Genomic DNA, 113004 nt, shown 5'->3' with positions numbered 1-113004 from the left:
GACACGGACCGCCACGGCACTGCGCACCGAGTAGGGCGGCCGTCACAGGATGATCACGAGTACTGCGCCGAACTTCCATGCCTGACAAGATCGTTGGCATGAAAATCGCGCCGCGCGCACGCGGTCTGCTCCTCACGAACGCAGCCCTTCTCCTGTTCGCCACCACCGCGTGCGGTTCGGACGACGGTGGTGGCGAACAGTCGGGCCGCGCCACCGGCACCGAGGAGGAGCTGCGCCGGGCCGTCGAGGCCAACATCGCCGCCATCAACGACGGTGACGCCGAGGCCGCCCGGGACGGCCAGTCGGCCGACTGCCGTGCGCAGGCCACCGCGGAGGACCTGTCCGAGGGGATCGCCCTCATCGCGGAGTTGCACGGGGAGGTGACGCTCGAGGAAGTCGAGATCGTCGAGTTCGACGGCACGAGCGCCCAGGTGCGGGGCGTCATCGGGGACGGCGCCTCCGGCACCACCGACGGCGGCGACATCGACTGGCTCTACCTGGAGCAGGCGGACTTCCTGCAGGGGTCTCTCGCTCCCGGTCAGACCATGCACCACCGTGAGCCGTACAGCGTCGACACGGCGGAGCACGGCCGCGACGTCACGGCCCGGGTCCTACGGTTCGGCGTCGACGCGGGCGACACCGTCCCGACCTGGGACGGGACCATCGAGTGACCCACCGCTGACCGCACCCCGGTCCCGGCCACGGCCTCAGACGGTGCTTGCCGCGGGCCGTGGCCCGGCGACGGTGTCGGGCTTCCCGGTGGCGCGGCGGCGCTCGGCCGACGCGCCGAGCCGGATCAGGAACAGCCCCAGCAGTACCCAGACGCCGAGGACGACCAGCGGCGCACCGGCACCGTTGCCGTCGAAGTAGGAGACCGATCGGAGCACCTGGCCGCCGGCGCCGGGCGGCAGCAACTGGCCGAGAGTCGCGGCCGGTTCGGGCAGCAGCTCGGGTGCGCTGGAGACGCCGGAGAACGGGTTGCCGAGCAGCATCATCAGCAGCGCGCCCAGGCCGATCCCGCCGAAGCCGAGCAGCGCCGCCAGGCCGGCGACCGTCGCACCGCCCGCCAGCGCGACGAGGGCGAAGGCCCCGGCCTCCGCCCACCAGTTGCCCGCCAGCACGCCGAGCCAGGTGTGCGCGATGCCGGCGGAGACGAGGCCGATCACGACGGCGGCGCCGGAGACGGCGGCCGCGGCGCGGGTCCCGCGCAGGCCGAGCACGGTGACGGCGGCGCCCATGGCGATGCCGGCCAACGCCATCGGCAGCACACTGGCGTTGAGCGCGGTGCCGCGCGGGTCCCCTTCGGGCAGCGGGACGACGTCCTCCGTCGGCACGGCGCGACCGCCCTGCTCGCCGACGGCGTCGGTGAGCAACTGTGCCACGGCCGGGCCGGCGGCGGACGCGGTCAGCAGACGCGTGCCCTGCTGGGTGGTCACGACGGCACCGTAGATCTCACGCTCCTCGATGGCGGCGCGGGCGGCGCCCTCGTCGGCGTAGGTGTGAACGTCGAAGGCGCCGTCGAGCTGCTCCAGCCGCGCCCTGACCGGCTCCGCCGCCTGTTCCGAGCGGCGTGCTCACCCACGTGCTGGAGGAGCAGGCCCGGCGCGAGGGCTCCGAGGACAGCGGCACCCTGGCCGAGCTGATCGTGCAGGTGTGGGGCGAATGCCTGCGCGACGAGTCGCTCGCCACCACCCTCCGGCACGGGTACGAGGACATGTACGCGGTGTGGAGCGACCTCGTCGCCACCTACCGGGCCGCGGGCCACCTGCCCGCCGACGTCCCCACCGAGCACCTCGTACGCACCCTGATGGCCCTGGTGCAGGGATTCATCGTCCAGCAGGCGCTGTTCGGCACCGTGAGCGGTGAGATGCTGCGCAACGGGCTGCGCACGCTGATGACGGCGGACGCCGCCGCTCAGTGACCGGAGCCGGACCCCGTCGTCGGGCCGCCGGCCCACTCCGCCTCCGAGGCCATGTCCTTGATGTACACGATCCCGTCGGTCGTGCTCAGGGAGGCCGGGGCGAGGGGGGAGTAGCCGAACCAGGGGGAGACGCGGGCGGCCGGGGGCGTGGTGGCGAGGGCGGAGGCCAGCTTCGGTGCGTCGATGAGGCAGTGGTCGCGCGGTAGTCCGTACAGCAGACCCTCCACCGTGTCCGGCGGCGGGGCGTCCACGTCCCGGTGCCGGATCGTGCCGAGCGCCGTCGCCAGGAAGCCGTACGCGCCGCCCAGGTGCCGGCTGACGAGCGCGCCGGCGCCCCACCACTCCACCGGCCCGCCCATCTGCATGCTGCTCGCGATCCGCTGGAAGTGGCCGTTGTGGCCGCCTGCCAGCGTCGGCCCCCGCTCGGCGAGGGCGAGGAGGTTGTCCGCCATCATCGCGTCGCGCAGCGCGCACAGGCGCGTCATGCGGGCGGGCGAGGGGTCGGCCATCCAGTAGTGGTACCGCAGCAGGCCGGTGGCCGTGCGCGCGCACAGGCGTGCCCGGTCCCATTCCTCCCGCGTGGACGCCTCGACGAGGTGCGGCCCCTGTGTGACCAGGAGAGTCGCCAAGTCGTCGGCGTGCAGCCGGAGTTCCCTGGCGTCGGCGGACCGGCCCACGGACTTGGCCGGGTTCCACATCGCCTCCGGTTCGGTCCACCGGGCGTCGTTGCCGAGCAGGCGGTCGAGCGTGTCCGTGGTGCAGGGGAGCAGGTCCGCGTCCATCCGGGCCGAGAGGTAGGAGTGCAGCATGGTGAGGGCCTGCCGGGGGCTCGCGGCGGCGGTGATCTCCAGCGGGCCGTCGAAGCCGGCGAAGCGGACCCGCTCGGACGCGGGACGGCCCTCGTTGTGGGCGCGCATCCACCGCACGAGGTCGCGGTTGCCCGTGAAGGCGCCCCACTCGTGGCTGAATCCGCGCTCCATGGCCTCCTCCAGGGTGCCCGTGCCCGAGGTGACGTAGGCGTCCACGGTCAGTCCCATCAGGCAGTCGGTCTCCAGCGCGATCGTGCGGTAGCCCTCCTGCTCCACGAGTTGCCGGAACAGGCGGTTGCGCAGTCCGAGCAGCGTGTCCTCGCCGTGGGTGGGCTCGCCCAGGGCCAACAGCCGGGGCCGGTCCGGGAACAGCGCCGCGACGGCGGAGGCGTCGACGGCATGGACGGCGGTGGTGACGTCGATGGTCATGGCTTACAAGCTATCGTTGAAGTCCCGATGGAGACTTTTCCGCGCTACCGTGGGAGTCATGGGGCAGAACCTTCAAAACGGCGGTCGGCTCAGGCCCGTCGACCTGGCGCGGCGGCACGGCCTGTCCACCCAGGCGGTGCGGAACTACGAGGAGGCCGGCATCCTCCCGGCCGCCGACCGCACGCCCCACGGCTACCGCGTCTACACGCCGCTGCACGCACTGGCGCTGCGCGCGTTCCTCGCCCTGCTGCCGGGGCACGGCCACCGGGCGGCCACGGCGATCATGCGGGCCGTGAACGAGGGCGCGGCCGACGAGGCGTTCCGCGTCATCGACGAGAGCCACGCCCAGCTCCTCGACGACCGCGGGACGCTCCGGGCCGTCGAGAACGCCCTCCGCGACCTCGACCCCGCCACGGCGTCCGGCCGGGGAACGGCGTCCGGGCACGGCGGCACGTTCATCGGGCCGCTGGCACGCAGGCTCGGCATCCGGCCCGCCACGCTGCGCGCGTGGGAACGTGCCGGGCTGGTCAGCCCGCGCCGCGACCCGGTGACCGGGTACCGCGTCTACAGCGAGGCCGACGTGCGGGACGCGCGGCTGACGCACCAACTCAGGCGCGGCGGCCACCTGCTGGAGCAGATCGCACCCCTGATCACGCAGGTACGGTCGGCCGGCGGCCTCGAACCGCTGGACGCCGTCCTGCGCGACTGGCACATCCGACTCGCCGCACGGGGCAGGGCATTGGTGGCCGGCGCCGCCGAACTGCACACGTACCTCGACGCGCGGGCCGGTCACCCGTCGGAGGACGGAAGGGCCGCGTCGCAGATGGCGCAGTAGAAGTGGTCGTCGCGGACGATGTTCCGGTGTCCGCAGTGCGCGCACCGCCTGAAGACGAAGACGTGGGTGAAGTGGCCGGGGTGCGGGATGCCCGCCGTGTCGAGTGCCGACTCCACGGCCGTCCACGACCCGGGTCCTGGGCAGTAGCCGGTCGACTGGTTCGTGATCCCGGCGACCTCCCAGCCGCCGCCGGGCCGCGCGGCGAACCCGATCTCCCCGGCACCCAGCACGGGGACGCCACCGGCGCAGACGACGTGCTCACTGCGCCGGGGCGCGAGCCGCAGCACCCCGTCGGTGGCGACGGTGAAGGTGAAGGGCTCGGCGATGTCCCCTGGGGACTGCCGGGAGAGCCACGCACCGAGCGCCCGCACGGAACCGATGGCAGCCCCGGCGCCCGGCGGAACCGCTCGCGCCAGATGCTCAGGCGGCCCGACGTACGGATAGGTCCTCATGCTTCCTCAGTGGTGTGCGGGACGGGTCCCCGTCCGAGCGGCACAGCGCGAGGCCGCCTTGACGCCCCGACTGTAGCCGGAACGGCTGTCGGCGGACCGGGGCCGGTCCTGTGGCCGACGACGCGGGCCTCGGCACCTGCCAGGGCGATACGGGCTTCCCCTGCCGACCGTATGTCCGAGCCGTGTGAGCCGGGACCGCCCGGGGTGCGGAGAGGCCCGTCGGTGTCGCCGCTGTGGCATCGGCCATGCGTACGCCATAGGCTGTATTGTGCAGAATACCTGCATGAAAACGTCTGTGACACGGCCTGTGGCTGCGTCTGGTCGGGAGGTCGATCGTGCTGCTCCGTTTCCGGGTGGCCAATCACCGGTCGATCCGTGATGAGCACGAGCTGTCACTGATCGGCACGGAATTCAACGAGGGCACCGCACGTGAGACGCCGCTGACCTTCAAAGGGCGACGGGTGACAGCGCTCCCCGCGCTCGGTGTCTTCGGCGCCAACGCGTCGGGCAAGTCGAACCTCCTCAGCGCCATCCGTTTCATGCGGGACGCGGTGCGCGACTCCTTCGCCGACTGGGCGAAGACCCCCGGAGTCGTCCCGCGTGAGCCTTTCAGGCTGGACCCGGCATGCCGGGAGGAGACGACGCTCTACGAGGTCGACCTGCTGCTCGGCCGTGACCCGGTCCGCTACACATACGGGTTCGAGCTGTCGGACGGACGCGTCGAAGCGGAGTGGCTGCACGCCTACCCGCATGGCAAGCGCAACGTCTGGTTCGACCGGGAAGCGGGCCGCGCCGACGACGGCGAGGATGAGTTCGTCTTCAAGGGCACGGGCTTCAAGGGACGGCGGGACGACCTCGTCGGGCTGACCCGCCCCAACGCGCTCTTCCTCTCCGTGGCAGCGGCGCTCAATGATCCCCAGTTGTCGCTCATGCACCGCTGGTTCATGGACAACCTCTGGCTGGTGACTCCGGGGACAGACATCGCGGCCCGCTCCGAATGGACGCAACGCCTGCTCGTCGACGCGCAGGGCTCCGCCGATCACCGCGATCGCATCGTGCGACTGCTCGCTGTCGCGGATCTCGGTCTGACCGGGATCGACGTCGACCGCGACACAGGTCGGGTCGGGTTCCGTCACCGGGCGACGGGCGGTGGGGAGGTCTCCATGGACTTCCTGACCGAGGAGTCGCTGGGCACGCACGCCTGGTTCGCCTTCCTGGGTCCCCTGCTGTCCGTTCTCGATTCCGGGGCGGTGCTCCTGGTGGACGAACTCGACTCGAGTCTCCATCCCACACTCGCCTCCGAGGTCGTGCGGCTGTTCCAGGACCGCGAGTCCAATCCGCGGGGAGCCCAGGTGATCTTCACGACACACGACGCCACCCTGCTGGGCAACGCGGTCCTCGACCGTCCCCTCGACCGCGATCAGGTGTGGATCACCACGAAGAAGCAGTCGGGCGAGACCGAGCTGTACGCCCTGACGGATGCCAAGCCCCGCAAGGAGGAGAACCTGGAGCGCGGCTATCTGCGGGGACGATACGGGGGAATCCCGCGCATCACCGCCGGGGAAATCAGCCGCGAGCTGTCGTGGCCGGGGACGAAGGCAACAGCGTGAGCACGCGGGACGGACAGCAGCGCAAGGGTCCTGCGAAACGTCGGAGACGCGGAACAGCAGATGACGAACGTCCCTTGATCCGCAGGCCGGGCACGAAGCTCCGTGCGGTTCGGGTCCTGTACGTGTCCTGCGAAGGGGAAAAGACCGAACCCGACTACTTGGACTACCTCACCGATGAGTTCGGTGACGGTGACGAGGGCCGGCCGCCCTTCCGCATCCAGCCGATCAGTCGGAGGAACGGCATGCTTCCGACGGAGACCGTGGAAGCGGTGCGCCGCTACGCCGATACGGACGAGGCATGGGTCCTCTTCGACCGCGATGGCGACGACCGTGACGCGAATATCCGGCGGGCGCTGAAGGAAGCCGCCGCAGCCAAGATCGAGGTGGGCTTCTCCCACCCATCCTTCGACCTGTGGTTGCTCCTGCACTTTCAGCCCTTCTCCGGAGCGCAGAGCGGCAGCAGCAGGATCGTTGTCGAGAAGCTGCGGAGCGCCAAGGGCGCAGAGGCGTTCGAGGACTACGACAAGCGCAACGACAAGAGCGTCAAGGGCGTGCGGCGCGACGCCCTGCGCGGCAAGCAGGAGACGGCCGTGGCGAACGCGCGGGCACTCGTCGGCTCCTGCGGACACGGCGCCTGCAAGGCGGGTCGTGCGAAAGCGGAGCCGGTGGGACGGGATGCCGCCGCCGAGCCGCTGCCTCAGTGGTCCGCACGCTCCGGACATGCCCCGGACTGCCCGGCCCTGAAGCGCGACCCGTCCACCGATGTCTGGCGACTGCTGGCGGCGCTCGGAATCGTTCCGCACATTCGCTGAACCGACCCGGCGGGGAAGACACCGGGTACTCGCTATTCGTCCAGGTGCCCCGCCCACGAGTTCGTGTGGATCGTGGGCGGGGGAGGGGATCGTCAGTCAGTTGAGTCGAACTGGCCGGCCTTCAGTGCCGTGGTGAAGGATGACCAGTCGTGTGTGGTGAAGGTGATGACCGGACTGGTGTGGTCCTTGGAGTCCCGGAGGTCCATGCCGTCGCCGGCGCGGTGCCGTGCTTCGACGCAGGCGCCGTTCTCGCCGCTGTAGCTGCTCTTGAACCATCCGGACCGGGATGCCCGCATCTCTGTACTTGTCCCTCTGCTAAGAAAGTTGATTGCTGATCTCTTCGATGAGCGCCTTGCTGGCCAGCTCACCCAGTGCTGCGGCGCGAAGATGGTTGAAGATGTCGGCGTGGAAGCCGATGTCCCCAGGATCTTCGAGGTAAGTGTGGCTCATGTGGCTTTCGAGCAGCACCACCTCCATGTCGGAGGGCTCGGGGAACCGGTAGATCTTGAAGGGATATGGGCCGCCACGGTAAGCGCTGACCGAGAATGGCAGCACTTGCAAGGTTACGTTCGCCAGGCTGGTCAAGTCGAGAAGGTGGCGGAGCTGCCCACGCAGCACCTTCGGGCCTCCGTACTGCTGGCGGAGTGCCGCTTCACCGAGGATGATCCACGCGGTGATGGGGTGCTCGGAGCGTGAGAGGGCCTTCTGGCGCTCCATCCGGATGTCGAGCTTCGTCTGCTTCTCCGGGGCGAGCGGTCCGGGTGCCCCGCCGCTGATGACAGCCTCGGCGTACTCCTTGGTCTGGAGCAGGCCATCGACCAGCCCCGGTTCGAATCCCCGGCAGTACGACGTGTCCTCCTCCAGGCCGATCAGGTCGATGAAGTCCTGCGGCAGGCGGTCTTCGAGGACCCGCCACCACCGCTGCTGACGGCTCTCGCGGGCGATCGACAGCCAGCCTTCGCGGACGCCTGGGTCCTTCACCTCGTAGAGGTCGAGAAGCGCCTTGAGGTCGAGGGGCCTTATCGGACTGCGACCCGATTCGATGCGCGAGATCTTCGAGATGTTGCAGCTCAGGTGCTCGGCCGCGTGCTCCAGGTGCAGGTGGTGACTCTCGCGCAGCCGTCGGAGATTCGTGCCCAGCACGCGGCGGCGCACGGTCGGTTTCGGGTCTTCCGGCATGATCCCTCCCTCAGTTGATCGTCAGAGTACCGCCCGGCCTGCGACGATCGAACGTGCAAGCCAACTTAGGTGCCCTAGTTGCACGGTGGCGCGTTCCTGGGTCATGCTGTCTGTGTGACCTCGCCCACACGGTGCGTGGCGGGGCCGCGCGGCGAACGCGTAACCCGCTCGATCGGGTCGCGCGGGCGTGCGCGTGCTGAGGGAGGTGTCGTGTCAGTTCCGGGTCAGCTCGTGCAACGGCAGGTGTTCGCATGGGAGTTGGTCGCGCAGGTGGTCGGCGTCGAGACGTGGCGGCGGACGGTCTCGCTCGTGCTGCGCGATTGGGACACGTCAGCGGACGCGGTTGAGGTCGTCCGACTGGGTGTGTCCGAGTTGCTGACGAATGTCGCGCGGCATGTGCCGGATCGGTGGTGCCGGTTGCGGGTGGCGGGCAGTGGTGGGCGGGTGGGGGTGTCGGTCAGTGATCGGTCACCTGTTCTGCCGGTCGTTTCCGAACCGGATTGGGACGCCGAGTCGGGGCGTGGGCTGTGGCTGTTGCGGTCGATGGCCGTCGAGTTCGGGTGCCGGCCGGGTGTGCGGGGTGGGAAGACCGTCTGGTTCGTGACCGGGGGAGAGTCGTGAGTCTGCCGGTGTTCGTGTGCGGTCGGCGGGTGCGGTTGCCGCCGTCGTTCCTCGTCCTCGCGCTGGATGTGGCCGCCCCGGTCGTGCGGTGCGAGCTGGCCGAACACCCGGCGGACCACGAGCACATGGCGTTCGCCGCCGAATGGCCCGGATCGCCCGACGAAGCCGTATGGGCCTCCTGGACCGATGCCGACCCCGAAGTCTGGTTCCGCGTCCTCCCGGACTGCGACACCGGCAGCGGGAACACCGGCCCCGAAGAAGAGTTCTGCACCCTCTACACCGGCCACATCCCCCACTGCTCCTGGGCGATCGAGGACCCGGAGACGGCCGTCGAGGTGCTTCTCGCCACCCTCCCGCCCACCACCTGAAGGAGACTCTGCGATGGTCAGTGCCCGGACCCGGCTCAGCCAGGCCCTGCGTGCCGCCGCCGAGGAAGGCAGGGACGAGATCGTCGCCGCCTACCTCGGTGGCGAAAGCCTCAACTCCCTCTGCCGCCGCTGGGGCGTATCGAGCACCTGGCTCACCACACGCCTGGACACCTGGGGCGTCCAACGCCGCACCCAGGCCGAAGCCTTCGCCGCACGGCGGCGGTGGGTGGGGTCAGCGGGAGAATGAGGCCAGGGTCAGCAGCAAGTGTGCTGATTCCTCGTGCAGGAAGTCCGAGTGTGCTCCGGACGGCAGCAGGCGGGTTGTTCTGCTGCCCGTGAAGCGCCAGTCCGCGTTCACCGTCACCAGGCGGTGGTCCAGAGTGTGGTGCGCGTACGGTTCGCAGACGGGCAGCAGGCGTGTCGAGAACTGCGGTACAGGAGCCGTGCCCACGCCGCTGTGACCGATGCCGGGCGCCGACTCCGCGCGCAGGTGCCAGAAGCCCGTGGCGCGGTCCCAGCGCGAACGGGTCAGGACGAGTGGCCCCCGCAGCGGTGCCGCCGGTGCGCCGTCCGTCCTGAACAGCGCGGGGAACAGCGTGTCGAAGCTGTCGCGCGGCGCCGCCATCTGGAAGACCAGGGCACTGTCCACCGTGAACGGGCGGCGCGGGTCGCCCGGGTTGCTCCAGCCGAGGACGCGCGGCACGTCCGGCCTCTCCGCCGCCCACTGCACCGCCTCGCACAGGAACCGCCCGCCGAACGAGTGCCCCAGCAGGTGGAGATACTGACCGTTCCGGTTGGCCAGGACGGCCGGCGCCGCCGGGTCGGCGCGGTGCGTGTCCAGGTAGCCGAGGAGGTGCCCGATGACGTGCGCCGCGTGCCCCGTGCCCGGGGCGCTCATGGCGTGCGCGCGGTCACGGATGCGGCGGTAACCCCCGAGCGACGGCAGGCTGGACGACGGCCAGCACACGACGACGCACCACGGCCGGAACCCGCCCGACAGCCCCCCGTACGGGCTCGGCCGGGCCGCCGCGAGCCGCCGCGCGAGACCCATCAGACGCGACGCGGCCCGCACCGCGCTGTCCGGGGACGTCTGCCAGCCGTGGACGTACAGGTAGAGGTCCGTCGCGCGCTCCGGGACGCGCAGCGTACGGGCCAGGTGGTCGGCGACACGCGACGGCGGCACGGGCACCGACGTGCCGGGGACGCACAGCCGCCCCCTCTCGTCCAGCCGGACGACGGCCGGCACCGGCGCGCGCGGCACGGCACGCCTCACGGCGCCGTCTCCAGCCTGCTGTCGATGCCGCAGTACAGGGAGTACGCGAGCGCCAGCGGGTTGTGGAAGCGCGCGGTGAACTCCCGCACCAGCGACAGCGCGATCTCGCCCGCCGTGTTCTCGCCGTGCAGGTAGCGGTCGAGGAAGGCGTACGCGTACTCGGACGCGAAGACCTGCGGCATGTCGATCTGCGGCCCGAGCACGCCGTCGGCGCCCAGGTCGACCAGGGCGCCGCCGAGGTACTTCAGCCCCGGCTCGGGCGATGCCTGGCCCGTCGAGCAGGCGTTGAGCAGCACGAACGGGCGGAACAGCGCGCCGTTCGACCCGTGGTGGCGGCGGCGCACGCGCAGCACCAGGTCGGCGTCGATGGCCAGGTCGTCGGAGAGGCTGACCGCCAGGCGCGGGGCCGACCGCTGCTCCCCGACGAACGTGCCGTGGCACCAGAAGTACATGACGTCGTCGTCGAGGACGGCGGCGGAGAACGCCTCGATGAGCCGCTCCGACTCCGTGCGCACGGTGAGGCGGGACCGCTCCTCCAGCAGCTTGCGGACGTCGGGCGCGCGGCCGATCAGGTCGAGGGTCGAGTCGGTGTTCAGGCTGGTGACGGGCATCGGGTGGCGGGCGGCCTCCGTCTCGACGGCCGGGTACGCCGAAGCGCCGGTCTGCTCGATCTGGTGCCGGTGGCCGAGGAACCCGTGGACGGGGTCGGCGCCCGGCACCTCGACCGCCAGCATCGGCCAGGGCAGGTGCAGGTCCGAGTCGAACGTGATCCGCAGCCCCTCGGCGCCGGCCAGCGTGTCGAGGAGGAATCGCCGGAACCCGCTGATGTCCCGCTCCCCGCCCTCCAGCAGGGTCTCCAGGAACCAGACGCCCTCGTCGGCCAGGTCGTCCACGATCCGGCGGACCCGCGCGGCGTGCCCGGAGGCGTCCACCGCGTCGTCGAACGGGCGGCCGAGCGGCATGCCCTCCTCGTCCCGCAGCTCGAAGCCGACCAGCTTCTCGTACCAGAGGGCGCGCAGGCGGGCGGCCCGGTCGAGGACCGCCGCGATCGGGACGGTCAGGTACGCGTGGTGCGTCCCGTTCTTCGGGGTGCGGGCACCGGGCTGGAACGCGGAGATGTGGAGCGTGTCCGGCGGGTGGGTGCGCAGCGTCACCACCAGGTCGAGGGGCTCCTTCACGCGGACCCGGCCGTCCGGGGCGCGGTCGCGCGGCGGCAGCGAGGTGAAGTCGAGCGACGGGTTGTGGCGGACGTCCACCGCGAGGTCCCTGGCCATGCCGCTACTCCCTTCCGGTGCCGGTCACGTCGAGGGTGGTTTCGAGATCCTGGAGCACGACGCCGACCTCGCGGTCGTACACCGTGAAACGCAGCCGGTGCGCGCCCGGTTCCGAGGCGGTGAACACGAAGACGGCCGGGTCGCCGCCGGTGGTGTGCTCGGCCACCGGGGGCGCGACGGTCGCGGCCGAGCGGGACGCGGCGATGAGGAGGAGCAGCGGCAGCGCGGGCGCGTCCGCCCCGCCGCCGGGTCCGGTGCGCTCCAGGCGGACTTCGAGGGTCGCTGACTCCCCGACGCGCACCTCGTCGGCCAGCAGCGTGATCCGGACGGCCCAGGCGGGCCGCAGTCCGGCGAGCCGCTCCCGCAGGGTGCGGACCTGCGGGTGGCCGGGGCCGAGGACGCGCGCCCAGTCGGCGGCGAACCGGGCGCCGGCCGCCGCCGCTCCCCGCGGGTCGCCGGCCGCCGCGCGGGCGAGGACGGCCCCCGTCTGGCTCGCGAGGGTGCCGGGGTGGTGGTCCCCGAGCACCTCGGCGCGCCCCGCGGCCACCGCCTCGGCCAGGTCCTCGGCCCGCGCCGGGTCGCCGGCCTCGGTGTACGCGCGGACCAGCGCGTCGACGCCGGTCGGGGTCCAGTGGTCGAGCACGTGGCGGTTGCAGGCGATGACGGTCGTGCGGGCCTGCCCGCCCAGCCGGTGCGCGGCGGCCAGGCCCTCCGGGGTGCCGGGCAGCCCCAGCGACGTCGTACGGGCGCGGTCGGCGATGACTGCTTCGAGCAGCGCGACGGCGCGCGGGGCGTCCCCCGCCTCCAGGCGGACGACGGCGAGGCGTTCCCGTGCGGCGAGGGTGTCCTCGTGGTCCGCGCCGAAGGCCGCGGTGGCGTCGGCGACCAGGGCCTCGCTCAGGGCGACGGCGCGCTCGGGGGAGCGGGCCGCGAGGGAGAGGGCGTGCGCGCCGCGGGCGCGCAGGGTGGCGCGGTGGCCGGGGCCGAGGACGCGCGCCAGGTCGCCGGCCACGGCGCAGTGGAGCTGGGCGGCCTGCGTGTGGTCCCCCGAGGCGCGGTACGCCCTGGCGAGGTCCGTGTACGCGTCGAGGGTGTCGGGACGGTCGGGGCCGAAGATCCGGGTGCGGTCGGCGGCCAGCGCCTCGAATTCGGCGATGGCCGCGGCGTACCGCCCGGCCTGTTCATGGGTGAACGCGATGGCGAACCGGCAGAACAGCGTGGCCGCGTGGTCCGGGCCGCGGTGCCGTTCGTGGTCCGCGAGGACGGCCGTCAGCACCTCGGCGGCCCGCTCGAACCCGCCCGCCTCCCGGTGGGTGACGCCGATCCACTCGCGCTGGTCGAGCGTGTCGGGGTGGTCGTCGCCGAGGAGCCGCGCCCGGTCCGCGGCCAGTTCGGTGTGGAGGGCCGTCGCGCGGTCGAAGAAGCCGGCCTCGGAGCACGCGATGGCGAGGTTGGAGCGGCGGGCGAGGGTGTCGGGGTGGTCGGGGCCGAGGACGCGGGCGGAGTCGGTGACGACCTGCTCGTAGAGGGTGATGGCGCGGTCGTGGTCGCCGGCGTCGCGGCAGGCGTAGGCGAGGTTGGCCCGGGCGGTGACGGTGTCGGGGTGGTCGGGTCCCTGGACACGGGCGCGGGTGGCGGCGATGGCCTCCATGTCGCGGACGGCCGCGGTGTGGTCACCGGCGAGCTGGCGGGCGTAAGCCAGGCCGTTGCGCTGTTCCAGGGTCTCGGGGTGGTCGGGACCGTGGATCCGCGCCGTGTCGGGCAGCAGGTCCTCGTAGAGGGCGATCGCCCGCCGGTGGTCGCCCCGGCCCCGTACGGCGGTGGCCAGTTCCCTGCGGGCGGCGAGGGTGGCGCCGTGGTCGGGGCCGTCGTTCCGCAGGCGGTCGGCGACGAGGTCCTCGTAGAGGGCGATCGCGCGGTCGTGGTCCTCCATGAGGTGGCACGTCCAGGCGACGTTCGAGCGGCTGACCAGGGTGTCGGGGTGGTCGGGGCCCTGGACGCGGGTGCGGTCGGCGACCAGCGCCTCGAACTCCGGCAGGGCCGTGGCGAAGTCCTGGAGGTCGAGCCGTACCCCGGCGAGCACGTCCCGCAGGCGGAGGGTGGCGTCGTGCGCGGGGCCTTGGACACGCTCCCGGTCCGCCAGCAGGTCGGCGTAGAGCCGGAGTGCCCGGGCGTGGTGCCGGGCCATGCGGTGGGCCTGGGCGAGGTTGTCCCGGCACAGCAGGGTGTCGGGGTGGTCGGGGCCGAGGACGCGGGCCGAGTCGGTGACGACCTGCTCGTAGAGGGTGATGGCGCGGTCGTGGTCGCCGGCGTCGCGGCAGGCCAGCGCGAGGTTGGCGCGGGCGGTGACGGTGTCGGGGTGGTCGGGTCCCTGGACGCGGGCGCGGTCGGCGGCGATGGCCTCCATGTCGCGGACGGCGGCGCCGCGGTCCCCGGCGAGCTGGCGCGTGTAGCCGAGGTCGTTGCGGCGGGTGAACGTCTCGGTGTCGTCCGGGCCGCGGAGCCGCTCCGTGTCCGCGACGAGTGCCTCGAACAGGGTCAGCGCCTCGGGGTACTGCCCGGCGGTGCGGCAGGCGGTGGCGTGGCTCACGCGGGTGGCGAGCGTGCCGGGGTGGTCGGGGCCGAGGACGCGGGCCGAGTCGCTGACGGCCTGCTCGTACAGGGTGATGGCGCGGTCGTGGTCGCCCGCGTCGAGGCAGGCCAGCGCGAGGTTGGCGCGGGCCATGAGGGTGTCGGGGTGGTCGGGTCCCTGGACGCGGGCGCGGTCGGCGGCGATGGCCTCCATGTCGCGGACGGCGGCGCCGCGGTCCCCGGCGAGCTGGCGCGTGTAACCGAGGTCGTTGCGCCGGGCCAGCGTCTGGAGGTGGTCGGGGCCGAGCAACCGCGTGCTGTCCGCGAGCAGCTCTTCGAACAGGGTCAGTGCCTCGGAGTACCGGGCGGCGGTGTGGCAGGCGGTGGCGTGGCTGACGCGGGTGGCGAGCGTGCTGCGGTGGTCGGGGCCGAGGACGCGGGCGAAATCGGCGACGGCCCGCTCGTAGAGGTCGATGGCGCGGTCGTGGTCGCCGGCGTCGAGGCAGGCCAGCGCGAGGTTGGCGCGGGCCATGAGGGTGTCGGGGTGGTCGGGTCCCTGGACGCGGGCGCGGTCGGCGGCGATCGACTCCATGTCGCGGACGGCCGCGGTGCGGTCCCCGGCGAGCTGGCGGGCGTAGCCGAGCTCGTTGCGGCGGGTGAACGTGTCGGCGTGGTCCGGGCCGCAGAGCCGCTCCGTGTCCGCGAGCAGCTCCTCCAACAGGACCACCGCACGCCGGAACCGGCCGGCCGAGCGGAAGGAGATGGCGAGATCGGCGCGGCGGATGAGGGTGTCGGGGTGGTCCGGTCCGAGGACGCGGGCGGAGTCGGCGACGGCCCGCTCGTAGAGGTCGACGGCGCGGTCGAACTCGCCGGCGTCGCCGCACGCGAAGGCGAGGTTGGCGCGGGCCATGAGCGTGTCGGGGTGGTCGGGTCCCTGGATGCGGGCGCGGTCGGCGGCGATGGCCTCCATGTCGCGGACGGCGGCCGCGTGGTCACCGGCGAGCTGGCGGGCGAACCCCAGGGCGTTGCGGGCGACCAGGGTCTCGGCGTGGTCGGGGCCGTGGACCCGCTCCGTGTCGGACAGCACCGCCTCGTACAGGGGGACGGCCCGCCGGTGGTCGCCCGAGTTCTGCACGATCTGGGCGAGGTACCTGCGCGTGGCGAGGGTGCCCGTGTGGGTGGCCCCCTCGACGCGCACGCGGTCGGCGACCAGGTCCTCGTAGAGGGCGATCGCACGGCCGTGGTCCTGCAGGAGGTGGCAGGTCCAGGCGACGTTGGAGCGGGTGATCATCGTGTCGGGATGGTCCGGCCCCTGCACGCGGACGCGGTCGTCGGCCAGCGCCTCGAACTCCCGCAGGGCCGTGGCGTGGTCCCTGGCGTCGAGCAGGGCGACGGCGAGCGTCTCCCGGCAGTCGAGGGTCAGGGGGTGGTCGCGGCCGAGGAGCCGTTCCCGGTCCGCCAGCAGCTCGCGGTAGAGCCGGACGGCCGTGTCGGTGTGCCGGGCGGCGCGGTGGGTGTAGGCGAGGTTGGCGCGGCGGGCGAGCGTGTCGGGGTGGTCGGGGCCGAGGACGCGGGCGGAGTCGGCGACGGCCTGCTCGTAGAGGCCGATGGCACGGTCGTGGTCGCCGGCGTCGCGGCAGGCGTAGGCGAGGTTCGACGTGGCGGCGAGGGTGTCGGGGTGGTCCGGCCCCTGGACGCGGGCGCGGTCGGCGGCGACGGCCTCCATGTCGGCCACGGCGGCGGCGTGCCGTCCGGCGAGCTGGCGGGCGTATCCGAGGGCGTTGCGCTGGTCCAGGGTCTCGGGGTGGTCGGGACCCCAGATCCGTCCCGCCTCCGCCACGCACTCCCCGTACAGCGCGATCGCCCGGGGGTGGTCCCCCGCGTCGCGGTGGGCGGACGCCAGCCACGAGCGGGCGTTCAGCACGTCGGGGTGGTCCGGGCCGTGCAGCCGCAGCCGGTCCGCGAGGATCTCCCCGAAGAGCCGCAGCGCGCCCGCGTGGTCGTCGGACCGCGCGAGGGCCTGGGCGAGGCCGACGCGGGCGGCGAGCGCCGCCGGGTGATCGGGGCCGTCGGCCTCGGCGCGGTCGGCGGCCAGCGCGGTGAAGTCCTCGACGGCCGCGGCGTACCGGCCCGCCAGCCGCCTGGCGGTCGCCAGCCCGTAGCGGCTGTCCATGGTGCTGGGGTGACGCGGCCCCAGCGTGCGGACGAACGCGGCGACCACCGGCTCGTACCAGGCGACGGCCCGGAGGTGGTCCCCCGCCTCCCGCAGGGCGTACGCCACGTTGTCCCACGCGACGAGGGTGGTCCGGTGCTCCGGCCCCCGCGTCCTGCGGTGGTGGGACAGGCACGCCTGGAACAGCCGGATCGCTCGCGCGTGCTGCCCGGCCGTCGTGCAGGCGAAGGCGAGGGAGTCCCGCGCGGTCAGGACCGCCGGGTGGCCGGCGCCCTGGACCCGGACCCGGTCGGCGACCGCCGCCTCGAACAGCGCGACGGCGCGCGCGTGGTCGCCCGCCGCGGACCAGGCCCAGGCCAGCTTCTCGCGCTCGTCCAGGACCGCGGGGTGGTCGGCGCCCTGCACGCGGACGCGGTCGGCGACCACCGCGGCCAGCTCCCGTACGGCGCTCGCGGGATCCCCGGCGCACTGCCGCGCGTAGGCGAGGTCCCCCCGGCTGGTGAGGGTGTCGGGGTGGTCGGCGCCCTGGGTCCGCTCGCGGTCCGCCACGATCGCGGTGAACCCGGCGAGCGCCGCGCGGTGGTCCTTCGCGACCCGCTGCGCGTGCGCGAGCCAGCCGCGGCTGGTCAGGGTGTCGGGGTGGTCGGCGCCCAGGACCCGGGTGCGGTCGGCGATCGCCGCCTCGTACAGGGCGATGGCGCGGGCGTGGTCGCCGGCGGCGCGGCAGGCGAACGCGAGGCCGTTCCTGCTGGTGAGGGTCGTCGCGTCGTCCTCGCCGCACAGGCGCGCGCGGTCGGCGACGAGCGCCTCGTACTCGGCGACGGCCGCGCGGTGGTCGCCCGCGGTCTGCAGCGCGTACGCCAGGGCGTCGCGGCTGGTGAGGGTGTCGGGGTGGCCGGGGCCGAGGACCCGCGTCCGGTCGGCGACGAGCGCCGCGCACTCGTCGACGGCCTCCTGGTGGTCGCCGGCCCGCCGCAGGGCGTGCGCGAGGGTGTGGCGGCTGGTGAGCGTACGGACGTCGTCGGGGCCGAGGATCCGCGCGCGGTCGGCGATCACGGCGCGGCACAGCTCCACGGCGTGCCGCGGGTCGCCGTCCAGGGCCATGGCCTCGGCCAGGGCGTCGCGGCTGTCGAGGGTGTCCGCGTGGTCCCGGCCGCGCAGCCGCGCCAGGCCGTCGGCGACGTCGCGCAGCAGCGGGATGGCGACGATCCGCTGGTCCCGTTCGGCGAGTTCGTCGGCGGCGCGCCGGTACAGCCGCAGCGTGTCCTCGTGGGGCGGCTCGTCCGCGGGGCGAGTGGCGGCGAGGGCCTGGATGTGGGGGAGCAGCTCCTGCCAGCGCGCCTGCACCGCGCGCTCGGTACGGGGGCCGTCGGGCAGGGCGCGGGCCAGCGTCTCCGCGGCCCAGGCGCGGCCCTCGTACGGCGAGGGGACGGCGTCGGCCGGGTCGCGCAGGACGGTCTGCACGAGCCGGTGCACCGTGACGGCCCGCTCGGTGAGCGTGATCATGTTGTAGTCGGCGAGCAGCCGCAGGGCGCTGTCGATGTCCGGGGTGCCGGGCGCGCCGGCGGGCGGGGTGAGCGCGTCGCGGGGGATGGCCTCGGGCGCGAACCAGGCCAGGGCGTGCAGCAGCGCGGACGCGAACGGGTCCGTCCCGTGGATGGCCCGCAGCGTCGTGCGCCAGATGCGGGCGATGGTGCGGGCCGCCCCGCCGCCCGGCCCGGCGGTGTCGAGGGTGGTGGCGGGGGCGTCGGCGAGGAGCGTCCGGTAGGCGGCGAACGAGGTGCCGGTCTGCCGCAGGTAGGAGCCCGCCTGGGCCAGGGCGAGGGGGAGGTGGCCCAGGTCGGCGGCGAGCAGGGCCGCGTCCCGCCGCTCGGCCGGCGTCTCGTCGCGGCCGGTGATGGCGAGGCCGCACAGGAGGTCCACCGACGACTCGGCGGCCAGCACGTCGAGCCGCAGCGGGGTGGCGCCGGTGCGCCAGCCGTCGGCGCGGCGGCTCGTGACGAGCTGGTGGCCGTGGCCGTGGAGGCGGCCGAGATAGAGGTTGAGGACCCCGGGGTCCTCGGCGTTGTCGAAGACGAGGAGCCAGCCCTCGTGGGCACGCAGCCACAGCAGCGCCCACTCCGTCTGCTGTTTCGGCAGCGCGGTCAGCGCCCAGCCGGGGTGGAGGAAGACGGCGAGGTCGGCGAGGGCGGCGTCCACCTGCTCGCGGCTCTCGGCCGTGATCCACCACACGACGGTGTAGTCGCGGCGGTGGGTGCGGGCGTAGCGCAGGGCCAGGGTGGTCTTGCCGACGCCGCCGAGGCCGTGCAGGGCGCGCGGCTGCGCGATGACGCCCTCGCCGCAGGTCAGGGCGTGGCGGATGCTCTCCAGGTCGCCGCCGCGGCCGACGAAGACGTCGGCCGCGCTCTGCGGCAGGTTGTCGAGGCCGGGAGGCGGGGGATGCGTGCGGCGGCGGCGACGGCTTCCGGGGGGAGGCCGGTGCGCTGCTCGCTGTGGGGGTTGCCGCCGGAGTCGGCGGCGGCGTGGACGCTGCGCGGCGTGGCGGCCTCGTCGTCGGGCCGGCGGCCGGACTCCCGCCGGTGCGGTCCGCCGGGTCCCTGACGGTGCAGTCGCTCCGCGGTGATCACGTTGCCGAGCCCCCCTGCCCGAACTTGCCTGCCGCGCAGGATAGTCAGCCGGTCGGCCGGGGACAAGCGGTGATCGGGCCGCGTCCGTGCGCGACGGCCGGTGCGCGGCGGGCCGCCGGCCTGCATTCACTCGTTCGGGTGAGCGTGGGCCGCCCGGCGGGTGCCGTCCGGCCCCGCGGGCGCCGGGCCGGACGGACCGCGTACCGGACCGGTGACGATTGTCAGTGGTGGCCGTTACGGTCGGTGCATGACCTTCGATCCCGCCGACGCGGCGTTCCTCGACGACCCCTACCCGGTGTTCGCGGGCCTGCGGGCGCGCGGTCCGGTGCACCGGCACGACGGCCTCGGGCTGCCGGTCGCCGTCTCGCACGCCGCCTGCGCCGAGGTGCTGCGCGACCGCGCGGTGGGCCGTGTCTGGCGGGACAGGGAGCCGGCCGCCGCCTTCCCCGCGTTCAACCTCCTCCACCGCAACTCGCTCCTGGAGATGGAGCCGCCGCGGCACACCCGGCTGCGCCGGCTGGTCTCCGCCGCCTTCAACCGGGGGCACACCGCGCGGCTCACCCCGTGGGTGCGGTCGGTGGCCGACGGCCTGGTGGATCGGCTCGCGGCCGCCATCGCGGCGGACGGGTCGGCCGACCTCATGGCGCACGTGGCGGCCGTGCTGCCCGTCGAGGTGATCGCCGAGCTGCTCGGCGTCCCCGCCGCCGACCGGCCGCACCTCACCACCTGGTCGCACGCGATCGTCAAGATGTACGAGTACGGCCTCCCGCCGGAGCGCGCCGCGGCGGCGGAGCGGGCGGCCGGCGAGTTCGCGGACTTCCTCACCGCGCTCGCGGCCGACCGTGCCCGCCGCCCCGGGGACGACCTGATCAGCGACCTCGTCGCGGTCCGCGACGCCGGCGACCGCCTGTCGTCCGACGAACTCGTGGGGACCGCCGTGCTCCTTCTGATGGCCGGCCACGAGGCCACGGTCAACGTCGTCGGCAACGGCGTGCTCGCCCTCCTGTGCCACCGGGACCAGTGGGACCGGCTCGTCGCCGATCCCGGGCTCCTGCCGACGGCGGTGGAGGAGCTGATCCGCTACGACGCGCCGCTCCAGTTGTTCGAGCGGACGGCGACGGCGCCGGTCACCGTCGCCGGGCACCGGCTGGAGCCGGGCGAAAGAATCGCCGCCCTGCTCGGCGCGGCCGGGCGCGACCCCGCCGTCTTCGCCGCGCCCGACACCCTCGACATAGGCCGCGCGCCGAACCCGCATCTCGGGTTCGGCGCGGGCATCCACTACTGCGTCGGTGCCCCGCTGGCCCGCGCCGAAATCGCGGCGGCCCTCGGCGCGCTGGCCACCCGCCTGCCCGGCCTGCGCCTGGCGGGCGAGCCGGTCCGGCGCCCCGAGTTCGTCATCCGCGGCCTGCGGAGCCTGCCGGTGACGGCAGGCTGACGCGTCGTCACAGCGTCTTGACGGTCCCGCCGTCGATGACGTGGTCGGCGCCGGTGATGTTCCGGGCCACGTCGGACAGCAGGAAGGTGATCAGCGCGGCGACCTCCTCGGGCTCGGTGACGCGGCCCGTCGTGATGCCGAACGCCTCCGGTATCCGCGCGAGGAACGCCGCGTGCTCCATGCCCGCGCCGGCCGCGACCTCGCCGCCGAAGCCTGCCGGGTCCTCCCAGACCGCGGTCCGCACAACGCCGGGGGACACGGTGTTGACGCGAACCCCCCTCGGGCCGAACTCCTCGGCCAGGGACTTCCCCAGCGCGGCCAAGGCGGCCTTCGCCGCGCTGTAGGCGACGGGACCGGCCGCCGGCAGGCGGGAGTTGATCGAGGAGACGTTGACGATCGAGCCACGCCGCTCGATCAGGCTCGGCAGGGCGGCACGGCAGGCGCGGACGGCGCTCAGCAGGTTCAGCTCGAAGACCGCGTGCCACGCGTCGTCGGAGGTGTCGAGGAAGCCGGCCGGCCGTACGGCGTCGCCGGCTCCGACGTTGTTCACCAGCAGGTCGATCCCGTCGAACTCGGTGAGCGCGGCGTCCATGAGGGTGCGGACGCCCTCGGCGGTGCTCAGGTCGGCGGAGACGGCGAGGGTCGCCGCCTCCTTCAGCTCCGGGGTGACGGTCCGGGCGGCGCCGGCGACGCGGACGCCCTCGGCGGCCAGCGCCCGGACGGTGGCGAGGCCGATGCCCCGGCCGGCGCCGGTGACGACGGCGGTCCTGGTGGCGAGGTCGAGTTGCATGGGGACTCCATTCTTGAACTTGAGGTACAGAAAATGGGCGGAGAAACACCCTCCGGCGCACGGGCCGGAGGGCCGTCGGGGCGGGTGGGTCAGAGGGCGTCGACGGTGGCGTCGATGGCCCGGGTCAGGCGCTCGGGACCCTCCTCGACGCGGGCCAGGAGCTGCAGGCCGACGAGCGTCGCCAGCAGGGAGCTGCCGAGGGCGCGGGCGTCGCGGTCGGCGGCGATCTCGCCCCGGCGCTGCCCCTCTTCGACGAGCGCGCCGAGCGCGTCCTCCGTCCGCTCGAACATGCGGCGCACCAGGGCGGTCGCCGCCGCGTCCGTGCCGGCCCGCTCGGCCGCCGTGTTCACGGCCATGCAGCCGCGCCGGCCGGCGGCGGCGAGATCCGTCTCGGCGAGGAGGCGGAGCGCCGCGCGCAGCCGCTCCTTCACGGGACCGTCCCCGTCGAACAGGCGCGCCAGGGCCGCCGCCTGGCTGTCCCGGTAGCGGCGCAGGGCCTGCTCGAAGAGGGCGTGTTTGCTGCCGAACGCGTTGTAGAGGCTGCCCTTGCCGACGCCGAGGGCGTCCACGAGGTCCTGGGGGGAGGTGGCGGCGTACCCCTTGCTCCAGAACACCTCCATCGCCCGCTCCACCGCGGTGTCCGGATCGAACTGCTTCGGCCTGCCCATGCGGAGGAGCCCAGCACCGTTCTTGACCTCTAGGTCAAGAACGGGTGCCGGGCTCCTCCGGTCGGGCCGTGCCGGGGTCAGACCCGCGCGGGAGCGGTGCTCTCGGCGGTGTCGGCGGCGGGCTCGGCCGGCTCGTCGGACGAGGCCGCCGAGCGGTGCCGGATCGCCACCGCGGCGAGCAGCGCGCCGATGAGGCACAGGACGCCGGTGACCAGCGCGGCGGTGTGCAGGCCGTTCATGAACGCCTGGCCGCTGCCCTCCACGACCGCGGAGCGGAGCTGCTCCGGCATGCCGTCCGACACGGGCGGGATGCCCATGGCGACCGCGTCCTTCGCCTCCGCCATGCCGTCGGCCACGGCGCCGGGGACGCCCGCGCCGGTCAGTTCGCCCACGAGGGTGGAGCCGACCCGGCCGCTGATGAGCGAGACGAGGACGGAGGTGCCGAGGGCGCCGCCGATCTGCAGCGCGGTGGTCTGCAGGCCGCCGGCCACGCCGCCGTCCTGCACCGGCGCGTTCCCGACGATGGCGTCGGACGAGGCGGCCATCACCATGCCGACGCCGAGGCCGAGCGCGATGAACGGCGGCCACATCGTCGCGTACGAGGAGTCGGTGTCCCATGTCAGCAGCCCGAAGGTGGCCGCGGCCTGGAGCAGCATGCCGATCGGCATGGCCACCCGCGCGCCGAACCGTCCGGTGACGGCCGCGCCCAGCGGCGAGGCGACGACCGAGGCGAGGCTCAGCGGCAGCGTCCACACGCCGGCCTCGACGGGCGACAGGTCGCGGACGTTCTGCAGGTAGAGCATGACGAAGAAGATCGTGCCGAGCATCACGAAGAAGTTCAGTGCCGTGATGACCGTGCCGACGGTGAGCGCCGGGTTGCGGAACAGCCGCATCGGCAGCAGCGGATGCCGCACCCGGGTCTCGAACCAGCCGAAGACCAGCAGCAGCACGACGCCCGCGGCGATCGACCCGAGGGTGCCGGACGACGTCCAGCCCCACGTCTCGCCCTTGACGACACCGAAGACCACGGCCAGCAGGCCGGCCGCCAGCAGGACGACGCCGGTGATGTCGAACCGGTGGTGGCCGGTGGACGTCTTCGACTGCGGCATGACGATCGCGCTGAAGACGAGCGCGATGACGCCGATCGGCGCGTTGATGTAGAAGACGGACTCCCAGTTCACGTGCTCGACGAGCAGGCCGCCGACGATCGGGCCGAGCGCGGTGGACACCGACGACACCATGGCCCAGATGCCCACCGCCATGCCGAACTTCTTCGGCGGGAAGACGGCGCGCAGCGTGCCGAGCGTGTTGGGCATCAGCAGGGCGCCGAAGAAGCCCTGGACGGCGCGGAACGCGATGACGCCCGCGATCGACCCGGACAGCCCGATGGCCACCGAGGCGAGGGTGAAGCCCGCCACGCCGATGAGGTAGTACGTGCGCCGCCCGAAGCGGTCGCCGAGCTTGCCGCCGAGGATGAGGGCGGCGGCCAGCGCGAGCAGGTAGGAGTTGGTGACCCACTGGAGGTCGCCGGTCGAGGCGTTCAGGTCGCGGCCGATCTCCGGGTTCGCGATGGCGACGACGGAGCCGTCGAGGCCGACCATGAACAGGCCGAACGCGACCGCGAGCAGCGTCAGCCAGGGGTTGGACCGCAGCCGGCCGGACGGGGCAGCAGCCTGCGGCGGGGAGGAGGACGGCATGGTGGGGTGCCTTGTCTTGTCTCGGGGGTGGTGTCACTGAACGGGCGCACGGCCGTGCCCGCCCCCGGCGGTGTGCGCGGGGAGCGGGCACGGCTGTGTGCGGATCCGTCCGCCGCGCTGCGGGGCGGACGGGCGGGGGACGGGCGGCGGAGTGGTCAGCCGGCCGTCGGGTGGAGGTCGCGCGCGAGTGCCTCCAGCGCGCCGAGGACCGAGCCGAGGGCGTCGAGCTCCCCGTCGGTGCGCAGGCGCAGGGCGCGCGCGAGGTGGGCGACCTCCAGGTCCCGTACCTCGCCCAGCCGCCGCCGGGCCGTCGCCGTGGGGTGCAGGTGGACGATCCGCTTGTCGGCCGCGTCGTGGCGCCGCTCCAGCAGGTGCTGCTCGGTGAGCTGGGAGACGAGGGCGCTGACGTTGTTCGGTTTCATCAGGAGCGCGTCCGCGGCCTCACGGACCGTGACGCCCTCCTGCTGGGAGACGAGCCGCAGCAGCGCGAGCTGTCCCTCGGGCGGCTTGGGGTGCGGGTAGTCCCGCGTGATCCGCCGCTCCAGTGCCCGGTGCAGCGCGGGCAGGACCGCCGCGAGGCCGGCGGCCACGCGGTCGGGATCCTGGACGGAAGCACGGGAATCGGACACGCCGCCGAGAATAGGTATCTCATCATAGGTATGTCAAACGAGGCGCTTCGGGGCAGTGGTCAGAACGTGCCGCGGCGCCGCTCGGAGATCAGCAGCCAGACCAGGTACGTCCCGCCGAGCAGGCCCGTCGCCACGCCCACCGGCATGGGCAGCGGGACGAGCCGCTGCGTGAGCCAGTCGGCGAGGACCAGGAGCGTCGCGCCGGTCAGGGCGGCGGCCAGCAGGTTCGGCCCCGGGGTGCGGGTGATGCGCCGCGCGACCTGGGGCGCGGCCAGCGCGATGAACGGAACGGGTCCCGCCGCCGCGACGGCGAGCCCGCACAGGCCGGTCGCCGACGCCAGCAGGACGAGCCGCGTCCGCTCGGGGCTGCCGCCGAGCGCCCCGGCCGTCGCGTCCCCCATCTCCAGCAGGGACAGGCGGCGCGAGCAGGACAGGATCACCGGCATGAGGACGAGCGCGCCGAGCCCGACGACCGTCACGTCCCGCCACTGCCGGCCGCCGAGGCTGCCGGTGAGCCAGGCGGCCGCCTGCGCGGCGTCCCCGAGCCCGGCGCGGCTCAGCAGATAGTCGTTGACCGCCCCGAGGAGGCCGGCGGCGCCGATGCCGACCAGGACCAGGCGCCCCCCGGACACGCCGCGGCGCCAGGCCAGCAGGTAGACGGCGAGGGCGGCCGCGAGGCCCCCGATCAGGGCGCCCGCCGCGATGGCCGCGGCCGACTCGTGGAGGACCAGGATCACGACGACGGCCCCGGTGGCCGCGCCGTGGCTGAACCCGATCAGGTCCGGGCTGCCCAGCGGATTGCGCGTGACGGACTGGAAGGCGGCGCCGCTCATCCCGAACGCCGCGCCGGCCAGCAGCCCGTCGAGCGCCCTCGGCAGCCGCAGCTCGTTCACGATGTAGTCGGCGCCCGGCGGTCCGTCGCCCAGCAGGGTCCGCACGACCTCGACCGGGGTCAGGGAGAACGTGCCGGTGCCCACCGCGAGGACGCCGACGGTGAGGCCCGCCGCCAGCAGGAGCACGCAGACCGCCGCGTACCGGGGGGCGACGCGGAACGACAGGCCGCGGAAGCGCACGACGCGCGGCGTCCGCCGCGGGGAGGCCGCCGGCGGCGCGGCGGGGGTCTCCGCAGGAGCGGTGGTCGGGGAGGCGTTCACAGGGCGGCCGTCCTTCGTCCGCGGACCAGCAGGATCAGGATGACGCTGCCGATGGCGGCGGTGACGAGCCCGACCTCGATCTCGGACGGGTACGCCACGAGCCGGCCGACCACGTCGGACAGCAGGAGCAGCGAGGCGGCCAGCAGCATGCTGTAGGGCACCGCCCAGCGCAGGTCGGGGCCGGTGAAGGCGCGCACCGCGTGCGGGATCATCAGGCCGACGAAGCCGATCGGCCCGCACAGCGCCGTCGTCGCCCCGCACAGCAGGGTGATGGCGACGACGCTGAGCCAGCGCGTGCGCTCCACGTGCGTGCCGAGGGCGCGGGCGGTGTCGTCGCCGAGGGCCAGGGCGTTGAGCGAGCCGGTGAGGAACAGGCCGAGGAGCACGCCGGCCACCAGGAACGGCAGGATCTGCACGAGCTGGCCGGTGTCCCGGCGGGCGAGGGTCCCGAGCGTCCAGAACCGCATGCTGTCCAGCGTCTCCAGGTCGAAGAGCTGGAGCCCCTTCACGTAGGCGAGGAGCGCCGCATTGAGCGCGGTGCCGGCCAGGACGAGTCGTACGGGGGTCGCCGACCGCCCGCCCGCGAGCGACTGGACGAGGACGGCGGCCGCGCCCGCGCCCACCAGTGCGAACCACGTGTACGCCGCGGGGGAGTCGAGGCCCAGGATGCCGATCGCGGTGACGACGGCGGCGGACGCGCCGGCGTTCACGCCGAGGAGGCCCGGGTCGGCGAGCGGGTTGCGGGTGAGGGCCTGCATGACCGTTCCCGCGAGGCCGAGGGCGGCGCCCGCGGCGAGGCCGATGAGCGTGCGGGGGACGCGGAGTTCGCGCACGACCTCGTCGTTCCGGGTGCCGGTGGGCGTGACCAGGGCGTGCCACACGTCGGCCGGCGGGATGGCGCGGGTGCCGACGCCGACGCTGAGCAGCGTCGCGACGGCCAGCAGGACCAGCGCGGCGATCAGGCCGTAGCCGAGCAGCGCGGCACGCCGGGACCGGACCGGCCGGGGGGCCGGAGCGGTACCGGATCCCGGGCCGGGTGAACGCATCAGCATGGGCTTAGCTTAGCCTTGCCTAAGTTACGATCCCGGCGAGGGCCGGTGCCGGTGGTTCCCGACCTCCACGGTTCCACCCACCGCCCCCGCCACGGCCGTTCACCCGGCCCGCCCGCAAGGAGTCCTCGTGCCAGTGCACCCACCGGCCGCCGCAGGGACGCGCCGCCCGCGTCTCACCCGGCCGCCCCGCACGCCCGGCCCGTGGCGACCCGTCGACACGGTGCCGAGCCCCCGGCTCGCCCCGCTCGTCCGGCGGCTCGACGCCGGCGCCGACCCGCGTACGACGCTCGACGACTTCTGGCGCGCCACCGGCGCCGAGGGCACCCCGCTGATCGACCCGGACGTACGCGGCGACGCGGCCTTCCGGACCGTCACCTTCCTGTGGCGCGGCGCCCCCGACACCACCGGCGTGCTCCTCGCGGTCAACAAGCTCCACGACCCGGCCGACCCGTGCGGCGCCCGGATGGAACTCGTGCCCGGCACCGACGTGTGGCACCTGGCGTACCGGCTGCGCGCCGACCACATCGCGTCCTACCGCATCGCCCCGCTCCACGCCGGCCGGCCGCTCCCGGCCGCCGGCGGACCGGAGCTGCGCGCGTGGCTCGGCAGCCACGGCACGCACGACCCGCTCAACCCCCGTACGCTGCCGACCCGCTGGAACGGCGCGCCGGGCTCCGTCCTCGCGCTGCCGGACGGCCCCTACGCCGCCGGCGCCCCCGCCCCGCGCCCCGGCACGGCCCGGGGGACCGTCACCCGGCACCGCCTCGCCCTCGCCGGCACGGAGCGCGACGTCTGGGTCTACCTGCCGCCGGGACACGACCCGCAGGCACCGGACGGCCCGCGCACGGCCGCCGGGCTCGTCGTCCTGTTCGACGGCGACATGTGGTTCCCGCACCTGCGCGCCGGGGACATGCTGGACGCGCTCGTCGCGGACGGCCGTACGCCCCCGCTCGCCGTGGTCGCGCCCGACGCGATCGACACGCCCACCCGCTTCCGCGAACTCGGCGAGCCGCAGGACTTCCTGCGCCCGCTCGCCGACACCCTCCTGCCATGGGCGCGGCGCTTCGGCGTCCCGGCAGGCCCGGACCGCACCCTCGTCGCCGGGCAGAGCCTCGGCGGCCTCGCCGCCCTGTACGCCGGCCTGACGATGCCCGACCGCTTCGGGTGCGTCCTGGCGCAGTCGCCGTCCCTGTGGTGGACGCCCCCCGGCGCGCCCGAACGGTCCGGCGGCGAGGCCACGTGGATGAGCGAGCAGTGGGCGTCGGCGCCCCGCACCGGGATCCGCGCCCGCCTCCAGGCCGGCCGCTACGAGGGCTCCATGGCCGCCCAGAGCACCGTCCTCCACGGCGTGCTGCGGGAACGCGGCCACGACGCCGGCCTCACCGTGGTCTCCGGGGGTCACGACTACGCCTGGTGGATCCCCGGCCTCGCCGACGGCCTCGCCGATCTGACCGGGCACTGGACCGGCGCCGCCCCCGCACTGACCGGCCGCCGCCCTTCCGACTTTCCCCCACCCCCACATTCATCCGATCCGCTCCACCGTTCCTGATGGGAAGAACCACCATGTCCAGCACCGTCCGCCGTCTCGCCGCCCTCCCGGCCGCGTTCCTCGCCGCCTCGCTCCTGCTCACCGCGTGCGGGGGCGACGACGAGGAGGACAACGCGGGCGGCTCGTCCGACGACGCCGGCTCGTCGTCATCCGAGACCCGCACCCTCACCGGCGCGGACGGCACCGAGGTCGAGATCCCGTCCGACCCGCAGCGCGTCGTGACGCTCAGCGAGCCGACCCTCGACGCCGCCCTCGCGCTCGGTGTCACCCCGGTCGGCACCAGCGCGGGCCGTGGCCAGGAGGGCGCCTCCGCGTACCTCGCCGAGGCGGGCGGCGCCGACATACCGGTCGTCGCCACCACGGCGGAGCCCGACCTGGAGGCGATCGCCGAGCTGGCCCCCGACCTGATCCTGGTGGACGAGACGGTGGGCGCCAAGACGATGGCCGAACAGCTGGGCGGCATCGCGCCGACGTTCTTCGCCAGCACGCAGCAGGACGGCTGGCGCGACGCCTTCACGACGGCCGCCGACGCCCTGAACCGCACCGACGAGGCGGACCAGGTCCTCGCGGACCTCGACGCCGGCATCGAGGAGGTCGCCGGGCAGCTCGGCGACAACGCGGGCGCCGTCACCAGCGTCATCCGCTGGCAGGAGGGCGCCCCGAGCGTCGTCGGCCAGGGCGAGGGTCACGTGGGGAGCGTCCTCGCGGCGCTCGGCCTGACACGCCCCGAGTCGCAGCAGAGCGCGGTGCAGGAGCACAGCGAGCCGGTCAGCCTGGAGGAGATCGAACTGATCGACGGCGACTGGCTGTTCTTCGGCACGCTCGGCACCGTGGAGGACGGCGGGACGGCGCTGGCCGAGGCGATGGACACCTCCGGCTTCGCCGACCTGGACGCGGTGACGTCCGACCACGTGGTCGTCGTCGACGGCTCGGCCTGGAACAGCTCCGGCGGCCCGCTGGCGGCACAGATCGTCCTCGACGACGTGGCCGAGGCGATGGCGGGCACCCCCGCCGAGTGACCCCGGCACCCGAGTCGGCATGAGGGCTTCCCGCGCGCGGGAAGCCCTCCTCACCGCTCGGACGCGGCGGACAGGAGCACGTCCACGAGCCTGTCCGCCGCGTCCGGGCGTCCGTGCGTCCTGGCCGCGTCCGCCATCGCCGCGCGCCGCGCCGGATCGGTGAGGAGCGGCCCGAGGGCGTCCCGCAGCCGGTCCGCCGTGACGTCACCCTCGAGGGCGACGGCCGCGCCCGCCGCCTCCAGGTGCCGCGCGTTGTGCGCCTGCTCGTTCCCCGCCGAGGAGGCGAGCGGCACGAACACGGCCGGCCTGCCGAGGGCGGTGAGTTCCGCGAGGGTGCCCGCGCCGCTCCGGGAGACGACGACGTCCGCGAGCGCCAGGACATCGGGGAGTTCCGGGCCGACGAAGCCGGTGAGGTGGTACCGGCCGGCGAGCCCCGGCGGGAGCGCCGCCGCGCCCGCGCGCAGCGCCTCGACGTTGGCCGGTCCGCACTGGTGCACCACGTTGCAGCGCTCCAGCAGCCAGGGGAGGGCGTCGGCGACGACACGGTTGATCTGCTGTGCGCCCTGGGCGCCGCCGGTGACGTAGAGCGTGGGGAGTCGCCGGTCGAAGCCGGCGAGGCCGAGCGCGGTGACGGCCCGGTCGGCGTGGCCGGTAAGGATCTCCGGCCGCACCGGGTTGCCCGTGACGACCGCGGCGGACCGTACGGCCTCGGGGAGCAGGGGCAGCGTCGACTCCGAGGAGACCGCGATCCGGGCCGCGGACCCGGCCAGTTTCCGGTTCGCCAGCCCGAGCCGCACCGTCTGTTCGTGCAGCACCAGCGGGCGCTTGCACAACCGCGCGGCGAGGCCCGCCGGGACGGCGACGTACCCGCCGGTCGCCAGTACGACGTCCGGCCGGAAAGCGCTGATCGCCTTCCGTGCCTGGGCGACGCCGAGGGGCACCCGGGCCATGTCCCTGACGTTGGCAGGGCCGAGCATCTTCACCGGGTTCGCGTGACGGCGGATCTTGCCCGTGGCGACCGTCGTGAACGCGATGCCCTCGGCGGGCGCGACCCGGGCCTCAAGACCGTCGGCGGTGCCGATCCACAGGACGTCGAGCGCACGTCCGCCGGCCGTCAGCCGGGCACGCAACGCGCGGACCGTGGTGAGTGCGGGATAGGTGTGCCCGCCGGTACCTCCTCCCGTGACGATGAGGCGGAAGGTGCTCGACGGAGGCGAAACGGGGTGGGTCACCCCGCGCACCCTAGTGGTTCCGCGACAGCTCGGGCGGGTCAGGCTTCGGTGTCCTGGGCGTTCCGCAGCCGTTTGTTCCGCATGCCCACGACCATCGTCGTCACGGCGGCCGTCGCCGCCAGTGCCGCCGGGACCATCCAGTTGCGGTTCAGCGTGTGGCCGAGCGCGTGGTCGAAGGACAGGGCGCCGGGACCCGCGACGGCGAGGCCGGCGGACGCCATGCCGAGGAACGCGGGGTACTCGTAGCCGCCGCTCTGCGCGAAGAAGCCGTCCGGCACGTGCACGGCCGCCGCGCCCGTCATCGCCCCGGCGGCGGCGGAACCGGCGGCCGGGGTCGCGAGGCCGAGGGCGAGGAGCACACCGCCGCCGGCCTCGGCCAGGCCCGTGGCCAGCGCGCTCGCCCGGCCGGGCTTGAAGCCGAGCGAGTCCATGAACTGCCCGGTGCCCTCGATGCCGCCCCCGCCGAACCATCCGAAGAGCTTCTGCGTGCCGTGCGCGGCCAGCACACCCCCCGTCCCCATGCGCAGGAGCAGCAGGCCCAGGTCACGGCGATCGGCACAGTTCATGACGGCTCCTTCGGCAGCGACGGTACGGACGGTCGGCGCCGAGTTCCCCGCCGCACACGTCTCACACCTGCCCGGGGCCGGTGCGCGGGTCAGGCTGCGCGTGCCGCGTTGCAGTGGGGGAGCAGGTGGTCGAGGCGTGCGATCGCGCGGGCCGTCATCGCGCGGCCCGTCCTCGCCTCGGTGAGCTGGCGTTCGAGGCGCTCGTCGATGGCGGCCAGCTCGTCCGCCGGCAGTCCGGCGGCGGCGGCGCCCGGCAGGACGGCGGGGGCGGCGGCCCAGCAGTTGTCGACGGACTCGCGGGCGTGCGCGACGAGGGTCCGCAGCTCGTCGTCGCCGATCAGGCCCGTGTACGAGGCGAGGAGCTGTCCGGTGCGCCGCTGCTCGGGCGCGAGGAACCAGTCGACGGGCAGGCCGCCGTTGGCCAGCAGTTCGTCGAACATGCCCTCCAGCTCGTGCAGCAGGCGGCTCACCTCCGCGGGCGGCACGCGGGCGACGGCCTGGCGGCGTCTGAGCAGGATCACGAGAGCCGCGCAGCCGGCGACACCGCCGAGCGCGCTGATGACGGACGCGATCGCGGCGATCCACAGGGGAACGGACGCTTCCGCCGCGTGTATCTCGTACATGGGCGGCAGGATGGCAGTGAAAGGTGGGCAACGGGGATTTCTTGAGCGGCATTTGAGGTTCCCGGACGTGTGCGCCGGGGGAGGTGCCGCGCCGCGGGCGGGGAATGGTTGATTCGCGAACGGAATCGGTTGCCGGGTGCCGTGGACCGACCGCGGACGGTCAGGCCGCGTCCGCCGCGCGCCGGGCGTCGTACGAGGCCCGCGCGCGGTTCAGGCGGGCCAGTTCGGCGTTGAACTGGGCGCCCGTCAGCAGGCTCAGGTTGCACACCCACAGCCACACGAGGAACACCACGATCCCCGCCAGCGAGCCGTACAGCCGGTTGTACGTGCCGACGTGCGACGCGTACAGGGCGAACCCGGCCGACGCGACCAGCCACAGGCCCACGGCCAGCGCGCCGCCCAGCATGCCGTGCGCCGGGACGCCGGGGTCCTTCGGCCCGTTGCGGAACAGCACGAGCACCAGGCCCGTTACCAGCAGCACCAGCAGGGGCCACTTCATCACCGACCAGGCAGCCGTCCCCGCCTCGTCGAAACCGAGCCAGCGGCCGACCGTCCGCACGACGCCGCCCGTCATGATCAGCACGGTGGCGCTGCCCACCAGGAGCCCGAGCAGGCCGAGCGCCGACAGCGTCGTGCGGGGGATCGCGCGCCACGGCGAGCGGGGGTCGCGCACGCCGTGCATGGCGTGCTGCACGCGCCGGAAGATGCTCAGGTAGTTGTAGCCGGACAGCAGGGCGCTGAAGCCGCCGACCGCCACCAGCAGCCAGGCGGCCGACCGCTGCTGCGCGAGGTCGTGCAGGGCGGACCAGACCTCGCCGCGCGAGTCGGCCGGGACGAGGGCGCTGACCTGCCCGATCAGCTCCTCGGCCGAGCCGGGGTCGGCGAGGCCGAGGATCGACAGGGCGACGAAGAGGGCCGGGAAGACGGCGAGGACGGAGTAGTACGTGAGCGCGGCGGCCCAGTGGTCGATGTCGTCGCGCCACAGGGAGACGGGGGTGCGGCGCAGCGCCGTGGCCCACCGCCCGCCCGACGCGGTCGCCCGGGGGGCCGGTGGCTCCGCCGGCGCGGTCGCCGGGGGGCCGGCCGGTGGCGGCGGCGGGATGGGGGAGGGTGTGACGCTCACGGTCCGTCCTGCGGGGTCGTACGGGGAGGGGGACGCGGGGAGGGCACGCCGGAGGGGCGCACCCCCGGACGCGGCGGCGCCGGCGTGCCGGGTGGGGCCGGCGCGCGGTGCCATGGGACAACCTTGCCAGTCCACGGCCGGGCGCCCGTTCCCGGACCTCCCGAATTCCACCAACGGCCGCCGTCATGCCGGGGAACCTGGCCCCGAGGGGGCGGGCCGATGCACCGGGGGGCGCGTACGGCCGAACGCGCGCTCCCGCAGGGCGCGTCCACGGTCCCGCGGACTGTGGTGAGGGACACGTCAGGAGGCCATCGAAAGGGCGTTAATCAGATGGTCTGGAAGTCAGGTCATGGGATGATTGGGTGGTTCCTGACGAGTACCGGAGAGGTGCATGAACCAGTCCGGCCACCAACCCGCGGCCGCCGTCCCCGACATCCCGCTCGACACACCCCTCGACGCACCGCCCGACCCGACGGTCGGCACCCCGCTCGCCACCGCGAGCCCCCGGCCCGCACCGGCCGGCACCGGAGCACCGCAGCTCTCCCGCCGGCAGCGGGCCGGACTGCTGCTCACCCTCATCCTCGGCAGCCTCTCCGCGCTGCCGCCCCTGTCCCTGGACACCTACCTCCCCGCCCTCCCCGAGGTCGGCGACGCCCTCGGCACCAGCGCGTCCACCGTCCAGCTCACCCTGACGGCCTGCCTCCTCGGCCTCGGCCTCGGCCAGTTGGTCGCCGGCCCGATGAGCGACCAGCTCGGCCGCCGCTGGCCGCTGCTGTGCGGCATGAGCGGTTACGTCGTCGCGTCCGCCGCCTGCGCCTTCGCGCCCAACGTGGAGACCCTGACCGTCTTCCGCTTCATCCAGGGTCTCGCCGGCTCGGCGGGCATCGTCATCGCCCGCGCCGTGGTGCGCGACCTGTTCAGCGGTGTCGCGATGGCCCGCTTCTTCTCCTCGCTGATGCTCGTCTCCGGTCTCGCGCCCATCCTGGCGCCCGTGTTCGGCGGCCAGCTCATGCGTTTCACCGACTGGCGCGGCATCTTCGTGATCCTGGCCGCCATCGGCGTCGTCCTCGTCGTGGCGGTCGCGCGCTGGCTCCCGGAGACCCTGCCGCGGGAGCGCCGCGACTCCGGCGGTGTGCGGCCCGCGCTGCGCTCGATGGGCGGCCTGTTCCGCGACCGGGTGTTCACCGGCCACCTCCTCGTGGGCGGCCTGACATTCGCGACACTCTTCGCATATGTGTCCGCATCGCCGTTCGTCGTCCAGGAAATTTACGGCGCGTCGCCGCAGACGTTCAGCATGCTGTTCATGGCCAACTCGATCTCCATGGTCGTGATGAGCCAGGTCAACGGAAAGATCCTCGTCGGCCGGGTGCCGACGCACCGCGTGATGACCGTCGGCCTCGTCCTCATCGTCGCCGACAGCGTGGCCCTGCTGCTCATGACCACCGGCGTCTTCGGCGACGTCGGCCTCTTCCCGATCTCGGCCGGACTGTTCGTCCTGATGGGCTCCATGCCCCTCGTCCTGCCGAACGCCAACTCCGAGGGCCTCGAACGCGCGCCCCACGCGGCCGGCGCCGCGTCCGCGCTGCTGGGCGCGTCGTCCTTCTTCGTCGGCGCCGTCGCCTCGCCGCTCGTCGGTATCGCGGGCGAGCACACCGCCGTGCCGATGGCCGTGGTCCAGCTCAGCGCCGTGTCCCTGGCGGCCCTGTGCTTCGCCGTCCTGGTCCGCCCCTGGCGGGCCGCCGCACGGTGACCGCACGGCCGCGCCGCGCGCCCTCGCCGGCGTGACGGGAGGGGCGCGCGGGGCACGCGGCAGCGCGCCCGGCGCGCCCCTCCCGATTACGCATCCGGAGACCCCGCAGGGCAGGATTGTCCGCCACAGCGGAATAAAACATCCGGCGGCGGCGCTCAACCGCTCACGGACCCGTAGACCAGTGAAAACGGCAGGGGGAGCATGGAACGCGAGAGCCACGAGAGCAGAATCCCCCGCTGGCTGCGCCGGGGTGCCAGGGGCGCGGCGGCCGGCGCCGCTGCCGCCGCGGCACGGGAGGACCTGCTGCTCGCGGCGGCGGCCGCCGGATTCCCGGTGGCGCCCGCGGCCCACCCCCAGGGGTACGGCTGTTCCTGCGAACGGATCGGCTGTCCCACGCCCGCGCGGCACCCCGTCTCCCTCGCCTGGCAGACACAGGCGACCACCGACCGCGACACCGTCCTCCACTGGCTGCGCGCCGACCCCCTGGCGAACTTCATCACCGCCACCGGCGCCGCCCACGACGTCCTGGACGTCCCCGCGCCCGCCGGGTACGCGGCGCTCGCCCGCCTCACCGACGCCGGGGTCCCGGTCGGCCCGGTCGCCGTCGCCGACCCGGACCGCGTCCTGTTCTTCACCGCCACCCGCGGCACCCCGGACGACGAGGACGAGTGGTGGCCCTGCGAGCTGGACTGCCACCCCGAGACCATGGACGAGCACCCGGGGCTGCGGTGGCACTGCCGCGGCAGCTACGTCCTCCTGCCGCCGTCCCGTGTGCCCCCGGGCGGCACCGGCAGCGTCCGCTGGCTCCACGGCCCCGAGCACCCGCTCCCCGAGCCGCTGACCCTGCTGGAGGCCCTCACCGACGCCTGCGCCGCCCACCTCGCGAGCGAGCCCGAGCAGGCCCCCGCCTGGCCCTGAGCGCACGGCACCGCACGAGCACCGCAGCACGGGAGAGGGGGCGCCGGCCGGCGCCCCCTCTCCCTCGTTCGTCCCCCCGCGCGGACTCCCGGCGGCGGCCCGCCGTCAGTGCCCCTCGGCGGCGACGGCGTCCTTGATCTGGCCGATCACCTGGACCTCGCCCTCGCCCTGCGGCACCACGGCGGCCTGTATCCCGACGAGGTGGAGCGTCATCCACTCCAGCCCGTCCTCCGGGTCCTCCTCCATGAGGGCCGCGGTCAGCTCGCCGATGCTCTCGGCCGGGATGACCTCGCCCGAGGCCATGGTGAGCCGCTGGTCGTGCTGGGTCGTGAACATGACGAAGGCGGAGCCGTCCGCCAGCCGCATGGCCAGCGGCGCGTAGTCCGGGTTCTCGTCGAGGTCGGGCGGCGAATCGCGGAACTCGGTCAGCGACTGGGCGCCGCTGTTCACCTGGTCGCGGTTCGCCCGGGTCTCGCTGGTGTAGGGGCCGGCCGCGAACGGGCCGGTCTCGCTCTGCAGGTAGACCGTGTACGCGGTGCTGATCTCGGACGGCTCGATCGCGAGCCCCGACTCCTCACCGACCGGTATGTCCTCCAGATAACCGTCCTCGTCCTCGGCGAACTCGGGGATCTGCGCGGCCGGCAGTGACGACAGGTACGTCACGCGCCAGTCCTCGTCGACCGAGTCGCGCGTGAAGAACATCAGCCAGCGGTTGTGGCCCTGGTTGGTGGCCGTGTCGGCGACGAAGAACTTCGGCCACGCCGCCTGCTGCGGGATGTGGAACTCCGTGTCGGACACCGCGAGCGGCTCGAAGTCGGGATCGTCCTCGCCGTACACGTCGTGCCGGGCGGTGAGGCCCGCGAAGTCGATGGCGCCGAGGCCGCCGTCCTCGATGTCCTTGTTGCGCTCGGCGTCGTTGACGCCCTTCGCCTCGTTGCTGATGTCGACGTAGCGGTCGAGCGCCGCCGCGGCCTCCTCGGGGGTGGCCGCCGGCACCACGGCCTCTTCGCCGTGCACCGTCATGCACCCCGACAGACCGCCCGCCAGCGCCAGCGTGGCCGTCACCGCCGCCGTCGCCCTGGCGAGCCGTGCTCGCAGCCGCATCGTGGCCCCTCCCCGTCGTCTCCAGTCCGGCCCACGCATCGTATCGACTCCGGCCGACAACGGCCGCACCCCCCGGGCGCGCATGCGATGATGCGGGCCGGGACGCGGGGGCGGGAGGCGGCGACGGTGGGGGACACGCGCACGGAGCCGGCCATGACGTTCCGCGCGGCCCTCGCGCGGCTGCGCGACGCGCAGAAGACGGCGCGCGGCGTCTCCCTCTACTCCCGGTACGTCAACCGGCCCGCCGGCCGCGTCTGCGCCGCCGCCGCCCACCGCGCCGGCCTCACCCCGAACGGGGTCACGGCCGCGAGCGCCCTGCTCAGCCTCGCCGGCGTCGCAGCCGTCGCGCTCCTGCCGCCGTCCTGGCCGCTGGCCGCCGGCGTCTGGGCGGCGCTGGCCGGCGGCTTCGCCCTCGACGCGGCCGACGGGCAGCTCGCCCGCCTGTGCGGCACCGGCAGCCCGGCGGGGGAGTGGCTCGACCACGCCGTGGACTGCGCGAAGATCACCGCGCTGCACACCGCCGTGCTCATCGCGTTCCACCGCCACTTCGCGCTGCCCGACGACGGCTGGCTGCTGGTGCCCCCGGTGTTCCAGCTCGCGCACATCATGATCTTCTTCGGCGGCCTGCTCGCGGACAAGCTGACGCCGCGCCCCGCCGCGCCCCCACCGCACGCCCCCCCGCCGTCCCGGCTGCGCGCGCTGGCGCTGCTGCCCGCCGACTACGGCACACTGTGCGCGCTGTTCCTGCTGCTGGGGGACGAGGGCCTGTTCCGCGCCGCGTACGCCGTCCTCGCGGGCGTCTACGTCGTGTTCTGCGCGGCGTTCTCCGTGCGGTGGTTCCGCGCGCTGTCGGCGGCCGGGGCGGCGGGCTCGGCGAGCGCCGCGAGCGCCGCCCGCAGGTGAGTGCTGGACGTGTGCACCGTGTAGGGGAAGTAGACGACCTCGACGCCCACGGCGGCGAAGTCCCGCTCCAGCCGCTCGCCCTTCGGGGTGCCGCGCCAGTCGTCGCCCTTGAACAGGACGTCGAACCGCACCTGTTCCCAGGTGACGAGCTTGTCCGGCACCGTCTCGACGAACGCGGCGTCCACGTACCGCACGCTGCGGACGATCTCCAGCCGCTCCACCAGCGGGATCACCGGCGCCCTGCCCTTCGCCAGCGCGGCCATCGCGTCCGAGACGACGCCGGCCACCAGGTAGTCGCAGCGGCTCCTGGCGTGGCGCAGCACGTTGAGATGGCCGATGTGGAACAGATCCCAGACCCCCGGCGCGTACCCCACCGTGTGCCCCGCCTGTGGCATGTGCACGACCCCCCACTGGCCGTCGCGGACGCTGCGCTCCACCATAGCCCCGCGCCGTCGCCCCGCGCGGTCGATCCCTGACAACGTGTGTAACTCCGGTGGAGAACGCGGATACTTCACGTAGTCGGGGAGGTCTTCAGGGGGAGGGCAGACATCGTGCGTCACACCAGTGTCCGCGGGGACGGCCGGGACGGCGGGAGACCGGGCCGCCGGTTCCTCCTGGTCTCCACCAACTACGCGCCCGAGCACGCCGGGATCGGCCCGTACGCCGCCCAGCTCGCCGAGCACCTCGCCGCCGACCGCGGCGCCGAGGTCCACGTCCTCGCCGGCCTGCCGCACTACCCGGCCTGGCGCACCGACCCGGAGTGGCGCGGCCGGTGGCGGGCCGTCGAGGAGCGCGCTGGCGTCCTCGTGCACCGCAGGCGGCACACCGTCCCGGCCCGGCAGACGGCGGCCCGCCGCGCCCTGTACGAGGGGTCGATCCTGCTGCACGGCCTGCTCGCCCCGCCGCGCATGGGCAGGCCCGACGCCGTCCTGGCGCAGATCCCGAGCCTGGCGGGCGGGGCGCTGGCGGCGCGCGCCGCCGGGCGGTGGGGCGTCCCGTTCGTACCGGTGGTGCAGGACCTGATGGGGGCCGCGGCGGCGCAGAGCGGCATCAGGGGCGGCGGCAGGGCCGCCGCCGCGGTGGCCGCCGCCGAGCGCCGGGTCCTCGCCGCCGCCACGCTCGTCGGCGTCATCCACGACAGCTTCAGGGAGCGCGTGCGGGCGCTCGGCGTCCCCGCCGACCGCGTGCGCCTCGTGCCGAACTGGTCGCACGTCCCCGCGCCGCCCGCCGACCCGGCCGGTCGCGCCCGGGTCCGCGCGCGCCTCGGCTGGGCGCCCGGCCGCACGGTGCTCCTGCACGCCGGCACGATGGGCCTGAAGCAGGGGCTCGACGTCCTCGTCGCGGCGGCCCGCCGCGCGCCGGAGCTGCACGTCGTCCTCATGGGGGACGGCAGCCAGCGCGTCCGGCTCGCCGCGCTGGCCGCCGCCGTGCCCAACGTGACGCTCCTCCCGCCGGTCGCGGACGCCGACTTCCCGGCCGTCCTCGCCGCAGCCGACGCGCTCGTGGTGACGCAGCGGGCCGCCGTGCTGGACATGAGCGTCCCCTCGAAACTGACGTCCTACTTCGCCGCGGGACGGCCCGTCATCGCCTCGGTCGCCGCCGCGGGCGGCACGGCCGACGAGGTCCGCAGGTCGGGCGGCGGTGTCCTCGTCCCGCCGGAGGACCCGGCGGCGCTCGCCGACGCCGCGCGCCGCCTCGCGGCCGACCCCGAGACCGCCGGCGAACTCGGCGCGCGCGGCGCGGCGTACGCCCGTGAGAACCTGTCGCGCACCGCCGGTCTGCGCCGGATCACGGCGATGCTGGACGAGGCTCTGGCCCTCGGCGCGCCGGTGCGTCAGGCTCTGGGGCGTGGCGGCACGAGAAGGGGAGCTCCCGCATGAGCGCAGCGCGCGAGGACGGCCGGGCACACGCCGCGCCGTACGACGAACCCGACCTGCTGCGCGACCAGTTCCGGCAGCTCCTGCGCTACCGGCTGCTGATCGTGTGCGGCATCCTCGTGGGGCTCGCGGGCGGCGGCTGGCTCGGGCTGAGCGCGAACGAGACGTACATCGCGACGGCCGAGGTGCGGTTACGGATGCCGACGGCCGACCCGTTCGCGGCGACCGCGTCCGTGGACCGGATCGCGATGGGCTCCGAGCGGCGCACCGCGACCGGTGACGTGGTCGCCCGGCGCGCCGCCGGGCTGCTCGGCGAGCCGGAGAGCGCAGCGGCCGCCCTCGGGAAGGGCCTGCAGGTCACGAACCCGCCCAACACGGAGGTCCTGCGGTTCGCCTACTCGGCGGGCGACCCGGCGCTCGCCGCCGAGCGGGCGAACGCCTTCGTCCGCGCCTACCTGGACAACCGGCAGGAGGACGCCGACCGGACGGTGGAGCAGGGCGTCGCGTCCCTGGAGGAGCGCCGCGAGCCGCTGCTCACCCGGCGCGACGAGCTGCAGGCCGAGCTGGAGGACCTGTACGAGAACACGACCGCCTACGACGGCGCCGTCGCGGACCTGTCGTCCCTGACGGGGCAGATCTCCGAGATCAACGCGTCGATCGCCGGTCTCCAGGCCCTCGACACGACGGGGGGCCGCGTCATCACGGAGGCCACGCCGCCCGGCAGCCCCGCCGGTCCCGGGCTGCCGCTGCTCCTCGGCCTCGGCTACGCCGTCGGCATCGGGCTCGGCCTGCTCGCGGCGTGGGTGCGGCTCGTGTTCGACCCCACGGTGCGCTCCCCGGGCGACGTCACGCGGGCGCTGCGTGCGCCGGTGCTCGGGGTCCTGCCGCGCACCGGGCGGGGGCACCCGGACCAGCTCCTCGCGGAGGGGAAGCTCGCGGAGGAGTACCGGTCCGTGGCGTTCCGGCTGGCGTACGACGAGGCGTTCGCGCGGCGCCGCCGGCTGCTGGTGGTCGCGCCGCGGGGCAGCATCGAGACGCCGCTGGCCGCCTCGGTCAACCTCACCGCCGCGTTCGCCGAGATGGGCATGGACGCGCTGCTCGTCGAGGCGGACCTGCGGACCCCGAGCCTGGGCGCGCAGTTGCGCGAGGCGGACGGCGTACGGCCCGGGTGGGCGGCCGGCGGCGCCGAGTACGGGGGGCCGCCGGGGTGGCCGGCCGGGCAGGTCCCGATCGACGCGGGGGAGTCGGGCATCTTCGACCTGGTGCCGGGCCGCCGTGTGCGGAACGTGCCGCGTGCCCTGACCTCGCCGGCCGCGACCCGGTTGATCGGCCACGCCGACACGAAGGGCCGTGTCGTGGTCGTCCTGGCGCCGGCGGTGCTCAGTTACGCCGACGCGATCGCGCTGACCGACCGGGTGGACGGCGTGCTGGTCGTGTGCGATCCGACGCAGGTGCGGCGCGACGACCTGGCGCGCGTGCGGGAGCTGGTCGTGGGCGCCGGGGGCGTGCTGCTCGGCGCGGTGCTGCACTCGTGGGGGAGCGGCGGCATCGACTTCGGAGAGGACGAGGAGGACGGCGCGGGGCGTGCCGGTGACGACCGCGACGTCCGGGGCGGGCACGACGGAGGGGGCACCCGTGACGGCGGCCCGGCGCACGCCCCGTACGCTGCCACCCAGCGTGTGCGCCCCCGCGCGCCGCACCGGGCGCCCGCGCCCGATCCGCGCGACACCGGGCAGGACACGCTCGGTCTGCGCGTCCTCGACCCAGCGGACCTGGAAGACGGCACCCCCCGGCAGTGACCAGACACGAATCCCTCCCGCCCGCGCCCGCCCCCGGCCCGGCGTCCGCGCCGAGCCCGGGGCAGGCCGCCGCCCGCGGCGCCGCGGCCTCGGTGGCCGACCAGGGCGTGGCGGCCCTCACCAACATCGCGGTCGTCATATGCGCCGCGCGCCAGTCGACGGCCGACGGGTTCGCGGCGTTCGCCGTCGTCCACACGGTCTTCGTGCTGCTCCTCGGCGCGGCCACGGCCTACGTCGGCCAGGCCCTGGTGCTGCGGCGCGGCACGGAACGGCAGCTCCAGCGGCACGCCCGCGCGTCCGTCCTGTTCACCCTCGGCGCCTCGGCGGCCCTCGGCGCGCTCCTGGCGGCGGTCGCGTCCGCCGCCGGCCGCGACGGCATCCCCGCGGGGCTCGCGGCCCTCGGCGCGGTCCTGCCGATCGTGCTCACGCAGGACAGCCTCCGGTACGCGTTCTCCCTGCTCGGGAAGCCCCAACTGGCCCTTGTGGCCGACGTGCTGCGTCTCGCCGTCGTGGTGCCCGTGCTGGCCGTCCAGCCCTACGGGACGGGTGCCGGCCGCATGGTCCTGGCGTGGGGGCTGTCGGCGCTGCCCGCGCTGCTGGTGGCCGGCGTGCTGCTGATCCACCGCACGCGCGGCGTCACGGGCGTACGGCCGATGACGCTGCTGGACCGCCGTCACCTGGGGCGGCGGTTCGTCACGGAGTTCGCCGTCGGCAGCGCCGCGTCGCAGACCGCCGTCGTGGGCATCGGCGTCGGCGCCGACGCGCCGGCGGTCGGCGCGCTGCGCGGCGCTGCCACGCTCTTCGGGCCGATGAACGTCCTGTTCACCTCCGCCACCGGCTTCGGCCCGCCCCTCCTGCGCCGCTGGGACGGCCCGCACGCCCAGGCGCGGGCGGCGGCGGGCGCGGGCGGCGCGCTGGCCGCGCTCGCCGCCGTGTGGGCCGGCGCGCTGTTCCTCCTGCCCGACGCCGCCGGACGCGCGCTGCTCGGCGACACCTGGGACGCGGCCCGCAGCCTGCTGCCCGCCACCGGCACCCAGTACGCGTTCATGGCCCTCGGCACGTGCGGCCTGCTCCTGCTGCGCGTCCTCAGCCCGCGCGCCACCCTGCCCCTGCAGATCATCTTCTCGGCGCTGTCGGTCGTCTGCCTCCTCACCGGCTACGCCGTCGGCGGCATGACCGGCGCCGCGTGGGGCCTGTGCGTGGGTTCGGCGGCCAAGGCGTGCGCCGCGTGGCTCCGCTGCGGCCTCGAACTGCGCCTCGCCCACCGCGCCCCGTGACGCCCGGCCCGCCGCCGCGTCACCGCAGCCGCGCCCTGCCCCCGTCCCGCAGTGTCGTCACGAGGGCCAGGCAGAAGAGCGCGATCCCGATGCGCCCGGACGCCTGGAGCAGGGAGCCGCGCAGGAGGATGAAGCTGTAGCCCGCGAGCACGGGCACGACGACCGCGAGGACGTTGCCGGGGGACGGGTCGTCCAGCGTGCGGCGTACGTAACGGCGGTCCGTACGCGCCGCCGCGTACCCCACACCGAGGAAGCCCGCCGTCATGCCGATGGGGCCGAAATCCAGCCACAATTCGGCCCACAGCGGGGACGACAGGTTCGCGCTGTCCGTGCCCATCCACCCGCCGACGAGGAAGCCGGTGTCCTCCGGCTTCCCCTCCCACACGGCGCGCGGCACGAAGAACAGCGCGGCCCCCGCGACCTGCCGGCCGTACGTGTGCCCGTTGCCGTCCGCCGCGTAGGTGAGGGTGTTCGCGAACATGCCGACCTGGTCGTAGTCCTTCACCACCAGCGGCTCCAGCAGCGTGTCCGCCTCGACCGGCTGCCGCCCGTCGTCCTCCCCGTAGCGGAACCTGTCCGTGAACGGGAAGACCAGCAGCGCGACCACCACGCCCAGCGCGAGCGAGGCCCGGTACATCACGGGGCTGCGCGGGAACACCGTGAACAGCAGCGCGAACAGCACCGTCAGGAACCAGTACCGCGGGTTCGACACCGGGTTGTTCACGATCACGTTGATGACGACGAGCCCCAGCCAGGGCAGGACCACGGACGGCCGCCGCCTCGCCCACGGGGACGTGACGAGCCACCGCGTCAGGAACAGCAGCGCCAGCATCGCCGGGACCGTCCCGAAGCCGCGCAGCAGCGCGTTCCCCGCCTCCCCGGCCGACGGGTCGCCGGCCGCCGTCACCTCGTCGAGGCCGGTGCTGATCTCCTCGCGGCTCGTGAAGAAGATGGCGGGGCCGCCGAGCCGGACGATCAGCAGCGCGCTGCCCGCGTACGCGAGCGCCACCAGCAGGTACAGCCGGGTCCTGTGCACCGTCGCGGCGGGCCGGCTCCCGCGGCGCGACGACGGCCGGTGCCGCGCGAGCAGCGCCCCCACGTCGAACGCGGCCATCCCGCACAGCACCAGCGCCGTCGCCAGGACCACGTCGCCGCGCGGGCCGAGCACCGGCGTCGGCTCGCGGCCCAGCACGCTCTGCGCGAGCGGCGCGATGCCCATCGCGAGGTAGCAGAACAGCCAGAACGCGCCCTGCACCAGCCGCCGGCGCCCCGAGAGGATCATCGCGCTCAGCCGCACCCCGGCGTAGCAGGCGACCGTGAGCTGGAGCCAGTACGCCGTGTCCCGCACGCCCTCGCCCGGCTGGGCGGCGACCGCGAGCGGCAGGGCGCCCACGAGGCCCGCGATCAGCGGGACGGACAGCGCCCGCGACAGGACCGCGCGCGGCGGCGCGCCCCTCGTCCGCCCCACCGGCTCGACCGCCATGGCACCCCCGCCGCCCGCCCGTCACCCGGCGGGCAGTCTAGGGCCTGTCCGGCGGATCTTGCCTGTCTCGCGACGCCGGCTACGGCACCTCGCTGCGTTGCCGTATCGCGCGAATACGACGGGTATGAGCTGCGATCCGGCGCCTTGCGATGCACCGCATCCGACGCCGCGAGCCGCGCCAAGACCCGCCGGACAGACCCTAGGGCCTGTCCGGCGCGCACCGGGTGCGCCGTGATCGGCGGAATATCGCCCCTCCGGCCGAGAAGAAGCGTTGCTACGCTCCCCGCCAGTCCCCCCAGTACCTGTGGTTCACCCGGACACCATCCGTCACTCCGGAGCGGTTCACCGGTCCGGCACCGGTTCAGCGCGTGCACGTCCGACACGGACATTCTGTGGAAAGGGGGATCGCCGATGCGATGGTTGCGGCGATTCGGTCTCATGGCTGCGGCGGTCGCGGCCCTCACGTTCGGTACCGGCGGGCAGGCGAGCGCCGCGGTGCCGCCCCACAACGTGGGCTGGCTGTACACGGCGAGCGGCAGCGGCGCGGCGTTCTTCGACGCCGACCTGGACGGCTGGCCGTCGTTCGAGAAGGTCACGGTGTGCGACAACACGTCGGACGGCCGGGGCGTCGTCGTCACGCTCGTGGGCACGGCGCCCAACGGTGACAACATGTTCGTCATCACCCGGGACCCGTCGAACAACGGAAGCTGCACGGCGGACTCGGGGAACCTGTTCGCCGACGGGTACTACGTGTACGTCACGGTCTGCGAGTACTGGGGCGACAACGAGGCGAACTGCCGGTACGGGACGGGTGTCGCGTAGAGCCCGACGACGGAACAGCGCCGGGGGCGTCCGGCGGGCCCCGCACCGCCCGCCGGACGCCCACCCCGTGCGGCGTCAGGCGTTCTTGTTCCAGTACACCTCGGTCACGCCCGACGCCCACACGACGGTGAGGCTGCCGTCGGCGTTGAGCGTGACGTCGGCCGACGGGGCGGGCCACAGCTCGTCGCCCCAGGTGTGGCACGTGGTCAGCTCGATGTGGCCGTGCTCGTCGATCGTGCCGGCGTCGCAGTAGTCGCGGTCCGTCCCGGCGTTCTCGTAGAACCGGGCGTCGGTCCCGTTGAGCCACAGGTTGTGCGACTCCATCGTGTCGTCCGGGTTCACGTACCAGTCGCCGGTCACGGCGGCCACGGACGGGATGGAGCCCCCGCCCGCACCGCCCTCCTGCGCCTCGTCCTCCCCGCCGGTCCCGCCCGCGCCGCTGCCGGTGCCGAACGCGCCGCCGTCACCGTCGTCGCCGCCGCAGCCGGGCAGTAGGAGCGCGGTCGCGGCGGCGACCGCCGGGACCACGAGGCGTCGGGATGTGCGCATGGTGTCCTCCCCCTCCGGTGTGTCGTCCGTCCGAGAGGCTAACCGCGCGGGCGCGCCACGCCGGTACCCGCCTCATGAGCTGTTTCGAATCCGTGAGACGTGGAACCGGGTGTTATGGCCTTTTCGGACAAGCTTCCTGACGTAGCCGCCACGTTCCGCTCCCTGATGCCGGAGCCCGACCGGCCCGGCCGCATCCTCGCGGCCGTCGACCGCATCGAGGCCACCCGGACGGCCGACCCGCTCCTCGGCCCCCTGCGCCGCGCCGTCCACGCGATCCCGCCCGACGTGCGGGACATCCTGCACGGCAAACCGCTCGGCCACCCGGCACACCCGGTCGCGGTCCAGATCCCCATCGGGACGTGGACCTCGGCCGCCGTCCTCGACCTCCTGCCGGGGAAGGGCAAGCGGCGCGGCGCCGGCCTGCTCGTGGCCATCGGCATCGTCTCCGCCGTCCCGGCCGCGCTCACCGGCCTGACGGACTGGGCCGACCTGCGCAAGCCGCAGATGCGCGTGGGGCTCGTCCACGCCGCGGCGAACACCGGCGGCCTGCTCCTGTACACCACCTCCCTGTGGCACCGGCTGCGCGGCCGGCGCATGGCGGGGCGGGCGTACGGGTTCGCCGGGCTGACGCTCGTCTCGCTCGGCGGGGCGCTCGGCGGGCACCTCGCCTACCGGCAGGCGTCCGGCGCGAACCACGCCGAGCAGGTCCCGGCCCGCGCGGACGGCGAGTGGCACGAGGTCGGCGTCCTCGACGACCTGCCGCTCGGGCGTGCCGTGCGGGCGGACGCGGGGGACATCCCGGTACTGGTCGTCCGCGAGGAGGACGGCGCGGTCCGCGTGCTGGCGGACCAGTGCTCGCACATGGGAGGACCGCTGTCGGACGGCGAGATCGAGAACGGCTGCGTGCGCTGCCCGTGGCACGGGAGCGTGTTCCGGCTCACGGACGGCTGGAACGTGCAGGGCCCCGCGACGGCGCCGCAGCCGGTGTTCGAGACGCGGGTGGTCGGCGGCCGGGTCCAGGCCCGTTTCCCGGAGAGTGCGAAGAAGAACGGTTAGCGGGTACCCGCGTCCGTGACACGGCAGAACGCACGAGAGCGCGCGGCGACGACGCCCGGCCGCAGGGCCGGGGACACCGCGCGGAAGCAGGGAGGAGACCGTCGTGCCGGACGACGAACTGATGGGTGACGAGGTCTACCAGCCCACGGAGTCCGTGGACCGGGAGGACGTCACCTACACCGGCGACCTGGAGAATGCGCTCGGTGAGCCGGACCTCGACGAGACCCTCGACGAGGGCTACTCGCCGCCCGAGAAGCCGCTCGCGGTGACCGGGCACGGTCTCACCGCCCGGGAGCAGGAGGAGGGCGAGACCCTCGACCAGCGCCTGTCGGAGGAGGTGCCGGACGTCCGGCCGCCGGACGGGGACGGCATCGGCGACCAGCAGGACGCGTGGGGCGAGCCGGTCGCCGACGGCGAGGCCGGCGGTGACCGGGCCGGCCGCCTGGTCTCCGCGGACGACGACCTGACGCCGCGCCGCCCCGACAGCGACGTCACGGCCTACGAGGTGGGCGTCGACGGCGGCGCGGCCGGCGCCGAGGAGGCGGCGATGCACATCGCCGACCTGGACGAGGCGGCGGGCACGGACGACGGCACGGTCTGACCGGCCGCCGCCCGCCGACCGGGACCGGCGGCGGCCGGGGAGCCGGCCACCACCCTCCCCGCCGCCGCCACCACACCGCCCGCCGGACCCCGGCGGGCGGTCACACGTCCGCCCGCGGGCGGGCCGCCAGCAGGCCGAGCCGTTCGTCCTGATCCTCGGCCGAACGCCTCCCCCCGCCCCCTTCCGTCCCGTAGGGTGATCACACTGACGGCTCGGAGCAGGGGGCGGGGGCGGTCCATGCGGGTACTGCACGTCGTCACGCTGCACACGCCCACCCACGCGTTCGGCGGCCCCACGCGGGTCGCGTTCCACCTCTGCCGCGGCCTGCGCGAGCGGGACGTCCGGGCCACGCTCGTCGCCCTCGCCGACGACTTCCCGACCGGGCCGCTGCCCCGCTCCGTGGACGGCGTGCCCGTACGGCTCTTCCGCGCCCGCCACGTCCTGCCCCGCTTCGAGGTCAGCGGCATCACGTCCCCCGCGCTCCTGGCCCGCGCCATGGCGTACGTCCGCTCCGCCGACGTCGTGCACGTCCACCTCATGCGGGACCTGATCACCCTCCCCATGGCCCTGCTCGCCCTGCGCGCCGGCACCCCGCTCGTCCTCCAGACCCACGGCATGATCGACCCGACGCCGCACCGCGTCGCCCGCCTCGTGGACCACCTCGGCGTCCGCCGCGTCCTGCGCCGCGCCGACGCCGTCCTGCACCTCACGGAGCAGGAGCGCGACGCGACCGCCGCCGTCCTCGCCCCGCACCCGATCGCGCCGCAGCACCGCCTCGTCAACGGCGTGCCGCCCCAGCCGCACCGCCGCCCCCTCCCGCCCGGCCCCCCCACCGTCCTCTACCTCGCGCGGATCCAGGCGGGGAAGCGCCCCGACGACTTCGTCCGCGCGATGCCGGCCGTCCTCGCGCGGCGGCCCGACACCCGCTTCGTCCTCGCCGGACCCGACACCGGCGCCCTCCCGGACACCCTCGCCCTCGCCGACGCGCTCGGAGTCCGCGCCTCCCTGGACCACCCCGGCGCCCTCGACGGCCCCGCCGTCCTCGACCGCCTCAAGGCCGCGACGGCGCTCGTCCTGCCCTCGACGCAGGACGCGTTCCCCCTGTCCGTCCTCGAAGCGCTGTCGGTCGGCACCCCCGTCGTGGTCCGCGCCGGCACGGGCCTCGCGCCGGACATCGCGCGCGCCGCCGCCGGCCGCGTCGCCGCCTCGGCCGACGCCATCCCGGACGCGATCCTCGGCCTGCTCGACCCCGCGGCGAACGACGCGGCCTCCCGCGCGGGCCGGCGCCTGGTCGAGGACCACTTCACCCTGCCCCGCGTCATCGACCGCCTCCTCACCCTCTACACCGGCGTCACCGGGGCCGCTCACCGAGAGGGGCGCCGTCCATGGCCTTCCCGCTGAACCTCGCCCGGCCGGACGGCGACACGTTCCCGTTCCCCACGTCACCGGTCATCGTGGCGGACCGGCTGCGCGGCCTCCGGCTGCGGCTGCCGCTCATCGGCGTCCTGTGGGCGCTCGTGGGGGCCGCGTACATCGCCGTCACGGCGTCGCTCCTGTTCGACGAGCCCCTTTTCGCCTTCGGCGGGGGCAGCCCGTTGGCCGCGACCGCCGCCTACCTCTTCCTGCCGTCCGTCGCGTTCGCCGCCAACCTGGTGGGGAACCAGGCGCTGCGCCAGATCTACGGGTTCGGCGAGAGCGAGGTGCCGCACGACAGCAACTCGTGCTTCGCGCCCACCAACGGCGGCGCCGTCCAGCGGTGCACCGGCTGCGCCGGCTTCCTCACCGGCATGGCCGCCGGCCACTTCCTCGTCCCCTGGGGGGCCGTGGCCGACGCGGCCTGGTGGCGGCAGGCCGTGCTGGGGCTCCTCCTGGTCATCTGCCTGCCCGTCGTCCGGATCCTGCGGTTCGACTGGATCCGCATGCGCGCCGCCCGCTCCTGGCGCCGCGACAGCCGGCGCGTCCTGCGCGAGGTCGTCGACGGCGGCACGCACGCCGTCGCCACGGTGACGGCGGCACGGCACACCGGCAAGTGGCTCGACAGGCTGCCCGTCTTCCGCCTGACCCTCACCTGGCCGCTGCCCGGCGGCGGCGAGCGGACGGCGGAGATCCGCGTCACCGAGTACCCGTGCTGGGCGCCGGCCGAGGGCAACACGTTCGACGTCTGGTACGACCCGGCCGCACCGGACGACGACTCCCGGGTCCTCCTGCACCGCCGCCTCGTCGGCCAGCGGTTCGCCGAGGACCCGGAGAAGCTCCGCGAACCGGCGCACGGCGAGACCGGCACGGGGCCGCTGCGCCCGTCCTGGTCACCGGAGAAGCCCACCGCGTCGGCCGGGGAACGGGTCCTCTTCTTCCTGATCGCCCTGCTGTGCGCGGGAGCCGGCGTCACCGCCGCCGCCCTCACCCCGGCGGCCTTCGACGCGCTGCCCTGGTACTCGGACCTGGCGATCGACGCGCAGGCGGTCCTCCTCGTCGCCAACGCCTGCGCATGGGGCGTACTGCTGCTGCGCAGACCGTGGTTCGCCCGGCACCGCACCAGCGTGGCGCTGGTGACGATGCTGCCGTTCACCGGGATCTTCACCCTCGGCCTCCTGGTGCTCGGCGAGGACCCGGTGTGGCTCTTCGAGTTCGACCGCACCATCGAGACGGTCACGGCCTGGCTGTACGGCGGGACGATGGCGGCCGGCCTCGTCACCTACCTCCTCAGCTTCGCCATGCTGCTGCGCGGCGGCCAACTGCTCAACGCGGGGATCGACGCGCCGCCGGAAGAGGTGGCCGAGGCCCTGCGCCACCACGATCCGGCGGCGATCGACCGGCTCCGCACCCGCTACGGCTACATCGCGGGCACGGCGACACTGAGCTGACCGCACCCGACCGCTGCCGGACCGTGCGCCGGAAGAGGGAGTGTACGAACGTACGCCCCGGGGGTTACGCTCGTCCGCATGGCCACGGACCACTTCGCGGGCGATCCGCGCACGAACCTGGAGCGCATGCTCGCCGGTGACCTCTACATCGCCGACGACCCCGAGATCTGGCGCAGGCAGCAGCGCGCCATGCGGCTCGCCGCCCGCTACCTCGCCGCCTACCCGGAGGACCCGGCCGCCGCACGGCCGCTGCTCGCCGACCTGCTCGGCTCCCTCGGCGACGGCGCCGAGGTGCGGCCGCCGCTCCATGTCGACTACGGAAGCAACATCACCATCGGCGCCCGGACCTTCGTCAACTACAACCTGACCGCCCTGGACGTCGCGCGGATCACCGTCGGCGAGGACTGCCAGATCGGCCCGAACGTCCAACTGCTCACGCCCACCCACCCTGTGGAGCCGGAGCCGCGCCGGGACAGGCTGGAGGCGGCCCTGCCGATCACCATCGGCGACAACGTCTGGCTCGGCGGCGGCGCCATCGTCTGCCCCGGCGTGACGATCAGCGACAATTCCGTCATCGGCGCCGGCGCGGTCGTGACGAGGGACGTGCCGGCGAACGTCGTCGCGGTCGGCAACCCGGCCCGCCCGATACGGGAGATCTGACCCGCACCCGATGGCCACAGGACACACCGACCCACGGCGGCGCGACCGCATCATCGACGCCACCCTCGACCACATCGCGGACGAGGGGGTCGCCGGCGTCTCGCACCGCAGGATCGCCGCCCGTGCCGGTGTGCCGCTGGGCTCGATGACCTACCACTTCGCGGGCATCGACGACCTCCTGAAGGAGGCCTTCACCCGCTTCGCCGACGAGATCGTCGCGCTGTTCGAACGGCACCTGGGCCGGGCCGACACCTCCGGCCAGGCCCGGGAAGCCGTCGTGGACCTCGTCCACACACTCTCCGAAGGCCCACCGCGCGGCCTGGTGCTGGCCCACGAGCTGTACACCCTCGCGGCCCGCCGCCCCGAGTACCGGGCGCTCACACAGACATGGATGCTGCGCAGCAGGGAACTGCTCCAGCGCCACTTCGACGCCGATACGGCACGGCAGGTGGACGCACTGATCGAGGGCCTGACACTGCACCGCGCACTGGACACGGAACCTCAGAGCCGCACCCTGACCCTGCTGGCCGTCACACGCATCACCGACCCCACGTAGACGGGGCTCCACGGTCAATCCGCCGATTCCGGGTGCTTCCGCCGGTGGCTGGCGTTGAAGCGGGCCTTTTTCTCGCGGTTTCCGCATGTGTTCATGTCGCACCATCGGCGGGTGCGGCTCCGGCTGGTGTCGAAGAAGGCGGCGCGGCACGTCGGTGAGGCGCACAGGGCCAGTCTTCCGTCCCGTGCGCCCGCGATGATGCCGATCGCGTCGGCCGCGATCACGCCGAGGGCGTCCTCCACGGCGGACGCCGGGCCGAGCCGCCAGCGCCGCTCGCCCTCGGGGTCAGGGCGGCCGTGGCCCCGCCCCGGGCGCTGCGGTCGTTGATGACGCGGACGGCGGACGCGGGGAGGGGGGCCTGGAGCGCGGCCGCTGTCGCGGCGGCGTGGATCGCCTCCCTCAGTTCCCGGGCGAGATCGAGCTGGGCGGTGGTGCAGGAGTCCACGCCGAGGCCGTAGACCGCGAGCCAGTCGACGAGTCGGCCCGGTGTGGGGATGCGCTCCACTGCGTCGCCGTGCCGTTCCGACAGGGTCCCCGTGAAGCTGGTCGCCAGCACCGTGCCGAGGCGGAAGTCGGGGAACCCATCACGCATGGAACCACCATAGCCGGTTGCGTTTCGATGTGAGAGGGTGGTGGAACCAGCTAAGACGGTTCCGCGATGGCCAGGAGGTCCCATGTCCCGTCCGACCAGCGACGTACACCCCTTCGAAGCCCGCGCGAGCGACGCCGACCTCGACGATCTGCGCGCACGACTGGCCGCGGCGCGGCTGCCCGAGGCGGAGACGGTCCGGGCCTCTGCCCCCGGCCGTGGCCGCTGGGAACAGGGCGTCCCGCTCGCCGACCTCGTCGATCTCGTGGACCACTGGCGCACCGGCTACGACTGGCGGTCGTTCGAGGAGCGTCTCGGCCGTATCGGCCAGTTCCGCACGACCATCGACGGCCTCGGCATCCACTTCCTGCACCGCCGTTCGGCACGCGCGGACGCCACCCCTCTGGTCATGACGCACGGCTGGCCGGGCAGCGTCGCCGAGTTCGTCGACGTGGTGGACGAGCTGGCGGATCCGGAGGACGCGGCCGCGCCGGCGTTCCACGTCGTGGCCCCGTCGCTGCCCGGCTTCGGTTTCAGCGACAGGCCGGCCACCACGGGGTGGGGCACCGAGAAGATCGCCGCCGCATGGGTCGAACTGATGGGCAGGCTGGGCTACGACAGGTTCCTGGCCCACGGCGGTGACTGGGGCGGCAATATCACCACCGTCCTCGGCGGCAGGTTCCCGGCGCATGTCCTCGGCATCCACTCGACGTTCGCCGAGGCGCCGCCCGGGGTGACGACGGACGGGCTGACGGCGGAGGAGCGCGCGTGGGCCGAGGAGACCTGCCACTTCTGGCGCCACCGCGCGGCGTACGCGAAGCAGCAGGCGACCCGGCCGCAGACCATCGGCTACGCGCTTGTCGACTCACCGGTCGGGCTGCTCGCCTGGATCCTCGACAAGTTCGCCGAGTGGTCGGACACCGGGGACAGCCCGTTCGAGACGATCTCCCGGGACCGCGTCCTCGACGACGTCACCCTGTACTGGCTGACGAGGACCGGCGCGTCGGCGGCCCGGATCTACCACGAGAGCCACAACTCGCTGGATCCCGCCCTCCGGGTCGACGTCCCGGCGGCGATCACCGTCTACCCCCGCGACATCGAGAGGTGCCCGCGCCCCTGGGCGGAGGAGCGGTACCGGCGGATCGTCCGGTGGGGGTCACCCGCGTCCGGCGGGCACTTCCCGTCGCTCGAGGTTCCCGGGTACTTCGTCGGGGACCTGCGCGAAGGTCTCGCGGCGGTGCTGGCCGCTCATCGGTGAACACGGCCGGGCGGCGGCCCGGTTGGACCAGGTGGTGTGTTGCGCGGCGCACGGGTGGGGACGCCAGTGCCGCGGCCAGGGCGAGCGCGCAGGCCAGCGCCGCCACTTCCGTCGGCCAGCCGTTGATCCACCCCACTCCCGGCCACTCCAGCAGGGGACGCAGTACGAGCGGGTGCAGTACGTAGAGGTACATGCCGCCCGTTCCCAGGAACGACAGGAACGGGACTCTGCCGCGGGGCATCAGGCGCAGCAGTGCGAGGGCTCCCGCCGTGCCGATCAGCAGGACGGCCGCACGGATCGACCAGTCGTACGCGGTGGGCAGCCCGTAGTCCGCCTCGTACGGCCCCTGCATGCGGAGCCAGGCGAAGGACACCCCGTCGCGTGTGCACCAGCCCGCGACGCCCAGGGCCGTGAGCACAGCGACGGCCGTCCAGCGGCTCCAGGTCACGCCGGGACGCAGCATGTCCGAGCCGGCCCCCTGCCGCAGACGGTGGCCGATGAGGAAGAACGGCAGGAAGCACAGCGTGCGCGACAGCGCCAGCCAGTCAGCGAGCAGTGGCACGTAACCGGCGCCCAGCGCGAGCGCCATGGAGAGGGACACCGGGCGGCGGAGCCGTACGATCCAGGGCAGCGCCGTCCGCCACAGCAGCAGCGACAGCAGGAACCACAGCCCCCACGCGGGCATGTCCACGTGCCACCACCACCGGCCCGTCATGGCCAGCCGCTGGAACGAGTGCAGCAGGCCCACCGCCAGGTACGGCACCAGCAGCGTCAGCCCCAGCCGCCGCAGCGAGCGGCGGGTCAGCGGCGCGGACGAGCTGAACCAGCCGGACAGCAGCGCGAGCAGCGGGACCCGCAGCGGCCAGGTCGCGACGTACAGCCACCGCAGCAGCCCGTGCTGCGTATCCGCGACGCCGTCCACCACGTGCCCGAAGACCACGAGGGCGCCGGCCACCCAGCGGACGGTGTCCCAGTACGGATCGCGGAGGGCGGCGCGGCGCGGGGAGTCGGAAGGATCGGTCACGGCCGGGACCGTACGGACGGCCGCGTGTCACGGGCGTCCGCCGCCGCGCCGATCCTCCCGCCTCCCCCCGGGGACGGACGGCGGTCAGGCGGGCGGTGACGGTTCCCGGCGCAGCTCCCGCGTCTTCACGCCGATCTGCCACCGGTAGAAGCTCATCGCCAGCGCGTGGTCGAGGCCGGCCCGCCCGTCCAGGAAGCCGCGCCGCCACACGTACGCGTAGCCGAACGACAGGAGCGGCTTGAACGGCGCCCGGTGGAACACCTGCCCCTGCCGGGTCTTCGCGCGCCTGACCTGCTCGCGGACCTCCGGGTGCGCCTCCAGCCACGCCTCCCAGTCGGAGTACCGGTTGTGCCGCTCGAACCAGGTGCGCACCGGGTCGCGGTCGTTGTGCTCGATCGTGGCGCGCAGCCGGTGCACGGGGTCGGCGAGCGGCTGGTAGTGGCCCTCCTGCTCGCCCATGCCGGGCGCCGCGAGGTCGTCCGGCTCGGGGAACCCGACCCGCCGCCGGTCCACGAGCGCGCGTTTGACGATCGTGTACCCGTGGCGCAGCCGCCGGCCGCCGAACCAGTACCCGAGCGGTATGTCGAACGCCGCCGGGCGCACCGGGCGGCCGTCGAGGAAGATCCGCCGCAGCTCCGCCAGCAGTTCGCCGCTCGCCGTCTCGTCGCCGTCGAGGAAGAGCACCCAGTCCGTCCCCGGATGGACGTGGTCGAGGATCCACTGCTTCTTCTTCGGGTAGCGGCCGTCCCACACGTAGGGGACGACCTCGGCGCCCGCTGCCTTCGCGAGCGCGCGGGTGTCGTCGGTGCTGTCCGAGTCCACGACGACGACGGCCGCCACGTGCCCGACGACCGAGCGCACGGTCGCGGTGATGCCGGCCGCCTCGTTCTTCGTGGGGATGGCCACCACGATGGGGAGCCGCGTCATCCCTCGTCCTCCAGCAGTTCGGCGTATTCGGGGCACAGGTGGGCGACGGCTTCCTCGGCGCCCGGGATCTCGCCCTCGCGCACGGCGGCCGCGACGCCGTCCGGGTCGTGCCGCTGGAGGTAGCCGAGGCGGTCGCACGCCTCCGTGCCGAGGCCGAGGATCGCGTCCGGGTCGGTGCCATCGGGCACGCGTCCTTCGAGGTACTCCTCCTGCTCCTCCGTCAGCCGCTCCCCGGCGTCGGTGTCGTCCCCGGCGTCACCGGGGTCACTGCCGGAGTCGCCGCTGTCGCCGGAGTCGCCGGACTCGCCCGGGTCGTCCGCCGGGTCCGGGGTGCCGGACGGGTCGGTCACCCCGCCGTCCGGCTCCGGCGCGCCGTCGTCCGCCGGGGACGCGGCGCCCTCCGTCGCCGCCGCGCGGTCACCGCCGTCGCCCCCGCCGGAACCGTCACCGCCACCGCCGCACGCCGCGAGCGCCCCCGCCAGCAGCAGCGCCGCCACGGCCGTCCGCGGGCGCCGCATCAGGCCGCCCCGAACGTGAGCAGGAGCTGCGGCCGGTTCGCCGACGACGACGCGTCCCGTGAACCGATCCACAGGCTGTCCGTCCCCTCACCGGTCAGCGCCACGTCGAACCCGCCGCCGAGAGCAGCCCGCACCGTCGCCAGGTCGAGCGGCACGGTGTACACGCCGCCCAGCGCGTCGGGCGACGACAGGCCGCCGATGGCCGTGTCGCCGAGCGCCGGCCGGTTGCCCCAGGACGTGCCGCTCTCGCTCCACGCGCCCTCCACCGGCACGACGGCGAAGTCGTCCACGGACCCCGCGACCGAGTCCCCGCTGACACGGACCCGCAGCGCCGCGCCCTTGAGGACCTGGCCCGGCGGCGCCGCCGGCAGATCGAACCCGAGATAGCTCTCGTACGCCGTCGAGCCGCGCACCGCGAGCTGCTGGTGCGTGCCGTACACGGTGCTCGCCGCCGCCGCGTTGACGTACGTGTCGGCGTCCGGCGCGACCTGCGTCACCGTGTCGGCGGGGACGGAGGCCGCCGCCCAGTGCGCCTGCACGCGGGCGGCCGAGAGCTGCGCCGGGTAGACGGCCGTCTCGTCGAGCTGCCCTTCGAAGTGGTCGCTGGACGGCCGGTTCGCCCAGTTGGCGAGGGAGTCGCCGCCGGTGCGCCAGTAACCCGTGATCGAACGGGCCGAGGTGAAGAGGGGGTTCGCGTTCACCTGGGCGCCGTCCACGTACAGCCGCATGCCGGCCGCGCCGATCGAGACCGCGACGTGGTGCCACTCGCCGTCGTTGTAGCGGCCCGGGGTGGTGAGGGTGCGGCTGCTGCCGCTGACGATGCCGAACGAGAGCTGCCCGTTGTCCAGCATGTACAGGTTCGGGTCGCGGCTGGTGCTGTCCTCCAGGGTCCGGTTGCCGAGCCCGATGAGCTTGCCGCCGCTGGTGGTCGTCGTCCTGAACCACGTCTCCAGCGTGAAGCGCGTCAGGCCCGCCGTCGGCCGGTCGGTGTAGGTGTACGCGTCCGCGCCGTCGTACCCGACCGACGCGGCGCCCGGACCCGGCACGGCCGCCGGGGTCGCGCCGCGCTCGGGGCCGCCCCGGTGCGTGCCGCTCATGCCGTTGCCCGAGGCGTCGGAGACGAAATTGCCCGCGGTCTCGTCGAACCGCCAGTACAGCAGCGGGTCGTCGGCCAGGACGGCGTCCGCGTACGGCTGCCCGCCGCTCGCCACGGTCACCGTCACCGGGGCCGACAGGGCGCTCGTGTTGCCGGCGCCGTCCGTCGCGCTGATCCGGTAGCTGTGGGTCTCGCCGGCCGCCACGTCCGGGTCGTCGAACGTGAACTGCGGGCGGGACCACGGCAGCGACGAGCCCTCGACCGTGTGCACGGGCGTGGTGCCGCCGTCCCGGTAGACCCGGTAGGTGAGGAGGCTGTCGTCCAGGTCCAGGCCGGCGCCCCACGTCACCGTCACGCTGTCGGCAGCCAGGCTCGCCGCGTGCGCCTCGGGTGTGCTCGGTGCCCCCGTGTCCGGGCCGGTCGCGAACCGGGTGAGGCCCCACTGCGCCTGCCCGTTGACCGTGGTGAAGCCGCCGCCGACCCACAGGAAGTCCCGGTTGTCGTCCGGGTGGCCGGTGGCGGGCAGCAGCACGCGCGGGCCGAGCTGTTCGCCGAGGCCGTCGTTCGTGTTGGGGAACCAGCCGAGCTTCGCCGGCCCCGACACCGACTGCGCGAACAGGTGGTACCGCTCCTGGTTCGGGAACTCGCCCATGCTGGAGCAGTCGTGCGCGTGGTGGCCGCTGTAGAGCACCCCGCCGTGGACCGTGACGCTCTGCGTCGCGCCGAGGCAGGTGTCGCGCCACCGCTGGTCGAACGTGTCGAGGCTGAGCGCGATCCGGCCGTCGAACACGCCGCCGCCGGTGCCCTCGGCGCCCACGTAGAAGCTCGTGTCGTCCGTCGCGATCGTCTGGACGGTCGACCTCGTCTCGATGAAGCCCTCCGGGTACGTCCTGACGTTGGCGCCCGTGTCGGCGTCCACGACCGCGAGGGCGTGCGAGTCGGCGCCGTTCATCTCGAAGAAGTCGCCGCCCAGCAGGACGTGTTCGCCGTCCGGGGTGACCGCGACGGCCTTCCCGATCTCGTCGGCGTCCGCCCGCCAGCCCGCGACCACGTCGCCGTCGGCCGTGACGGCGCCGAACCGCGAGCGGTCCTGCCCGTTCAGGGTGGTGAAGTCGCCGCCGAGGTACACCCGGTCGTCGGTGGCCGCGATGGACCGCACGATGCCGTTCGCGGCGACGGGGAACGTCCTGCGCTCGCAGCTCGGCAGGTCGAACGCGGCGACACTGGACGCGCCGACGCCGTCGACCGAGCCGAACGTGCCGCCCGCGTACAGCGTGTCCCCGTCCGGCGACACGGCGAGCGCCCGGATCGTGGCGCTGCCCGAGCCGACCGTGAACTCCAGGTCGCAGCCGGCGACCGGCTCGCCCGTGGCCGCGTCGAGGGCGACGAAGTTCGCCGCCGCCCGCTCCCCGGTGCCCGACTCGGCGCCCGGCGGCCGGACGGTCGAGAATGTGCCGCCCGCGTACACCACCCCGTCGGCGGCGGCCAGCGCGTACACGATGCCGTTGGTCTGCCAGGTCGGCAGGTCCTCGGCCGTCATGGTCAGCGGCGCCGTCAGCGCCGCCGCCTCAGGGGCCGCCGCCGGGCCCGGCAGCGCGCCCGCCGCGAGGCTCCCCGCCAGCACGGCGGCCGCCGCCCCGTACGTCATCAGGCGCGTCCGTGCCGCGCCGCCGCGCCTCCCGCGCGTCCGCCCGTTCACCACAGCTCCCGCCATCTCACCGTCGCCCTCACGCCCCGCCTCCACGACTCGCCTCCACCGCCCGGCCCTCACCGGTCGATCCGCACACTCGCGCCGCTCAACTCCGCGTCCAGCGCGGCGATGTCGGCCTCCACCATCAGCCCGGCCAGCTCCCGCCAGTGCACGGCGGGCCGCCAGCCCAGCAGGTCGGCCGCCTTCGACGCGTCCCCGACGAGCGCGTCCACCTCGCTCGGCCGCTCGTACTTCGGGTCGAACCGCACGTGCTCGCGCCATTCGAGGCCGCCGGCGGCGAACGCCGCGCCGAGGAAGTCCCGCACCGTCGCGGGCACTCCGGTGGCCACCACGTAGTCGTCCGGCTCGTCCCGCTGGAGCATGCGCCACATCGCCTCGACGTATTCGGGCGCGAAGCCCCAGTCCCGGACGGCGTCGAGGTTGCCGAGGTAGAGGCGCTCCTGGAGACCCGCGCGGATCCGGGCCACGGCACGCGTGATCTTGCGCGTCACGAACGTCTCGCCGCGCCGGGGCGACTCGTGGTTGAACAGGATGCCGTTCACCGCGAACAGTCCGTACGCCTCGCGGTAGTTGACGACCGACCAGTAGCCGTACACCTTGGCGCACCCGTACGGGCTGCGCGGGTGGAACGGCGTGCGCTCGTTCTGCGGCGGCGGCACCGACCCGAACATCTCCGACGACGACGCCTGGTACATCCGCGTCTCGATCCCGCTGGCCCGGATCGCCTCCAGCAGCCGCAGCGTCCCGAGCCCCGTCACGTCGCCCGTGTACAGCGGCGCGTCGAACGACACCCGCACGTGCGACTGGGCGCCCAGGTTGTAGACCTCGTCGGGCCGCACCTCGCGCAGCAGGTTGACGAGGGCGACGCCGTCCGAGAGGTCCGCGTGGTGCAGCACCAGCGAGCGGCCCGGTTCCTGCGGCCCCTGGTAGACGTGGTCGATGCGCTCGGTGTTGAACGACGAGGAGCGGCGCAGCAGTCCGTGCACCGTGTAGCCCTTGGCGATGAGCAGTTCGGCGAGGTACGAGCCGTCCTGCCCGGTCACCCCGGTGATGAGCGCGGTCCTGCCCCCGTCGCTTCCGTTGTCCCCGGTCATGCCCGTCCTTCCCGCGGCCGCGCGGGTCGCGCGCCCCCATTCCGACACTTCGCCGTACGGCGGCACCGCCGCGCTGGCACAATCCGGCCCATGACGAGCCAGCCGCAGCTCCCCGAACGGTCCCTTCTCCCGCGCGGCGCCCGGGTGTTCGTCGCCGGGCACCGGGGTCTCGCCGGGTCCGCGATCGCCCGCGCCCTCACCGACGAAGGACACGAGGTGCTCACCCGCACCCGCGATCAGCTCGACCTGCGCGACGCCGACCGCACCCGCGCGTGGCTGACCGCCGTGCGCCCCGACGCGGTCGTCCTGGCCGCCGCCCGGGTGGGCGGCATCCTCGCGAACGACCGCATGCCGGTGCCGTTCCTGGAGGACAACCTGCTGATCCAGCTCAGCGTCGTCGCGGGGGCGCACACCGCCGGCGTGAACCGGCTGCTGTTCCTCGGCTCGTCGTGCATCTACCCGCGGCTCGCGCCGCAGCCCATCCCGGAGGAGGCGCTGCTCACCGGCCCGCTGGAGCCGACGAACGAGGCGTACGCCGTGGCGAAGATCGCGGGCATCACCCAGATCCGCGCGTACCGGCGGCAGTTCGGCCGCTCGTACATCGCCGCCATGCCGACGAACCTCTACGGCCCGGGCGACAGCTTCGACCCGGAGACCTCGCACGTCCTGCCGGCGCTGGTCCGCCGCTTCCACGAGGCGTGCGAGGCGGGCCGCGACGAGGTCGTGCTGTGGGGGACGGGCAGGCCGCGCCGCGAGTTCCTGCACAGCTCGGACCTGGCGCGCGCCTGTGTGACGCTGCTCGCGGCGCACGACGGCGACACACCGGTGAACGTCGGCAGCGGCACCGACCTGACCATCGCCGACCTGGCCGCGACCGTGGCCCGCGTGACGGGCTTCGAGGGGCGGATCTCCTGGGACACCTCGAAGCCGGACGGCACCCCCCGCAAGCTGCTGGACACCGCGCGCCTGCGCGCCCTCGGCTTCGCGCCGCGCGTGCCGCTGGCCGAGGGCATCGCCGACACCTACCGCTGGTGGCTGGCGTCGGAGGCGCGGGACGGCGCCTGACCCGCCCGTGCCGGGACGCTGTGCGCGGCCCATCAGTACGCGCCGCGGCCGTCGAGGACGGCACGGAACGTCCGCGCCAGCACGTCCAGATCGCCGGTGACCGACCAGTTGTCGGTGTAGTGCAGGTCGAGGGCGAGGCCCTCGTCCCACGACAGGTCGGCGCGCCCGCTGACCTGCCACGGCCCGGTGAGGCCGGGCCGCACCAGCAGCCGCCGCAGCTCGACCGGGCCGTAGCGGGCGACCTCGTCGGGCAGCGGCGGGCGCGGCCCGACCAGCGCCATCTGGCCGCGCACCACGTTGACGAGCTGCGGCAGCTCGTCGAGCGACGTGCGGCGCAGCAGCCGCCCGACGCGGGTGACGCGCGGGTCGCGGCGGATCTTGAACAGCGGCCCGCCGCGGTACTCGTTCGCCGCTTCGAGCCCGGGCCGCCGCGCCTCCGCGTCGGGCACCATCGTGCGGAACTTCCACAGCGTGAACGGCTCGCCCTGCAGGCCGACGCGGGTCTGCCGGTGGAGGACGGGGCCGCGCGAGTCGCACCGGACGGCGAGCGCGAGGAGCAGCAGCAGCGGCGCGAGAGCGACGAGCGCGACGGCCGCCGCCGCGCGGTCGAGCACCGCCTTGGCCGCGGGCTGCGGCCCGCGGCGCAGCGGCGGCGCGACGTGGAGGAACGTCAGCCCGGCCGCGGTGGAGACGCTGACGCGGCGCGGCGCGACGTCGGTGAGCCCGGAGGCGACGGACAGGGTGAGGCCGGCGTCGTGCACGGACCAGCCGAGGCGCCGCAGCCGCTCCCCGGTGAGGAGCGCGCCGGGCACCGCGAGCACGAGGTCGGCGGCCTGGGCGCGGGCGGCGGCCAGGACGGTCGGCCCGTCGGGCGGCCCGGGCACCGGGCCGGGCACGGCCGGCACGGCCCCGTCGGTGGCGGGCAGGCGGCCCATCTCGGGGACGCCGCAGGTCAGGCCGCCGTCCTCGCCGACCAGGACGGTGCCGATGACGACGTACGCGTGGTCGGTGCGGGCGGCGAGCTGCGCCACGACACCGTCGACCGGCCCTGCCTCCCCGACGACCAGCACGCGCCGTACGGCCTCCGCCCGGTGGCGGCGCGCGGTCAGGTGGGCGTGGACGGCGGCGCCCGTCGCGCCGGTGACGGCGAGGGCGGGCAGCAGGGCGAGGAGGGCGGAGGCGATGTCGGAGTCCTCGCCGGTCATGGCGCGCAGGGCGGCGAGGAGGCCGACGAGGACGAGCCAGTCGTGGACGGTGGCGACGAGGCCGCGGTTCTCGCCGATGGTCTGGGCGCGGTAGCGGCGCTGGGCGGCGCGGACACCGGTCCACGCCAGGGCGGTGACGGTGGCGGCGGCCAGCGGCGAGTGCCCGGGGGCGGTGCGGTAGACGACGAGGACGGGCAATAAGACCCCGGCGGCGTCGGCCGTGACGGTGAGGGGCACGTACCAGGCGGTCCGTGCGGCGCGATCGGCGGACGGGGCGCGGCGGCGGGCGACGGTCCTCGCGGGCGGGACATCCTGTCTTCGGGCGATTCCGGAGCGTGAAGGAAGTGGACGACGCAAGACCGACCCCCTGACGTGCGGATGCGACGGTGCGGCGGTGGCACCGGTGCGGCGGCGGTGGGGGCGCAGCCGTGGAGCGGACACCGAAGGAGGGCGCGTCCTCATCTCCCCGTGAGTGCGCGCCCCTTGCCGCCCACGAGGCTAGGGCATGGGGGAGCTGTTCGGCCGGTGTTTGTGGGAACTTTCCGAAACCGCCCGGATCACTGGCCAAAACCTCCGGCGCCGTCCGCGCCGGCGTGCGCCCCGGCGTCCGTCCGGTCCGCCCCGAGGCCGGCGACGACGGCGGTCAGCGCCGCCGCGAACGCCTGTACGGGCAGGGGTGCCGGGGGCGCCCCCCAGTGGGCGAGGGAGACGCGCCGCCGCTCCCCGGGGAGCGGCTCGGTCGTCACGCCGGCGTGCCGGTGCGCCCGCAGCGCGAGGTCGGGCAGGACGCTGACGCCGAGCCCGGCGGCCACCAGCGCCTGGACGGCCACGTGGTCGTCCGTCTCGAACCTGATGCGCGGCGCGAAGCCGAGCCGGCCGCACATCGCGACGAGGTGCAGCCGGCAGCGTTCGCAGCCGGCGATCCAGGTGCCGTCCCGGTGCGCGGCGAGCCCGCCGTCCGGCGCGGGGGCGGCGCCGGCCGGTGCCACCAGGTGGACCGGCTCGTCCAGCAGCGGCGTGACGGTGGTGTTGCGCCGGTCGGCGGGGCGGGGTTCGTCGTGCTCGAATATCAGGGCGGCGTCGGCCTCCCCGGTGCGCAGGGCGGTCAGCGCCTCGGGCGGCTCGGCCTCGGTGAGGGCCACGGCGACGCCTGGGTGGTCCGCCGCCAGCCGCGCCACCGCCGGGGGGACGACGGTGGCCAGCGCCGAGGGGAACGCCGCGAGCCGCACCCGGCCCGCCCGCAGCCCGGCGTGCGCCGCGAGTTCGGCGCGGGCCGACGCGACCTGCCCGAGGATCTCCTCGGCGCGTGCCACGAGGAGCCGCGCCGCGTCGGTGAGGAGGATGCCGCGCCCGGCCCGCCGTACCAGCGGCACCCCTGCCTCGGCCTCCAGCTTCGCCAGGTGGTGGCTCACGGAGGGCTGGGCGTAGCCGAGCGCCTCGGCGGCCGCCGTCACCGAGCCCTCCTTGGCCACGGCGACCAGGACGCGCAGCCGCGTCAGGTCGAACAATCCGGACGTCATGGCCCGAACCCTAGCTCCGGTGGCCGCCGATTCATAGACAGCTTCGATGATCGTCGAGAAAACAGGCATTGGATCTATGGGTCGTGGCCTGTCATCGTGGTGACATGCGAGCACCGACCATCACCGACGCGCTCCGCGCCCGCCGACTGCTGGCCGACCACCTCCCCCCGACGCCCCTGTGGTCCTACCCGTCGCTGGACGCGGCGGTGGGCGGGGGCGCCACCGTGCTGCTGAAGCACGAGAACGTCCAGCCGACCGGGGCGTTCAAGGTCCGCGGCGGCCTCACGCTGCTGGCCGGCCTCGGCGCCGAGGAGCGCGCCCGGGGCATCGTCGGCTTCTCGACCGGCAACCACGCCCAGTCCCTCGCCTACGCGGCCCGCCACCACGGCGTGCCGTGCGTCATCGTCATGCCCGAGGCGCCCAACCCGGCGAAGGCCGCCGCGGTCCGCGCCCTGGGCGCCGAGCTGATCGAGTCCGGCGCCGACATGACGGGCGCGGCCGCCACGGCTGCGGCGGTCGCGGAGCGGCGCGGCATGCGGCTGGTCCACGCCGCGAACGAGCCCGCGCTGATCGCCGGTGTCGCGACCGCCTACCTGGAGATGTTCGACCAGGCGCCTGACCTCGACACGCTGGTGGTGCCGGTCGGCGGCGGCAGCGGCGCCGCGGCGGCCTGCCTGGTCGCCGCCGCGGTCGCGCCCCACTGCCGCGTCATCGGCGTGCAGTCGGCCGCCGCCCCCGCCGCGCACGACTCGTGGCGGGCGGGGACCCTCGTGGAACGCCCCATCCGCACGCGGGTGGAGGGCCTGGCCACCGGCAGCGGCTTCGCCCTCACCCAGGAGGTCATGCGGGCGCACCTCGCCGACTTCCTGCTCGTCCCCGACGACGCCATCGCGGCGGCCCAGTGGCTGCTGATGCGCGACGCGCACACCCTCGCGGAGGGGGCGGGGGCGACGGCCCTGGCCGCCGTGCTGACCCACCGGGACCGCGTCGCGGGCCGGCGGATCGGCGTGGTGTGCAGCGGCGGGAACGCGGCGGAGGCCGAGCTGCGCGCCTGCATGACCGAGGCGGCCTGACCGGTCCTGCTCCCCGGGGTCAGCGGCCGAGGAGCTTCTCGATCTCCGCCATCTGGCCGTCCGTCAGCGGGCCGAACGCCATCGCCCCGGCGTTCTCCTCGATCTGCTCCGGCGTCCTGGCCCCGGGGATCGGCACGGTGCGCGGGCTGCGCGCCCACAGCCACGCCAGCGCGCCCTGCGCCGGCGTGCGCCCCCCGGAGGTCAGCACCTCCCGCACCGCGTCGAACCGCTGCTGCCACTCCGCCGTGACCCGCCCGTCCTCGAAGAACGCGAGCCACGCCGGCGGCTTCGCCCGCAGGTCGCTGGCCGACGTCACGCTGCCGCCGCCGGAGTACTTGCCGGTCAGGGCGCCCATGGCGAGCGGTCCGCGCACGATGGCGGCGATGTCCAGCTCGTCGGCGAGCGCGAGCATCTCCGGGGCGTCGTCCAGGACGTTGCAGCCCACCTGGACGGACGCGCAGTGCGGCCCCTCGGCGAAGAACCGCGCGCGGTCGGGGTCGTCCGTGGACCAGCCGTAGGCCCGTATCAGCCCCTCGGCGACGAACGTCTCGCACGCCTCGCGCAGCTCGGCCGCGGCGTCGAGGGGGCCGCCGTTCACGTGGAACTGGTAGAGGTCGATGTGGTCCGTGCCCAGCCGCTTCAGGGACGCGGTCAGGGCCGACCTGGCGTACGCGGGGGTGAGCCCGGGCTCGTCCGCCATGGTCCTGGTGGCCTCGTCGAACACCGAGCCCCACTTCGTCGCCAGGACCACGCGGTCCCGCCGCCCGTCGGCCAGGGCGCGGCCGAGCACCCGCTCGGAGTGGCCGGCCCCGTAGACGTCCGCCGTGTCGAAGAACGTCACACCGAGGTCGAGGGCGCGGTGGATCGCGCGGACGGACTCCGCGTCGTCCACCGCGCCCCAGCCCAGCGGGGCGCCGGACGTGTCGTGCCACTCGCCGCCGATCGCCCAGCAGCCGAAGCCGAGGGCGCTCACCTCGATGCCGCTGCGTCCGAGCGTCCGCCGGGTGCCGTTGTCGCTGTTGCCGTGCTGATCTGTCATGCCCGGCAGTCTGGACGCTGGAGAACGCTCCATGGCAAGCCGCGTTCTCCCTCAGAGGGAGAAGACCGCCCAGGAGAAGCCGTCGGCCAGGATCCGCGCCCCCTCCACCGCCACACCCGTCCCCTCGATCAGCCCCGCGTGCGCCAGGCCGGGGCGCGGCAGCGGCAGCGACGCGGCGTCGCGGCGCGGGTTGATCACCACGAGGTAGCGGTCGCCCCGCACGTACACCAGCGGATAGCCGGTGTGCAGGACCTCGACGGACCCCCGGCTGCCCAGCTCGGGCGTGTTCCGGCGCAGTGAGATCAGCCGGCGCACCAGGTGCAGCAGCGAGCCCCGCTCCGCCCGCTGCGCCGCGACGGTGGGCCGGTCGGGGTCGGGGTCGAGCGGCAGGTAGAGGCGGTCGGCGGGCGCGGTGGAGAAGCCGGCGTTGGGGGAGCCGCCCCACTGCATCGGTGTACGGGAGCCGGCGCGGTTGTAGCCGGGCTCCAGCTCGCTCCCCTCGTGGTCGGGCAGCCCGGGGACGTACCGCATGCCGATCTCGTCGCCGTAGTAGATCGCGGGCAGCGTCGGCCAGGTGAGCTGGAACGCGAACGCCGGCGGCAACTGCTCCGCCGTGCGCGGGCCGCAGCACAGCCGGGAGAAGTCGTGGTTCGCGGTGGGCAGCGTGATGAACCCGCGGTCGCCGATCACCGCGGCGACGGACTGCCACGCCGTGACGAAGGGACCGGCCGAGCCGCCGCCGTCCGCGTCGAAGTACGCCTGCCGCGGCTGCCAGTGCGAGGCGACGGTGCCGGTCCCGTTGTTCCACAGCGAGCGCAGCGGCAGACCGTCGGACGGGCCGCCGAACTGGAGGAAGAAGTCGGAGTGGAAGCCCGCCGGCACGGACACCGCCGGGTCGCCCCACTCGGCGAGCAGCGCCGCCTGCGGGTGGGCGCCGTCGAGCCAGGTCCGCAGCTCCGTCCACAGCTTCCCGGTCTCGGTCAGGTCCGGGTCGTCCTTCACCAGCGAGTGCGCCATGTCCACGCGGAAACCGGACAGGCCGAGCCCCAGCCAGTGGTCCATGATCTCGCGCAGCGCCGCCCGGTTGGCGCGCGGCCCCTCGGCGTCGACGGGCTGCCGCCACGGCTCGTCCGGGTCGGGGCGGGCGTACCCGAAGTTGAGGGCGGGCTGGCTGTCGAAGAAGTTCGGCAGGTAGCTGCCGGGCCTGCGCCCGGGCGAGGGGACGAACCGGGGCGGGCGGCCGTCGGCCCAGATGTACCGGCCGTCCGCGGGGTCGTCGCGCGCCGCGATGAACCACGGGTGCTCGTCCGAGGTGTGGCCCGCGACGAGGTCGAGCAGGACGCGGATGCCGCGGGCGCGGGCGGCCTCGACCAGTTCGGCCAGGTCGTCCTCGGTGCCGTAGCGCGGTGCGACGGACAGGTAGTCCGACACGTCGTAGCCGGCGTCGCGGAACGGGGAGGCGAAGCAGGGGTTGAGCCAGACGGCCGTGACGCCGAGCCAGGCCAGGTGGTCCAGGTGCGCGGTGATGCCGGCGAAGTCGCCGACGCCGTCGCCGTCCGAGTCCGCGAAGCTCTGCGGATAGATCTGGTAGAGGACGGCGTCGGCCAGCCAGGACGGTGTGCTGCGCGGGGTCGGCAAGGCGAACCTCTCTCGGGGCCGGTGCGGGCGGGGCTGCGGTGCGGCGGCGGTGCGGCGGTCAGCCCTTCACGGCGCCCGACGTCAGCCCCGACACCACGGCGCGGCGGAACACCAGCACCAGCAGGGCGATCGGCAGGACCGAGACCGTGGCCGCCGCGAAGATCGTCCCGTACGGCACGGTGAACTGGCTGCCGAACAGCGCGAGTCCCACCGGCATCGTCCGGAAACGGTCGGCCGTGTTCAGGGTCAGCGCGATGAGGAACTCCGTCCAGCACGCGGTGAAGGTGAAGATCGCCGCCGTGAACACGCCGGGCGCCGCCTGCGGGATGATGATGGTCAGCACGGTGCGCAGCGGCGACGCGCCGTCCACCCATGCGACCTCCTCCATCTCCTTCGGGATCCCGAGGAAGAAGTTCCGCAGGATCCAGACGGCGAACGGCACGTTCAGCGCCGCGTACACGATGATCAGGCCCTGGTAGCTGTTGAGCCAGCCCAGATCGCGCATCAGCAGGAAAAGGGGCGCCGCCAGCGCGATCGTGGGGAACAGCGAGATCATCAGCAGCGAGATCATGACCGGCGCCTTGCCGCGCAGGGGCAGGCGTGCCAGCGCGTAGCCGGCGAAGGTGCTGAGGCCCAGCACCAGGATCGTCGCGGTGACGGAGACGACGGCGGAGTTCAGCAGGTAGACGCCGAAGTTGTTCTCGACGAACGCGTCCCGGTAGTTCGCGAGCGTCGCGTGGTCGGGCCACACGGTCGGCGGGTTCGCGCCGATCTCGTCCTGCGGCTTGAGGGAGCTGACCGCCATCCAGTACAGCGGCGCGGCGACGAACGCGGCGATGAGCAGCGCGGCGCCGTGGACCCAGGTGAAGCGCACCCGGAAACGTGGCTCGTGCGACGCCATGGTGTGAGTCCCTTCACGTGGGGGAGCAGGTGGGCACGCGGTACGGGGGCGGCGGCGCGGTCACGCGGTGCTCTCCTCGTCGCCCACCCGGGCCTTGAACGCCCTGAGGAACAGCAGGCACCCCACCAGGACCAGGCCGGCCGTGCTCGCCGCGACGGCCGCGCCGGGGCCGAAGTCGAGGTTGGTGAACATGACCTGCCAGCCCAGCAGCGCCAGTGACTCGGTGGCGTTGCCCGGGCCGCCGCCGGTCAGGACGAACGGCAGGTCGAAGATCCCGAACGCCTGGAGGATGCGGAACAGCACCGCGATCACGAGCGCAGGCCGCAGCAGCGGCAGCCGCACCCGCCAGAACGCCGTCCAGGCCCCCGCGCCGTCCACCTTGGCCGCCTCCACGACGTCCTTCGGCAGCATCATGAGGCCGGCGAGCACGATGATCGCCACGAACGGCGTCGTCTTCCACACGTCGGCCGCGGCCATCGACAGGATGGCGGGACCCGGCGTGCCGAGGAACTGCCGCGCCTCGCCCGTCAGTCCCTCGGAGACGGCGGTCAGGACGCCGTAGACGCCGTTGTACATGTACGCCCACAGCTGCGCGGACACGACCGTGATCATGGCCCAGGGCAGGAGCAGCAGCGCCATCATCCAGCCGCGGCTGCCGGAGAGGCGTTCGAGGACGAGCGCGATGAGCGTCCCGAGGACCAGCTCGGCCACCACCGTGCCGACCGTGTACAGCACCGTGAACGCCAGTGCGTGCTGCCAGCGCGCCGACCCGAGGAGCAGCGTGTAGTTGTCGGTGGTCACGCCGGACAGGTGGAAGCCGTTCGACGAGACCGTCACGTCGCTCAGGCTCATCGCGACGGAGAACCCGATGGGGAACAGCGTCACCGCGAGCACGACCACGAGCGCCGGGGCGGCGAAGAACCAGCCCATCCGGGCGAAGCGGCGCTCCAGCAGCGACTGGTGCCGGCCCGCGCGCCGGAGCCGGCCGCCCTCGCCGCCGGGCGGGGCGGCCGTGGCGGCGGTGCTGCCGCGCACGCCGCCCGCCGTGTCGCCGCGCGGCACGTACGACGGCGTCCCGGCGTCGTCGGGCGGTGGCCCGCCGGCCGGGGGTGCGCCCTCGGGGAGGTCGTCGCTCACGGGGTCTCCTCGTCTCCGGGGCGCCGCCCGCGGGCGACCGCCCGGCCGGTGGTGGTCACAGCGCCCGGCCGTCCAGTGCTCGTCCGATGTCGTCCGCCGCGGCCCGCAGGGCGTCCTTCGGGGTGGCGGACCCGGCGAGCGCGGCGTTGAGGTGCGTGTAGATGCCGCGGCTGATCTGCGGGTAGCGGGGCGTGTCCGCGGGGCGGGAGACGACCGGCACGTCGGCGGCGGCGGCGAGCGCGGGGTTGTCGCGCTGGAGGTCCTTGTCGTGCAGCACCTCGCTGAGGGCGGGGATCACGGTGTTCTCGGCGAGGATGCGCTGGGCCTCGGGACCGGTCATCCACTCGACGAACGCCAGGGACGCGCCGAGGGCCTCGCTGTGGGGGTTCACCATGAGGTTCCAGCCGCCGGCCCCGGACGGCCCCGGGCCGTCCTCGCCCTCGAACGCCGGCAGCGGCGACAGGCCGACCTTGCCCACGATGTGCGAGGTCTCCGGGTTGTTCGACTCGCCCCAGCCGTGCGCCCAGTTCCGGTGGAACGCGGCGTCGCCCTCAAGGAACGTCTGGAGCGACTGCTGCTCCTGGAAGCTGGTGGTCGCCGGGGGCGCCACACCGTCCTCGATCATGCCGCGCATGAACGACAGGACCCGCTCGTTCTCCGGCGAGTCGATGGCGGGCCGCTGCCCGTCCGCCGACACGCTGCGCCCGCCGCCGGCGGCCGACAGCTCGCTCCAGTTGACGGTGAGGCCCTCGTAGTTGGCCCACTGGCCGACGTAGCCGTAGCGCACGTCCCCGCTGTCCTGGAGCTTCGCCGCCGTCTCGGCGAGGTCCTCCCAGGTCTTCGGCACCGGCAGGTCGTGCTTCTCCAGCAGGTCCTTACGGTAGTAGAGGAAGCCGGAGTCGCTGTAGAAGGGGACGGCGACGTGCTCCCCCTCGTACTCCGTGGTGCGGGAGCGTTCCTCCTCGAACCGGTCCCAGTAGCCGTCCGGCAGGTGCTCGTCCAGCGGCAGGGCGAGGGTCGCGTCACCGAACTGCGCGGGCCACACGAGGTCGCCGTTGTAGACGTCCACGGCGCCGGAGCCGCCGGAGATCTCGGTGGTCAGCGTCGCCCGCATGGTGTCGGTGTTGTTGGGCGCGGGCTGGTAGGTGACGGTGATGTCCGGGTGTTTCTCCTCGAACGCGTCGATCAGCTTCTGCGGCAGCCCCTCGGGGCCGAAGTTGATCGCGTACCAGGTGATGGAACCCTTCGCGGGGCCGACCGCCCGGGGCTCGACCGCCGCCGAGCCATCACCCGAGCCGCCGCAGGCCGATGCCAGCAGGACCGTGATGACACAGAACACCGTGGCCCGTGCTCTGCGGTTGGACGTGCCCAGGACGTACTCCTTGGGTGGATGGCGCGCGGAACAGGGCATCAGCCTCCCGCGCCCGCACAGCACACCCAAGGAGAAAACGCGCTTATCGTGAAAAAGTCACCGGAACGCCGTCAGTGTCCCGGGCGGCTCAGGGCAGCGTCAGGATCTCGGCGCCGCCGTCCGTCACGACGAGCGTGTGTTCGAACTGGGCGGTGCGCCGCAGGTCGCGCGTGACGACCGTCCAGTTGTCGTCCCACATCTCCCACTCGTGCGTGCCGAGGGTGAGCATCGGCTCGATCGTGAACGTCATGCCGGGCTCCAGTTCCAGCGTCGCGTTCGGATCGTCGTAATGGGGGATGATCAGCCCGGAGTGGAACGCGGTGTGGACGCCGTGCCCGGTGAAGTCGCGCACCACGCCGTAGCCGAAGCGCTTCGCGTACGACTCGATGACGCGGCCGATCACGTTCACGCGCCGGCCGGGGCGCACCGCCTTGATCGCCCGGTCCAGCGACTCGCGGGTCCGCTCCACCAGCAGCCGCGACTCCTCGTCCACCGCGTCCTCGCCGCCCACGAGGTAGGTGGCGTTGGTGTCGCCGTGGACGCCGCCGACGAAGGCGGTCACGTCCAGGTTCACGATGTCGCCGGCGCGCAGCACCGTCGAGTCGGGGATGCCGTGGCAGATGACCTCGTTCACCGAGGTGCACAGAGACTTGGGGAATCCCCGGTAGCCCAGGGTCGAGGGGTACGCGCCGTGGTCGCACAGATAGGCGTGCGCGACCGCGTCCAGCTCGTCCGTCGTCACGCCCGGCGCGATGCGCGCCGCGGCCTCGGCCATCGCCCGGGCCGCGATCCGCCCGGCGACCCGCATCCGCTCCACCGTCTCCGCGTCCTGGACGTGCGGCCCGGTGTAGCGGGCCGGCGCGGGCCGCCCGACGTACTCCGGCCGGGGGATGGCCGAGGGGACGGAACGCCGCGGGGAGATCGTGCCGGGGGTGAGGAGTGACTGGCCAGACATGCGAAAAGTCTACGGGAGGCGGGGATCGGGGCAGGATGAGGAGATGACTCCCAACTTCGGACGGCTCTTCTCCCACCGGACCACCGGCCGGCCCGGCGAGTGGTTCTACTGCCTGAAGCACCGCGCGGTCGAGGAAGGCCCGGACTGCCCGGCCAAGGACCGCCTCGGCCCCTACCCGACCCGGGAGGAGGCGCAGCACGCGGTGGACACCGCCCGCGCCCGCGACGAGGCGTGGCGCACCGACCCCCGCTGGAACGACCGTCCCGCCCGGCGCGACGGCGACGGCGGCGGGGACGAAACGGACGGGTGACCCTCCCGGCCCGACGCCGGCGCCGGGTGGGAGGATGGCCGCCATGAGCGACACCCCGCCCGCGCCGAAGGCGCCGCCGAAAGATCCCTGGGACCTGCCGGACGTCTCCGACCTCGTCGTCGGTGTCCTCGGCGGCACCGGCGACCAGGGCCGCGGCCTCGCGCACCGGTTCGCCCGCGTCGGCCAGCGCGTCGTCATCGGCTCCCGCACGGCGGAGCGCGCCACCGCGGCCGCCGAGGAGATCACCGCCGACCTCGCGGCGCCCGGCGCCCCGGACACCGCGGCCGCAGGCGAGGTCACCGGCGCGGACAACGCCGCCTGCGCCCGCGCGAGCGACGTCGTGATCGTCGCCGTGCCCTGGGACGGCCACCGCGCCACCCTGGAGGGCCTGCGCGGTGACCTCGCGGGCAAGCTCGTCGTGGACTGCGTCAACCCGCTCGGCTTCGACAAGCACGGCGCCTACGCGCTCGTCCCCGAGGAGGGCAGCGCCGCCCAGCAGGCCGCCGCGATCCTGCCGGACTCCCGCGTCACCGCCGCGTTCCACCACCTGTCGGCCGTCCTGCTGCGCGACCCGTCCGTCGGCGCCATCGACACCGACGTCCTCGTCCTCGGCGACCGCCGGGCCGACTGCGAGATCGTGCAGGCGCTGGCCGGCCGCATCGAGGGCATGCGCGGGATCTACGCGGGCCGCCTCCGCAACGCCCACCAGGTCGAGGCGCTCGTCGCGAACCTCATCTCCACCAACCGGCGCTACAAGGCCCACGCCGGCCTGCGCGTCACCGATCTCTAGCCACCGGGAGCCACCCCATGCCGCCCGTGACCGCACGCCCCACGACCGCCGGCGCCACCGCCGAGGCCCGGCGGGCACGCAACCTCGCCCGCTACGCCCTGCTCGTGTGCGTGGCGACGGTCGCGGCGGCGGTCCTGTCCCTCGTCCGGGGGAACTGGATCGGCCTCGTCTGCTGGATCCTGATGGCCGGCCTCGCGTCGAACATGGGCTGGTACTACCTGCGCCGCTCCAAGGCCCGCACCCCGGCGCCCTGACACCCCAGCGCGCGGACGCCCGCCCGGCCCCCGGAGGGACCGGGCGGGCGCGCCGGGATCAGCGGAAGCTGTGCTCATCGGCCGGGTACGTCCCGCCGACGACCTCCTCCGCGTAGGACCGCGCCGCGTCGCCGAGCGCCGTCCGCAACTGCGCGAACTGCTTCACGAACCGGGGCGTGCGCCCGCCGGGCCAGTCCGTCATGCCGGCCATGTCCGTCCACACCAGGACCTGCGCGTCGCAGTCGGGACCCGCGCCGATGCCCACCGTCGGGATGTGCAGGCTGCGCGTGACCTCGGCCGCGAGCGGCGCCGTCACCAGTTCCAGGACCACGGCGAACGCGCCCGCGTCCTGCACCGCCTTCGCGTCCCGCAGGAGCTGCTGCGCGGCCTCCTCGCCCCGCCCCTGGACCGGATGGCCGCCGAAGGCGTGGACGGACTGCGGCGTCAGCCCGACATGGGCCATCACCGGGATGCCGGCCTCGACCAGCAGCCGGATCTGGTCGGCCGACCGCTCGCCGCCCTCCAGCTTGACCGCGCCGACCCCGGCCTCCTTGACCAGGTGCGTCGCGCTGCGCAGCGCCTGCGTGGCGCTCTCCTGGTACGAGCCGAACGGCAGGTCCGCCACGATCATGGCCCGCCGCGTCCCGCGCACGACGGCCGCCGACAGCATCGTCATCTGCTCCAGCGTCACCGGAACCGTGCTGTCGTAGCCGAGGTGGGCGTTGCCCGCCGAGTCACCGACGAGCATGACCGGGATCCCGGCCTCGTCGAACACCGAGGCCGTCATCGCGTCGTACGCGGTCAGCATCGGCCACTTCTCGCCGCGCGCCTTCGCGGCCGCTATGTCCCGTACGGTCACGCGGCGGCTGCCGCGGCCACCGTAGAGCGTCGGCGTCACGGCCGCACCGGCCGGCGCCTTCGCAGGCGTGGATGGCGTCATCACGCTGCTCCTGTTCCTGTCGTCTCGAAGCGCCAGACGGCGTCCCCGGATCGTCTTCCATGGTCGCACCGGCGGCCGGTCGCCGGAAGGGGGGCCGCGCGCAGGGGGGAGCCGCCGGCGCACACGGAGCGCAACTGCGCGCCTCCGTACGGCTGATATAACGGTTGTCCCGTGCACCCCCGTGACCGTCCCGCGCCGCGCCGCGGCCGTGGCGCGCGGGCGGTCCGGGCGAGGAAGCGACGGTCAGCGAGGGCAGTGGATGGCACGGGTGGAGACCCCGGACACACAGCGCGACCCGGACGCGGGTGACGACGGCGCGCCGGGCGGCACGGACGGCGCGACCGCCGCGGACCCCGGACGGCTGCGCCGGCTGCTGCGGCGCGGCTGCTGCGGCGACGCGGGGACGTCCGGGCGCGGCGGCTGGGGCGACCGTACGGGCCGGTGGCGCCGCGGACTGTGGCCCACCGCGCTCGCCCTCGCCCTCGCGCTCCTGATGCTGCTGCACTCCCGCGTGCCCAACAGCCTGGGCAATCTCGGCAGCCTCCTCCAGACGTTCCTGCCGTGGCTCGGCCTCGCGGTGCCCGTCCTCCTGCTGTGCGCGCTGCTGCGCCGCTCGTTCACCGCCCTCATCGCCGTGCTGCTGCCCGTCCTCGTCTGGCTGAACCTCTTCGGCGGCCTGCTCGTGGACAAGACGGGCCCCGGCGGCGCGCTCATGATCGTCAGCCACAACGTGGACGCGGACAACCCCGACCCCGAGGGCACCGCCCGGCGGCTCGCCGACTCCGGCGCCGACCTCATCGCCCTCCAGGAGGTGCCGCCGGACGCGGTCGCCGGGTACGAGGACGCCCTCGCCGCCGGCTACCCGTACCACTCCGTGCAGGGCACGGTCGGCCTGTGGAGCCGCTACCCGATGGGTGACGGCGAGCCGGTCGACATCGGGATGGACTGGCCGCGCGCCATGCGGGCCGTCGTCGACACGGACTTCGGCGACGTGGCCGTCTTCGTGGCGCACCTCCCGTCGGTCCGGGTGCAGTTCAGGGCCGGCTTCACGGCCGGGCAGCGCGACGAGGCGGCGGAGCTGCTCGGCCGGGCCGTCGCCGAGGAGGAGGTTCCGCTCGCCCTCGTCGCCGGCGACCTCAACGGCACGATGAACGACGGCGCGCTCGCCCCGCTGACGTCGAAGCTGCGCTCCACCCAGGGCGCGGCGGGCGCCGGGTTCGGCTTCTCGTGGCCCGCGGCGTTCCCCATGGCGCGCATCGACCAGATCCTCGTGCGGGACCTGGAGCCGGTGTCGTCCTGGACGCTCCCCGGGACGGGCAGCGACCACCTGCCGGTGGCAGCCCGCGTCAGCCCGTAGCCGGCGCGTCACGGTTCGCCGCCGTTCGTCCTGATTGTCGGGATCGCTCGGATCGCCCCGTCGTGCCGCTCTCGTCCCCTCTGCTCTACGTTGGAGGGAGGCGAGAGACGAGGGAGGCGGGAGGAGTGGCCAGGACCCGGTACGCGCCCGACCGAGGACTCACGCAGCGCATGGTTCTCACCATGTTCCTGATCGGGCTGCTGTGGGTCGTCTTCGTGGGCGTCCTGATCGCCGCCCTCGGGAACAGCTGGCCGATGATCGTGGTGATCGCCGGGGTCGTGTTCGTGCTCCAGTTCTGGTTCAGCGACCGGATCGCCGCGTTCGGCATGGGCGCCCGCGAGGTCACGCCCGCGCAGGCGCCCGAGCTGCACGGCGCCGTGGACCGGCTGTGCGCCCTCGCCGACATGCCCAAGCCGCGCGTCGCCATCGCCGCCACCGACGTGCCCAACGCGTTCGCCACCGGCCGCAGCCGCAAGAAGTCCCTGGTCTGCGCCACGACCGGCCTGCTGCGCCGCCTGGAGCCCGACGAGCTGGAGGGGGTGCTCGCCCACGAGCTGTCGCACGTGGCGCACCGCGACGTGGCGGTCATGACGGTCGCCGGGTTCCTCGGCGTCGTGGCGGGCCTCATCACCCGGATGGCCCTGTGGACCGGCCTCGGCCGCTCCCGCGGCAACAACCAGAACGTCGCGCTGATCCTCGTCCCGCTGGTCAGCGCCGTCGTCTACGTGATCAGCTTCCTGCTCACGCGGCTGCTCTCGCGCTACCGCGAGCTGTCCGCCGACCGGGCCGGGGCGCTGCTCACCGGCCGGCCCTCGGCCCTGGCGTCAGCGCTGACCAAGGTGTCGGGCCAGATGGGCCGCATCCCGACGCGCGACCTGCGGCAGGCGGAACCGTTCAACGCCTTCTTCTTCGCCCCGGCCGTCACCGGCGAGAGCCTGAGCAGGCTGCTCTCGTCCCACCCGACGCTGGAGCAGCGGCTCGACCGGCTCGCCCGCCTCTCGGGCGAGCTGGGCCGCCCCTGAGCGAGCAAGGAGCCGACGGTGGGTTTCCTCGACGTGATCCTGGGCCGCAGCAAGCCCGTGCGGCCCGACCTCGACCAGCTCTTCGGCCTGCCGTCGGCGGCCGTCACGCTGCAGGCGGCGGCCGGCTTCGCCCCGACGGGGCTCGGATCGGTGTGCTTCGCGAGCGTGGAGGGCGGCGCGTTCGCCCGGGTCAGGCAGGACGTCCGGCAGCTCTTGGACGCCGACACCCCGTCCGGGGGCGTGCCCGTGGAGTTCGAGCAGGACTCCTACGGCTACACCTGGGTCCTCTGCCGCCACACCCCCGACGCCCTGGCCGACCTGGTCAACGACCTGCACGCCATCAACACGCTGCTCCAGGAGTCCGGCTTCGGGCCACAGCTCCTGTGCTCCCTCACGGGCTTCGCCGGCCGGGACGACGGCGCGCCGCTCGGCCTCGTCTACCTGTACAAGCGCGGCACGTTCTACCCGTTCGCGCCCGTCCCCGGCGGGCACGAGCGCCGGGACAATGGCCTGGAGCTGCGGGTGCGCGGCGTCCTTGCGGACGACCTGCGGATCGAGGACGACCTCACGCGCTGGTTCCCCGTGTGGGGGGCGCCCGGCCTGTGACCGGCCGGGCGCCCGCGGGGGATCAGCCGGGCAGGCCGTCCTCGCGCCAGCGGTTCGTGATCGGCAGGCGCCGGTCCTTGCCGAAGCCCTTCGGGGAGATCTTCGTGCCCGGCGGGTACTGGCGCCGCTTGTACTCGGCCGTGTCGACGAGCTTCAGCACGCGCGTCACGAGGTCCGGGCCGAACCCGGCGGCGACGATCTCCGCCCGGCCCCGGTCGCCGTCGACGTACATCTCCAGCACGCGGTCCAGCGTGTCGTAGTCCGGCAGGGAGTCGGTGTCCACCTGGCCCGGGCTCAGCTCGGCGCTCGGCGGCTTGGTGATCGAGTTCTCCGGGATCGGGGGCGTCCCGCCGCTTCGGGCCGCCGCATCGTTCCGCCAGCGGGCGAGCCGGTAGACGCCCGTCTTGTACAGGTCCTTGATCGGGCCGTAGGCGCCGACCGAGTCGCCGTAGAGCGTCGAGTAGCCGACGGCCAGCTCGCTCTTGTTGCCCGGCGCGAGGACGAGGTGCCCCTCCTGGTTGGAGACGGCCATCAGCAGCGTGCCGCGCAGGCGCGACTGGAGGTTCTCCTCGGCCAGCCCGGTCAACTCGACGGAGGCCATGTACGCGTCGAACATCGGTCCGATCGGGACGGTCCGCAGCGACAGACCCGTGCGGTCGGCCAGCTCCCGCGCGTCGTCCAGGGAGTGCTCCGACGAGTAGCGCGACGGCATGGCGAGGCCGTACACGTTCTCCGCGCCCACGGCGTCGCAGGCGATGGCCGCCACGAGCGCCGAGTCGATGCCGCCCGAGAGGCCGATCAGGACGGACCTGAAGCCGTTCTTGCGGACGTACGCGGCCAGCCCGGTGACGAGCGCGCGGTACATCTCCTCCGCGTCCTCCATCCGCTCGGCCTCCCCGCCCGGGTACTCGGGCGTGTAGGGGGCGACGGGCGCGGCGGACAGAATCCGGTGGTCGATCCGCAGCCCGTCGTACGTCTCGCCGGACGGCGGTTCCTGCGCGGCGGCCGGGAGGTCCAGGTCGAGCAGCAGGCACTCCTCGGCGAACTGCGGGGCGCGCGCGACGACCTCGCCGGACGCGTCCACCACGATCGAGTCGCCGTCGAACACCAGCTCGTCCTGGCCGCCGACCATCGCCAGGTACGCCAGCGCGCAGCCGGCCTCGGTCGCGCGGCGGCGGACCAGGTCGAGGCGGGTGTCGTCCTTGGCCACCTCGTACGGGGAGGCGTTGATCGACAGCAGGAGGCCGGCACCGGCCGCCCGGGCCGCCGGGACGCGGCCCCCGTCCTGCCACAGGTCCTCGCAGATCGCGAGCGCGACGTCGACGCCGCCGACCCGGACCACCGGCATCGTGTCGCCGCGGACGAAGTAGCGGAACTCGTCGAACACCCCGTAGTTCGGCAGGTGGTGCTTAGCGAACGACAGGGCCACCTCGCCGCGGTGCAGGACGGCGGCGGCGTTGCGGGGCGCGCCGGCCGGCAGTCCGGCACGCGCCGGCGTGTCCTCGGAGCGGTCCAGGTAGCCGAGGACGACGGGCACATCGCCGAGGCCCTCGTCCCGCAGCCGGGCCGCGAGGTCGCGCAGCGCGGTGCGGCTGGCGGCCACGAACGAGGACCGCAGGGCGAGGTCCTCGACCGGGTAGCCGGTCAGCATCATCTCGGGGAAGGCGACCAGGTGCGCGCCCTGCTCGACACCGTGCCGCGTCCAGCGCAGGACGGCGTCGGCGTTGCCGGACAGGTCACCGACGGTCGCGTCGATCTGGTTGAGAGCGAGTCGTAGCTGAGGCACGCGGCCGAGTGTAATCGTCCGACTGACGCGATGAGGGCCGGGACGGCGGGGGCGGCGAACCGGCCACCCGGCGGCGGACGCGCGGCGCCCGCCGCTGCGCGGGCGCCAACGGTCGTTCTCCGGACCACACGACGTCAAAGAGAAGCCATAAAGCGACAGATGGCGATCGCAATCGGTCGGTGGCGGTGTCGGTCGTATCGGGGGTTACGACATTCGGTCACGATCGCCGGGGGCCGGATTGCGACTCGACCAGCACGGGCAGGGCTTCCCCGCTCCACCGTCCGGCATGCGCCGGACCCGGGGCGGCTGTCCGGCGGGGGCCGCGCCCGATCCGTCGGTGATCGCCCCGCGATCTCCGGCGGCCCCCGCACGCTCACCGGTGGGCACGAACGGTCCACGAGAGAAAGCGATCCAGCAGCGAGAACGAAGAGGAGCTTCCTCCATGCCCCAGGACATCGGTTTCTTCCTGCCTTTCCCGGCCCGCCGCAATCCCGCCGCCGACCGGGCGCGCGACCACCACATCGACTGGGTCCGCGCCCACCGCCTCGTCGGCACCGGCGCGGCCCTCGCCCGCTACCGCGACTGGGGACTCACCGACCTCGCCTCCTACGCCTACCCCGACGCCACCGGCGACGACCTCGACCTCGTGACCGACGCCGTCTGCCTCGGCTTCCCGCTGGACGACCAGTTCGACGGGCCGCTGGGCCGCGACCCGGAGGCCGCCGCCGCGTTCGCCGCCGCCCTGACCGCCATCCCCTACGCGCCCCCCGGCACCCGCCCCTCGCTGGACGCACCCGTCGCCCACGCGTACGCCGACGTGTGGCGCCGCAGCGCCGCCGGCATGTCGGACGCCTGGCGCGACCGCGCGGCCGGCAACCTGGCCCGCTTCTTCCACGCCTATGTCGAGGAGGCCACCAACCGCGCCCTCGGCGTGGCGCTCGACCAGGAGACGTACCTCGCCCTGCGGCGCGACACCGTCGGCACCGCCCCCTGCTTCGACCTCATCGAACGCGCCGGACACTTCGAGGTGCCCCCGGTCGCCCACCACAGCCGCGAGCTGAGGACCCTCACGCGCTGCGCGGGCGACGTCGTCTTCCTCTGCAACGACGTGCACTCCCTCGAACGCGAGGAGGCCCAGGGCGACCCGCACAACCTCGTCCTCATCCGGCAGCGCACCCTCGGCCGCGACCGGGCGGAGGCCATCGAGGACGTGGTCGGCCTGGTGCGGCGGCGGGTCCAGCTCTTCGTCGCACTCGCCGCCCGCCTGCCCCTCCTGTGCGCCGGGCCGTGGGGCCTCGACCGGACCGGACGGGACGCCGTGCTGAAGTACGCGGACGGCCTGCGCGCCTGGATGGCGGGCAACCAGCGCTGGGGTATCGCCACGGCCAGGTACGCGGGCGGGGCGGGGAGCGCCGGCGTCACCGCCGCCGTCCCCGCGCCGGCGGCGGGCCGGACGGCGGGCGCCGGCCCCCGCGTCAGCGTCCCCGCACCCGGCTCAGGAGCCCCCGCGGCCCCTCCGGTGCCGGTCGCGCCCGCCGCCCGCGCGTCCGCCCACGCCCCAGACCCCACCAGCGTCGGCTGACGCCCTCGCCCGGTGCCGTCGGCGCGGACGGCGGCACCGCCGTGCTCCCCGCACCGCCCCCGCCGGCGGGACGCGCGCGCACGCCGCCGTCCGCCCGGTCGCCGTCGGCCTGCTCCCCGCCGTCCCCGGCGCCGCCGTCCACCGTGCGCGGACCGAACTCGACGGGCAGCGCGTCCAGGTGGCGTGACCAGGTGGAGGAACTCCAGCTCAGGTCGTCCGGATCGACGGCGAGCCGGATGTCCGGCAGCCGCGCCAGCAGCACCTCGATCGCCGTCTGCGCGATGGCCCGCCCGATGTCCTGGCCCGGGCACTCGTGCGGCCCGCTGGTGAACGCGAGGTGCGACCGGTTCCCGTGCATCGGCGCCCACGGCGCGGGCCGCACCGCGGGATCGACGTTGGCCGCCGCCAGGCCGAGGAGTAACACGTCGCCCTTCGCGACGTTCTGCCCGCCCAGCTCCAGGTCCTGCGTCGCGAACCCGCCGGGGCACACGGAGATCGGCGGCTCGTCCCACAGCACCTGCTCCACGGCCGCGGGCAGCGTCATCTGGCCGCCGCGCACCGACATCTGGAACTTGGGGTGCGCCAGCACGAGCCGCAGCGTGTTGACGATGAGGTTGGTCGTCGTCTCGTTCCCGGCGACCATGACGAGCCGCAGGTGGTGGACGACCTCCTCGTCGCTCAGCTCCGCCGGGTGCGCCACCAGCCAGGACGCGAGGTCGTGCCCCGGGTCCTCCTTCTTGGCGGCGACGAGCGCGCGCAGCGTCTCCTGGATGTACCGGTCGGCGGTGACGGCGGCGTCCGTGCCGATGAGGAGCTGCCGGCTGGCCTCGACGAGCCGCGGCCCCTCCTCGTCGGGCAGGCCGAGGACCGTCGTCAGCGCGAGCATGGGGAGCTGCTGCGCGTACTGCGACAGCACCTCCGCCCGCCCCTGCCGCGAGAACCGGCCGATCAGCACCCGCGCGTACCGCTGGACGTGGCGGCGCAGGCCCCGCCGGTCGAAGCGGTCCAGGCTCTCGTTGACGGCGCTGCGGAGCCGCTCGTGGACGGCGCCGTCCTGGTGCGTGCAGTCGGGTCCCCACAGGAGCACCGGCGCGATGGGGGCGGCGGCGTCGACCTGGCCGTCCTGCCAGGCGGCCCAGTTCCGGCCGTCGCGGCTGAAGCGGCGCGGGTTGCGCGTCACGTCGAGGATCTCGTCGTAGCCGAGGACGAGCCACGCCGGCACGTCGCCCTCCAGCAGGACGGGCGCGACCGGCCCGTGCTCCCGGCGCAGCCGCTCGTAGAGGCCGGCCGGGTCGGCGGCGGCGGCCTGCCCGTACAGCCGCTGCACGCCGCCGGGGCCCGCGTCGTGGGCCGGGCAGCCCGGCGGCGGCACGCTGAACGGCGCGTGGTTCAGCGACGAGCCGGGCGGGAACGTCCCGGCGGGGAACGCGCCGGTCGTCGCTGCGCCGGCGGGGAACGGGTCGGGTGAGGGCGCGGTCACAGTGCCTCCGATGGGTCCGGGGTCGTGGCGGTGGCTGAAGCGGTGGCGGATTCGTAGAGGTGGCGCAGCAGCGTCAGCAGGACGTCCCGGCTCGAATCGAGCTTCCTCGCGTCGCAGTCGACCATCGGCACGTGGTCGGGCAGGTCGAGGGCGGCGCGGAGTTCCGCGAGCGGGTGGAGGGGCGCGTCGGGGAAGTTGTTGACGGCCACGACGAACGGGACGCCGTCCTCCTCCAGGCGGTCCATGGGCTGGAAGCAGTCCTCGAGGCGCCGGCTGTCCACCAGCACGACGGCGCCGAGCGCGCCGTCGATGACCCCGTTCCACAGGAACCAGAACCGCTGCTGCCCCGGCGTGCCGAAGAGGTAGAGCACGAGCCGCCCGCCGAACGTGATCCGGCCGAAGTCCATCGCGACGGTCGTCTCCCGCTTCTCCGGGATGCCCGCCAGGTCGTCCACGCCGACGCTGTCGCGGGTCATGGTCTCCTCCGTCGTCAGCGGGCGGATCTCGCTGACGGAGCCGACCATCGTCGTCTTGCCGACGCCGAACCCGCCGACGACGACGATCTTCACCGCCTGCTCGGCCGACTGCGGCAGGCGGTCCTCGCGGCGCGGTCCCGGGCGGCGGGCGGCCGCGTGGTCAGAGTCGTTGCAGGCCATCGATCAGCGCCTTCAGGGTCTCGATGTCGGGATCGGCGGCCTCCCGCCGCCGCTCCGCACGGGTCTGCCGCAGCTCCACATGGCCGGCGGCCGCAAGATCGGTCAGCAGGATCGTGATCGCGTTGAACGGGAGCCCGAGGTGCGCCGAGATCTCCGCCACCGACAGCGGGTACTGGCAGGCCCGCAGCAGCGCCGCCGCCTCGGGCGGAAGCTCCGGGTCGGGACCCGGGTCGGCGGCGTCCGGCACCGACCGCGTGATCACGAGCGTGACCAGGTCGAGGTGTAACGGATCACCGCCACCGCCCTCGCCGTCCGACTCGCTGCGGCCGCCGGTGACGACATACAGCGGGACGGGCCGGTCCTGGCGCGCCCCGCGGCTCGGCAGGGTCACGGCGCTGCCCGTTCCGGCGTCCTGGGGGCGCTGGACAGGTGCTCGCCGATGCGCAGGACGAGGTCCCGCATCCGCTGGCTCACCAGGCCCGGCTCCACGGTCGGGGAGGCGGTGACGGCGAGGTACGACCGCTCGCCGGCCGACATGAGGTAGAAGTACCCGCCGGCCATCTCCAGCAGGACCAGCCGCAGCGACTCGTCCTCGCCCGGCATCTCCCGCGCGACCGACTGGGCCAGACTCTTGATGCCGGACGCGGCGGCGGCGATCCGTTCGCTGCTGTCCCGGTCGTCGCCGTGCTGCGCCATGCACAGTCCGTCCGAGGACAGCAGCACGATGTGCCCGATGCCCGGGACCGTGGCGGCCAGGTCCCGCAGCATCCAGTCCATGTCCCTGAACCGGCCGGCGGTGCCGCCGCCGTTCCAGCCGTTTGCCCGACCGTCGAACCGACGCTGTGTCACGTGCTCTCACCCTTACTCTTCCGACGCTTTCCTCCGAGGCACCCTTCGCGACCGTGCCCGCGTCCTGGGCGGGCGGCGCGGCCGCTCAGGGGGCGGTGCCCTCCCCGCCGCCGTCGGCGGGTGTCCCTCCGTCGTGGGCGCGCAGCCCGGCGAAGAACGCATCCACCCACAGGCCGGGCGGCCGGTCGCCGGCGCTCTCCTGCCCGCCGGGCGCGCCGGTCGGCGGGCCGGCCGCCGGCTGCCGGTCGGCCTGCTCCGCCGCCCGGCGCGCCGCGCGCTCGGCGGCCTGCTGCTCGGCCTCCTCGACGGTCTGCCGGGGCCAGCGCTTGCTGGGGACGATCTCGGTGCGCTGGACGCGGCGGCGGCGCTGCGGCAGGCCGTTCGCGCCGCGCTCGTACAGCGGGCCGTCCTCGTCGCCGTCGGGGGCGACCAGGCTGCCGGGGACGGCGTGGCGCGTGGGCCAGTTGGGGCGCGGCCGCAGGGGCGGCAGGTCGTAGTGCAGGGGCGGGGCGGGGACGATCAGCTCGTTCGGCAGGAAGACGACCGCGCGGACGCCGCCGCACGTCGAGGGCCGCAGGGAGATGCGGACGCCGTAGTGCCCGGCGAGGATGCCGGCGACGCGCAGGCCGACCCGCGCGGTCTCGCCGAGGTCGGTGAGGTCCACGCCGTCCACGCCCTGCTGGAGCAGGAACTCGGCGCGCTTGCGCGACTCGGCGGTGAGGCCGGTGCCCTTGTCCTCGATGGAGATCTCGATGCCGAGGGCGACCTCCTCGCAGTTCATGACGACGGTGCTGCCCGGCGGCGAGTAGCGCGTGGCGTTGTCCAGCAGCTCGGCGACCAGCATGATCATCGACTCGGCGGCGTGCCCGGGCACGGCCACGTCGATGACGCGGTGCTGCTTGACGCGCAGGTACTCGATGATGGGGCCGCTGCCCGCCCGCATGATGTCGTGCAGCGTGATCGGGTCCTCCCAGCGCCGCAGCGGCGTGCCGCCGCCGAGGACGGCGAGGGAGGTCGCGAACCGGCCGGCGACGTTGATGCCGTGTTCGAGGCGCATCAGGTCGCCCAGCATCTCCGGCGTGTCGTGCCGGAACTCCATCGTCTGGATCTCCTTCTGGAGCCGATGGATCTCCGTCTGGATGCGGCAGGCGATGTTGACGATGGCGCGCTTGCCGGAGTCCCGCTGGTACTCCTTCTCGCGGAGCACGTCCAGCATCGCGAACATCATCCCGCGCAGCGCCCGGGTCAGCCGGGGGTGCGACGTGCTGTGCGGCGACAGGGGCGGCATCACGTCCTCCTCCAGCAGCCCCTGGGTCAGTTTCCGCAGGGCGCCGGGGAGGTGGTCGAACGCGGCGGTCTCGGCGTCGGCGAGCTGGTGCTCGATCCGCTCCTCCAGCTCGGCGATGCGCCGGCCGCGCCGGGCGGTCTCGCCCGCGGTGAGGGCCGCGGCGAGCGTGGCCGCGGCGCCGCACCACAGCAGCGGCGCGCGGGTGTCGCCGGGGACGAAGAACGCCGCCACGGCCACGCCGAGCGCCAGCAGGACGGGCGGCAGCAGCCACCGCCCCCCGGCGGGACCGGGCTGGCGAATGCGCTGTAACGATCCGGCGTGCACCATGAGCATCCTTAAACGGCCGTACGACAGACCGTAGCGACGGCAACTCGCTACGTGGCAGGGACAGTAGAGGGCCAGTGGCCCTTGCCGCAGGCAGTTGCGAAAACGTCCCCCGAACGAGGTCACCGGGACCCGGTCCGCCCCGTGCCGCCGTACGCAGCGGACGCCGGTGACCTGCGGTTCTCCGTGCCTCTCGGCGAACTGCTGCTTTCCGTGCATCATGGGCCAGGGCTTCCCCGGCCGCCACGGGCCGGGAACCCGGCGGTCGCGCGTGTGCAACGCCCGGGAAATCCTGTGATGGGATGCTCGGGAGTCCCGGATGCCCCGCGGCGGGGACGAGGCGGTTCTGACCAGCGAGGATGGGTGGAGATGGAGAAGCAGCAGGAGTTCGTGCTCCGCACGCTGGAGGAGCGGGACATCCGGTTCGTGCGCCTGTGGTTCACCGACGTGCTGGGCTTCCTGAAGTCGGTCGCCGTCGCCCCCGCCGAGCTTGAGCAGGCGTTCGACGAGGGCATCGGGTTCGACGGCTCGGCCATCGAGGGCTTCGCGCGCGTCCACGAGTCCGACATGATCGCCAAGCCGGCGCCGAGCACGTTCCAGATCCTGCCCTGGCGCGCCGAGGCCCCGGGCACGGCCCGCATGTTCTGCGACATCCTCATGCCGGACGGCTCCCCCTCGTACGCCGACCCGCGCTACGTGCTCAAGCGCGCGCTCGCCAAGAGCTCCGACCTCGGGTTCACCTTCTACACCCACCCCGAGATCGAGTTCTTCCTCCTGAAGGACCGGCCCGTCGACGGCTCGCAGCCCACGCCGGCCGACACCTCCGGCTACTTCGACCACACGCCGCAGAACATCGGCATGGACTTCCGCCGCCAGGCCATCACCATGCTGGAGTCGATGGGCATCTCCGTCGAGTTCTCCCACCACGAGGGCGCCCCCGGCCAGCAGGAGATCGACCTCAGGTACGCCGACGCGCTCTCCACGGCCGACAACATCATGACGTTCCGCCTGATCATGAAGCAGGTCGCGCTGGAGCAGGGCGTCCAGGCCACCTTCATGCCGAAACCTTTCTCGGAGTACCCCGGCTCCGGCATGCACACCCACCTGTCGCTCTTCGAGGGCGACCGGAACGCGTTCCACGAGACCGGCGCCGAGTACCAGCTCTCCAAGGTGGGCCGCTCGTTCATCGCGGGCCTGCTGCGGCACGCCGGCGAGATCTCCGCCGTCACCAACCAGTGGGTCAACTCCTACAAGCGCATCTGGGGCGGCACCCAGCGCACCGCCGGCGCGGGCGGCGAGGCGCCGTCGTACATCTGCTGGGGCCACAACAACCGCTCCGCCCTCATCCGCGTCCCGATGTACAAGCCGGGCAAGACCGGCTCCACCCGCATCGAGGTCCGCTCCCTCGACTCCGGAGCGAACCCGTACCTCGCCTACGCCGTCCTCCTCGCCGCCGGCCTGAAGGGCGTCGAGGAGGGGTACGAACTCCCGGCCGGCGCCGAGGACGACGTGTGGGCGCTCAGCGACCACGAGCGGCGCGCCCTCGGCATCGAGCCCCTCCCGCAGAACCTCGGCGAGGCGATCCACCTCATGCAGGGCAGCGAGCTCGTCGCGGAGACCCTCGGCGAGCACGTCTTCGACTTCTTCCTCCGCAACAAGCGCCAGGAGTGGGAGGAGTACCGCTCCGAGGTGACCGCGTTCGAGCTGCGCAAGAACCTCCCCGTCCTGTGACCGGCACGGCACGCCCCGCGGGCGCGCTGCTGGACACCGTCGCGTGGATCCTCACCGTGGACGGCCGCGTCCTGTGCGCGCGGCCCCGCGGCAAGGACGTCTTCTACGTCCCCGGCGGCAAGCGCGAGGGCGCCGAGACCGACGTCGAGACGCTGGTGCGCGAGGTCGAGGAGGAGCTGACCGTCCGCGTCGACCCCGCCACCGCCGTCCACTTCGGCACCTACGAGGCCCCCGGCGGGCCGCCCGGCGGACCACTGGTGCGGATGAGCTGCTGGACGGGCGCGTACGAGGGCACGCTCGCCCCGAGCGCCGAGATCGAGGAGCTGGCCTGGTTCCGCCACGCGGACCGGTCCCGTGTCCCGCCGGTGGACCGGCTCCTCTTCGACGACCTGCGGGCGGCCGGCGTCCTCGCCTGAACCCGCGCCCGCGGGCGTACGCTTCCCCGCAGGTCCACCGTGGTGCGAGTGACGACGCGAGAGGGTGATCCATCGGTGCCGGTCGAGGGGCGACGGGACAGCCGGTCGGGGCAGCTTGCGCGGCGGGGGTTCGCCGACCCCGCCACCGCGGTGCGGCTGCTGGACGACTCGGTGCTGGGGCAGGCGGCGGGGGACGGCGTCCTCCTCGACGCGCTCGGCGCCACCGCCGACCCGGACCTCGCGCTGCGCGCCCTCGTCCGCCTGGCCGAGGCCCTGCCGCCGCGGGAGCGCGCCGTCCTCCTCGACACCCTCCCCGCCGCCAAGCCGCTGCGGGACCGGCTCCTGGCCGTCCTGGGCGCCTCCGAGGGCCTCGGGGACCACCTGGCCCGCCACCCGGACCACTGGGCGGCGCTGGCCGCGTTCGAGCGGGCCGACCTGCACCCGGGCACCGCCGAGTTCGAGGCGGCCCTCGCGCCCGCCCGCGACGCCGACGCCCTGCGGGTGTCCTACCGCCGCGCCCTGCTCACCATCGCCGCCCGCGACCTCACCGGCACGAGCGGCTTCGCCGAGACGGCCGCCGAGCTGGCCGACCTCGCCACCGCGACGCTCCGCGCGGCCCTGCGCATCGCCGGGGACGAGGCGCCGGACGACGCGGCGGCCTGCCGGCTCGCCGTCATCGGCATGGGGAAGTGCGGCGGCCGGGAGCTGAACTACGTCTCCGACGTCGATGTCGTCTTCGTCGCCGAGCCGCCCGAAGGACCCGGCGGCGCGGGGGACGATGCCGAGGCCGGCGCCCTGCGGGCGGCGACCCGCCTCGCCGCCCGCATGATGCGGCTGTGCGCCGACACCACCGCCGAGGGCACCATCTGGCCCGTCGACGCGAACCTCCGCCCCGAGGGCCGCAACGGCCCCCTCGTCCGCACCCTGTCCAGCCACCTCGCGTACTACCGCCGCTGGGCCAAGACCTGGGAGTTCCAGGCCCTCCTGAAGGCCCGCCCGGTCGCCGGCGACGAGGAGCTGGGCGACGCCTACGGCGAGGCCATCGCGCCCCTCGTCTGGCAGGCCGCCGAGCGGGAGAACTTCGTGCCGGACGTGCAGCGGATGCGGCGGCGCGTCGAGGACTCCATCCCCGCCGGACAGGCCGAACGCGAACTGAAGCTCGGCCCCGGCGGCCTGCGCGACGTCGAGTTCGCCGTCCAGCTCCTCCAGCTCGTCCACGGCCGCAGCGACCCGACGCTGCGGCGGACCCCCACCCTGGAGGCGCTGGCCGCCCTCGAGGACGGCGGATACGTCGGCCGCGAGGACGCCAGGTCCCTCGACGCCTCCTACCGCTTCCTGCGCACCGTCGAGCACCGCATCCAGCTCCACCGCCTGCGCCGCACCCACCTCATGCCGACGGACACGGCCGACCTGCGGCGCCTGGGGCGCTCCCTCGGCCTCACGGGCGAGCCGGTCGCCGACCTGACCGCCGCCTGGCGCCGGCACACCTCGGCCGTGCGCCGCCTGCACGAGAAACTGTTCTACCGGCCGCTGCTCGACGCCGTCGCACGCCTCGACGCGGGGCACGAGGTGCGCTTCGGGCAGTCGGCCGCCAGGGAACGCCTCGTGGCCCTCGGCTACAGCGACCCGGCCGCCGCCCTGCGGCACCTCGGCGCCCTCGCGTCCGGCGTCACCCGCAAGGCGGCCATCCAGCGCACGCTGCTGCCCGTCCTGCTCGACCGCTTCGCCGACTCCGCCGATCCCGACGCGGGCCTCCTCAACTTCCGCAAGGTCTCCGACGCCCTCGGCAGCAGCCCCTGGTACCTGCGGCTCCTGCGCGACGAGGGCGCCGCCGCCGAGAACCTGGCCCGGGTGCTGTCCGCCGGCCGCTTCGCGCCCGACCTGCTGCTGCGCGCCCCCGAGGCCGTCGCCCTCCTCGGCGACCAGGAGGGCCTGCGCCCCCGCACCCGCGCCGCGCTCACGCAGGAGGTCCTGGCCGCCGTGCGCCGCGCCGGCGACCCGGAGCGGGCCGTCGCCGCGGCGCGCGGGGTCAGGCGCCGCGAGCTGTTCCGGACGGCCGCGGCGGACATCGTCGGCGCGTACGGCCCCGACGAGGTCGGCACCGCCCTCACCGACATCAACGCGGCCACCCTCACGGCCGCCCTGGAGGCCGCCACCGCCGCCGTCACGGGGCCGGACGGCGGCCCGCCCGCCTGCCGGCTCGCCGTGATCGCCATGGGCCGGTTCGGCGGCCACGAGCTGGGCTACGGCTCCGACGCGGACGTGATCTTCGTCCACGAGCCGCGCGACGGCGCCGACGACCAGCGCGCCGCCGCGGACGCCCTGGCCCTCGCCACCGGGATGACGCGCCTGCTGCGCCTGCCGAGCGTCGACCCGCCGCTCCTCGTGGACACGGACCTGCGGCCCGAGGGCAGGTCGGGGCCGCTCGTCCGCTCCCTCGCCAGCTACGCCGCGTACTACCGCCGCTGGTCCCTCGTGTGGGAGAGCCAGGCCCTGCTGCGCGCCGAGCCCGTCGCGGGGGACGCGGGGCTCGGGGAGCGCTTCGTCGCGCTGGTCGATCCGCTGCGCCACCCGGAGGGCGGCGTCGGCGACGACGCGGTGCGCGAGATCAGGCGGCTGAAGGCCCGCATGGAGGCCGAGCGGCTGCCGCGCGGCGCCGACCCGACGACGCACACCAAGCTGGGGCGCGGCGGTCTCTCCGACGTCGAGTGGACCGTGCAGCTCCTGCAGCTCCGGCACGCGGCCGACGTCCCCGGGCTGCGCACGACCCGGACGCGCGCGGCCCTCGCGGCGGCGGCGGACGCGGACCTGCTCGAGCGGGAGGAGGCGGACGTGCTGGACGAGGCGTGGCTGCTGGCCACCCGCGTGCGGAACGCGACGATGCTGGTCCGCGGCCGGCCGCTGGACACGTTCCCCGGCGACGGGCGGGAGACGGCGGCCGTCGCCCGGCTGCTGGGCTACGAGCCGGGGGCGGCGGGCCGCATGCTGGACGACTACCGGCGGGTCACGCGGCGTGCCCGCGCGGTGGTGGAGCGGCGGTTCTACTGAGCGGGTCCGGGGGGCACGCCCGCCGGGCCTACGGCTTCCCGCCCGGCCGTCCTCTCGGTTCCGGCCGTTCGGTGGTCTCCCGTACGCTCCGGGGCCGCTCCTCGGCGGTGCGTGCGGCGGTCGCGGGCCGGGCGGGGGCCGGGGCGGTGGCGGGCGGGGCGCCCGCGGCCGGTCCCGCGGCGACGTCGCGGGGCAGCCGGTAGCAGAGGCGGCCGTACCAGAGGCGGGAGACGAGGAACCCGAAGCCCAGACACACCAGGCCGCCCACGGCGTCCAGCCAGAAGTGGTTGGCCGTGGCGACGATCACGAGCAGGGTCAGGACCGGGTACAGGACGCCCAGCACGCGTATCCACAGCGGTTTGGCGAGGATCGCGATGGTGAGGCCGCACCACGTGGACCAGCCGATGTGCATGGACGGCATGGCGGCGTACTGGTTGGAGACCTCCGCCATGGTGGTGCCCTCGGCGGACAGGGATCCCCAGGTGTGGTGGACGGACGAGGTGTCGATGAAGTCCATGCCCGCCATGAGCCGCGGCGGGGCCAGGGGGAAGAAGTAGTAGCCGACCAGGGCGACGCCCGTGGTGACGAACAGCACGAGGCGCGTCGACCCGTACCGGCCGGGGTGCCACCGGAACAGCCAGATCAGCACGCCGATGGTGACGGCGAAGTGAAGCGTGGCGTAGTAGTAGTTCATCGGCACGATGAGCCAGGTCACCTTGGCTATCGCGTGGTTCACGGCGTGTTCGAAGTCGAGACCGATGCTGCCCTGGAGGTCCCAGACCCACCGGGCGTGGTCCTGCGCCTGCTCGACGCGGGCGGGTGCCGCGTTGCGGACGGCGGAGTAGACCGCGTAGCTGACCGCGATGAGCAGCAGCTCGAACCAGAGGCGGGGGCGGCGGACCGCGCGGAGGCGGCCGGCCGGTGCCGGGGGAGCGGTGGGCGCGTCCTCCGCGCGGGGGGACAGCGGCTTGCGTACGTTCACCCGGTTGTCTTTCGGCCTGACACTGATGTCCCCCATGGCTGCACAGTCTGCCAGAGACCTCCGTCCACCCGATCATCCTCCTGTCCTGTTGTCGGCCTCGCGGGGATCAGGGCCATTCGGGGGACGGGATCGGCGTGTCGGACGACGCGGGGTTCAGCGGCCGTCCGCGGGGGCCGCGGCGGTGGAGCCGCGGACGACGAGTTCGGGCATGAACACGAACTCGCTGGGCGGTGCCGGGGTGCCGCCGATCTCCTCCAGCAGCGCGCGTACGGCGGCCTGGCCCATGGCGGGCACGGGCTGCCGGATCGTCGTGAGCGGCGGGTCGGTGAAGGCGATGAGCGCCGAGTCGTCGAAGCCGATGACGGAGCACTCGTCGGGGACGGTGAGCCCCCGCTGCCGCGCGGCTCTGATGGCACCGAGTGCCATCATGTCGCTGGCGCACACGACGGCCGTGCAGCCGCGGGCGAGGAGGGCGCCGGCCGCCGCCTGGCCGCCCTCGAGCGTGTAGAGCGAGTGCTCGATCAGCTCGCGGGCCGCGTCCTCGGCCAGGCCGAGCTCGGCGGCCATGGCGTCGAGGAATCCCTCGATCTTGCGGCGCACGGGCACGAACCTGGCCGGTCCGAGTGCGAGCCCGATCCGCCGGTGGCCCAGGGAGACGAGGTGTGTTACCGCGAGCCGCATCGCCGCCCGGTCGTCGGGCGAGACGAAGGGCGCGCTGACCCTCGGGGAGTAGCCGTTGATGAGGACGAACGGCACTCCGTGCCCGCGGAGCCGTTCGTAGCGCTCCATGTCGGCGCTGGTGTCGGCGTGGAGCCCGGAGATGAAGATGATCCCGGAGACGCCGCGCTCGACCAGCATCTCGGTCAGCTCGTCCTCGGTGGAGCCGCCGGGTGTCTGGGTGGCGAGGACGGGCGTGTAACCCTGACGGGTGAGTGCCTGGCAGATGACTTGCGCGAAGGCCGGGAAGATCGGGTTCTCCAGCTCCGGGGTGATCAGCCCGACGAGGCCCGCGCTGCGTTCCCGCAGGCGGGCGGGCCGCTCGTAGCCGAGGAGGTCGAGAGCGGTCAGCACGGAGTCGCGGGTCGCGGCGGCGACGCCGGGCCTGCCGTTGAGGACTCGGCTGACGGTCGCTTCGCTGACCCCCGCCTGTGCTGCGATGTCAGCTAGCCGCGCGGTCACAGGTCCGGACTGTACCCGGCGCCGCCGACGCTGCCCACTGCCCGGGTGGGTACGCGCCACCGCGCGCGCCGTCCGGGCTTGCCGCCGCTCTGCAAGTTCTTCCAGCGCCCCCCGTGTCCACGGGCCGTCGGCGTCCGCGCGGCGCCGCCGGGGACGGCCGGGGGCCGGGCCGCCGGTGGCGCGGGCGTGCGCGCCCCGGCGTGCTCCCGGCGCGGTCACCCGTTCGGCTCAGCTCCGAGGCGGCTTTCAGAAAGTTGCCGCAAGGTCTTTCCAATCGTGTGGCCCGCTGTTACGTTCCTCCCGGTCCGGCGCCGCAGGGACGCGGCGCATAGGGTGGATGAAGCCCCCTAAAACGGGCGAAACGCTCGAAGGAGTTCACATGCGACGCAGCATAGGGACGACGGCCGTGGTCGCGGCCTTGGCGCTTGCCGCAACCGCTTGCGGCAGCGACGGCGGCGACGACAGCGGGGGCACCGGTTCCGCGGGCGGCGAGCTGTCCGGCACGGTCACCTTCTGGGACACGTCCAACGAGACCGAGGCCGAGGTCTTCCAGGCCGTCGCCGAGGACTTCGAGACCGAGCACCCGGGCGTCACCGTCGAGTACGTCAACGTCGGTTTCGACGACGCGCAGAACCGCTTCAAGAACGCGGCGGCGGCCAACGAGGCCCCCGACGTGATGAGGACCGAGGTGGCCTGGGTCGCCGACTTCGCCAGCCTCGGCTACCTCTACCCGCTGGACGGCACCGCGGCCGTCGACAACCAGGACGACTACCTGCCCACCGCCTGGGCGAGCACCCAGTACGACGGCGAGACGTACGCCGTCCCGCAGGTCACCGACACCCTGGCCCTGTTCTACAACAAGGCGCTCCTCGCCGACGCAGGCGTCGAGGTGCCCACCTCGCTCCAGCAGATCGTCGACGAGAAGGACGCCTACGAGGACGCGGGCACGACCCCCCTCTACGTGCGCGGCGACGACCCGTACTGGTTCCTCCCGTTCCTCTACGGCGAGGGCGGCGACCTCGTGGACGCCGGGGCGCAGCAGGTCACCGTCGACGACGCGGCCGGCGTGGCCGCCTTCGAGCGCATGCAGTCGCTCATCGACTCCGGCGCCGCCATCACCGACACCAGCGACGGCTGGGAGAACATGATGGCTGCCTTCGCCGACGGCGACGTCGCCATGATGATCAACGGCCCCTGGGCCATCGCCGACGCCACCGCCGCCCTCGGCGACGACCTCGGCGTCGCCGCCGTCCCGGCCGGCGGCGAGCAGCAGGCGTCCCCCCTCGGCGGCTGGAACTACGGCGTCTACGCCGGCACCCCCGAGGCCGACGCGTCGTTCGAGTTCGTCAAGTACATGAGTTCCGCCGCCACCCAGCAGCGCATCACCGACGAACTGAGCCTCCTGCCCACCCGCGCCTCCGTCTACGACGTGGACAGCGTCGCGTCCAACGAGATGGTGCAGTTCTTCAAGCCCGCCGTCGACGTCGCCCACGAACGCCCCTGGATCCCCGAGGCCCAGTCCCTGTTCGAGCCGCTGCGGGTCTCCATCGAGGCGATGCTGACCGGCTCGGCCTCCCCCGAGGAGGCCGCGCGGGACACCGGGGACGCGTACCGCGACCTCCTCGAAGACTGGCAGTGAGCGGAGCGGACCATGGCTGACGCCGTCACCCCGCAGAGCACGGTCCCGGCCCGGGCCACGGGTGCGCAGCGCACCCGCGGCCCGCGCCGCCGCGACACGGCGGCCCCCGGCCGCCTGCGCAGGAAGCTCGCCACGTACTGGTACGCCTGGGCGATGATCGCCCCGGTGGTCGCCGTGATCGCCGCCATCATCGGCTGGCCCCTCGTCCGCGGCGTCTGGCTGTCCCTCACCGACGCCGACGAACGCAACGTCGAACGCCACATCGGCGTCAACACCATCGAGGCGAGCTACGAGTTCGTCGGGCTCGACAACTACCGCGACATCCTCCAGGACAGCACCTTCTGGGACCGCCTCGGCTGGACCGTGCTGTGGACGGTCGCCTGCGTCGGCATCACGTTCACCCTCGGCCTGGCGCTCGCCGTCATGCTGAACCGTGCCCTCCGCGGCCGGACCGCCTACCGCATGGCCCTCATCCTGCCCTGGGCCATCCCCGCGTTCGTGTCGGTCTTCGCCTGGCGCATGCTCTTCAACGAGCGCAACGGCATCCTGAACGGCGTCCTCGACGGCGCCGGCATCGACGGCGTCCCCTGGCTGTCCGACCCCACCTGGGCCAAGACCGCCGTCATCGCCGTCAACGTCTGGCTGGGCGTGCCGTTCATGCTCATCGCGATGCTCGGCGCGCTCCAGTCCATCCCCGCCGAGCAGTACGAGGCCGCCGAGATGGACGGCGCGAACGCGTGGCAGCGCTTCACCAACATCACGCTGCCCGGCGTCCGGTCCGTCAGCATGACGGTCGTACTGCTCAGCACCGTCTGGACGTTCAACATGTTCCCGGTGATCTTCCTGCTGACCAGGGGCGGTCCGGCGGGCTCCACCGACATCCTGGTGACCGAGGCGTTCCGCCTGGCCTTCGTCGCCAGCCCCCGCGACTTCGCGAACTCCGCCGCCTGGGGCGTGCTCATCCTGCTGCTCCTCGTGCTGTTCGCGGTCGCCTACCGCAAGGCCCTCCGCAAACAGGGAGAGGTGTGGTGACGATGGCAACCGACACGACACAGGGACTCGGCCAGGGACCCGCGCCCGAGCCCGGCGGCCAGGTGCCGTCCCCGCGCTCCGGGCGGCCCGCCGGACCGCTGCCCGCCGGCACCGGCCGCCGCGGGGGCCGTACGCGGCCGCGCGGGGAACGGGGGCGCGCTGCCTCCATCGGACTGCACGCGGGCCTGCTGGCCGCCGCGTTCATCGCGCTGTTCCCGCCGTTCTGGCTGCTGGTGACGTCGTTCAAGCCGAAGAGCGAGACCTTCTCCCTCGCGTTCGTCTCGGACTTCACGTTCGACAACTACCGCCACGTCCTGGGCGACACCGCGTTCCCCACCTGGCTCGGCAACTCCGTCGTCATCGTCCTGACGACGACGGTGATCGGCGTGTTCATCTCCTCCACCACCGGATACGCGCTCAGCCGCTTCCGGTTCCCCGGGATGCGCCCGCTGATGTGGACCCTGCTGATCACGCAGATGTTCCCCGTCGCGATCCTCATCGTGCCGCTGTACAACCTGATGTCGAGCTACGGCCTGCTCAACCAGCCGGCGGCGCTCATCATCACCTACCTCACCATCGCCGTGCCGTTCTGCGCGTGGATGATGAAGGGCTTCTTCGACACCGTCCCCGTCTCCATCGACGAGTCGGGGCGCGTGGACGGCCTGTCGCCGTTCGGGACGTTCTGGCGGCTCATCATGCCGCTCGCCCGGCCGGGCCTCGCCGTCACCGGCTTCTACACGTTCGTCACCGCGTGGGCGGAGGTCGCGTACGCCACGGCCTTCATGACCGGCGAGGACAACCTGACCCTCGCCGGCGGCCTCCAGACGTTCGTGAACCAGCACACCCAGGACTGGCACTACATGACGGCCGCCGCGGTCCTCATCGCGGTACCCGCCGCCCTGGTCTTCGGCTATGCCCAGCGCCACCTGCAGGCGGGCCTCACCGCCGGCGCGACCAAGGCCTGAACCACCCGCCGGCCGGGCCGCGCACCATCCCGGCCGGCGCCCCCACGACCAGCCCGCTGCCTCAACGAGCACACCCAGGGACGACATGACCCAGCACCTCGCCGACCGCACACAGCCGACCCGCGGCCCCGGCCACGACCAGCGCCGCGACTGGTGGCGCGACGCTGTCATCTACCAGGTCTACCCCCGCTCATTCGCCGACGGCGACGGCGACGGCATGGGCGACCTCGCCGGCGCCCGCGAACGGCTGCCCTACCTGGCCGACCTCGGCGTGGACGCCGTGTGGCTCAGCCCGTTCTACGCCTCGCCGCAGGCCGACGCCGGCTACGACGTGGCGGACTACCGGGCCATCGACCCCATGTTCGGCGACCTGCACGACGCCGACGCGCTCATCCGCGAGGCGCACCGCCTCGGGCTGCGCGTCATCGTCGACCTGGTGCCCAACCACTCGTCGGACCGGCACGAGTGGTTCCAGCGCGCCCTGCGCGAGGGACCGGGCTCGCCCCTGCGCGACCGCTACCACTTCCGCCCCGGCCGCGGCGCGTCGGGCGACCTCCCCCCGAACGACTGGGAGTCCATCTTCGGCGGCCCCGCCTGGACCCGCGTCCCCGACCCCGACGGCACGCCGGGCGAGTGGTACCTGCACCTCTTCGCGCCCGAACAGCCCGACTTCAACTGGGACAACGAGGCGGTCCGCGACGAATTCCGCTCCGTCCTGCGGTTCTGGCTCGACATGGGCGTGGACGGCTTCCGCATCGACGTGGCGCACGGCCTCATCAAGGCCGCCGGCCTGCCCGACATGGGCCACACCGGGCAGCTCAAGCTCCTCGGCACGCAGGTCCTGCCGTTCTTCGACCAGGACGGCGTCCACGAGATCTACCGCTCCTGGCGCCGCATCCTCGACGAGTACCCGAACCAGCGCATCGGCGTCGCCGAGGCGTGGACCCCGAACGCCGGCCGCACCGCCCTGTACGTCCGGCCCGACGAGCTGCACCAGGCGTTCAACTTCCACTACCTCAACACCGCCTGGGACGCCGCCGCGCTGCGCGAGGTCATCGACGCGTCCCTCGACTCGATGCGGCCGGTCGGCGCCCCCACCACCTGGGTCCTGTCCAACCACGACGTCGTCCGCCACCGAACCCGCCTCGGCGGCGGCATCGCCCGCGCCCGCGCCGCGACCCTGCTGATGCTGGCGCTGCCCGGCTCGGCGTACGTCTACCAGGGCGAGGAACTCGGCCTGCCCGAGGTCACCGACCTGCCCGACGAGGCGCGCCAGGACCCGGCGTTCTTCCGGCGCGGCCCGCACGGCGACGGCTCGGGAGACGGGCAGGACGGGCTGCGGGACGGCTGCCGCGTACCCATCCCGTGGGCGGCGGACGGCACGTCGTACGGCTTCGGCGCTGGCGGGAGCTGGCTGCCGCAGCCCGACGGCTGGGGCGCCCACTCCGTCGCCGTCCAGACGGGCGACCCGGCGTCCACGCTGGAGCTGTACCGCTCCGCGCTCGCCCTGCGGCGCGCGCACGCCGCGCTCGGCGCGGGCGACGGCGTCGAGTGGCTGGACGCGCCGGCCGGCGTCCTCGCGTTCCGGCGGCGCGGCGCGGACGGCGTCTCGCTGGTGTGCGCCGTCAACACCGGTGCCGCCCCCGCCGAACTGCCCGGTGTCCTCACCGCGGGCGGGCACGCGCTGCTGACCAGCGACGGCTGGGACGGCACCGGGCCGCTGCCGGTGGACACCGCCGTCTGGTGGCAGGAGTGACACCGGGGACACGACACGACACCGGGTCCGGCCCCGAGCGGCCGGGCCCGGCGGCCGGGACCACCGCCCGGCTCGCCGACATCGCCGGGCAGGCCCGCGTCAGCGAGGCCACGGTCAGCCGTGTCCTCAACGGCCGGGCCGGTGTCGCCGCCGCCACCCGCCAGCGGGTCCTCGCCGCGCTCGACGTGCTCGGCTACGAACGCCCGCTGCGCCTGCGGCAGCGCAGCGCGGGCCTGATCGGGCTCGTCATACCCGAGCTGACCAACCCGATCTTCCCCGCGTTCGCGCAGGTCATCGAGCAGTCCCTCGCGGGACACGGCTACACCCCCGTGCTGTGCACCCAGTCACCCGGCGGCGCCACCGAGGACGAGCTCGTCGACCAGCTCGTGGAGCGCGGCGTCACCGGCATCGTGTTCCTCTCCGGCCTGCACGCCGACACCACGGCCGACCCCGCCCGCTACGCGCGCCTCAGCGGGCGGGGCGTCCCGTTCGTCCTCATCAACGGGTTCAACCCCCGGGTGGGCGCGCCGTTCGTCTCGCCCGACGACGCGGCCGCCACCCGGATCGCCGTACGGCACCTGCGGGCGCTCGGGCACGAGCGGATCGGGCTCGCCGTGGGGCCCCACCGCTTCGTGCCGGTGCAGCGGAAGGTGGAGGGCTTCCGCGCGGAGACCGCGGGGCGCGGCCCGGTGCACCACACGCTGTTCAGCGTCGAGGGCGGGCAGGCGGCGACCGTCGCGCTGCTCGACGCGGGCTGCACGGGCGTCGTCTGCGGCAGCGACATGATGGCCCTCGGCGCGATCCGCGCGGTACGGCAGCGGGGTCTCGACGTGCCCCGCGACGTCTCGGTGATCGGGTACGACGACTCGGACCTGTTCGCGTTCACCGACCCGCCGCTGACGACGCTGCGCCAGCCGGTGCGGGCCATGGCGGGAGCCGCGGTCAGCGCGCTGCTGGAGGAGATCGGCGGAGGGCTCGTGCAGCACACGGAGTTCGTGTTCCAGCCGGAGCTGGTGGTGCGCGGCTCCACGGCGAAGGCGGCGGGGCGTCGGGACTGAACGGCGCGTCAGGATCGGCGAGCACCGGCCCGCGGTGACCGGACGGAGGCGCGTGACGCAAGGATTTGCGTCGTCGTTGCGCGGGTGCGACACGTCTCCGACAAGGTGTTTTCGGTTGCGCCTGCCGCCTCTTGACCGCCCCACGGGGGCGATCTACGGTCTCACGTGCAAGTTCTTGCAGTCCGGCTCGCACCCCTCCCGCAGGAGGCGACATGCGCAGGACCCCCACCCGTACCCGATCCCCCCTCCGCCGGTTCACGAGCACCGTCCTGTCGTGCGTCCTCATGGCCGCGGGCACGGTGACCGCGCTGACCACGGCGGCACCGGCCGCCCGTGCCGCGCCGCCCGGCGGGAAGGACGTGACCGCCGTCCTGTTCAGCTGGGACTTCGACTCCGTGGCGCGCGAGTGCGCCGACCGCCTCGGCCCCGCCGGCTACGGCTTCGTCCAGGTCTCACCGCCGCAGGAGCACATCCAGGGCGACCAGTGGTGGACCGCCTACCAGCCCGTGAGCTACCGCGTCGGCGGCCGCCTGGGCGACCGGGAGCAGTTCGCGTCCATGGTGGACACCTGCCGGGACGCCGGAGTCGGCGTCATCGTGGACACGGTCATCAACCACATGACGTCCGGGGACGGCACCGGCACGGCCGGCTCCGTCTACACCAAGTACCACTACCCGGACGCCCCCTGGGACGACGGCGACTTCCACACCTGCCGCCGGGACATCAGCGACTACGGCGACCGCTCCGACGTCCAGGACTGCGAACTCGTCGGCCTCGCCGACCTGCGGACCGAAGACGACTCCGTCCGGCAGCGCATCGCCGCCTACATGAACGACCTGCTGTCCCTGGGTGTCGCGGGCTTCCGCGTCGACGCCGTGAAGCACATGCCGGCCGGCGATCTCGCCGCCGTCAAGTCCCTGCTGGACGACCCGGACGCCCCCTGGAAGCAGGAGGCGATCCACGGCGCGGGGGAGGCCGTGTCCCCGGACGAGTACCTGCCCATCGGCGACGTGCAGGAGTTCCGCTACGCGACCGACCTCAAGCGCGTGTTCCTGGACGAGGACCTGGCCCACCTGGAGAACTACGGCGAGGGCTGGGGCTACATGCCGGGCGACGGCAGCACCGTCTTCGTCAACAACCACGACACCGAGCGCAACGGCTCGACCCTGAGCTACAAGGACGGCGCCGACTACACCCTGGCCAACGTCTTCATGCTCGCCTGGCCCTACGGCTCCCCGGACGTGCACTCCGGCTACGAGTTCAGCGACAAGGACGCCGGGCCGCCGAACGGCGGGCGGGTCGACGCCTGCTGGGAGGACGGCTGGAAGTGCCAGCACGCCTGGCCGGAGATCGAGAGCATGGTCGGCTTCCGCAACGCCACGCACGGCCGCGCCGTGACCGACTGGTGGGACGACGGCGGCGACGCCATCGCCTTCGGCCGCGGCGACGCGGGCTTCGTCGCCATCAACCACGGGACGACCGCGCTGTCCCGCACGTTCGACACGTCGCTCGCCGCCGGGACGTACTGCGACGTGCAGAGCGGCCGGACGGTGACGGTGGACGGCTCGGGCCGGTTCACCGCCGGACTGGCGCCGGACACGGCCCTCGCGCTGCACACCGGCGCCCGCACCTGCGCCTCGTCCGCCGGGCAGGCGAGCACCGGGTGAGACGGCAGGACCGGCCCGTGGCGGTTCAGGCGCCGTGCCGGCCCCGCTTCTTCCGGCGGGGCCGGCCGGGCCACGTGGTCCGGCGCAGCGAGTCCGCCGCGCCGGGCGGCAGGAGTCCACCTCGTGGAAGCCGCCGTCCGTCACCATCACGGCGGCCCGCACACCCGCGAGCCCCTCGACGAGCCCCGCCCGCAGAGCCGGCAGGAACCCGGCGGGAAGCAGCCGCTCGGGCACGGCGCCGAACAGCTCGAACCCCCCGGCGGCACCGGGGGGTTCGAAGTCGGCGACGACACGTGCGAACGGCCCGCACGCGCCGACGTTCAGCCGCACACGGACGTGCACACCGGGGACGGCGCTCGGCAGTGCGTCCATGCCGCCAGCCCGAGCGCATCCCCCGGAGGGCGCGGGGGCCGGCGGGTCACCCGCCGAGCATCACGATCGACCCGTCGTCCCCGAGGCGCCCGGAGATGTCCGCCTGCGCGCCCTCCTCGGCCGCCACGACGAGCGTCCGCCCGTCCGCCGCCCCGGTCACGCCGCCCTCGGACCGCACGGACGTCACCTCGTCGCTGCCCGCCGCGACCAGGTACCAGGAGTCGGCGGGCGAGCGCCACAGGACGCCGCTCAGCACCGCGGGCCGCCGCGCGCCGCACGCCGTGTCGTCCTCGGCGGCCGCCGTCAGGGTCCCCGGCTCGCCGGGCTGCCCGGCCGGCGGCAGGAACTCCGTCAGGGACCGCGCCCCGAGGCCGCGCCACGTCTCGGCGCGCACGCACGCCCACCGCGCCTCGCCGCCGCCGTCGGGCAGCGACAGGCCGGCGTAGTCCCACAGGTTCACCGACCGGACGCCCGACCCGCTCACCCGCGGGAGGTGGCACGCCGTACGCGCCCACCGCTCCCGCGCCTCGGCCGACGCGGCGGCCGGCACCGGCGCGTCCGGCGCCCCGTACGTGAGCTGCGCGGGCACCAGTTCGCCCAGGTCGGCCAGCAGGTGCGGGTCCGGTTCGCCCTGGAGCGTGAGCGAGAGCACGGGGAAGCCGGCGCACAGGTCCCCGGTGGTCCGCGTCTCCCCGGTCTCGGCGGCCTGCCCGGCGTACGTCCGTACGGCGCCGGTGAGCCCGCTGTCGGTCACGGACAGCTCCGTGTCGCCCGAGCCGGGGGCCGCGAGGTCCGTGGTCGCCGCGCGGGACACCCAGGGGGCGGTCAGGTAGTGGGTGTTGCCGTCGCCCCGGCTGACCACCAGGGCCGACGCGGCCGCCGCACCGGCACCGTCCACCCGTGCGAAGTCCAGCAGGGCGCCGCCGCTGTCGGCGCCGACCGGCTCCGCGTAGCGCACGATGCGCAGCCCGTCGTACAGCAGGACCACCGACAGGCCGCCGGACTCGCCCGCGTACAGCAGTTGCGCGGGGCCGGGCGGCGGGCCGGTCTGCGTGCCGGGCGTCGCGGTGACGACGACATCGTCGCCCGGCCGTGCCCACACGGCCAGGGCGCGCCGCAGCAGGGCCGTGTCCTCCAGGGCGTCGCCGCGCGTGGGCCACACCGAGAAGTCCGTCCGCGCCGACTGCCGCCACGCCGCGTCCGGGATGCGGCGCAGCGCCCCCGGGTCGAGGGCGGCCTCGGCGTCCTCGTTCTGCGCGTACGGCGGGGCCGCGGCGCCGTCCTCGCCCCAGCCGCCGGGCAGGAACGCGGGGGTCGCCGCGAGGACGGCGAGGACCGCCGCGCCCGCCAGGACGGCGCGCCCGGTGCGGCGGCGGCGCGGCAGGTCGTCGGGGCGTGCCCGCAGCGCGCAGGGGTCGGCCGGCTCCGACGCGGCGACCACCGGGTCGAGCGCGTCGACGGCCGACAGGGCGGCGTCGACGGAGGCGCGGCTGACGCCGGCGGCGTCCAGGAGGCCGCGCACGGCGGGGTCCGGCAGGCCGTCCAGCCGGCGCAGCGCGAACACCGCGCGCGCCGCGGGGCTCAGCGGGGCGAGCGCCCGGTCGACGGCCGCCTCGTCCGCCCCGCCGCCGCCCGTGCCCGGGGTCAGCCGCAGGCCGACGACCTGGGGGAACAACCAGGGGCGCTGGAAGCGCAGTTCGCGCCGGCCGACGCGGAGGGGCCGGCCGGCCGCCAGGGCGGCGCGCAGGACACGCAGCCGCAGGCAGGCGTAGCCCGGGTCCCGGCCGCCGTCCGGCGTGTCGCCGGTCCGCTGCGCGGGGAGGGGCGCCGACTCGGTGGATCTGCCGCGGGGCAGCGCCCGTTGGGCGAGCGCGTGGGCGGCGATGACGCGCCGGTGGCGGGGAGGGAGGGCGGCAGCACCAGGTGGGCGAGCCGCACGAGACGGGGGTAGTGCTCGGCGAACGCGGCCTCGGCCTGCGCCCGGCCCACGGTCTCGGGAGGGGAAACATCGCTGCGGGACACACCCGCAGAACGAGCCGCCCGCCGGGCGGTTACGGCGGGGGAGCCGACGGTTCCGTCAGGGGCGTTGTCAGTGGGGGCGGTTACGGTGCGTACATGATGTCACGACAGATCCGTACCGCCGTCCGTCCGCCGTTCGACCGCCCGGCCCGTCAGCGGCCCTCCAGGTACGCGAGGACGGCGAGGACGCGCCGGTTGTCGTCGTCCGACGGCGGCAGGTCGAGCTTGGCGAAGATGTTGGACGTGTGCTTGGCGACGGCCCGTTCGGTCACGACGAGGCGCTCGGCGATCGCCGCGTTGGACCGGCCCTGCGCCATCAGCTCCATGACCTCCAGCTCGCGCGGGGTCAGGCGCTTCACGGGCGAGTCGGCGGTGCGCTGGGCCAGGAGCTGCTGGATCACCTGGGGGTCCATCGCGGTGCCGCCGGCCGCCACCCGCCGCACCGCGTCCACGAACTGGTCGGCGTCGAACACGCGGTCCTTCAGCAGGTATCCGACACCGCCACGGCCGTCGGCCAGCAGCTCCCGGGCGTACAGCTGCTCGACGTGCTGCGACAGCACGAGGACGGGCAGACCGGGCTGCTCCCGCCTGGCCTGCAGCGCGCACTGCAGCCCCTCGTCGGTGAACGAGGGCGGCAGCCGGACGTCGACGACGGCGACGTCCGGCTTCAGCTCGGCGAAGGCCCGGGTCAGCTCCGGGCCGTTGTCGACGGCCGCGGCGATCTCGAAGTCATGGGCCTCCAGCAGCCGGACGAGCCCGTCCCGCAGCAGGAACAGGTCTTCGGCCAGGAGGACTCGCATGTCCGTCAGCTTAGCGGCTGTCCCGGCGCCGTCAGCCGTTCGGGAGGACGGTGGCGAGGACGCCGGGCAGGGAGTGCCAGTCGGAGCTGGTCACGGTCGCGCCCTCGGCGGCCAGCAGCGCCAGCCGGTCCAGGGCCTCCGTCTCGGTCGGCGTGGTCGCGGAGATCGCCGGTTCGACGGCGTGCGCGTCCGTCATGACCAGCAGGTAGTTGCGGTCGTTGTACCAGGAGGTGTCGATGTCGCCGGCCACGTAGGCCGAGGCGTCGCCGTCGAAGACGACGAACCACGGCCGCAGCGTCTCGTCCGCGTACCGGCCGACGCGCGGGTCGCCGGCCTCCGCGCCGTGCACGGCGGGGAAGGCGGTCGTCGTGCCGAGGGTCCCGGCCGCGGCGGCGTCCCGCAGGTGCCCGGCGTACTCGACGTCCGTCCACAGCGAGTCGAACGGGTTGCCCTCCTCCACGGTCCCCGGGATCAGGTGCACGATGAACCGGCCGGCCAGCGCGTCGCGGGACGGCCAGCCGTCCTCCGTGACCGCCTCGTCGAGCGTGGCGTGGTCGCCGATCAGGTCGCCGGGGCCGAAGAGGGCGTCGCCCAGCGTCTCGTTCAGCAGCGCGTCGAAGTCGTCGGGGCCCCGGCCCAGGTTGTCGGCGAAGCCGTCCTTCAGCTCGATCTTGAGCTGGATCGGCCGGTGCCCGGGGTTGGCGTCGTGCCAGGCGCGGATGTCGGCGAGGCAGCCGGCCAGGCCCTGGTCGCGGGTGCCGGTGCGCAGCTCGGCCGCGGAGTCCGCGCCGACGCAGTTGCTGTCGTTCCAGAACGGGTTGCTGTGCGCGACGCGCCAGCCGCTGCCGAACGCGTTGGTCCACACGTCCAGTTCGAGCATGCCGGCGCCGGAGTCGAGCGCGTCGGCGAAGTAGGGGAAGGTGTCCTGGAGATAGGCGTTGTGCACGCCGACGGACGTGGTCGCCGCGTAGCCGAGCCCGTCGGTGTCGGCCGCCTGGGCGGGGAGGGAGAGGACCGCCGTCATGGCCGTCGCCGCCGTCACGGCCGCCGAACCGGTGATCAGCCGTATCGCACGCACGCGCATGTACCGCCGCCTTTGCTCGTATCGGAAGGTGAACGCGGCGACAGCGTACGGGAGTTCGAGTGCGGTGCGGTATACGGCCCGGTGCGGTCGGGGCGAACGGCGGGCCAACACCCCCCGTCCGCCCCGACCGTGGGCCGCCGGCCGCGGTCAGCGGCTCCGGCCGCCCGGGCCGGCCGGGGCCGCGGGGATCTCGATGGTGACCATCGTCGGCCCGCCCTCCGGGCTGCTCAGCGCCAGCAGGCCGTCGAAGGCGCCGAGCCGCCGCTCCAGGCCCCGCAGGCCCGAGCCGGCCATCAGGTCGGCGCCGCCGCGCCCGTTGTCGGTGATCGCGACCCGCAGGGCGCCCACCGACCGGTCGTAGACGATGTCCAGCCACACCTGGTCCGCGCCGGAGTGCTTCGCCGCGTTCGTCAGCACCTCGCTGATCGCGAAGTACGCGGCCGACTCGACGGCCTCCTCAAGACGCACGTCGAGGTCCACGTCCACCTCGACGGGGAGTTGCATCCGCAGGGCCAGCGCGCGGGCCGCGTCGCCGAGGCCGCGCTCCGCGAGCACCGGCGGGTGGATGCCCCGCACGAGGTCCCGCAGCTCGGTGAGGGCCTCGGCCGAGTTCGCCCTCGCCTGGGCCAGCAGGGTCCTGGCCTGCGCCGGGTCCTTCTCGATCAGCGCCTCCACGGCGCCGAGGCTCATGCCCATGGCGACCAGCCGGGCCTGCGCCCCGTCGTGCAGGTCGCGCTCGATGCGCCGCAGTTCGGCCGCCGAGTTGTCCAGGGCGTCGTGCCGTGTCTCCTGGAGGCGCGCCACACGCCGCGCGAGCTGCTGCTTCTCGGAGGCACCGTTCAGGGCGCCCGTCATCAGGAAGTGCCCCCGGATCAGCTGCGGGTTGAACCGCAGGGCGAGCAGCAGGAACCCCACGCCGACCACAGCGGCCAGGACCGCCGTGAACCACGAGTCGATCGGCACGAAGGTGTACCAGAACGTGCCGCCGGCGCTGTGGATCGGCACCCACACACCGCACAGCAGCACGATGCCGAACAGGAAGTAGCCGATCAGGCCGAGCGGCAGGACCGCGATGGTGAAGCCGGCGACCGCGTCGCACAGCAGCCAGCCCGCGTCCCGCCAGGTCGCCTCGTCCTTCAGCAGCGCCATCGTCCGGTCGACCTGCCGGGCCGGGCCGCTGTGCGTGCCCGCCGGCTCCGGCCGGTACGCCGCCGGGATGGTCACCCCGGACCAGCGCCGCGCCAGGTCGCGCCGCAGATCGGCGTGCGCCCGCATCGCGTCCACGACCAGGGGGGTCGTGAAAAGCCCGATGCCCACCGCGATCAGGCTCAGCGAGGTGATGAAGAAGACCAGCAGCACCACCGACAGGGGGATCGCGAGCACCATGAGGAGTGCTCCCTGTGCCGTCGCCCTGAGAGCATCCCGGACCCGTTGCCCGTTCATCCGCTTCGCACCGCCGTTCTTCCGTCTCCCGACACTGACGCCAGTCTGTCCGGCGGCGATCCCACGCGTCACGGGGGGAGGGAGGTCAGGGCGTGGTGTACCCAGATACACCACAGGCGCCCGCGGGACGGCGGGCGCCTGTGGTGTCCTCCCGGTACCGCTCCCGAGCTGCCGGCCGCGGACCGGGAGGACGTGTCGGGCGGCGCGGTGCCCCGCGCCGCGGTGGCCGCCTCAGACGAGGCCGGCGCTCTCCAGGTCGGTGCAGATGGTGTCCACCAGGAGACGGGTCACGACGTAGGGGTCGCAGTTGGCGTTGGGCCGGCGGTCCTCGATGTAGCCCTTCTTGTCCCGCTCGACCTGCCACGGGATCCGGACGGACGCGCCGCGGTTCGACACGCCGTAGCTGTACAGGTCCCACGGTGCGGTCTCGTGCGCGCCGGTGAGGCGGTCCTCGATGGCCGCGCCGTAGTTCTTCACGTGCTCCAGCGGCTTGCCGTCCTTGCCGAGGGCCTCGCACGCCGCGACGATCGCGTCGTAGCCCTCGCGCATGGCCTTCGTGGAGAAGTTGGTGTGGGCGCCGGCGCCGTTCCAGTCGCCCTTGACCGGCTTCGGGTCGAGCGTCGCGGAGACGCCGAAGTCCTCGGCCGTGCGGTACAGCAGCCAGCGCGCGATCCACAGCTGGTCGGAGACCTCCAGCGGCGCCAGCGGGCCGACCTGGAACTCCCACTGGCCCGGCATCACCTCGGCGTTGATGCCCGAGATGCCGAGACCGGCCTTCAGGCAGTTGTCCAGGTGCGCCTCGACGACGTCGCGGCCGTAGATCTCGTCCGCGCCGACGCCGCAGTAGTAGCCGCCCTGCGGGGCGGGGAAGCCGCCGCTCTCCGGGAAGCCGAGGGGGCGCGCGCCCTTGAAGAAGGTGTACTCCTGCTCGATGCCGAAGATCGGCTCCTGCCCGGCGAACCGCTCCGCGAGCGGGCGCAGCAGCGCCCGGGTGTTCGAGGCGTGGGGCACGTCGTCGACCGTCCAGACCTCGCACAGCACGAGGATGTCGTCGCCGCCGCGGATCGGGTCCGGGTAGGAGGCGACGGGCTTCAGCACGCAGTCCGACGCGTGGCCCTCGGCCTGGTTGGTGCTCGACCCGTCGAAGCCCCAGGTCGGGGGCTCGGTGCCGTCGGCGAGGATCTTCGTCTTCGACCGCAGCTTCGCGGTGGGCGACGTGCCGTCGATCCAGATGTACTCGGCCTTGTAGCTCACGGTCCGTGCCCCTCCATGAGGTCTTCGCGGGTGCGTCACAGTGTTGCGCCCACCCTCGCGACCTGCGGTTTCCCGCCAGTTGCCCGGTTGTTAAGGCGGTGTGAACCATCGCTCCCCCCGGTACGGGGCGCGGAGGCCGCGGGCCTTAGGGTGTGGGCGGACGTTCCGGCTGACCGTCGCGGCCGGTGGGAGAGGAGTACGCCGCATGAGGATCGGCCTGCTCGGCACGGGCCCCTGGGCGCACAGGACCCATGGCCCCGGCCTCGTGGAGCACCCGGAGGTGGAGCTCGCGGGCGTGTGGGGCCGCGACCCCGGCCGCGCCGCGGAGCTGGCGCAGGAGCTGGGCGCCCGCCCCTACGGGGACGTGGACGCGCTCCTCGCCGACTGCGACGCGGTGGCGTTCGCCGTGCCGCCGGACGTGCAGGCCCCGCTCGCCGTCCGCGCGGCCCGCGCGGGCCGCCACCTGCTGCTGGACAAGCCGGTCGCGACGGCGCCGGCCGCGGCCCGCGAGGTGGCGGAGGCGGCGGCCGCCGCGGGGGTGGCGTCGGTGGTGTTCTTCACGCTCCGGTTCGCGCCCGAGACCGCCGCGTGGGTCGCGGCGCAGAGCGCCACCGAGGGCTGGCTCACGGGCCGGGCCGACTGGTTCTCGCCGGTCTTCGGCGGCGGGGACTCGCCGTACACCGCGTCGCCCTGGCGCAGGGAGCGCGGCGCGCTGTGGGACGTCGGCCCGCACGCGCTGTCGGTGCTGCTGCCGCCGCTCGGCGACATCACGGGCACGGACGACGGCGTCGTCGCGGCCCGCGGCCCTGGGGACACGGTGCACATCGCTCTGCGGCACCGGACGGGCGCGTCGAGTTCCCTGTCGCTGTCGCACTCCGTTCCGCCGCAGGCCGCCGGTGTCAGTGCCGAGCTGCGCGGGGCCGCCGGGGTCTCCCGTCTCCCGGAGCGTGCGCCGGGCGGCGCGGTGCGCTCCTACCTGCGTGCTGTCGACGCCCTCCTGGAGTCGGTCCGCACGGGCGAGCCGCACGCCTGCGACGTGCGGTTCGGCGTGCGGGTCACGGAGATCCTGGCGGCGGCGGAGGCCGCTCTCCCGCCCGCGGAGGCGCCGGGCGCCTGACGGCCGGGCGCGGGAGGCTCCCCGTCCGGCGGTCGTATACGTTCCGCCGAACAGGTGCCGTGCGCCCGCGCGGCGGCCCCGGTGCGCGCCCGCGTGCGTCGCCCGTGGGAACAGTGGCGCATGCGGTTCGCCCGGTCCTCGCCCTCCCCGCAGCCCCCGCCCGACGCACCCGCCGTGCCCGGCGGGGCGGGCAGGCCCCCGGGGCGCCGCCTGGCCGCCGGACTGCTCGCGGGGGCGGGTCTCGTCGTCCTGAACCGCCATCTCGTCGGCTCGGCCGATCCGCCCGCCGACGCCCGCGCGGGCGACCCGGCCGGCCCCGTCCGCGAGACCCTCACCGGGACCGCCGGGCGCCGCCTCGCCCTCACCTTCGACGACGGACCGCACCCCGCCCACACGCCCGCCGTCCTCGACACGCTCCGCGCGCACGGGGTCCGCGCGACGTTCTTCGTCACCGGCGAGAACGCCGAGTGGCAGCCTGATCTCCTGCGGGCCGTCGCCGGCGACGGCCACCTCGTCGGCAACCACACCTGGAGCCACGCCCGCCTCGGTGACCTGTCGCGCGGGCGCGCACGCGACGAACTGGCCCGCACCGGCGACCTGATCGAACACGCTGTGGGCACGGCGCCCCGCCTGGCCCGTGCCCCGTACGGCGCGTGGACCGCCACCGCCGTCCGCGACTGCCGCGCCCTCGGCATGGAGCCCCTCGGCTGGTCCCTCGACACCGGTGACTGGACCCGTCCCGGCACCACTCGCATCGTGCGGGCACTGCTCGACGGCGTACGCCCCGGCGCGATCGTCCTCGCGCACGACGGGGGCGGCGACCGTACCCAGACGGTCGCCGCCCTCGCGTACTGCCTGCCCCGGCTGCTCGACCGGGGCTGGGACATCGTCCTGCCCGCCTGACACCGTCCCTCGGCCGGAACCACCCACGCCCCCGGACGGCACGGGCACGCCGCGCCCCCGCGGGCTCAGGCGCGCGGCTTGCGGCCCAGCGCCGCCGTGACCTCCTGCACATTGGCGAACCGGCGGTCGTCGTCCGGCAGTTGCCGGACGCTGTCGATCAACTGGTCCGGCGCGTGCGTCTCGGTGAGCGTGGCGAGCAGCGTCCCGCGTTCCGCCGGGAAGTCGGTGCGCCGCAGATGGCGGGCGAGGTCCGAGCGGAACGCCTCGTCCCTGGCCTCGTCGGCGTCGGCCGAACCGGGCGGCGGCACCGGGCCGTTCGCGAGCGCCGGATCGTCGTCCGCGGTCGGCTCCGGGTCGCGCCACTCCTCGGCGCGGGTGGCGTGATCGCCGCGCAGCATGCCCTGGAGTTCGTGCTTCATCTCGTCGTCGCGGTGCACGCTGAGACGGTTGTTGCCCCGTTGCTGCATGGCTTCCCTCCTCGCATCGGGTGCGGCATCCGGTCCCGTGGTCCGGGATCCCCTGTTCCGGGAAGGGGCGGGTACCCAGCGGTGTGCCCGTCCAACACGCGCGCCGCCGGCGGGCCGCCGGCCGGTTTGGGCGCGGCGGCGCGGGGCAGTCGTAGGTCCCGGCCGGATGAGCGGCCGGCCGGGGACGTACGGCCCCGGGTGCGGGCCCGCCGCGGACGGCAGGGAGGCGGCCCCGCGCCCGGGGCGGAGGCGGATCAGCTCTGGGCCAGCGAGCGCATGACGGAGTCGAGGTACTCCCGCTCGTCGCCGCCCCACCGCAGGACGTCCGGCACGGCGTGCCGGAGCTGCACGAGCCCGAGGAGCCCGCAGTACGCCTGGAGCGCTCGGCGCCGCGCCTCGGTCGCCGTGAGGCCGAGTTCCCCGAACACGTCGGTGAGACAGTCGAGTCGCCGCTCCGTGACGCGGCGGAGGGCGGGGCCGACGAGGGGGTGGCCGCCGTGCGCGAGGAGCGCCAGTTCGGTGCAGTCCTCGTGGCCGGTGACACGGGAGAACAACTCCCGCACCCGCTCGGCGGCGGGCGCGCCGGCCTTCGCCGTCTCGCTGATCTCGGCGAGGCGTTGCTCCTCCCAGCGGCGCAGCGCGGCCTCGATGAGCGCGTCGCGGTTGGCGAAGTGCCAGTAGAAGCTGCCCTTGGTGGCGCCGAGTCGCGTGGCGAGGGGCTCGATGGCGATCGACGCCAGTCCGCCTCCCTCGCGCATGGCGGCGAGCGCCGCGTCGGCCCAGTCCGCGGCGGTGAGGCGGCTGCGCGGGCCCCGCTGTTGTGGCATGCGGTTACCGTAACGTACCGTTAAACCGTACGGTAGCGTATGTCGGCTTCCGCCCCTCTCGTCGCCCTCCCGTGCCGGGCGAACCCCCCGCCGGGACCTGCCCCGTTACGGCGATGTGCGTAGCGTCCCTCCCCTCGGCGTCCGCTCAGTGGGCCTCGGGCTCCGCCGCGTCCTGCGGCCTGGCGGTGAGCGTCACGGTGTCACGGTCGGGGTCGGGACCCTGTTCGCGCACCTTCTCCACGGCTGCGAGGGAACCGCGCAGATCGCCGAGCCAGCCGTCCACATTCTGTTCGACCAGGCGGACGCACCACGACAGCGCCTCGCTGCGGCTGCGGGCCACGCCCGCCGCGATCAGCGTGTCGAGGACCATCCGCTCCGGCTGCCGCAGCCGCGTCATCACCGGCGCCGACACATGGGTGAACAACGACTTCTCGGTCCCGCAGACCGCCCCCCACGACACCTGCCGGCCGAAGCGGAGGTTGGCCTCCCGCGCCACCTCGACCCGCGCCCCCCGGGTGCGCTCGCGGAACTCCGTGATCCGCCCCTCGCACGCCGCCTGACGCTCCACCGCGCCCGGCTCGGGCCCGAGGTCCGGCTCGGGGAGCCGCCCGATGACCGTGATCTCCTCGCGGTCCGTGCTCACCTCGACCAGCTCGGTGAACCACGTCTGCGGCAGGCGCCCGATGATCCAGCCGCGCACTTCCTGCCGCGCTCTATCCGTAATCATGTAATCAACATTACAGCGCTCTGACCAGGCGCGGTGTCATCTTTTGCCTTCCCTTGACGTCCTGGACGGCCCTCGAATTACCCAAATGGGGCATTCGTCGCATACTGGAAGAGTCCATTGGCAGATCGAAGGAGGCTCAGCCGTATGACCGACGTCTCACACCGCCACAGGGGCGACCTGGCAGGACACCCCGACGAGATGGAGATGCGCGAGCGCTACTCCCGTGTGATGGGCGGCCGCGATGTCGTGCTCGTCGACGGTCCGGTGTTCCTGGCCGGTCTGTACGCCGCGATCTCGCCCCTGGTGCTGCACTTCAGCGGCCCTGGCGACCACCCGGACCTGGCAAACAACAACCTGATAGTGGGTCTGGCCGTCGCCGTCCTGGCCCTGGGCCTGAGCCGCGCGCCGGAGCGCATGTACGGCCTGAGCCACGCGATCATCATCATGGGCCTCTGGCTGATCGTCGCACCGTGGATCGTGGGTGCCGACCCGGATGCCGGGATCATCATCAACAACGCCATCGTCGGAGGACTGATCGCCCTCCTCGGCCTGGTGAGCGCGGCGGCGGCCCTGAAGGCGCGCCGCAACGCCCACAAGAGGGCCGAAGCCGGGACGCACACGCACACGCATCACGGCACCTCGGCGTCACACCGGTGAGCGCCCGACTCACCCCCACGATGCGGGACCGCACCCCGGCCTTCCGGCCGGAACGCGGTCCCGCACCTTTTTCACGCGCGGCCCTCACGCCCCGGCGCTGAGGGAGATCCAGTTGTCGGGCGGCAGTCCGGGGCGCCCGGGCACCGGGCGCCGCTCCTCCCGCCACCCGCCACCACCGCAGATGTCCGCCGCCACGCGACGCCAGAACGCGGCGGCCCCCGCGTTCTCCTTCTGGAACGCCACCTCCCAGGCCCCGGGAAAGCGGCCGACGACCTCCCGGACGGCCCGCAGCCCGACCCCGTCCCGCCGTGCGCCGCGCACGACGAAGAAACTGTTCATCACGCGCACCGGCCCATCGGCCCCCCGTACGAAGGCGAACCCGACGGGCAGCCCGCCGCTCAGCACGAGGAACGCGACCCACCCCGGCTCCCCACGGAGCACGGCATCGAGCCGCTCCCGCCGGAACTCACCACCGACCCCGGGCAGTTCTCCGGTGAACTCCGACATGTCATGCCGGAACAGGAGCCACAACCGCTCCACCACCGGACGATCCGTACTCCCGGCCACCCGAACCTCGATCCGCCGCATGCCCCGACCTTCGCTCCGACGAAGAGAAACTCCTGACACACGAAAGCCTCCCGGCACCCAACAGGACGCACGGGAGGCTCACTTGATCAACTCCGACACTCTACCCCCCACCCACCGACAAGGGCCGCCCCCATCGCGCACTACCAGAGCGCGTCCTCCGCCACCGGTCGGTCGTTGCATGTCTATGGAGGCCGGCTCCTCCACTGATCCGATCCCTCACCACCGAACGGGAAGCAGAACACCATGCAGCACCGTGTCCGAGCCGTCCTCCTCACCCCGAACGACACCATGCTGGTGATGCGGCGCATTCGCCCGGGAGTCGCCCCGTACTCGGTGATCGTCGGCGGCAAGGTCGAGCCGGCCGACGCCGGTCCCGAGGATGCCCTGCTCCGCGAGGTCCGTGAGGAGATCGCCGGCGAGCCCCGGATCGTGAGTCTCCTCCACACTCTCGTCACCGGTGACGAGCGGCAGGACTTCTACCTGGCCACCATCGAACGGTGGAGCTTCGAGGACCGCTGTGGCCCGGAGTTCAGCCAGGAGGGCCGGGGCGAGTACATCCTCCAGGAGATCCCTCTCACCACGGAGGCGATCGACGCCGCCAACCTCCTGCCCCCGGAGATCGCGGCTGTCCTGCGCGACGCCGTCGAGCAGGACGAACCCTTCTCCGCGGCCTTCGCGTAGCGAACTGTCCCGGGGGAGAAGGACGAGACACCGCTGCCCCGCCCGACCAGCGCGAGGTCGGCGGGCCGCAGGCGGGGGTCAGTCGGTGCTCGTCCTGATCAGCGCTCCGTGTTCGTTCCGCTCGTACGTGCGTCGTGTGTTCTTCTCGATCTTCCGGGTGACTTCTGAGTCGAGGTCCAGTCCGTTCATCTCCGCCAGGGCGGTCAGGTAGAGGAAGATGTCGGCCAGTTCTTCGCCCAGGTCGGGAAGCCCTTTGCGCCAGGCGGTGAAGGCTTCGCCGACCTCGGCTGTGAGGAGTCCGAACTCCAGCGGGGTGTCGGTGGTGTTGAAACCCTTGGAGAGTTTGTTCTCCCAGGCGAGCTTCTGGGCGGATGAGATGTCCACGACTTCTCCGAAGCGATACAGCGGGGGACGCCGCAGCCTAGCGTTAGCTGCGGGTCCGGCGTGCCGCTCCCCGCCGTGTCTACCCGGCAGGCG

Annotated in this window: 101 protein-coding genes and 4 pseudogenes (2 of these 105 cut by a window edge); 49 read left to right on the top strand and 56 right to left on the bottom strand. The window is 74.1% G+C overall.

Annotation, left to right across the window (positions count from 1 at the left end):
- Positions 1 to 34, top strand: partial view of an FtsX-like permease family protein gene (locus tag EMA09_RS06125; protein WP_206305913.1) — the final stretch only. The gene continues 2303 nt to the left of window position 1, outside the view; the window shows 34 of its 2337 coding nt (coding positions 2304–2337); the start codon falls outside the window, past its left edge; the stop codon is at positions 32 to 34.
- Between the two features lie 64 nt (positions 35 to 98).
- The gene (locus EMA09_RS06120; RefSeq protein WP_129839644.1) at positions 99 to 671 is read left to right on the top strand and encodes a hypothetical protein; all 573 of its coding nucleotides are present in this window, start codon (positions 99 to 101) and stop codon (positions 669 to 671) included.
- Between the two features lie 36 nt (positions 672 to 707).
- Here the strand turns inward: EMA09_RS06120 and EMA09_RS06115 are convergent.
- Positions 708 to 1547: pseudogene (locus tag EMA09_RS06115) on the bottom strand (ABC transporter permease); the annotation flags it as partial.
- Positions 1548 to 1570: 23 nt separating this feature from the next.
- Here EMA09_RS06115 and EMA09_RS06110 point away from each other — a divergent pair.
- The gene (locus EMA09_RS06110; RefSeq protein ID WP_129839640.1) at positions 1571 to 1921 is read left to right on the top strand and encodes a TetR family transcriptional regulator C-terminal domain-containing protein; all 351 of its coding nucleotides are present in this window, start codon (positions 1571 to 1573) and stop codon (positions 1919 to 1921) included.
- Here the strand turns inward: EMA09_RS06110 and EMA09_RS06105 are convergent.
- Positions 1915 to 3159, bottom strand: a complete 1245-nt coding sequence (locus EMA09_RS06105) for an erythromycin esterase family protein (protein WP_129839638.1) — start codon at positions 3157 to 3159, stop codon at positions 1915 to 1917. The genes EMA09_RS06110 and EMA09_RS06105 overlap by 7 nt on opposite strands.
- Before the next feature lie 58 nt (positions 3160 to 3217).
- On the opposite strand from EMA09_RS06105, the gene EMA09_RS06100 reads away from it, so the two are divergent.
- Positions 3218 to 3994, top strand: a complete 777-nt coding sequence (locus EMA09_RS06100; protein WP_129839636.1) for a TioE family transcriptional regulator — start codon at positions 3218 to 3220, stop codon at positions 3992 to 3994.
- Here EMA09_RS06100 and EMA09_RS06095 read toward each other — a convergent pair.
- Positions 3949 to 4365, bottom strand: coding sequence for a hypothetical protein (locus tag EMA09_RS06095; RefSeq protein ID WP_346655810.1), 417 nt, complete (start codon positions 4363 to 4365; stop codon positions 3949 to 3951). The genes EMA09_RS06100 and EMA09_RS06095 overlap by 46 nt on opposite strands.
- A 416-nt stretch (positions 4366 to 4781) precedes the next feature.
- Here EMA09_RS06095 and EMA09_RS06090 point away from each other — a divergent pair, with 416 nt between their 5' ends.
- The gene (locus EMA09_RS06090) at positions 4782 to 6056 is read left to right on the top strand and encodes an ATP-binding protein (RefSeq protein ID WP_129839634.1); all 1275 of its coding nucleotides are present in this window, start codon (positions 4782 to 4784) and stop codon (positions 6054 to 6056) included.
- 122 nt (positions 6057 to 6178) lie between these two features.
- A complete protein-coding gene (locus tag EMA09_RS06085; RefSeq protein ID WP_168220646.1) occupies positions 6179 to 6868 on the top strand; it encodes an RloB family protein in 690 nt (229 codons plus the stop codon).
- Positions 6869 to 6960: 92 nt separating this feature from the next.
- Here the strand turns inward: EMA09_RS06085 and EMA09_RS06080 are convergent, their stop codons facing one another.
- Together EMA09_RS06080 and EMA09_RS06075 are read right to left on the bottom strand one after the other, a co-directional pair.
- Positions 6961 to 7164 carry a DUF397 domain-containing protein gene (locus EMA09_RS06080; RefSeq protein WP_129839630.1) on the bottom strand — a complete coding sequence of 68 codons (204 nt, stop codon included), beginning with the start codon at positions 7162 to 7164 and terminating at the stop codon, positions 6961 to 6963.
- A gap of 19 nt (positions 7165 to 7183) precedes the next feature.
- Positions 7184 to 8047: a helix-turn-helix transcriptional regulator gene (locus EMA09_RS06075; protein WP_129839629.1), complete on the bottom strand. Its 864-nt coding sequence runs from the start codon at positions 8045 to 8047 to the stop codon at positions 7184 to 7186.
- 210 nt (positions 8048 to 8257) lie between these two features.
- Here EMA09_RS06075 and EMA09_RS06070 point away from each other — a divergent pair, with 210 nt between their 5' ends.
- From EMA09_RS06070 to EMA09_RS06060, 3 genes are read left to right on the top strand one after another with little or no spacing between them, the layout of a single operon-like run.
- Complete coding sequence (locus tag EMA09_RS06070) at positions 8258 to 8668, top strand: ATP-binding protein (protein WP_240796253.1); 411 nt, start codon at positions 8258 to 8260, stop codon at positions 8666 to 8668.
- Positions 8665 to 9036, top strand: a complete 372-nt coding sequence (locus EMA09_RS06065) for a hypothetical protein (protein ID WP_129839627.1) — start codon at positions 8665 to 8667, stop codon at positions 9034 to 9036. The genes EMA09_RS06070 and EMA09_RS06065 overlap by 4 nt, the downstream gene beginning before the upstream one ends.
- 13 nt (positions 9037 to 9049) lie before the next feature.
- Positions 9050 to 9283, top strand: a complete 234-nt coding sequence (locus EMA09_RS06060) for a hypothetical protein (RefSeq protein ID WP_129839625.1) — start codon at positions 9050 to 9052, stop codon at positions 9281 to 9283.
- Here EMA09_RS06060 and EMA09_RS06055 read toward each other — a convergent pair.
- The 3 genes from EMA09_RS06055 to EMA09_RS06045 are packed head-to-tail and all read right to left on the bottom strand — an operon-like array spanning position 9269 to position 18559.
- A complete protein-coding gene (locus EMA09_RS06055; protein WP_206305912.1) occupies positions 9269 to 10309 on the bottom strand; it encodes an alpha/beta hydrolase in 1041 nt (346 codons plus the stop codon). The genes EMA09_RS06060 and EMA09_RS06055 overlap by 15 nt on opposite strands.
- Positions 10306 to 11583 carry a CHAT domain-containing protein gene (locus EMA09_RS06050; RefSeq protein WP_129839623.1) on the bottom strand — a complete coding sequence of 426 codons (1278 nt, stop codon included), beginning with the start codon at positions 11581 to 11583 and terminating at the stop codon, positions 10306 to 10308. Before EMA09_RS06050 ends, EMA09_RS06055 begins: the two co-directional genes overlap by 4 nt.
- 4 nt (positions 11584 to 11587) lie before the next feature.
- Positions 11588 to 18559, bottom strand: a complete 6972-nt coding sequence (locus tag EMA09_RS06045; RefSeq protein WP_129839621.1) for a tetratricopeptide repeat protein — start codon at positions 18557 to 18559, stop codon at positions 11588 to 11590.
- A gap of 18 nt (positions 18560 to 18577) precedes the next feature.
- Here EMA09_RS06045 and EMA09_RS06040 point away from each other — a divergent pair, with 18 nt between their 5' ends.
- Both EMA09_RS06040 and EMA09_RS06035 read left to right on the top strand, forming a co-directional pair.
- Entirely contained in the window at positions 18578 to 18928 is a 351-nt protein-coding gene (locus EMA09_RS06040) for a hypothetical protein (RefSeq protein ID WP_129839619.1), read from the top strand.
- A gap of 273 nt (positions 18929 to 19201) precedes the next feature.
- A complete protein-coding gene (locus EMA09_RS06035; protein ID WP_129839617.1) occupies positions 19202 to 20389 on the top strand; it encodes a cytochrome P450 in 1188 nt (395 codons plus the stop codon).
- 7 nt (positions 20390 to 20396) lie between these two features.
- On the opposite strand, the gene EMA09_RS06030 is transcribed toward EMA09_RS06035, so the two are convergent.
- From EMA09_RS06030 to EMA09_RS06005, 6 genes are all read right to left on the bottom strand, one after another.
- Positions 20397 to 21179 (bottom strand): oxidoreductase, encoded by a 783-nt coding sequence (locus EMA09_RS06030; RefSeq protein ID WP_129839615.1) that lies wholly within the window; start codon positions 21177 to 21179, stop codon positions 20397 to 20399.
- An 89-nt stretch (positions 21180 to 21268) separates the two neighbouring features.
- On the bottom strand, positions 21269 to 21847 hold the full coding sequence (locus tag EMA09_RS06025) for a TetR/AcrR family transcriptional regulator (protein ID WP_129839613.1): 579 nt from the start codon (positions 21845 to 21847) through the stop codon (positions 21269 to 21271).
- 77 nt (positions 21848 to 21924) lie between these two features.
- Positions 21925 to 23544: an MFS transporter gene (locus EMA09_RS06020; RefSeq protein WP_129839611.1), complete on the bottom strand. Its 1620-nt coding sequence runs from the start codon at positions 23542 to 23544 to the stop codon at positions 21925 to 21927.
- Positions 23545 to 23699: 155 nt separating this feature from the next.
- Positions 23700 to 24173, bottom strand: a complete 474-nt coding sequence (locus EMA09_RS06015; RefSeq protein ID WP_129839609.1) for a MarR family winged helix-turn-helix transcriptional regulator — start codon at positions 24171 to 24173, stop codon at positions 23700 to 23702.
- Positions 24174 to 24232: 59 nt separating this feature from the next.
- Complete coding sequence (locus tag EMA09_RS06010; RefSeq protein ID WP_129839607.1) at positions 24233 to 25327, bottom strand: iron chelate uptake ABC transporter family permease subunit; 1095 nt, start codon at positions 25325 to 25327, stop codon at positions 24233 to 24235.
- Positions 25324 to 26379: an iron chelate uptake ABC transporter family permease subunit gene (locus EMA09_RS06005; RefSeq protein WP_129839605.1), complete on the bottom strand. Its 1056-nt coding sequence runs from the start codon at positions 26377 to 26379 to the stop codon at positions 25324 to 25326. The genes EMA09_RS06010 and EMA09_RS06005 overlap by 4 nt, the downstream gene beginning before the upstream one ends.
- A 127-nt stretch (positions 26380 to 26506) precedes the next feature.
- Here EMA09_RS06005 and EMA09_RS06000 point away from each other — a divergent pair, with 127 nt between their 5' ends.
- Complete coding sequence (locus EMA09_RS06000) at positions 26507 to 27928, top strand: alpha/beta hydrolase-fold protein (RefSeq protein WP_206305911.1); 1422 nt, start codon at positions 26507 to 26509, stop codon at positions 27926 to 27928.
- A gap of 14 nt (positions 27929 to 27942) precedes the next feature.
- The gene (locus EMA09_RS05995) at positions 27943 to 28947 is read left to right on the top strand and encodes an ABC transporter substrate-binding protein (protein WP_129839603.1); all 1005 of its coding nucleotides are present in this window, start codon (positions 27943 to 27945) and stop codon (positions 28945 to 28947) included.
- 50 nt (positions 28948 to 28997) lie between these two features.
- Here EMA09_RS05995 and EMA09_RS05990 read toward each other — a convergent pair whose 3' ends face one another.
- The 4 genes from EMA09_RS05990 to EMA09_RS05975 form a co-directional block, all read right to left on the bottom strand.
- Positions 28998 to 30179, bottom strand: a complete 1182-nt coding sequence (locus EMA09_RS05990; RefSeq protein WP_129839601.1) for a UDP-N-acetylglucosamine--N-acetylmuramyl-(pentapeptide) pyrophosphoryl-undecaprenol N-acetylglucosamine transferase — start codon at positions 30177 to 30179, stop codon at positions 28998 to 29000.
- A 38-nt stretch (positions 30180 to 30217) separates the two neighbouring features.
- Positions 30218 to 30745: a DoxX family membrane protein gene (locus tag EMA09_RS05985; protein ID WP_129839599.1), complete on the bottom strand. Its 528-nt coding sequence runs from the start codon at positions 30743 to 30745 to the stop codon at positions 30218 to 30220.
- Positions 30746 to 30834: 89 nt separating this feature from the next.
- The gene (locus EMA09_RS05980; protein ID WP_129839597.1) at positions 30835 to 31368 is read right to left on the bottom strand and encodes a hypothetical protein; all 534 of its coding nucleotides are present in this window, start codon (positions 31366 to 31368) and stop codon (positions 30835 to 30837) included.
- Positions 31369 to 31528: 160 nt separating this feature from the next.
- Complete coding sequence (locus tag EMA09_RS05975) at positions 31529 to 32491, bottom strand: YihY/virulence factor BrkB family protein (protein WP_240796252.1); 963 nt, start codon at positions 32489 to 32491, stop codon at positions 31529 to 31531.
- Positions 32492 to 32882: 391 nt separating this feature from the next.
- Here EMA09_RS05975 and EMA09_RS05970 point away from each other — a divergent pair, with 391 nt between their 5' ends.
- Together EMA09_RS05970 and EMA09_RS05965 are read left to right on the top strand one after the other, a co-directional pair.
- Positions 32883 to 34241, top strand: coding sequence for a Bcr/CflA family multidrug efflux MFS transporter (locus tag EMA09_RS05970; protein WP_129839593.1), 1359 nt, complete (start codon positions 32883 to 32885; stop codon positions 34239 to 34241).
- 201 nt (positions 34242 to 34442) lie between these two features.
- Positions 34443 to 35159: a bifunctional DNA primase/polymerase gene (locus EMA09_RS05965; protein ID WP_129839591.1), complete on the top strand. Its 717-nt coding sequence runs from the start codon at positions 34443 to 34445 to the stop codon at positions 35157 to 35159.
- A 105-nt stretch (positions 35160 to 35264) separates the two neighbouring features.
- Here EMA09_RS05965 and EMA09_RS05960 read toward each other — a convergent pair whose 3' ends face one another.
- On the bottom strand, positions 35265 to 36263 hold the full coding sequence (locus EMA09_RS05960; RefSeq protein WP_129839589.1) for a hypothetical protein: 999 nt from the start codon (positions 36261 to 36263) through the stop codon (positions 35265 to 35267).
- A gap of 153 nt (positions 36264 to 36416) precedes the next feature.
- Here EMA09_RS05960 and EMA09_RS05955 point away from each other — a divergent pair, with 153 nt between their 5' ends.
- A complete protein-coding gene (locus tag EMA09_RS05955) occupies positions 36417 to 37166 on the top strand; it encodes a CDP-alcohol phosphatidyltransferase family protein (protein ID WP_206305910.1) in 750 nt (249 codons plus the stop codon).
- Here the strand turns inward: EMA09_RS05955 and EMA09_RS05950 are convergent.
- The gene (locus EMA09_RS05950; protein ID WP_129843854.1) at positions 37064 to 37561 is read right to left on the bottom strand and encodes an adenylyltransferase/cytidyltransferase family protein; all 498 of its coding nucleotides are present in this window, start codon (positions 37559 to 37561) and stop codon (positions 37064 to 37066) included. The two genes, EMA09_RS05955 and EMA09_RS05950, sit on opposite strands and share 103 nt — an antisense overlap.
- A gap of 219 nt (positions 37562 to 37780) precedes the next feature.
- On the opposite strand from EMA09_RS05950, the gene EMA09_RS05945 reads away from it, so the two are divergent.
- Genes EMA09_RS05945 through EMA09_RS05935 form a run of 3 tightly spaced genes read left to right on the top strand, consistent with a single transcriptional unit; the run spans position 37781 to position 42119 of the window.
- Positions 37781 to 39046 carry a glycosyltransferase gene (locus EMA09_RS05945; RefSeq protein ID WP_129843853.1) on the top strand — a complete coding sequence of 422 codons (1266 nt, stop codon included), beginning with the start codon at positions 37781 to 37783 and terminating at the stop codon, positions 39044 to 39046.
- Positions 39043 to 40842 carry a lipopolysaccharide biosynthesis protein gene (locus tag EMA09_RS05940; protein ID WP_129839587.1) on the top strand — a complete coding sequence of 600 codons (1800 nt, stop codon included), beginning with the start codon at positions 39043 to 39045 and terminating at the stop codon, positions 40840 to 40842. Before EMA09_RS05945 ends, EMA09_RS05940 begins: the two co-directional genes overlap by 4 nt.
- Positions 40839 to 42119 carry a hypothetical protein gene (locus tag EMA09_RS05935; protein ID WP_129839585.1) on the top strand — a complete coding sequence of 427 codons (1281 nt, stop codon included), beginning with the start codon at positions 40839 to 40841 and terminating at the stop codon, positions 42117 to 42119. The genes EMA09_RS05940 and EMA09_RS05935 overlap by 4 nt, the downstream gene beginning before the upstream one ends.
- Before the next feature lie 19 nt (positions 42120 to 42138).
- On the opposite strand, the gene EMA09_RS05930 is transcribed toward EMA09_RS05935, so the two are convergent.
- Positions 42139 to 43602: a hypothetical protein gene (locus tag EMA09_RS05930; RefSeq protein WP_129839583.1), complete on the bottom strand. Its 1464-nt coding sequence runs from the start codon at positions 43600 to 43602 to the stop codon at positions 42139 to 42141.
- Between the two features lie 438 nt (positions 43603 to 44040).
- Between EMA09_RS05930 and EMA09_RS05925 the strand changes: the two genes are divergently transcribed.
- Positions 44041 to 44424 (top strand): hypothetical protein, encoded by a 384-nt coding sequence (locus tag EMA09_RS05925; protein WP_240796251.1) that lies wholly within the window; start codon positions 44041 to 44043, stop codon positions 44422 to 44424.
- Positions 44425 to 44499: 75 nt separating this feature from the next.
- On the opposite strand, the gene EMA09_RS05920 is transcribed toward EMA09_RS05925, so the two are convergent.
- Complete coding sequence (locus tag EMA09_RS05920; protein ID WP_129839579.1) at positions 44500 to 44973, bottom strand: hypothetical protein; 474 nt, start codon at positions 44971 to 44973, stop codon at positions 44500 to 44502.
- A gap of 114 nt (positions 44974 to 45087) precedes the next feature.
- Here EMA09_RS05920 and EMA09_RS05915 point away from each other — a divergent pair, with 114 nt between their 5' ends.
- The 6 genes from EMA09_RS05915 (at position 45088) to EMA09_RS05890 (ending at position 50710) form a co-directional block, all read left to right on the top strand.
- The gene (locus EMA09_RS05915) at positions 45088 to 46029 is read left to right on the top strand and encodes a Rieske 2Fe-2S domain-containing protein (RefSeq protein ID WP_240796250.1); all 942 of its coding nucleotides are present in this window, start codon (positions 45088 to 45090) and stop codon (positions 46027 to 46029) included.
- Positions 46030 to 46150: 121 nt separating this feature from the next.
- Complete coding sequence (locus EMA09_RS05910; RefSeq protein ID WP_129843852.1) at positions 46151 to 46630, top strand: DUF5709 domain-containing protein; 480 nt, start codon at positions 46151 to 46153, stop codon at positions 46628 to 46630.
- Positions 46631 to 46867: 237 nt separating this feature from the next.
- On the top strand, positions 46868 to 48031 hold the full coding sequence (locus EMA09_RS05905; protein WP_129839575.1) for a glycosyltransferase: 1164 nt from the start codon (positions 46868 to 46870) through the stop codon (positions 48029 to 48031).
- On the top strand, positions 48016 to 49494 hold the full coding sequence (locus EMA09_RS05900) for a hypothetical protein (RefSeq protein ID WP_129839573.1): 1479 nt from the start codon (positions 48016 to 48018) through the stop codon (positions 49492 to 49494). The genes EMA09_RS05905 and EMA09_RS05900 overlap by 16 nt, the downstream gene beginning before the upstream one ends.
- Before the next feature lie 78 nt (positions 49495 to 49572).
- Positions 49573 to 50154 (top strand): sugar O-acetyltransferase, encoded by a 582-nt coding sequence (locus tag EMA09_RS05895; protein ID WP_129839571.1) that lies wholly within the window; start codon positions 49573 to 49575, stop codon positions 50152 to 50154.
- Positions 50155 to 50164: 10 nt separating this feature from the next.
- Positions 50165 to 50710, top strand: coding sequence for a TetR family transcriptional regulator (locus EMA09_RS05890; RefSeq protein ID WP_129839569.1), 546 nt, complete (start codon positions 50165 to 50167; stop codon positions 50708 to 50710).
- A gap of 14 nt (positions 50711 to 50724) precedes the next feature.
- Here the strand turns inward: EMA09_RS05890 and EMA09_RS05885 are convergent.
- Positions 50725 to 51302, bottom strand: a pseudogene (locus EMA09_RS05885) (CGNR zinc finger domain-containing protein).
- 82 nt (positions 51303 to 51384) lie between these two features.
- On the opposite strand from EMA09_RS05885, the gene EMA09_RS05880 reads away from it, so the two are divergent.
- Positions 51385 to 52557, top strand: coding sequence for an epoxide hydrolase family protein (locus EMA09_RS05880; protein WP_129839567.1), 1173 nt, complete (start codon positions 51385 to 51387; stop codon positions 52555 to 52557).
- A gap of 76 nt (positions 52558 to 52633) precedes the next feature.
- Here the strand turns inward: EMA09_RS05880 and EMA09_RS29425 are convergent.
- The 5 genes and pseudogenes from EMA09_RS29425 to gmd form a co-directional block, all read right to left on the bottom strand.
- Positions 52634 to 53581 (bottom strand): annotated as a pseudogene (locus EMA09_RS29425) (hypothetical protein); the annotation flags it as partial.
- 84 nt (positions 53582 to 53665) lie between these two features.
- On the bottom strand, positions 53666 to 54508 hold the full coding sequence (locus tag EMA09_RS05875) for a glycosyltransferase (protein ID WP_129839565.1): 843 nt from the start codon (positions 54506 to 54508) through the stop codon (positions 53666 to 53668).
- Entirely contained in the window at positions 54505 to 55026 is a 522-nt protein-coding gene (locus tag EMA09_RS29265; protein WP_129839563.1) for a hypothetical protein, read from the bottom strand. The genes EMA09_RS05875 and EMA09_RS29265 overlap by 4 nt, the downstream gene beginning before the upstream one ends.
- Positions 55026 to 57770, bottom strand: coding sequence for a LamG-like jellyroll fold domain-containing protein (locus tag EMA09_RS05865; protein ID WP_129839561.1), 2745 nt, complete (start codon positions 57768 to 57770; stop codon positions 55026 to 55028). The genes EMA09_RS29265 and EMA09_RS05865 overlap by 1 nt, the downstream gene beginning before the upstream one ends.
- Before the next feature lie 119 nt (positions 57771 to 57889).
- A complete protein-coding gene (gmd, locus tag EMA09_RS05860; protein ID WP_129839559.1) occupies positions 57890 to 58927 on the bottom strand; it encodes a GDP-mannose 4,6-dehydratase in 1038 nt (345 codons plus the stop codon).
- A gap of 90 nt (positions 58928 to 59017) precedes the next feature.
- Here gmd and EMA09_RS05855 point away from each other — a divergent pair, with 90 nt between their 5' ends.
- A complete protein-coding gene (locus EMA09_RS05855; RefSeq protein ID WP_129839557.1) occupies positions 59018 to 59992 on the top strand; it encodes a GDP-L-fucose synthase in 975 nt (324 codons plus the stop codon).
- Positions 59993 to 60024: 32 nt separating this feature from the next.
- On the opposite strand, the gene EMA09_RS05850 is transcribed toward EMA09_RS05855, so the two are convergent.
- Entirely contained in the window at positions 60025 to 61434 is a 1410-nt protein-coding gene (locus tag EMA09_RS05850) for an exopolysaccharide biosynthesis polyprenyl glycosylphosphotransferase (protein ID WP_240796249.1), read from the bottom strand.
- Positions 61435 to 61754: 320 nt separating this feature from the next.
- Positions 61755 to 62717, bottom strand: a complete 963-nt coding sequence (locus EMA09_RS05845) for a LysR family transcriptional regulator (RefSeq protein ID WP_240796248.1) — start codon at positions 62715 to 62717, stop codon at positions 61755 to 61757.
- A gap of 104 nt (positions 62718 to 62821) precedes the next feature.
- Between EMA09_RS05845 and EMA09_RS05840 the strand changes: the two genes are divergently transcribed.
- Complete coding sequence (locus EMA09_RS05840; RefSeq protein WP_129839553.1) at positions 62822 to 63790, top strand: pyridoxal-phosphate dependent enzyme; 969 nt, start codon at positions 62822 to 62824, stop codon at positions 63788 to 63790.
- Between the two features lie 19 nt (positions 63791 to 63809).
- Here the strand turns inward: EMA09_RS05840 and EMA09_RS05835 are convergent, their stop codons facing one another.
- The 6 genes from EMA09_RS05835 to map form a co-directional block, all read right to left on the bottom strand.
- Positions 63810 to 64829, bottom strand: a complete 1020-nt coding sequence (locus EMA09_RS05835; RefSeq protein WP_129839551.1) for an aldo/keto reductase — start codon at positions 64827 to 64829, stop codon at positions 63810 to 63812.
- Between the two features lie 51 nt (positions 64830 to 64880).
- Positions 64881 to 66467, bottom strand: a complete 1587-nt coding sequence (locus tag EMA09_RS05830; RefSeq protein WP_129839549.1) for an alpha-amylase family glycosyl hydrolase — start codon at positions 66465 to 66467, stop codon at positions 64881 to 64883.
- Between the two features lie 58 nt (positions 66468 to 66525).
- Positions 66526 to 67368: a carbohydrate ABC transporter permease gene (locus EMA09_RS05825; RefSeq protein ID WP_129839547.1), complete on the bottom strand. Its 843-nt coding sequence runs from the start codon at positions 67366 to 67368 to the stop codon at positions 66526 to 66528.
- A 60-nt stretch (positions 67369 to 67428) separates the two neighbouring features.
- Positions 67429 to 68505, bottom strand: a complete 1077-nt coding sequence (locus EMA09_RS05820; RefSeq protein ID WP_240796247.1) for a sugar ABC transporter permease — start codon at positions 68503 to 68505, stop codon at positions 67429 to 67431.
- Positions 68506 to 68560: 55 nt separating this feature from the next.
- Positions 68561 to 69916 (bottom strand): ABC transporter substrate-binding protein, encoded by a 1356-nt coding sequence (locus EMA09_RS05815; protein WP_129839545.1) that lies wholly within the window; start codon positions 69914 to 69916, stop codon positions 68561 to 68563.
- An 88-nt stretch (positions 69917 to 70004) separates the two neighbouring features.
- On the bottom strand, positions 70005 to 70871 hold the full coding sequence (gene map, locus EMA09_RS05810) for a type I methionyl aminopeptidase (RefSeq protein WP_129839543.1): 867 nt from the start codon (positions 70869 to 70871) through the stop codon (positions 70005 to 70007).
- Between the two features lie 43 nt (positions 70872 to 70914).
- Here map and EMA09_RS05805 point away from each other — a divergent pair, with 43 nt between their 5' ends.
- The 3 genes from EMA09_RS05805 to EMA09_RS05795 are packed head-to-tail and all read left to right on the top strand — an operon-like array spanning position 70915 to position 72225.
- Entirely contained in the window at positions 70915 to 71181 is a 267-nt protein-coding gene (locus EMA09_RS05805; RefSeq protein ID WP_129839541.1) for a hypothetical protein, read from the top strand.
- Between the two features lie 43 nt (positions 71182 to 71224).
- Entirely contained in the window at positions 71225 to 71971 is a 747-nt protein-coding gene (gene npdG / locus EMA09_RS05800) for an NADPH-dependent F420 reductase (protein WP_129839539.1), read from the top strand.
- A gap of 26 nt (positions 71972 to 71997) precedes the next feature.
- On the top strand, positions 71998 to 72225 hold the full coding sequence (locus EMA09_RS05795; protein ID WP_129839537.1) for a hypothetical protein: 228 nt from the start codon (positions 71998 to 72000) through the stop codon (positions 72223 to 72225).
- A 58-nt stretch (positions 72226 to 72283) separates the two neighbouring features.
- Here the strand turns inward: EMA09_RS05795 and panB are convergent, their stop codons facing one another.
- Positions 72284 to 73165, bottom strand: a complete 882-nt coding sequence (gene panB / locus EMA09_RS05790; RefSeq protein WP_129839535.1) for a 3-methyl-2-oxobutanoate hydroxymethyltransferase — start codon at positions 73163 to 73165, stop codon at positions 72284 to 72286.
- A gap of 361 nt (positions 73166 to 73526) precedes the next feature.
- Between panB and EMA09_RS05785 the strand changes: the two genes are divergently transcribed.
- The 3 genes from EMA09_RS05785 (at position 73527) to EMA09_RS05775 (ending at position 76150) form a co-directional block, all read left to right on the top strand.
- The gene (locus EMA09_RS05785) at positions 73527 to 74522 is read left to right on the top strand and encodes an endonuclease/exonuclease/phosphatase family protein (protein ID WP_240796634.1); all 996 of its coding nucleotides are present in this window, start codon (positions 73527 to 73529) and stop codon (positions 74520 to 74522) included.
- A gap of 125 nt (positions 74523 to 74647) precedes the next feature.
- Positions 74648 to 75544 carry a zinc metalloprotease HtpX gene (gene htpX, locus EMA09_RS05780; protein ID WP_129839531.1) on the top strand — a complete coding sequence of 299 codons (897 nt, stop codon included), beginning with the start codon at positions 74648 to 74650 and terminating at the stop codon, positions 75542 to 75544.
- Positions 75545 to 75562: 18 nt separating this feature from the next.
- Positions 75563 to 76150, top strand: coding sequence for a hypothetical protein (locus EMA09_RS05775; protein ID WP_129839529.1), 588 nt, complete (start codon positions 75563 to 75565; stop codon positions 76148 to 76150).
- A 22-nt stretch (positions 76151 to 76172) separates the two neighbouring features.
- Here the strand turns inward: EMA09_RS05775 and EMA09_RS05770 are convergent, their stop codons facing one another.
- On the bottom strand, positions 76173 to 77936 hold the full coding sequence (locus EMA09_RS05770) for an NAD+ synthase (protein ID WP_129839527.1): 1764 nt from the start codon (positions 77934 to 77936) through the stop codon (positions 76173 to 76175).
- Positions 77937 to 78378: 442 nt separating this feature from the next.
- On the opposite strand from EMA09_RS05770, the gene EMA09_RS28200 reads away from it, so the two are divergent.
- Positions 78379 to 79518: a hypothetical protein gene (locus tag EMA09_RS28200; protein ID WP_168220645.1), complete on the top strand. Its 1140-nt coding sequence runs from the start codon at positions 78379 to 78381 to the stop codon at positions 79516 to 79518.
- Here EMA09_RS28200 and EMA09_RS05760 read toward each other — a convergent pair.
- The 5 genes from EMA09_RS05760 to EMA09_RS05740 all read right to left on the bottom strand — a co-directional run bounded on the left by EMA09_RS05760 (position 79412) and on the right by EMA09_RS05740 (position 84118).
- On the bottom strand, positions 79412 to 80998 hold the full coding sequence (locus tag EMA09_RS05760) for a cytochrome P450 (RefSeq protein WP_346655809.1): 1587 nt from the start codon (positions 80996 to 80998) through the stop codon (positions 79412 to 79414). The two genes, EMA09_RS28200 and EMA09_RS05760, sit on opposite strands and share 107 nt — an antisense overlap.
- Positions 80995 to 81654, bottom strand: coding sequence for an ATP/GTP-binding protein (locus tag EMA09_RS05755; RefSeq protein ID WP_129839525.1), 660 nt, complete (start codon positions 81652 to 81654; stop codon positions 80995 to 80997). Before EMA09_RS05755 ends, EMA09_RS05760 begins: the two co-directional genes overlap by 4 nt.
- A complete protein-coding gene (locus EMA09_RS05750) occupies positions 81635 to 82045 on the bottom strand; it encodes a DUF742 domain-containing protein (RefSeq protein WP_240796245.1) in 411 nt (136 codons plus the stop codon). Before EMA09_RS05750 ends, EMA09_RS05755 begins: the two co-directional genes overlap by 20 nt.
- Positions 82042 to 82431 carry a roadblock/LC7 domain-containing protein gene (locus EMA09_RS05745; protein WP_129843847.1) on the bottom strand — a complete coding sequence of 130 codons (390 nt, stop codon included), beginning with the start codon at positions 82429 to 82431 and terminating at the stop codon, positions 82042 to 82044. Before EMA09_RS05745 ends, EMA09_RS05750 begins: the two co-directional genes overlap by 4 nt.
- A gap of 157 nt (positions 82432 to 82588) precedes the next feature.
- Positions 82589 to 84118 (bottom strand): ATP-binding protein, encoded by a 1530-nt coding sequence (locus EMA09_RS05740; protein ID WP_129839523.1) that lies wholly within the window; start codon positions 84116 to 84118, stop codon positions 82589 to 82591.
- 366 nt (positions 84119 to 84484) lie between these two features.
- Between EMA09_RS05740 and glnA the strand changes: the two genes are divergently transcribed.
- The 3 genes from glnA to EMA09_RS05725 all read left to right on the top strand — a co-directional run bounded on the left by glnA (position 84485) and on the right by EMA09_RS05725 (position 89310).
- A complete protein-coding gene (glnA, locus tag EMA09_RS05735) occupies positions 84485 to 85846 on the top strand; it encodes a type I glutamate--ammonia ligase (protein WP_129839521.1) in 1362 nt (453 codons plus the stop codon).
- Positions 85843 to 86262, top strand: a complete 420-nt coding sequence (locus EMA09_RS05730; RefSeq protein ID WP_240796244.1) for an NUDIX domain-containing protein — start codon at positions 85843 to 85845, stop codon at positions 86260 to 86262. Before glnA ends, EMA09_RS05730 begins: the two co-directional genes overlap by 4 nt.
- A 75-nt stretch (positions 86263 to 86337) precedes the next feature.
- A complete protein-coding gene (locus tag EMA09_RS05725; protein ID WP_206306035.1) occupies positions 86338 to 89310 on the top strand; it encodes a bifunctional [glutamine synthetase] adenylyltransferase/[glutamine synthetase]-adenylyl-L-tyrosine phosphorylase in 2973 nt (990 codons plus the stop codon).
- Positions 89311 to 89338: 28 nt separating this feature from the next.
- Here the strand turns inward: EMA09_RS05725 and EMA09_RS05720 are convergent, their stop codons facing one another.
- Positions 89339 to 90328 carry a phosphatase PAP2 family protein gene (locus EMA09_RS05720; RefSeq protein WP_129839515.1) on the bottom strand — a complete coding sequence of 330 codons (990 nt, stop codon included), beginning with the start codon at positions 90326 to 90328 and terminating at the stop codon, positions 89339 to 89341.
- 117 nt (positions 90329 to 90445) lie between these two features.
- On the bottom strand, positions 90446 to 91471 hold the full coding sequence (locus tag EMA09_RS05715) for a LacI family DNA-binding transcriptional regulator (RefSeq protein WP_206305909.1): 1026 nt from the start codon (positions 91469 to 91471) through the stop codon (positions 90446 to 90448).
- 379 nt (positions 91472 to 91850) lie between these two features.
- Here EMA09_RS05715 and EMA09_RS05710 point away from each other — a divergent pair, with 379 nt between their 5' ends.
- The 6 genes and pseudogenes from EMA09_RS05710 to EMA09_RS05685 form a co-directional block, all read left to right on the top strand.
- The gene (locus EMA09_RS05710; protein WP_129839511.1) at positions 91851 to 93110 is read left to right on the top strand and encodes an extracellular solute-binding protein; all 1260 of its coding nucleotides are present in this window, start codon (positions 91851 to 91853) and stop codon (positions 93108 to 93110) included.
- 153 nt (positions 93111 to 93263) lie between these two features.
- Positions 93264 to 94142 carry a sugar ABC transporter permease gene (locus tag EMA09_RS05705; RefSeq protein ID WP_240796632.1) on the top strand — a complete coding sequence of 293 codons (879 nt, stop codon included), beginning with the start codon at positions 93264 to 93266 and terminating at the stop codon, positions 94140 to 94142.
- 2 nt (positions 94143 to 94144) lie between these two features.
- Complete coding sequence (locus tag EMA09_RS05700) at positions 94145 to 95107, top strand: carbohydrate ABC transporter permease (RefSeq protein ID WP_129839507.1); 963 nt, start codon at positions 94145 to 94147, stop codon at positions 95105 to 95107.
- Positions 95108 to 95192: 85 nt separating this feature from the next.
- A complete protein-coding gene (locus EMA09_RS05695; protein WP_129839505.1) occupies positions 95193 to 96863 on the top strand; it encodes a glycoside hydrolase family 13 protein in 1671 nt (556 codons plus the stop codon).
- 80 nt (positions 96864 to 96943) lie between these two features.
- Entirely contained in the window at positions 96944 to 97921 is a 978-nt protein-coding gene (locus EMA09_RS05690) for a LacI family DNA-binding transcriptional regulator (protein WP_240796631.1), read from the top strand.
- 284 nt (positions 97922 to 98205) lie between these two features.
- Positions 98206 to 99558, top strand: a pseudogene (locus tag EMA09_RS05685) (alpha-amylase family protein); the annotation flags it as partial.
- Between the two features lie 448 nt (positions 99559 to 100006).
- Here EMA09_RS05685 and EMA09_RS05680 read toward each other — a convergent pair.
- The 5 genes from EMA09_RS05680 to glnII all read right to left on the bottom strand — a co-directional run bounded on the left by EMA09_RS05680 (position 100007) and on the right by glnII (position 106560).
- The gene (locus tag EMA09_RS05680; protein ID WP_240796243.1) at positions 100007 to 101635 is read right to left on the bottom strand and encodes a hypothetical protein; all 1629 of its coding nucleotides are present in this window, start codon (positions 101633 to 101635) and stop codon (positions 100007 to 100009) included.
- A gap of 496 nt (positions 101636 to 102131) precedes the next feature.
- Positions 102132 to 102779, bottom strand: a complete 648-nt coding sequence (locus EMA09_RS05675; RefSeq protein WP_129839503.1) for a response regulator transcription factor — start codon at positions 102777 to 102779, stop codon at positions 102132 to 102134.
- Between the two features lie 31 nt (positions 102780 to 102810).
- Positions 102811 to 103803, bottom strand: coding sequence for a phosphatidylinositol-specific phospholipase C domain-containing protein (locus EMA09_RS05670; RefSeq protein ID WP_129843844.1), 993 nt, complete (start codon positions 103801 to 103803; stop codon positions 102811 to 102813).
- A gap of 207 nt (positions 103804 to 104010) precedes the next feature.
- Entirely contained in the window at positions 104011 to 105249 is a 1239-nt protein-coding gene (locus EMA09_RS05665; RefSeq protein WP_240796242.1) for a sensor domain-containing protein, read from the bottom strand.
- Between the two features lie 288 nt (positions 105250 to 105537).
- Positions 105538 to 106560 (bottom strand): glutamine synthetase, encoded by a 1023-nt coding sequence (gene glnII, locus EMA09_RS05660; protein ID WP_129839499.1) that lies wholly within the window; start codon positions 106558 to 106560, stop codon positions 105538 to 105540.
- Between the two features lie 205 nt (positions 106561 to 106765).
- Between glnII and EMA09_RS05655 the strand changes: the two genes are divergently transcribed.
- A complete protein-coding gene (locus tag EMA09_RS05655) occupies positions 106766 to 107677 on the top strand; it encodes a Gfo/Idh/MocA family oxidoreductase (protein WP_129839497.1) in 912 nt (303 codons plus the stop codon).
- A 120-nt stretch (positions 107678 to 107797) separates the two neighbouring features.
- Positions 107798 to 108580, top strand: a complete 783-nt coding sequence (locus tag EMA09_RS05650) for a polysaccharide deacetylase family protein (RefSeq protein ID WP_206305907.1) — start codon at positions 107798 to 107800, stop codon at positions 108578 to 108580.
- 65 nt (positions 108581 to 108645) lie between these two features.
- Here the strand turns inward: EMA09_RS05650 and EMA09_RS05645 are convergent, their stop codons facing one another.
- The 3 genes from EMA09_RS05645 to EMA09_RS05635 form a co-directional block, all read right to left on the bottom strand.
- A complete protein-coding gene (locus tag EMA09_RS05645) occupies positions 108646 to 109047 on the bottom strand; it encodes a DUF2795 domain-containing protein (RefSeq protein ID WP_129839495.1) in 402 nt (133 codons plus the stop codon).
- Between the two features lie 254 nt (positions 109048 to 109301).
- The gene (locus EMA09_RS05640) at positions 109302 to 109874 is read right to left on the bottom strand and encodes a TetR/AcrR family transcriptional regulator (protein ID WP_129839493.1); all 573 of its coding nucleotides are present in this window, start codon (positions 109872 to 109874) and stop codon (positions 109302 to 109304) included.
- 145 nt (positions 109875 to 110019) lie between these two features.
- Positions 110020 to 110601, bottom strand: coding sequence for a hypothetical protein (locus EMA09_RS05635; protein WP_129839492.1), 582 nt, complete (start codon positions 110599 to 110601; stop codon positions 110020 to 110022).
- Positions 110602 to 110745: 144 nt separating this feature from the next.
- Here EMA09_RS05635 and EMA09_RS05630 point away from each other — a divergent pair, with 144 nt between their 5' ends.
- Entirely contained in the window at positions 110746 to 111258 is a 513-nt protein-coding gene (locus tag EMA09_RS05630; protein WP_129839490.1) for an SPW repeat protein, read from the top strand.
- An 84-nt stretch (positions 111259 to 111342) separates the two neighbouring features.
- Here EMA09_RS05630 and EMA09_RS05625 read toward each other — a convergent pair whose 3' ends face one another.
- Positions 111343 to 111846 (bottom strand): GNAT family N-acetyltransferase, encoded by a 504-nt coding sequence (locus EMA09_RS05625; protein ID WP_129839488.1) that lies wholly within the window; start codon positions 111844 to 111846, stop codon positions 111343 to 111345.
- Between the two features lie 243 nt (positions 111847 to 112089).
- On the opposite strand from EMA09_RS05625, the gene EMA09_RS05620 reads away from it, so the two are divergent.
- The gene (locus EMA09_RS05620) at positions 112090 to 112527 is read left to right on the top strand and encodes an NUDIX domain-containing protein (RefSeq protein WP_129839486.1); all 438 of its coding nucleotides are present in this window, start codon (positions 112090 to 112092) and stop codon (positions 112525 to 112527) included.
- A 78-nt stretch (positions 112528 to 112605) separates the two neighbouring features.
- Here EMA09_RS05620 and EMA09_RS05615 read toward each other — a convergent pair whose 3' ends face one another.
- Positions 112606 to 112911, bottom strand: coding sequence for a MazG-like family protein (locus EMA09_RS05615; RefSeq protein WP_129839484.1), 306 nt, complete (start codon positions 112909 to 112911; stop codon positions 112606 to 112608).
- A gap of 79 nt (positions 112912 to 112990) precedes the next feature.
- Positions 112991 to 113004, bottom strand: the 3' end of a protein-coding gene (locus EMA09_RS05610; protein WP_129839482.1) for a hypothetical protein. Its footprint extends 499 nt past the window's final position; the window shows 14 of its 513 coding nt (coding positions 500–513); its start codon lies beyond the right edge, outside the window — the gene reads right to left on this strand; it ends in the stop codon at positions 112991 to 112993.

It is taken from the genome of Streptomyces sp. RFCAC02 (genome assembly GCF_004193175.1).
Taxonomy (GTDB): Bacteria; Actinomycetota; Actinomycetes; order Streptomycetales; family Streptomycetaceae; genus Streptomyces.
Note: the sequence above shows the minus strand (reverse complement) of the source record. Positions and strands in the feature narration are given on the sequence as shown.

Bases quoted from the DNA above. Each gene is read 5' to 3' on its own strand.
- EMA09_RS06025 (WP_129839613.1), bottom strand. From the start codon at position 21,847: ATGGGCAGGCCGAAGCAGTTCGATCCGGACACCGCGGTGGAGCGGGCG.
- EMA09_RS06050 (WP_129839623.1), bottom strand. From the start codon at position 11,583: ATGGCCAGGGACCTCGCGGTGGACGTCCGCCACAACCCGTCGCTCGAC.
- EMA09_RS28200 (WP_168220645.1), top strand. From the start codon at position 78,379: ATGCCCCAGGACATCGGTTTCTTCCTGCCTTTCCCGGCCCGCCGCAAT.
- EMA09_RS05950 (WP_129843854.1), bottom strand. From the start codon at position 37,561: ATGCCACAGGCGGGGCACACGGTGGGGTACGCGCCGGGGGTCTGGGAT.
- EMA09_RS06080 (WP_129839630.1), bottom strand. From the start codon at position 7,164: ATGCGGGCATCCCGGTCCGGATGGTTCAAGAGCAGCTACAGCGGCGAG.
- EMA09_RS05710 (WP_129839511.1), top strand. From the start codon at position 91,851: ATGCGACGCAGCATAGGGACGACGGCCGTGGTCGCGGCCTTGGCGCTT.
- EMA09_RS05805 (WP_129839541.1), top strand. From the start codon at position 70,915: ATGACTCCCAACTTCGGACGGCTCTTCTCCCACCGGACCACCGGCCGG.
- EMA09_RS05880 (WP_129839567.1), top strand. From the start codon at position 51,385: ATGTCCCGTCCGACCAGCGACGTACACCCCTTCGAAGCCCGCGCGAGC.
- EMA09_RS05665 (WP_240796242.1), bottom strand. From the start codon at position 105,249: ATGGTGCTCGCGATCCCCCTGTCGGTGGTGCTGCTGGTCTTCTTCATC.
- EMA09_RS06005 (WP_129839605.1), bottom strand. From the start codon at position 26,379: ATGCTGATGCGTTCACCCGGCCCGGGATCCGGTACCGCTCCGGCCCCC.
- EMA09_RS05970 (WP_129839593.1), top strand. From the start codon at position 32,883: ATGAACCAGTCCGGCCACCAACCCGCGGCCGCCGTCCCCGACATCCCG.
- npdG (WP_129839539.1), top strand. From the start codon at position 71,225: ATGAGCGACACCCCGCCCGCGCCGAAGGCGCCGCCGAAAGATCCCTGG.
- EMA09_RS05720 (WP_129839515.1), bottom strand. From the start codon at position 90,328: ATGGGGGACATCAGTGTCAGGCCGAAAGACAACCGGGTGAACGTACGC.
- EMA09_RS05900 (WP_129839573.1), top strand. From the start codon at position 48,016: ATGGCCTTCCCGCTGAACCTCGCCCGGCCGGACGGCGACACGTTCCCG.
- EMA09_RS06105 (WP_129839638.1), bottom strand. From the start codon at position 3,159: ATGACCATCGACGTCACCACCGCCGTCCATGCCGTCGACGCCTCCGCC.
- EMA09_RS05740 (WP_129839523.1), bottom strand. From the start codon at position 84,118: ATGGTGCACGCCGGATCGTTACAGCGCATTCGCCAGCCCGGTCCCGCC.
- EMA09_RS05995 (WP_129839603.1), top strand. From the start codon at position 27,943: ATGTCCAGCACCGTCCGCCGTCTCGCCGCCCTCCCGGCCGCGTTCCTC.
- EMA09_RS05645 (WP_129839495.1), bottom strand. From the start codon at position 109,047: ATGCAGCAACGGGGCAACAACCGTCTCAGCGTGCACCGCGACGACGAG.
- EMA09_RS05930 (WP_129839583.1), bottom strand. From the start codon at position 43,602: ATGGCGGTCGAGCCGGTGGGGCGGACGAGGGGCGCGCCGCCGCGCGCG.
- EMA09_RS05980 (WP_129839597.1), bottom strand. From the start codon at position 31,368: ATGTACGAGATACACGCGGCGGAAGCGTCCGTTCCCCTGTGGATCGCC.
- EMA09_RS05815 (WP_129839545.1), bottom strand. From the start codon at position 69,916: ATGCCCTGTTCCGCGCGCCATCCACCCAAGGAGTACGTCCTGGGCACG.
- EMA09_RS05855 (WP_129839557.1), top strand. From the start codon at position 59,018: ATGACGAGCCAGCCGCAGCTCCCCGAACGGTCCCTTCTCCCGCGCGGC.
- EMA09_RS05985 (WP_129839599.1), bottom strand. From the start codon at position 30,745: ATGAACTGTGCCGATCGCCGTGACCTGGGCCTGCTGCTCCTGCGCATG.
- EMA09_RS06120 (WP_129839644.1), top strand. From the start codon at position 99: ATGAAAATCGCGCCGCGCGCACGCGGTCTGCTCCTCACGAACGCAGCC.
- EMA09_RS05920 (WP_129839579.1), bottom strand. From the start codon at position 44,973: ATGCGCACATCCCGACGCCTCGTGGTCCCGGCGGTCGCCGCCGCGACC.
- EMA09_RS05835 (WP_129839551.1), bottom strand. From the start codon at position 64,829: ATGACAGATCAGCACGGCAACAGCGACAACGGCACCCGGCGGACGCTC.
- EMA09_RS05670 (WP_129843844.1), bottom strand. From the start codon at position 103,803: ATGACGGCGGTCCTCTCCCTCCCCGCCCAGGCGGCCGACACCGACGGG.
- EMA09_RS06100 (WP_129839636.1), top strand. From the start codon at position 3,218: ATGGGGCAGAACCTTCAAAACGGCGGTCGGCTCAGGCCCGTCGACCTG.
- EMA09_RS05960 (WP_129839589.1), bottom strand. From the start codon at position 36,263: ATGCGGCTGCGAGCACGGCTCGCCAGGGCGACGGCGGCGGTGACGGCC.
- EMA09_RS05655 (WP_129839497.1), top strand. From the start codon at position 106,766: ATGAGGATCGGCCTGCTCGGCACGGGCCCCTGGGCGCACAGGACCCAT.
- EMA09_RS05910 (WP_129843852.1), top strand. From the start codon at position 46,151: ATGGGTGACGAGGTCTACCAGCCCACGGAGTCCGTGGACCGGGAGGAC.
- EMA09_RS05695 (WP_129839505.1), top strand. From the start codon at position 95,193: ATGACCCAGCACCTCGCCGACCGCACACAGCCGACCCGCGGCCCCGGC.
- EMA09_RS05875 (WP_129839565.1), bottom strand. From the start codon at position 54,508: ATGACGCGGCTCCCCATCGTGGTGGCCATCCCCACGAAGAACGAGGCG.
- EMA09_RS05700 (WP_129839507.1), top strand. From the start codon at position 94,145: ATGGCAACCGACACGACACAGGGACTCGGCCAGGGACCCGCGCCCGAG.
- EMA09_RS05625 (WP_129839488.1), bottom strand. From the start codon at position 111,846: ATGCGGCGGATCGAGGTTCGGGTGGCCGGGAGTACGGATCGTCCGGTG.
- EMA09_RS05865 (WP_129839561.1), bottom strand. From the start codon at position 57,770: ATGACGTACGGGGCGGCGGCCGCCGTGCTGGCGGGGAGCCTCGCGGCG.
- EMA09_RS29265 (WP_129839563.1), bottom strand. From the start codon at position 55,026: ATGCGGCGCCCGCGGACGGCCGTGGCGGCGCTGCTGCTGGCGGGGGCG.
- EMA09_RS05845 (WP_240796248.1), bottom strand. From the start codon at position 62,717: ATGACGTCCGGATTGTTCGACCTGACGCGGCTGCGCGTCCTGGTCGCC.
- EMA09_RS06035 (WP_129839617.1), top strand. From the start codon at position 19,202: ATGACCTTCGATCCCGCCGACGCGGCGTTCCTCGACGACCCCTACCCG.
- EMA09_RS05620 (WP_129839486.1), top strand. From the start codon at position 112,090: ATGCAGCACCGTGTCCGAGCCGTCCTCCTCACCCCGAACGACACCATG.
- EMA09_RS05890 (WP_129839569.1), top strand. From the start codon at position 50,165: ATGGCCACAGGACACACCGACCCACGGCGGCGCGACCGCATCATCGAC.
- EMA09_RS05940 (WP_129839587.1), top strand. From the start codon at position 39,043: ATGAGCGCAGCGCGCGAGGACGGCCGGGCACACGCCGCGCCGTACGAC.
- EMA09_RS05705 (WP_240796632.1), top strand. From the start codon at position 93,264: ATGATCGCCCCGGTGGTCGCCGTGATCGCCGCCATCATCGGCTGGCCC.
- EMA09_RS05635 (WP_129839492.1), bottom strand. From the start codon at position 110,601: ATGATTACGGATAGAGCGCGGCAGGAAGTGCGCGGCTGGATCATCGGG.
- EMA09_RS05895 (WP_129839571.1), top strand. From the start codon at position 49,573: ATGGCCACGGACCACTTCGCGGGCGATCCGCGCACGAACCTGGAGCGC.
- EMA09_RS06060 (WP_129839625.1), top strand. From the start codon at position 9,050: ATGGTCAGTGCCCGGACCCGGCTCAGCCAGGCCCTGCGTGCCGCCGCC.
- glnA (WP_129839521.1), top strand. From the start codon at position 84,485: ATGGAGAAGCAGCAGGAGTTCGTGCTCCGCACGCTGGAGGAGCGGGAC.
- EMA09_RS05915 (WP_240796250.1), top strand. From the start codon at position 45,088: ATGGCCTTTTCGGACAAGCTTCCTGACGTAGCCGCCACGTTCCGCTCC.
- EMA09_RS05925 (WP_240796251.1), top strand. From the start codon at position 44,041: ATGGCTGCGGCGGTCGCGGCCCTCACGTTCGGTACCGGCGGGCAGGCG.
- EMA09_RS05675 (WP_129839503.1), bottom strand. From the start codon at position 102,779: ATGCGAGTCCTCCTGGCCGAAGACCTGTTCCTGCTGCGGGACGGGCTC.
- panB (WP_129839535.1), bottom strand. From the start codon at position 73,165: ATGACGCCATCCACGCCTGCGAAGGCGCCGGCCGGTGCGGCCGTGACG.
- EMA09_RS06075 (WP_129839629.1), bottom strand. From the start codon at position 8,047: ATGCCGGAAGACCCGAAACCGACCGTGCGCCGCCGCGTGCTGGGCACG.
- gmd (WP_129839559.1), bottom strand. From the start codon at position 58,927: ATGACCGGGGACAACGGAAGCGACGGGGGCAGGACCGCGCTCATCACC.
- EMA09_RS05840 (WP_129839553.1), top strand. From the start codon at position 62,822: ATGCGAGCACCGACCATCACCGACGCGCTCCGCGCCCGCCGACTGCTG.
- map (WP_129839543.1), bottom strand. From the start codon at position 70,871: ATGTCTGGCCAGTCACTCCTCACCCCCGGCACGATCTCCCCGCGGCGT.
- EMA09_RS05745 (WP_129843847.1), bottom strand. From the start codon at position 82,431: ATGGACTGGATGCTGCGGGACCTGGCCGCCACGGTCCCGGGCATCGGG.
- EMA09_RS05755 (WP_129839525.1), bottom strand. From the start codon at position 81,654: ATGGCCTGCAACGACTCTGACCACGCGGCCGCCCGCCGCCCGGGACCG.
- EMA09_RS05650 (WP_206305907.1), top strand. From the start codon at position 107,798: ATGCGGTTCGCCCGGTCCTCGCCCTCCCCGCAGCCCCCGCCCGACGCA.
- EMA09_RS06030 (WP_129839615.1), bottom strand. From the start codon at position 21,179: ATGCAACTCGACCTCGCCACCAGGACCGCCGTCGTCACCGGCGCCGGC.
- EMA09_RS05640 (WP_129839493.1), bottom strand. From the start codon at position 109,874: ATGCCACAACAGCGGGGCCCGCGCAGCCGCCTCACCGCCGCGGACTGG.
- EMA09_RS05630 (WP_129839490.1), top strand. From the start codon at position 110,746: ATGACCGACGTCTCACACCGCCACAGGGGCGACCTGGCAGGACACCCC.
- EMA09_RS05965 (WP_129839591.1), top strand. From the start codon at position 34,443: ATGGAACGCGAGAGCCACGAGAGCAGAATCCCCCGCTGGCTGCGCCGG.
- EMA09_RS05905 (WP_129839575.1), top strand. From the start codon at position 46,868: ATGCGGGTACTGCACGTCGTCACGCTGCACACGCCCACCCACGCGTTC.
- EMA09_RS05825 (WP_129839547.1), bottom strand. From the start codon at position 67,368: ATGGCGTCGCACGAGCCACGTTTCCGGGTGCGCTTCACCTGGGTCCAC.
- EMA09_RS05955 (WP_206305910.1), top strand. From the start codon at position 36,417: ATGACGTTCCGCGCGGCCCTCGCGCGGCTGCGCGACGCGCAGAAGACG.
- EMA09_RS06020 (WP_129839611.1), bottom strand. From the start codon at position 23,544: ATGCCGTCCTCCTCCCCGCCGCAGGCTGCTGCCCCGTCCGGCCGGCTG.